Raw genomic sequence first — 88,477 nt, 5'->3', positions numbered from 1 at the left:
CCGCCCGGGGAGCGGTCGCCCGGGCGTCCGGGACCGTCGACCGCCGGCGCGTCGCGGCGGGCGCACGCGCGCACCCCTCGTCCCTTCCGCGCGGGCCGTTCCCGGCCGGGACCCGGAGCGGCGGACGTCGCGGGCGCGGCGGGCCTCCCGGCTCATGCACGCTCCCGCGCCCGGTCCGCCGGCACGGTCCCGTGCATATCGATCGCCCGGGCGGGCATGCCCCGGACGAGTCCGGGATGAACCGATGCGGGCGGAGCGTGACAGACGGGGGTCGCCATGGCCGACGAACTCAAGGGCACGACCGTCGCGTTCCTCGTCGCCCCCGAGGGGCCGAGCAGGTCGAGCTCGTCGAGCCCTGGCGGGCCGTCGAGCAGGCCGGTGGACGCCCCTTGCTGGTGTCCACCCAGTCCGGGCGCATCCAGGCGTTCAACCACCTCGACAGGGGGGACGCCTTCCAGGTCGACACCACCGTCGAGGTCTCCGGGCACGAGGAGTTCGACGCCCTGGTCCTGCCCGGAGGCGTCGCCAACCCCGACCATCTGCGCACCCGCCCGGCGGCCGTGCGGTTCGTCCGGGACTTCTTCGAGGCCGGCAAGCCCGTGGCGGCCATCTGCCACGCCCCCTGGATCCTCATCGAGGCCGACGTCGTCCGCGGCCGCACCCTCACCGGCCACCCCAGCCTGCGCACCGACCTGCGCAACGCCGGGGCGATCTGGGTGGACGAGGAGGTCCGGGTCTGCCGCGACGGCCCCAACGCCCTCGTCACCAGCCGCGGCCCCGACGACCTCAAGGCGTTCTGCGACGCGACGGTCGAGGCGTTTCGGAGTTGACGCGTCACCCTCCGCAAAGGTCTAGACCCCAGGACTAGACCACTTGGCGGATATTCGAGGACGTTGCCCGGTACCGATACGCGTACCCGTCGGTAACTACCTAGTGTTGTGTTCGTGACCCGTCGAGCGAAGATCGTCAGCACCATCGGCCCCGCCTGTTCCAGCCCCGAGCAGATCCACGCTCTCGTCGAGGCCGGGATCGACGTGGCCCGCCTCAACATGAGCCATGGCGACCACGCCGCCCACGAGGCCGTCTACCGGCACATCCGCGCCGCCTCCGACGCCACCGGTCACGGCGTCGGCATCCTCGCGGACCTCCAGGGCCCCAAGATCCGCATCGGACGGTTCGCCGAGGGGCCGGTGCGCCTCACGCTCGACGACGAGTTCACCATCACCACCGAGGACGTTCCCGGCACCCGCAGGGAGGTCTCCACCACCTACCGGGGGCTGCCGGGCGACGTCTCTCCCGGCGACACCGTGCTCATCGACGACGGTCGCGTCGTCCTGGAGGTCACCTCCGTCGACGGCCCCCGGGTCCGCACCCGGGTCGTGGTCGGCGGCGTGGTCTCCGACAACAAGGGGCTCAACCTCCCCGGCGTCGCCGTCAGCGTCCCCGCCCTCACCGAGAAGGACGAGCGCGACCTGCGGTGGGCGCTGCGGCTGGGCGTCGACATGGTCGCCCTGTCCTTCGTGCGCACCCCCGCCGACGCCGAGATGTGCTACCGCGTCATGGAGGAGGAGGGCGTCCGCGTCCCCCTCATCGGCAAGATCGAAAAGCCCCAGGCCGTCGAGGCCCTCCCCGAGATCGTCAACGCCTTCGACGGCATCATGGTCGCCCGCGGCGACCTCGGCGTCGAGCTCCCCCTGGAGCAGGTCCCCATCGTTCAGAAGCGCGCCATCGAGCTGTGCCGCGAGAAGGCCCGGCCGGTCATCGTCGCCACCCAGATGCTCGAGTCGATGATCAGCGCGCCCCGGCCCACCCGCGCCGAGGCCTCCGACGTGGCCAACGCCATCTTCGAGGGCGCCGACGCGGTGATGCTCTCCGGCGAGACCAGCGTCGGGCAGTACCCCGTCGAGGCGGTCAAGACGATGAGCCGCATCGCGGAGGCCGCCGAGAAGGCCAGCCTGCGCGCCGTCCACTCCCTCGACCGCGTCCCCGAGACCGTCGGCGGCGCCATCGCCCGCGCCGCCGCCGAGGTCGGCGCCATCGTCGGCGCCAAGGCCCTGGTGGCCTTCACCATGTCCGGAGAGACCGCCCGCCGGCTGTCCCGCTACCGCTCGCCCATCCCGCTGCTGGCCTTCACCAGCGTTCAGGCCACCCGCAATCAGCTCGCCCTGGTCTGGGGCGTGGAGACCTTCATCGTCCCCCACGTCGACCACACCGACGACATGGTCCGCCAGGTCGAGCAGGCCCTGCTGGAGATCGGCCGCTGCCAGAAGGGCGACCGCGTCGTCATCGTCGCCGGTTCGCCCCCCGGCACCCCCGGCTCCACCAACGCCCTCCGCGTGCATCGCATCGGCGACGCCATCGCCATCCGCCACTGACGCCGGTCCGCGGCGGAGACGCGGCGCTGAGGGCCGCGATCGCGCGGACGTCCGCCGGAGCGCGTTCGAACGTCCCGCCCGGGTGCGGCCGTGCCTCCCGGACCGGCCATCGACCCGGTGTCGGCGCGGTCGCGCTCTTCCCGTTCCCATGGTCCGCCCTCACGGGAACGGGTCCGCGGCGCCCGGGGCCGTGAGAGGACGTGAGGGGATTCGGTGGAGGGGCGCGTCGGCCGTGCGGCCCGCCCCGCGCCTCCGGCTCGGGCGGCCGCTCGGTCGGCTCGGCCTCGGTCCCGGCGATGCGCGCCTCCGCGCCGGCGGTCCCACCGGGGACCGCGCCTCCCCTCCGTGACTTCGGGATCGGAGCCGGTGCCCTTGCGGCCGGAACGTGGTCGCGATGCCGCAGGGGCCGGACGCGGGCGCCGAGGCCTCGGCGAGGCGGGGCCTTCAGGACGCGGCGGCGCGGGCGGGCGTCACGGCGGCGGGAATCCGAGAATCGACGACGTGTGCGATCAGCGCCGTGAAGGGCGGCACGGTGCATGCCGCCGCCGGCGGCGGTGGAAGCGAGTGCCCCGGGTGGGATTCGAACCCACACTGTTCACCTTTTGAGGGTGCTGCCTGTCTGCCAATTGGGCTACCGGGGCGATACGGGCGTCTTCGACGCTTTCCCGCGGGCTCTCACGAGTCCCTGCAAGCCCTCGTGAATCCCCGCGAGAAGGCCGTTCCGGTAGGGACCGGCTGAGGTCTAGGGTAGCGCGTCCCGGTAGTCTCGTGCGCGTGACCGAGAGCGCTCGACGTGTTGTGATCGCAGAGGATGAGGCCCTGATCCGGCTGGATCTCAAGGAGATGCTGCAGGAGGAGGGGTACGAGGTCGTCGGCGAGGCCGGGGACGGCGAGGCCGCGGTCCGGCTGGCCACGGAGCTCAAGCCCGATCTGGTGATCCTGGATGTCAAGATGCCGGTCCTGGACGGGATCTCGGCCGCCGAGCGGATCAGTTCCGAGCGGATCGCGCCGGTGGTGATCTTGACTGCGTTCTCGCAGCGCGAACTGGTGAAGCGGGCGACCGAGGCGGGGGCCATGGCCTACCTGGTCAAGCCGTTCACCAAGGCCGACCTGGTGCCGGCGATCGAGATGGCGGTGAGCCGCTACGACGAGATCCGCGCGCTGGAGGCGGAGGTCTCGACGCTGACCGAGCGCCTGGAGACACGCAAGGTGGTCGATCGGGCCAAGGGCCTGCTGCAGGAGATGAACGGCTGGACCGAGCCGCAGGCCTTCCGCTGGATTCAAAAGACGTCGATGGACCGGCGGATGACGATGCGGGCGGTGGCCGAGGCGGTGGTGGCCGGAGCGCTGAGCGGAAAGACCGAAGGTCTCACGGGCGGGACCGGCGCGCCGAAATCCGGCAAGGGGGGCGCGGGCTGACCGAGGCCGGCCTCAGGGGGTCACGCAGCGTAATGGAATGCGTCGCTAGCTGGTATTCCTCGAGCACGGAGCGGTAACGAACAAGTAACCCTTCTGTCCGGGTGTGCCGTTCTGTGACGTGTGCTCGATGTACTACGTGGCAGGTCCCCAGGTGCCCGTTTCCTCCGGCTACGGCATGAGACGTAGCGATGGAACGACCTTCGGGGCGCGACTTGACCCGATCCCCTGGGATCCGGACTGAAAGGTTGACGACCTTGCGACTCAACGGGATTCGCGTCGGAGCGATCGCCGTCGGTGCGGCGCTCGCGATGACTCTGAGCGCGTGCGGCGGCGGAGGGGGGAACTCCGGTTCCGACGACGGCGTCGTGATCGGCTTCATGGGCGACCTGACGGGGGAGAACTCGGGCATCGTCATTCCGCCCAGGAACGGCGCTCGGCTGGCGATCGACGAGTACAACGCCACGAACCCGAAGGTGAAGATCACCCTCAAGGAATACGACAGCCAGGGCAAGGGCGAGCAGGCCGTGCCGCTGGCCAAGAACGCGATCACCAAGGACAAGATCGTCGGGATGATCGGCCCGGCGTTCTCGGGGGAGTCCCAGCAGGTGGCGCCGGTGCTGGAAGAGGGCAAGATCCCCAGCGTGTCGCCCTCGGCCACCAACACCGCGCTGGGTAAGAACGGCTGGAAGTACTGGCACCGCATCGTCGGCAACGACGAGGTGCAGGGCGGCGGCGTCGGCGACTTCATCGTCCGGGCACTGGAGGCCAAGAAGGTCTTCGTGATCCACGACAACTCCGAGTACGGCAAGCCGCTGGGCGAGAAGGTCGAGGCGACCGCCAAGTCCAAGGGCGCCGCCACCCAGATCGACGCGATCGACCCGGAGGGCTCGGACTTCTCCTCGACGATCAACAAGGTGAAGGCGTTCTCTCCGGACGCGATCTTCTTCGGCGGCTACTACGCCGAGGGCGGCAAGCTGCTCAAGCAGCTGCGCGAGGCCGGCGTCACCGCGCGCTTCCTCTCCGGCGACGGCTCGCTGGACAAGGGCCTGGCCGAGGGCGCCGGTGAGAAGAACGCCAACGGCTCGATCATCGCCTGCCCGTGCCTGATCGACCCCGAGGGCAAGACCAGCCAGGAGAGCAAGGCCTTCGCCGACAAGTACCGGGCCAAGTTCAACGCTCCTCCGGCGATCTACTCGGCCGAGGGCTACGACGCGGCGACCGCGTTCATCGAGGCGATCAAGGCGGGCAACACCACGGCCGAGGAGATCAACGAGTTCCTGTCCAAGGTGGACGTCCCGGGCGTTTCCAAGCAGGTGAAGTTCCTCCCGACCGGTGAGCCGGCGGCCTCGGAGGTCTACGTCTACGAGGTGAAGGGGACCACCCTGCCGCTGATCGGGAAGGCCTCCGAGGCGGACGTCTGAGCGCGGCCCCGTTCGGTTTCCGGGTGACCCTTTGCACGCGCAGGAGCGGGAGCGCCACCAGTGCTCCCGCTCCTTGACGAAGGCGACATGAATGTTCGGCAACTTCATTGACCAGTTCTGGCCGTCCACGATCGACGGCTTGTCACTGGGCGCGATCTACGCCCTGGTCGCTCTGGGCTACACGATGGTCTACGGCGTCCTGCGGCTCATCAACTTCGCGCATTCGGAAATCTTCATGATCGGCACCTTCGCGGGGCTGATCACCTTGAACGCGATCGGCCTGTCCGGCTCGGTGGGCGGGGTGGCGCTGATCGGCGTGGTCCTGCTGCTGGCGGTGGTGGGCGCCCTCGCCTCGGGGGCCAGCGCGGTGGCGCTGGAGTTCGTGGCCTACCGGCCGCTTCGGCGGCGGGGCGCCTCCCGCTTGGCGGCGCTGATCTCGGCGATCGGTGCCTCCCTGTTCCTGCAGCAGCTCTTCGCCCGGGTGCTGATCCCCTGGTGGTTCGATCTGCCGGAGGAGAAGGGCGCGCTGCCGATCCAGCACCACTTCGTGGAGCGGACGCCCGTGGTGTCGGTGGGGGACCTCACCATCCCCAACGACAAGCTGATGGTGTTCGTGGGCGCGATCCTGATGATGATCGCCCTGGACCAGTTCGTGAACCGCACCCGGCTGGGCCGCGGGATCCGGGCGGCCGCCCAGGACCCGGAGACGGCGGTGCTGATGGGCGTCAACATCGACCGGGTGGTGTCGACGACGTTCCTCATCGGCGGGGCCATGGCGGGTGTGGCCGCGGCGCTGTACCTGCTGCGGTTCGAGGACAGCCACTACTTCGTGGGCTTCCTGCTGGGCATCAAGGCGTTCACCGCGGCGGTGCTGGGAGGCATCGGCAACCTGCGCGGGGCGCTGCTCGGCGGACTCACCCTCGGACTGATCGAGATGTACGGCTCCGTGATCTTCGGTACGGAGTGGCAGCACGTGGTGGCCTTCTCCGTCCTGGTCCTCGTCCTCATGTTCCGTCCCACCGGCATCCTCGGTGAATCTCTCCAGCAGGCACGCGCATGACAGACAACGCGAACACCAAGACCGGCGCGGTGCTGACCAAGGAGGCGCCGCCTGCCGCCGACAACGACAACAGCCGCGGGCTGGGCGGACGATTCGCCGACATCGTACCCCGGGCCCGGCGGGTCGCCGGGAACTGGCCGGCCCCGGCCCGCCCGGTGATCTTCGGCCTGAACGTGGTGCTGGGGCCGCTGGTGGCGCTGTCCGACGCCTTCCACGACTGGTGGGTGCGGCAGGGCCGGGCGGCGCGCTGGGCGGTGTACGGCCTGCTGATCCTGTTCGCGCTCGTGCTGCCGTCGGACATGATCGGCAACGTGATGTCGCCGCACACCGAATGGCAGACGCTGCTGTTCTTCCCGATCGGCGGATACATCCTGCTGGCGATCGGATTGAACGTGGTGGTCGGCCAGGCGGGACTGCTGGACCTGGGATACGTGGCGTTCTTCGCGGTCGGCGCCTACGCGATGGCGATCTTCGGCAAGTACCACGGCTGGAACTTCTGGGAGATCCTCATCGTGGGCGTGGTGATCTCGGCGCTGTCCGGGATCGTGCTGGGGGCGCCGACGCTGCGGCTGCGCGGCGACTACCTGGCGATCGTGACGCTGGGATTCGGTGAGATCATCCGGATCGCCGCGCAGAACTGGGACTACGTCAACGGTCCGAACGGCATCTCCGGCATCCCGCACCCGCCGAACCTGTCGGACTGGGAGATCCCCGAGGGACAGCCGTGGGAGTTCCTGGGGCTGGCCGGCATGAAGCCGTTCACCTACGGGGCGCTCGACGGGCGGCCGTACTACTACCTGATGCTGGCCGCGATCATCGCGTCGATCATCTTCTGCAAGCGCCTGGAGAACAGCCGGGTGGGCCGTTCGTGGGCGGCGATCCGCGAGGACGAGGACGCCGCCGAGCTGATGGGCGTGCCGACGTTCCGGTTCAAGCTGGGGGCGTTCGCGATCGGCGCGGCGATCGGCGGCGCGGCGGGCGTGGTGTACGCCAGCCAGGCGACGTCGATCATCCCGAACAACTTCCCGTTCATCCTGTCGGCGACCATCCTGGCCGCGGTCGTGCTGGGCGGTTCGGGCAACCTGCCGGGCGTCATGGTGGGCGCCTTCCTGGTCGCGTGGCTGCCGGAGTACTTCCGCGGACTGGCCGAGTACCGGATCCTGATCTTCGGTCTGGCGCTGGTGGTGATGATGGCGCTGCGGCCGGAGGGGATCCTGCCGTCGCGGCGCAGGCAGGCGGAGCTGGCCGAGGGCACCGGCGGCATGGGCGCGCTGGGCGCCGAGGTGGCCGGGCCGGGCACGCAGGCGGCGACCGAGGGGGCGAAGTGAGCGACAACAAGCCGATCGAGTCGGCGCCGGCGGGCAAGACCCCGCTGCTGGAGATGCGCGACATCACCATGCGGTTCGGCGGCGTCGTGGCGATCAACGGTCTGCGGCTGCAGATCGACGAGGGCGACATCTTCGCGCTCATCGGCCCCAACGGCGCCGGCAAGACCACGGTGTTCAACGTCATCACCGGCGTGTACCGGCCGACGGAGGGCCAGGTGCTGCTGGCCGGGCGGCGGATCAACGGGCTGAAGCGGTTCAAGATCACCAAGCTCGGCGTGGCGCGCACGTTCCAGAACGTGCGGCTGTTCCACAACATGACGTCGCTGGAGAACGTGATGGTGGGCGCGGACGCCCACCACCGGACCGGCCTGGCCGGGGCGGCGTTGGGACTGCCGTGGCACCGCCGCGAGGAGCGGGAGGGCCGGGAGAAGGCCCGTGAACTGCTGGATTTCGTGGGGATCGGGCACCGCATCGGGGACCTGGCCAAGAACCTGCCCTACGGCGACCAGCGCAGGCTGGAGATCGCGCGGGCGCTGGCCACCGATCCGAAGCTGCTGCTGCTGGACGAGCCGGCCGCCGGGATGAACCCGGCGGAGAAGGAGGCGCTGCAGGAGCTGATCCGCAAGATCCGCGACTCCGGTCGCACGGTGCTGCTGATCGAGCACGACATGAGCCTGGTGATGGGGATCAGCGACCGGGTGGCGGTGCTGGACTTCGGACAGAAGATCGCCGAAGGCCTGCCGTCGGAGGTGCAGAACGACCCGCGGGTCATCGAAGCGTATTTGGGGGCTCCCGCCGATGCTTCTTGAGGTCAAGGACATCCATGTCCACTACGGCAACATCGCGGCGCTCAAGGGCGTCACGGTGGAGGTCGGCGAGGGCGAGATCGTCACGCTGATCGGCGCCAACGGCGCCGGCAAGACGACCACGCTGAAGACGATCTCCGGTCTGCGGCCGCTGACGTCGGGCTCGATCCGGTTCGAGGGCCGCGACATCAGCCGGATGCCGGGGCACAAGCGACTGCTGGCCGGGATCGGGCAGGCGCCGGAGGGCCGGGGGATCTTCCCGGGCATGACGGTGCTGGAGAACCTGTACATGGGCGCGTACGCGCGCAAGGGGAACCTCGACAAGGACCTGGAGGAGGTCTTCGAGCTGTTCCCCCGGCTCGCCGAGCGCAAGGACCAGCCCGGCGGCACCATGTCCGGCGGCGAGCAGCAGATGCTGGCGATCGGCCGGGCGCTGATGGCGCGGCCGAAGGTGCTGCTGCTGGACGAGCCGTCGATGGGGCTGGCGCCCATGCTGATCCAGCAGATCTTCAAGATCATCGAGGAGATCAACCGTCGCGGCACCACCGTGCTGGTGGTGGAGCAGAACGCCCAGCAGGCGCTGCAGCTGGCGCACCGGGCGTACGTGCTGGAGACGGGCCGGGTGGTCAAGTCGGCCCCGGCGCGGGATCTGCTGGACGACCCGGAGGTCCGCGCGGCGTATCTGGGCACGGGCGCGGGCGCCGCTCCGAAGGGGGCGGCGCAGGGCTGACCGTTCCGCTCTCGCTCCGCTCGGGGCCGGGTGACCGCGGGTCGCCCGGCCCCGAGGCGTTCCGGGGTCCTCACAGGGGGATGTCGACGGTGCGGGCGGCGTCGGCCGGTGCGCCGCTGATCTGGTCGCCCAGGGCGGAGGAGGTGGTGTCGCCGCTGATCCGCAACGCCCGTACGGTCGCGGCGGCGGGGATCTCGAACCACAGGTCCAGCTCGCGGCGTTCCTCGCGGGCGAGAGTCTGGACGCCGGTGACGGCCCGGCTGACCGACATGGCGTCGTGGTCGGGTCGGTGGGCGCGCCCGTCCGCGGTCACCAGGGCCTGCCGGGAGGGGACGAACTGATGACGGTCCCGCCCCCGGTTGTCGATGAGCAGCCTGACCCGCACGTACTGTCCTTCGGCGGGGATGCTGCCGTGGCTGCCGATCACCTCCTTGATGCCGGTGCGGACGGCCACGACGGTGTAGGTGAGCTCACCGAGCCTGGTCTCCCGGTAGGGGAGGGGCGTCTCGGAGGGCCGGGCGGTGCGCGGCGGTGTGTCGTAACGCGGCGGCCGGTCCCCGGCCGAGCAGGCGGCCTGCGCCGTCGTCACAAGCGCCAGCCCCGCGATCAGCGCCCATCGCATGACGCGACCTTAGGGAGAACGCGAGGGCGAGGCAAGACGGGCGGCTGCGGCAGGGCGGGTACGGGGCCGCCTTTGGGGCCGTACACCCCTTCCCCGGACGTACGTTATCTACTCAGCGGCCCCGGACCCTGGGTGACAACGCTAGCGACGCATGGCCCTCCGGTGCAAAGGAAACCCGGGCGGGGCGGCGGGGCGGCCGGTCGGGCCGCTCGACGGGTCACCCGGCGGGCCGGTCGCGGAGCATGCAGGTGAGACGGGCGGTGCAGATCCGTCGGTCCTGCTCGTCGGTGATGACGATGTCATAGGTGGCCAGGGTGCGCCCGCCGTGGATCCGGGTGGCGACGCCGGTGACGTACCCCTCGGTGGCGGAACGGTGGTGGGTGGCGTTGATCTCCACCCCCACGGCGATCCGGCCGGGCCCGGCGTGCAGGAAGGCGCCGGTGGAGCCGAGGGACTCGGCCAGAACGCAGGAGGCGCCGCCGTGCAGCAGCCCGAACGGCTGGGTGTTGCCCTTGACCGGCATGCGGCCGACGACGCGTTCCGGAGACGCCTCCAGCAGCTCGATGCCCATGGCCGAGGCCAGGTCGCCCTCGGGGTTGCCGCCGAACGCCTCGATCAGTTCGGCGCGCTGCATCTGCGGAGTCGATCCGCCCTGGTCGGTCACGTAAGCCTCCCTCAAAGTGTCGTAACGGAAGGCTAGGCTCGTGCCGTGGAGATGATGGCACCGACCCCTGACAAGACCGACCGGCTGCTGTTGCTGGACGGGCACTCGCTGGCCTACCGCGCGTTCTTCGCGCTGCCGGTGGAGAACTTCTCGACCACCGACGGCCAGCCCACCAACGCGGTCTACGGCTTCACCTCGATGCTCATCAACGTGCTGCGCGACGAGCGGCCCACGCACATCGCGGTGGCCTTCGACCGCTCCGAGCCCACGTTCCGGCACGAGCAGTACGTGGAGTACAAGGCGGGTCGCAGCAAGGCTCCCGACGAGTTCCGCAGCCAGGTCAGCCTGATCTTCGAGGTGCTGGACGCGCTGCGGATCCCGCGGCTGTCGGTGCCGGGCTACGAGGCCGACGACATCATCGCCACACTGGCCTCCCAGGCGTCCGCCCAGGGCATGACCACGCTGGTGATCACCGGCGACCGGGACGCGTTCCAGCTGGTGAACGAGCATGTGACGGTGCTGTACCCGGTGCGCGGGGTCTCGGAGCTGACCCGTTACGACCCTCAGGCGGTGACCAGCAAGTACGGGGTGCCGCCGGAGCGTTACCGGGAGCTGGCGGCGCTGGTGGGGGAGCCCAGCGACAACCTGCCGGGGGTGCCGGGGGTGGGGCCCAAGACCGCCGCCAAATGGCTCACCCGGTACGGCGATCTGGACGGGCTGGTGGCCCACGTCGACGAGATCAAGGGCAAGGCCGGCGCCAACCTGCGCGAGCACCTGCCCCAGGTGCTGCGCAACCACCAGATCAACGAGCTGGACCGCCGGGTCCCGCTGGACGTCGGGCCGCAGGACCTGCGGCTGGGGCAGTGGGACCGCGACGAGATCCACACCCTGTTCGACGCCCTGCAGTTCCGGGTGCTGCGGGAGCGACTGTACGCCACGTTGTCGGCGGTGGAGCCGGAGGCCGAGGAGGGCTTCGAGGTCGAGCTGACCCGTCCCGAGCCGGGCGCACTGGGGGCCTGGCTGGCCGAGCACGCCGGCGCGCCGGGGGAGCGGGTCGGCATGGCGGTGACCGGCCGGTGGGGCCGCGGCACCGGCGAGGTGACGGCGATCGCGCTGGCGACCGCACGGGGCTCGGCGGTGTACGTGGAGCCCGCCGAGCTGGCCGCCGAGGACGAGCGGGCGCTGGCGGACTGGCTGGCCGACCCCAAGCGGCCCAAGGCGGTGCACGAGGCCAAGGGGCCGATGCTGGCGCTGGCGGCGCGCGGACTGTCGCTGGAGGGGGTGACCAGCGACACGGCGCTGGCCGCCTATCTGGCGCTGCCGGGGCAGCGCACCTTCGACCTGGCCGATCTGGTGCTGCGGTATCTGCACAAGGAGCTGCGGGACGAGGCCGCCGCGGACGGGCAGCTGACGATCGACGGGTCGGCGGAGGCCGACGCCGCGCGCGAGCTGGCGGTGCGGGCGCGGGCGGTGCTGGAGCTGGCCGACGAGCTGGACCGCGACCTGGAGCGGCGGGGCGCGCTGCGGCTGCTGCACGAGGTGGAGCTGCCGCTGGTCGGGGTGCTGGCCGAGATGGAGCGGGCCGGGATCGCCGTGGACACCGACCACTTCGCGGCGCTGTCGTCGTCGCTGGGCGGGCAGGCCGCAGAGTGCGAGCGGCGGGCCCACGCCGCCGTCGGCCGCGAGTTCAACCTGGGGTCGCCCAAGCAGGTGCAGCAGGTGCTGTTCGACGAGCTCGGCCTGCCCAAGACCAAGCGCACCAAGACCGGCTACACCACCGACTCCGAGGCGCTGACGGGGCTGCTGGCCAAGAGCCCGCACCCGGTGCTGGAGCACATCCTGCGCTGGCGCGAGGTGGCCAAGCTCAAGAGCATCGTGGACTCGCTCATCCCGATGGCGGCCGAGGACGGGCGGATCCACACCACCTTCAACCAGATGGTGGCGGCGACCGGGCGGCTGTCGTCCACCGACCCGAACCTGCAGAACATCCCGATCCGCACCGCCGAGGGCCGGCAGATCCGGGAGGGCTTCGTGGTCGGCGAGGGCTTCGAGTGCCTGATGACCGCCGACTACAGCCAGATCGAGCTGCGGATCATGGCGCACCTGTCCGGGGACGAGGCGCTGATCGAGGCGTTCACCTCCGGGGCGGACTTCCACACCATCACCGCCGCCCGGGTCTTCGGGGTGCCGCCCGACCAGGTGGACCCGGAGCTGCGGGCCCGGATCAAGGCGATGAACTACGGCCTGGCCTACGGTCTGTCCCCGTTCGGGCTGGCCGCCCAGCTGTCCATCACCCCCGACGAGGCGCGGGTGCTGATGGACGACTATTTCGAGCAGTTCGGCGGGGTCCGCGACTACCTGCGCGGCGTGGTGGAGCGGGCGCGTCGGGACGGGTACACCGAGACCATCCTCGGCCGTCGCCGCTACCTGCCCGATCTGACCTCCGACAACCGGCAGCGCCGGGAGATGGCCGAGCGGATGGCCCTGAACGCCCCCATCCAGGGCTCGGCCGCCGACATCATCAAGGTCGCGTCGCTGAACGTCGACCGGGCGCTGCGCGAGCGCGGTCTGGCCTCCCGGATGCTGCTGCAGGTCCACGACGAGCTGGTCTTCGAGGTCGCCCCCGGCGAGCTGGAGGAGCTGCAGGAGCTGGTGCGCGAGCAGATGACCGGCGCCTATGAGCTGCGCGCCCCCCTGGAGGTCTCCATGGGCACCGGCCGGACCTGGCAGGAGGCCGCCCACTAGCACCGGCGGGCGCCGGACCGCGAGGGCCGCCGGGCCCGCCCGCGGCCCGCGGCGCGGGCGGACCCGGCTCCAAAGGATCGGCCGTGGAACGCCCCCGGCGGGAGAGGGCCCTTCGTCCGCCCTCTCCCGCCGCCCCGTCCCCGCGCGCTCTTCCAGAAGCCCGCCCCGAGCCGTGGACCTCGGCCGTGCCCTGAGGCAGACTTTGCTCACGATCGACGGCTGGCGATGGGAGGACCGTGCCGCCCCTGCACAAGCTCGCCGGTGTGCTGATCGTGCTGTCGGTGATCGTCGGGCTGGTCGCGCCGGACGCCGGGCGCGGGGCCGAGACCGTCGCGCCCGCGGCGGCGCCCGCGGCGCCGGACGCCGTGGACCGATCCGCCGCGCCCCGCCCGCCGGGGACCCCGGCGGCGCGCGAGGAGCCGCCGCGGCCGTCCGAGACCCCCGCGATCGGGGCGGCGTCGGCGGTGGCGCGGCAGGTGCAGGCCAACGAGCTGGGGCAGATTCCGGTGATCATGTACCACCGGATCGTGGCCGAGCCCGCATCCTCCCTGGACCGCACCCCCCAGGAGCTGCGCGAGGAGCTGACCCGGCTGGCCCGGGAGGGGTACGTGCCGATCACCGCCGCGGATCTCGCGCGGGGCTGGATCGACGTCCCGGCCGGACGGCACCCGGTGGTGCTGACGTTCGACGACGGGACGCCCGGGCATTTCGCGCTGGACGAGCGGGGCGTGCCCGAGCCGGACACGGCGGTGGGCGTGCTGCTGGAGGTGGCGCGCCGGCATCCGGGGTTCCGGCCGGTCGCCACGTTCTATGTGAACTCCGATCCGTTCCGGATGGGGGACCGGGCCGCGGAGGGGCTGCGGTGGCTGGTGGAGCACGGCTTCGAGGTGGGCAACCACACCTGGTCGCACGCCGACCTGTCCACGCTGGACAAGGCGGGGGTGCAGCGGGAGATCGGCCGGCTCGAGGAGCGGATCACGGCGATGAGCGGCCGGCGCTCCGTGACGCTGGCCTACCCGTTCGGGGCGAGGCCGCGGCGGAGCTCGTGGGCGCGGGCCAAGGAGGGCGAGTACGCGTTCCGAGGGATCTTCCTGGCGGGGTGGCGGCCGTCGGCGTCGCCGTTCCACGTCGATTTCGACGCGGACTCGATCATGCGGATCCAGTCTGCGGGTAAAATTCCGGACAACGATTGCCGGCGGTACTGCTCGGCGGCGTGGCTCGACTGGCTGCGCGACCACCCCCGGGAGCGCTACGTCTCCGACGGCGACCCGGGCACGGTGAGCTTCCCCGCAGGCCGGGCAGGGGACTTGGCGGTCGATTACCGCAGGTATGGGCGGGCCTACTAGACTCGGGTGTAAAACTGTGCGGTGGGCCGGCGGGAGCGGGCCCGCGTCCGTCCCCGCAATTGACCCACGTGGTCAAGTCCCATATGCTGATCGCTGCGCTGTGGGCCTGCGCGTGCTTCGGACAGAGCAGGCTCGCGCTCGGTCAGGTCGACATCGGTCTACAGGCGGGAACTCCACCGTCTCCGGTTTTGGCAGGGACGAAAAAGGGCCCTCTGCGCTGCATAGTTCAACGATCTATGTCCGTATCCGGAGCCAGCCCACACATGACGAGCAGCACCGACACCTCGACCACCACTCCTCAAGTAGCGGTCAACGACATTGGCTCGGCAGAGGAGTTCCTCGCCGCGATCGATGAGACGATCAAGTACTTCAACGACGGCGACATTGTCGAGGGCACTGTCGTCAAGGTCGACCGAGACGAGGTCTTGCTCGACATCGGTTACAAGACCGAGGGCGTCATCCCGTCCCGGGAGCTGTCGATCAAGCACGATGTCGACCCGCACGAGGTCGTCAAGGTCGGCGACCACGTCGAAGCCCTTGTCCTGCAGAAGGAGGACAAGGAGGGTCGGCTGATCCTGTCCAAGAAGCGCGCCCAGTACGAGCGCGCCTGGGGCACGATCGAGAAGATCAAGGACGAGGACGGGATCGTCACCGGGACGGTCATCGAGGTCGTCAAGGGTGGTCTCATCCTCGACATCGGCCTGCGCGGCTTCCTGCCGGCCTCGCTGGTGGAGATGCGCCGGGTCCGGGACCTGCAGCCGTACGTCGGTCGTGAGCTCGAGGCCAAGATCATCGAGCTGGACAAGAACCGCAACAACGTGGTGCTGTCCCGTCGGGCCTGGCTGGAGCAGACCCAGAGCGAGGTCCGCCAGACCTTCCTCAACACCCTCCAGAAGGGCCAGGTCCGCAAGGGCGTGGTCTCCTCCATCGTCAACTTCGGTGCCTTCGTCGACCTGGGCGGCGTGGACGGCCTGGTGCACGTCTCCGAGCTGTCCTGGAAGCACATCGACCACCCCTCCGAGGTCGTCGAGGTGGGGCAGGAGGTCACCGTCGAGGTCCTCGACGTCGACATGGAGCGCGAGCGGGTCTCCCTGTCGCTGAAGGCGACCCAGGAGGACCCCTGGCAGCAGTTCGCCCGCACCCACCAGATCGGCCAGGTCGTGCCGGGCCGGGTCACCAAGCTGGTGCCGTTCGGCGCGTTCGTGCGGGTCGAGGAGGGCATCGAGGGCCTGGTGCACATCTCCGAGCTGGCCGAGCGCCACGTGGAGATCCCCGAGCAGGTCGTGCAGGTCGGCGACGAGATCTTCGTCAAGATCATCGACATCGATCTGGACCGGCGCCGGATCAGCCTGTCGCTCAAGCAGGCCAACGAGAGCGCCGCGGCCATGGACGACGAGGACTTCGACCCCACCCTGTACGGCATGCCGGCCGAGTACGACGAGCACGGCAACTACAAGTACCCCGAGGGCTTCGACCCCGAGACCGGCGAGTGGCTGCCGGGCTACGAGGAGCAGCGTGAGGCCTGGGAGCGGCAGTACGCCGAGGCCCGCCAGCGCTTCGAGGCCCACCGCCGGCAGATCGAGGAGGCCCGCCGTGCCGAGGCCGAGGCGGCCGGCACCGCCCTGGGCGAGGATTACTCCGGCGGCGAGTCCGAGTCCGGCGCCCTGGCCTCCGACGAGGCCCTGGCCGCTCTCCGCGAGAAGCTCTCCGGCGGCGGCCAGTGAGCGGGACGGGCGGGGCGGCGGTCCGCCGGTCCGCCCGCCGGTAGGGCCTGAGGGCTCCGCGCCCGGCGCGGGGGAGATCCTCGCGCCGTCGGCTCCGCCGTGTGTCTCGATCGTGGCTTCCGAGGGCTCGCGGCCCGTTCACCGGGCCGCGGGCCCTCGCGCATCTCGAAGGGCGAGCCGTGCGTCGGTCGGTGTCGACCCGCGGGCGATGCCATAATGACCACGGCCGGATGACGGCCCTGTGACGGGGTCGACGTCCGGCCGTGGTCGTTTCCTGCGGCCGCATCCCGGTAGGACCCGCCCAACACCCCGCTGTCAGAGAGCAACGCCAAGTGACCACCACTCACCCGGCAACCAGGGCCGAGGACGCCCCGTCGATCGTTCCCCAGGGCCCGGCGCGGCTGACGCTCATCGCCGTCACCATCGGCGTGCTGGCGCAGATCCTGCGCATGGCGGCGCCGCACTTCACCCATGTGGCCGACTCGGCGGGCGCCGTCGTCGCCGTCCCGGTGGTGCTGGCGGTGTTCCTGGCCGGGTTCGCCGCCCCCGCCGTCCGGACGGCGGCCGGGCCGAACGGGCTGCTGCTGACCGGTGTCGGCGGGCTGCTGCTGGTGCGCCTGCTGGCGCAGGCGCTCTCCGGGCACCTGGCGCTGGCGCTGCTCGGCACCGCGGTCGGGATGATCGCGGTGGCGGCGCTGTACGAGGCGGCGCGCGGCCTGTCGGGGGTGGGGTTCGCCACCGCGACCGTCGCCGGGCTCGGGGTGGACACGGCGGTGCGCATGGCGTTCGGCACGTGGGACCCGGTGTGGCGGAACGGCGTCGCCGAGTGGGCGGTGTGCCTGCTGTTCGTGGGGCTCGGCGCGGCGGCCCTGGCCCGGGAGCTGTCCTCGGGGCCGGTCCGGGCGCCGGGGATCTCCTGGCGGGACGGCATGGGCGCGGCGGCGCTCGGGCCGTTCCTGGCGCTGCAGATCCTGGTGCTGTCCAGCCCCGCGTTCGTGGCCTCCTCCGGCTGGCAGTCGCTGCTGGTGGCGCATGCGACGGTGGTCGTCGGGCAGGGGCTGGCGCTGGCGTTCCTGTCGTCGGGGCTGGCGGTGCGGGCGGTGCCCGGCGGGGTGTGCGTGCTCGGCGGCACCGTGCTGGGGGTCGCCGCCGGCGCGGTGGCCGGGTCGTACGCGGTCTCCGGCGTCGTGGTGGTCGGCGTGGTGGTCCTCGGGCAGGTGCTGGCGGCCTGGCTGCTGGCGGTGGCCTGCCGGGCTCCGCTGCGCCGCGCCGGGGAGGGCGGTCCGGTGTGGCGGATCGACGTGGGCGCCGCACTGGGCGGATTCCTGATCGTGGCGGTGCTGCTGCCGTACCAGCTCAGCGCCGTCGGGGCGCTGCCGTTCCCCAACAACGTGCTGCCCGGGGTGGCCGGGATCCTGCTGGGCGGACTGGCCGCCATCGCCGCGGCCCGGGGAGGCCCGCTGCCGGCGCGGGCGCCGCTGCGGGCGCTGACCGGAGGGGCGGCGGCGCTGGTGCTGCTGCTGGGGACGCTGGCGTTCGCGCTCACCGAGCCGGACGCGACCGCGCCGGGCGGCGATCCGCGCACCCTGCGGGTGGTGACCTTCAACATCCGCCACGCCATCGACGACGGCGGACGGCTGAACCTGCGGGCCGTCGCCGACGCCGTCCGCGCCCAGCGCGCCGACGTGGTGCTGCTGCAGGAGGTGGGGCGCGGAGCGGTGCCGTCGGGCGCCACCGACATCGGGGTGTGGCTGTCCCGCGAGCTCGGCATGCACCTGATCTGGGGCCCCGCCGCCGACGGCCAGCTCGGCAACGCCATCTTGACCTCCCGGAAGGTGCTGCGGTCGGGCGCCGCCCGGATGCCCAAGGGCGACTGGTCCCAGATCCGCGGATACGTGTGGGCCCGTCTGGACGTCGGCGGCAAGCCGGTGTACGTGTGGAACACCCACCTGGACGGCGGGACGGACCATGCGCGGGCCCGGCGGCGGGAGATCGCGGCGCTGCTGTCGGCGTGGGGCGGCGCCCCCCGCACGGTCTTCGGCGGAGACCTGGGCAGCGAGCCCGACGATCCTGAGATGGACATGTTCCTGGACGGCACCTTCCTGAAGGGCAAGCCGCTGCGCGCCGCCGCGCTGGGCGACTATCGGGCCACCACCCCCGAGGGCAGGAAGGTCGACTGGATCCTGGGCACCGACGAGCTGGTGTTCTCCGAGCACGGCGTGCACCCCGCCCCGGTGTCCGACCACTACCCGGTGGCCGTCACCGTCCGCCTCGATGGCTGAGCGTCGGGCCGCGGGGGCGCGCCGGTGAGCACGCCGCCGCTGCGCATCGCGCCCGCCGGTGAGGACGACGCCGGGGAGATCCTGACCGTTCAGCGGGCCGCCTACCTGGCCGAGGCGCAGCTGTACGGGGATCCGTTCCTCCCGCCGCTGATCGAGACGCTCGATCAGCTCCGCAGGGCGCTGACCGGGACCGACACGCTGGTGCTCAAGGCGATGCGGGGGGCTCGGCTGGTCGGCGCGGTCCGCGGCACGTTCGGTGGGCGCACCTGCCTGGTGGGCCGGCTGGCCGTCGCCCCCGACGCGCAGGGGCAGGGTGTGGGGACGAGGCTGCTGCGGGCGCTGGAGGAGCGGGCCGCCGCCCGGGCGGACTCCTGCGCGCTGTTCACCGGCCACCTCAGCGACGCCGGCCTGCGGCTGTGCCGGAGACTCGGCTACACCGAGACGCACCGGGAGCGGCTGGCCGCCCATCTGACCGTGGTGCACATGCGCAAACCGCTCGTTTCCGGAGACTCCTAGCCGGATCGGGGCGCGGCGGGCCCACCCGTTAGGCTGACGGCCGTGTTGCGAGTGGGACTGACCGGCGGGATCGGCGCCGGCAAGAGCGAGGTGTCCGCGCGGCTGGCCGCTCGCGGCGCCGTCATCATCGACGCCGACAAGATCGCCCGCGAGGTGGTCGAGCCCGGCACGCCGGGACTGGCGGCGGTGGTCGCCGAGTTCGGCGAGCAGGTGCTGCTCCCGGACGGGTCGCTGGACCGGGAACGGCTCGGCTCGATCGTGTTCGCCGACGCCGATCGCCGCGCCGCGCTCAACGCCATCGTGCACCCCCTGGTCGGGGAGCGGATGAACGAGCTGGTGGAGGCGGCGCCGCAGGACGCCGTCGTGGTCTACGACGTGCCGCTGTTGACCGAGAACAACCTGGCGGGACTGTACGACATGGTGGTCGTGGTGGACGTGCCGGTGGAGACGCAGCTGGCCCGGCTCACCGGCGCCCGCGGCATGAGCGAGGAGGACGCCCGCGCCCGGATCGCCGCGCAGGCGACCCGTGAGGAGCGCCTGAAGATCGCCGACTACGTGATCGACAACTCCGGGACGCTGGAGGAGCTGGACGCGGCGGTGGACGCGCTGTGGACCGAGCTGGAGGCCCGTTCCGCGGCGGGCTGAACGGCCTCGGGCCGCCCCGGAAAATGCGATATATCGAGTAACGGGTTCCGTAGGCTCACCATGGGGTGACGGGGGCGGCGATGCGGCCGACGAAGCGATCACGGGCGCTGGACGTTGCGCTGGCGGCCGGGGCGGCGGTGACGGACGCGCTCATCGCGTGGGTCACCACCGTGGACTTCTGGCTGCCCCGCTGGGCGACGGCGTCGGCGGCGTTCGTGCTCGGGCTGTGCCTGGTGGTGCGCCGCAGGCACCCCGTGGCGCTGGTGGCGGCCGGGACCGCGGTGGGAGCGGCCACCGGGGGCGGGGCCGTCTCCGGGCTCATCGCCTGCTACTCGCTGGGCGCCTACGCGACCTCCCGCCGGGCCGTGCTCTGCCTGACGGCGCTGGGGATCGCCTCGTTCGCGCTGCAGCCCGAGCCGGGGCTGGACCGCTCGGAACCGCTGACGCTGCGGCTGATCGTGGGCATGGTGTTCGCGCTGCCGCCGGTGCTGCTCGGCCTGTACATGGGCGCCCGCAAGCAGCTCATCGCCTCGCTGCAGGAACGCACCCGGCGGCTGGAGCGCGAGCAGACCCTGCTGGCCGAGCGCGCCCGCGTCGAGGAGCGCGCCCGCATCGCCCGCGAGATGCACGACGTGGTCGCCAACCGGATCAGCGTCATGGTGGTGCAGGCGGCCGCGCTGCGCGCCATCGCCGCCCGCGACCCGCAGCGGGCCGCCGAGACCGCCGAGGTCATCGGGGACATGGGGCGCCAGGCGCTGGAGGAGCTGCGGCAGGTGATCGGGGTGCTGCGGCTCGGCGAGGACAGCGGCCCGCAGACGGTGCCGGGCCCCGACGACATCGCCGAACTGGTCGAGCGGTCCCGGGCGGCCGGGCTGAAGATCGCGCTGACCACCGAGCTCGGCGACTGCCAGCTGCCTCCGGCGGTGGCGCGCGCCGCGTACCGGGTGATCCAGGAGGGCCTGACCAACGTGCACAAGCACGCCGGCGAGGCCGACACCGAGGTGCTGGTCCGGCAGACCTCCGACGCGATCGAGCTGTCGGTGGTCAACGGGCCGCCGCCGGGCGAGCCCGAGCGGCTGCTGCCCAGCGGCGGCAACGGCCTGGTGGGGCTGCGGGAGCGGGTCACCGCGCTCGGCGGGGCCCTGGACGCCGGGCCGCGGCCCGAGGGCGGGTTCGCGCTGCGCGCCCGCATCCCGCTGCCCGCCGCCTCCTGATCGCCGCGGACCCGCCGGGCGCGCCGCCGCGTCCGGGACTGTCGCACCGGCTGCGTACAGTGGGGACGCGGGATGAGCGCATCCGAGCAGGGGAGGACGACGTGCGGCCGGTCACGGACATTCAGCGCAAGGACGCGCCGTTCCAGGTCGTCACGGACATGACGCCGTCGGGCGACCAGCCGCAGGCGATCGCCGAGCTGGAGCGGCGGATCAAGCGGGGCGACAAGGACACGGTGCTGCTGGGCGCCACCGGCACCGGGAAGACCGCCACCGTCGCCTGGCTGATCGAGCGGGTGCAGCGTCCCACCCTGGTGATGCAGCCCAACAAGACGCTCGCCGCCCAGTTCGCCAACGAGCTGCGGCAGATGCTGCCGAACAACGCGGTCGAGTACTTCGTGTCGTACTACGACTACTACCAGCCCGAGGCGTACGTCCCCCAGAGCGACACCTACATCGAGAAGGACGCCTCCATCAACGAGGAGGTCGAGCGGCTGCGGCACTCGGCGACCAACTCGCTGCTGACCCGCCGGGACACCGTGGTGGTCGCCTCGGTGTCGTGCATCTACGGCCTGGGGACCCCGCAGGAGTACGTGGACCGGATGGTCACGCTGCGCGTCGGCATGGAGATCGATCGCGACGAGCTGCTGCACAAGCTGGTCGAGATGCAGTACGCCCGCAACGACCTGGCGTTCACCCGCGGGACGTTCCGGGTGCGCGGCGACACCGTGGAGATCATCCCGCAGTACGAGGAGCTCGCCGTCCGGATCGAGATGTTCGGCGACGAGATCGAGCGGCTCGCCACGCTGCACCCGCTGACCGGGGAGGTGCTCGGCGAGAGCGAGGAGGTGCACGTCTTCCCCGCCTCCCACTACGTGGCCGGGCCCGAGCGGATGGAGCGCGCGATCGCCGGAATCGAGGCCGAGCTGGCCGAGCGGCTGGCCGAGCTGGAGGCGCAGGGCAAGCTGCTGGAGGCGCAGCGGCTGCGGATGCGCACCACCTACGACATCGAGATGATGCGGCAGGTCGGCACCTGCTCCGGGATCGAGAACTACTCCCGGCACATCGACGGCCGGGAGCCCGGCAGCCCGCCCCACACGCTGCTGGACTACTTCCCCGAGGACTTCCTGCTGGTCATCGACGAGTCGCACCAGACCGTGCCGCAGATCGGCGCGATGTACGAGGGCGACGCCTCCCGCAAGCGGATGCTGGTCGAGCACGGCTTCCGCCTGCCGTCGGCGATGGACAACCGGCCGCTGACGTGGGAGGAGTTCTGCGAGCGGATCGGCCAGACCGTCTATCTGTCGGCCACCCCCGGCCCGTACGAGCTGAGCCGGGTCGGCGGAGACGTGGTCGAGCAGGTGATCCGGCCGACCGGGCTGGTCGACCCGGAGATCGTGGTCAAGCCCACCGAGGGACAGATCGACGACCTGATCCACCAGATCCGGCTGCGCGCCGAGCGGGACGAGCGGGTGCTGGTCACCACGCTCACCAAGAAGATGGCCGAGGACCTCACCGACTACCTGCTCGAGCTGGGCATCCGGGTCCGTTACCTGCACAGCGAGGTCGACACGCTGCGCCGGATCGAGCTGCTGCGCGAGCTGCGCAGCGGCGAGTTCGACGTGCTGGTCGGCATCAACCTGCTGCGCGAGGGCCTGGACCTGCCCGAGGTGTCGCTGGTGGCGATCCTGGACGCCGACAAGGAGGGCTTCCTGCGCTCGGAGACCTCCCTGATCCAGACCATCGGTCGGGCCGCCCGCCACGTCTCCGGCGAGGTCCACATGTACGCCGACCGGATCACTCCGTCCATGGCGCGCGCCATCGAGGAGACCAACCGGCGGCGCGCCAAGCAGCAGGCCTACAACGCCGAGCACGGCATCGAGCCCAAGGCGCTGCGCAAGCGGATCGCCGACATCCTGGACTCGCTGGCCCGCGAGGACGCCGACACCGAGACCCTGCTGGGCGGCGCCGACCAGCGGCGCGGCCGGGGCAAGGCCCCCGTCGCCGGTCTGGTCTCCCGCACCCGTCAGGCCGGCCGGCACGCCGCCGACCTGGTCGGCGAGCGCCCCCGCGAGGAGCTGGAGTCCCTGATCGAGGAGATGACCGCCCAGATGCGCCAGGCGGCCGCCGATCTGCAGTTCGAGCTGGCCGCCCGGCTCCGCGACGAGATCAAGGAGCTCAAGCGCGAGCTGCGCGACATGACGGAGGCCGGCGTCCGATGACGCCCGGGCCGGCCCCCGCCCTCCCGCGATGCGCCCCGGGCCGGGACGGGCGGTCGCCCGCGCGGCCGACCGCCCGGCGGCGCGGCGCCGGGGCGCCGAGGGGCGGTGCGCTTCCGGGATGAGGGAGCCGGTGCGGAGGGCGCGGACGGCGGATCTGGCGGGGCTGCCGGAGATCGAGCGGAGCGCGGACGGGATGTTCGCGTCGGTGGGGATCGTGCTCCCGGCCGGGCCCACCATGATCGAGGAGGTGGGGGAGCGGGCCCGGGTGTGGGTGGCCGGCGACCCGCCGGTGGGGTTCGCGGCGGTCGTCGACGTGGACGGGCGTCCCCATCTGGAGCAGATCGCGGTGCGGGCCGACCGCGCCGGCCGGGGCGTCGGAGGGCGGCTGCTCGCCCGGGTGATCGAGGAGAGCCGGGGAGGGCTGACGCTGATCACGTTCCGGGACGTGCCGTGGAACGCTCCCTGGTACGCGCGGTTCGGGTTCACGGCGCTGCCTGAGCGGGAGTGGGGGCCGCGGCTGCGCGAGCGCTGGGAGGCGGAGATCGCGGCCGGGTTGCACGCGCTGGGGCCCCGGGTGGTCATGCGGCGCGGGTGAGGCGCGGGTCCGCGTCCGGGACGGGCGCGGCCGGAGAGCGGGGCGGTGCCGCCCGCCCCGGCGGACGGGGCCGATGCGAGGTCGACGGGACCGCCGACCCCCGTGATGTGTCGGACATGTGCTTTTTGTCTCTTTGAGGGGTGGATTACGGGTGTGTGGGAGTGGCGGGGTCTGGGTCAAGAGCACAAGGGGCAATCGCTACCCGGACGGTGGTGTGTCGAGCGGGCGGCCGGTCCAGGATCGTAGGGCGCGGCCCGAACGGCGATGGGGACGAGCGATGCGGACGGTGACGGCATGACGAGCATGACGCTTCGCAGGGAACTCGACTTCTCGGTCGCGGTGCTGCGGCATCGGGATCGGGCGGTGGTGTACGTCACGGGCGACATCGATCTGCACACCCAGGGGCATCTGCGGCAGGCGCTGATGGGGCTCGTCGCCGAGAGGATGTCCCAGGTGGTCGTCGATCTGCGCGAGGTCGGCTTCTTCGGCTCGGACGCGCTGCGCGTGCTGGCCGACGTCCAGGCGGAGGCCGAGCTCGCCGGGGTGACGCTGACGTTGGCCGCGGTCCCGCCGAACGCGCTGCGCATCATGGAGATCACCGGGATGGACGGCGCGTTCCGCATCCGGCCCGCGCGAGTCTGACGTCCGATCCGCGATCCGGCGACCCCCGGTCGCCGGATTTTTTTGCGCCGGCCCGCTCGCGAGGCCGGGCGTCCATGCCGCCGCACGGACGCCGACGGCGCGCCCTCGGCCCATTTATTGATCTACGATGTAAAGGCGGGAACCGTGATCCGCGGCCCGACGTCTGGTCGAACGGGTGGTGTACTCACCGGGCGAGGGAAGAACGATGGGCGGACCGAGGGCATGGCCGCGAGGCGGCCGGCGCCCGCCCCGGCTCGGAGAGCGGGGACGGGCGCTCGTGGTGCTGGTGGTCTCGGTGTTCGTCGCCGCGGGGGCCCTGGTCGCGCTCCCGGCGGCGCGGTGCGAGGTCCTCGGGATCGGGTGCCGCAGGGCGCCGCGGGTCGAGGCGCCGGCCGCGGAGCCGACGCGGAGCGCCGCCCGCAGGCTCACCCCGCTGGAGGCCGCCACCTGGGGCCGGTACGTGGCGCTGGGGGACTCCTACTCCTCCGGTGAGGGCGCTTATGGGACCCCCGCCGACCTGGACCCCTCCAACCGGTGCCGGCGCACCTCCCAGGCCTACTACCACGATGTGGTCAAGGAGTTCCGGTTCGCCGGCGGCACGGCGTTCTGGGCGTGCGCCGGGGCGACCACGGCCACCGTGCTGAAGGGCAAGTCGGGGGAGCCGCCGCAGACCAGCCGGGTGGGGCCGGAGACCAGCCTGGTGACGATCAGCGTGGGCGGCAACGACGTCGGCTTCTCCCGGGTGCTGGCGGGATGCGTGGTGCGGCTGCCGTGGAGCCGGGCCTGCAAGGACCAGGGTCCTGAGATCGCCGACCGGATGGCCGCGCTGCGGTACTCGCTGACCACCGTGCTCGACGCCATCACCGCGCGGGCCCCGCGCGCCCGGGTGATCGTGATGGGCTATCCCCGGATCTTCTCCGAGCGCTCGGGGGCCCGCGCCGACAACATCAGCATCGGCGACCAGCAGTGGCTGAACGCGCGGGCCCGCGAGCTGAACGAGGTCATCCGGCAGGTGGTGGCCGACCGGGATCGGCAGATCGCGGCGACCGAGGGGCAGGGGAGCGTGGAGTTCGTCGACGCCTACCACGCCTTCTCCGGCCATGAGGTCGGCACCCCCGAGCCGTATGTGAACGGCCTCAAGGTCGACCTGTCGGCGCTGGCGGCCGAGCCGGCCAGCTTCCACCCCACCCGGGCCGGTTATCAGGCGTTGGCCCGGCTGTTCGTGCAGCAGATCCGCACCGGCCCCGGGCGCCCGTTGCACCAGTTCCGGTGAGCGGGGCGTCAGTCGGGGTCGGTCGAGCCGGTGATCGCGTTGAGCCGGTCCAGCGCCTCGGCGAACTCCTGCACCATGTCGTAGACGACCTGGCGGGCGGGACGCACGCTGTTCATCAGTCCCACGCACTGCCCGACGAAGTAGTTGGCCAGCGCGCGGGCGCCCTCGTGGCCGCTCTCGGCGACCTTGTTGATGTGCCGCATGGCGCCCTCGGCGAGCACCATCTGCAGCGGCATCCCCAGCGATCCGGGGCTCTCGGGGCCCTCCCAGGCGTCGGTCCAGGCGGAGCGGAGCTGACGGGCCGGCTTGCCGGTGCGCGACCGGGAGCGGACGGTGTCGCGCGAGGTGGCGGCCAGCATCTTCTCCTTGACGTGCGGCGGGGTCTCGGCCTCCTCGGTGGTCAGCCAGACCGATCCGCACCACACGCCCGAGGCCCCGAGCGCCATCGCCGCGGCCATCTGGCGTCCGGTGGCGATGCCGCCCGCGGCCAGCACGGGAAGCGGGGCGACGGTGTCGACGACCTCGGGGACCAGCACCATCGTGGAGATCTCGCCGGTGTGCCCGCCCGCCTCGCCGCCCTGGGCGACGATCAGGTCGACCCCGGCGGCGGCCTGGCGGCGGGCGTGCTCGGCGGTGCCGACCAGCGCGGCGACCGGGACGCCGGCCTTCTTGGCGGCTTCGATCATGCGGGGCGGCGGGGTGCCGAGGGCGCTGGCGATCAGCCGGATGGGGTGGTTCAGGGCGACCTCGATGAGATCGGCGGCGCCCTGTTCGGTGACCTGCGCGCCGACGCCGCGGGCGGTGGAGCGGCGTGCGGCCTCGAAGTCCGGCTGCGGGACGCCGTGCCGGTCGAACAGGTCCCGCAGGAACGCCCAGTGCTCCCGGGGGACCGCGGCCAGCATCGCCGCCAGCCCGCCGCCCCCCTGGGAGGGGTCGGGGGCGTCGCCGAGGTCGAGCTTGGCGGGCACCAGCACGTCCACCCCGTAGGGGCGGCCGCCGACGTGTTCGTCGATCCAGCGCAGTTCCTCTTCGAGCCGGTCGGGGGTGTAGGCGACGGCGCCCAGCACCCCGAAGCCCCCCGCGTTGGTCACCGCGGCGACCACGTCGCGGCAGTGGCTGAAGGCGAACAGCGGGAACTCGATGCCGAACATCTCGCAGACCTCGGTACGCATGCCGCGTACGCTACTGGACCGAATGTCATTCGGTCCAGGGGGTGTCCACCCCGCTCAGACCGGCCGGACCCGCTCAGGCCGGCCGGAACAGCAGATAGGGCTCGCCCTGGGCGGGGTGCACGAACGACGCCCGCAGCGGCAGCCCCTCGCGCAGCGCGCCGGCGTCCACGCCGTCCAGCCGGGCGTTCAGCCACGGCCCCTCGGCCAGCTCCACCAGCCCCAGGATCGTCGGCGGCGGCGCCGTGCCGTCCTCGGCCGGCCGCCCGTGCAGCACCGTCCACGTCACCAGGGTCGCCTCCCCGGACGCCGGGGCCCAGGACAGCCTGTCGGCGCCGCAGTCCGGGCAGCCCGACTGATCGGGCGCGTACCAGCGGCCGCACGGCTCGCACCGACGGATCACCAGCCGGTCCTCGGCCGCGCCGTCGAAGAACGGGTCGGTGCGGCCGTCCCGGTGCAGAACGCCGATTTCCACGGTCTCCGTGGTCTTCGTGGTCTCCATGGCCCCCATGGCCTAGGCCTCCTTCCGGTGCGGGCTGAGGATCAGGGTCGAGTGGTGGTCCAGGATGCCGCCGTTGCCGCTGACCAGGATCACGTCCCGCTTGGCGACCTGGCGCTCGCCGCCGTCGCCGCGGGCCTGGATGACCGCCTCCGACAGCGGCGTCATGCCCCACATGTAGTAGCCCGACAGCTGTCCGCCGCCGGTGTTGGTGGGCAGCGAGCCGCCCGGGCTGAGCGCCCCGGACTCCACGAACGCCCCGCCCTCGCCCTTGGCGCAGAATCCGTAGTCCTCCAGCGAGACCAGGACCGTGTAGGTGTAGCAGTCGTACAGCTGGCACAGGTCGATGTCCGAGACGGTCACCCCGGCCATCTTCATGGCGATCGGCCCGGAGATCGCCGCGCCGGTGGTGAGCCCGAACTCGCTGCCGCGCTCCCTGCGGTGCCCCGGGTGCCCCTGCCCCCAGCCCCAGATGTGCACGGGCGGACGGGCCAGGTCCCGGGCCCGGTCCGCGGAGGTGATCACCACCGCGATCGCCCCGTTGGACACCAGGCAGCAGTCCAGCAGGTGCAGCGGCTCGGCCACCCAGCGGGAGCTCTGGTGGTCCTCCAGAGTGATCGGGTCGCGCATCTGGGCCAGCGGGTTCATGGTCGCCCACCGCCGCGTGCTGACCGCGATCGCGCCGAACTGCTCGCTGGTGGTGCCGTAGCGGAGCATGTGCCGCCGCGCGGCCAGCGCGTACAGGGCGTTGACGCTGCGGAAGCCCAGCGCGGCGGTCATGCCGCCGTAGCCGTACCACTCCCTGGCGCTGCGCTCGTAGGCCGCGCCCGAGGACTGCTTGGGCCGCAGCGGCGCGTCGGCGAACACGCAGGCCACGGTGGTCGCGGCGCCGCTGATCACCGACATGGCCGCATAGGCGACCATGGCTCCGGCGGTGGCGCCGAAGGCGTTCATCTGGGTCAGCACCCGCAGGTCCCGCAGCCCGAGCGCGGCGGCCAGCTCGACGCCGGGGGACCCGCTCATCCCGTGGCTGACCACCAGCCCGTCCAGGTCGGCCAGGCCGAGCCCCGCGTCGGCGACCGCGCGCCGCACCGCGTCGGCGGCCAGCCGGCGCGCGCTGCGCCCGTACACCTTGCCCAGCTCGGTCATCCCGAGTCCGGCGATCGCCGCACTCTCACCCATGGATCCTCATCGCCCTCTCCAGAACCGGAACATGTCGCTCGACACCGTACCGAACAAGATTCGGTATGAGGTGTGCCGCCCTGATGCGGATCGGCCGATTCGAAGGAGAGGGCGGTGAGGGAGAGGACGGCGCGGCTCAGGAGGCGGCGAACCGGTCGGTGGCCTCGATGAGGCGGTGCAGGATCCCCGGCTCGTCGTAGGCGTGGCCGGCGTCGTCCACCAGGTGGAACTCCGCCTCCGGCCACGCCCGGTGCAGATCCCAGGCGGTCGCCGGGGGAGTGCAGACGTCATAGCGGCCCTGCACGATCACCCCGGGGATGTGCCGGATCCGGTCCACGTCCCGCAGCAGCTGGTCCTCCTCGAAGAACCCCCCGTGGCGGAAGTAGTGGTTCTCGATCCGGGCGAAGGCCACCGCGTAGTCGGGCTCGCCGAAGTGCTCGACCAGGTCGGGGCGAGGGCGCAGGGTCAGCGCCGTCGCCTCCCACTGCGCCCAGGCGCGCGCGGCCTCCACCCGCACCTCGGGATCGGGCGACTCCAGCCGCCTCCCGAACGCGGCGATCAGGTCCTCGCGCTCGTCCTCGGGGATCGGCGCCACGTACCGCTCCCAGGCGTCCGGGAAGAGCAGCGAGGCGCCCTCCTGGTAGAACCAGTACAGCTCGAACGGCCGCAGCAGGAAGATCCCCCGCAGCACCAGCGCGGTGACCCGGTCGGGATGCCGCTGCGCGTAGGCCAGCGACAGCGCGCTGCCCCACGATCCGCCGAACACCAGCCACCGGTCGATGTCCAGGTGCTCGCGGAGCCGTTCCATGTCGTCGACCAGGTGCCAGGTGGTGTTGTGCTCCAGCGACACCGCGGGGTCGGCGGCGTGCGGCCGGCTGCGCCCGCAGTTGCGCTGGTCGAACAGCACGACCCGGTACCGCTCGGGGTCGAACTGCCGGCGGTGGTCGGCGGTGCAGCCGCCGCCGGGCCCGCCGTGCACCATCACCGCGGGGCGGCCATCGGGATTGCCGCAGACCTCCCAATAAATCTGGTTTCCGTCGCCGACGTCCAGCAGTCCGCTGTCATACGGCTCGATCGGTGGGTACAGCGTGCGCAGCTCCATGACCAGCGATTGTTCCACCGCCGCCGGGGCCGCCAGGCGGCGGTGCGCCGTGTTGACAACGCCTTGAGATCCTCGTTCTCAACCCCAAACAGGGCAAACGCTGTGCTGATCGGCACTAGAGTTCGTGGGGGAACGTTGTGGGGAGCCTCAGGGCGACGAACGCAGCAGACCACGAGCGAACCAAGAAGCAGGGTGAGCCGGCGAACGCGGCTCCGAGCCTCCAGGCGAGGGGACAAGTGAGCGATCTCAACGGATCGGGTCACCGGCCGGTCCAGGACGTGGGTTCGGCATGGCCGGTGCTGGGGCCCGACTCGGGACCGCAGCCCGTGGTGCCCACGGCGTCCGCGGCGGCCCAGCAGGGCTCCCGGAGCGCCGAGCAGCACGACGCCCAGCCCTGGGACATCGTCGAGCGGCTGCGGCAGATGGCCGACCTCATCGGGGACGCGCTGGCCGCCGGCGAGCGCAGGGTCGCCGAGGTCACCGGTGAGCTGGCCACGCTGCAGCAGGAGAAGGAGTCCGCGCAGCGCGACGCCGCCGCGGCCTGGGGCGAGGTGCAGCGTGCCCGCGGGCAGGCCGAGCAGGCCGAGTTGCGGGCGGCGGAGGCCGAGCGGCGGGCCGAGCAGGCGGAGCTGCGGGCGGCGGAGGCCGAGCGGCGGATGGCCGAGGCGGCCAATGAGGCCGCGGCGCAGATCGCGGCCTTGCAGGCGGAGCGGGAGTCGGCGCAGCGGGATGCGGCCGCCGCGTGGAACCAGGCTCAGCAGGCCCGTGCCCAGGCCGAGCAGACCGAGCGGCGGGCCGAGCAGGCCGAGTTGCGGGCGGCGGAGGCCGAGCGGCGGATGGCCGAGGCGGCCAATGAGGCCGCGGCGCAGATCGCGGCCTTGCAGGCGGAGCGGGAGTCGGCGCAGCGGGATGCGGCCGCCGCGTGGAACCAGGCTCAGCAGGCCCGTGCCCAGGCCGAGCAGACCGAGCGGCGGGCCGAGCAGGCCGAGTTGCGGGCGGCGGAGGCCGAGCGGCGGGCCGAGCAGGCGGAGCTGCGGGCGGCGGAGGCCGAGCGGCGGATGGCCGAGGCGGCCAATGAGGCCGCGGCGCAGATCGCGGCCTTGCAGGCGGAGCGGGAGTCGGCGCAGCGGGATGCGGCCGCCGCGTGGAACCAGGCTCAGCAGGCCCGTGCCCAGGCCGAGCAGGCCGAGCGGCTGGCCGCCGAGGCCGAGCAGCGCGCCGAGCAGGCCAACCAGGCCCGGGTCCAGGCCGAGCAGCGGGCGGCCGAGGCCGAGAACACCGCCCGCCAGGCGATGGCCCAGCGCGACTCCATGCGCGAGGCCCGCGACGAGGCGCACCGGGCGATGGAGGACGCGGTCGCCGCACGGCGCGGTGCGGAGTCCGAGCGGGACCGGATGGCCGAGCAGGCGGCCGAGCTGTCGCGGGCGCTGGAGACCGCCCATGCCGAGCTGGCCGCGGTGCGCGCCAAGCTCAACGAGGCCGAGATGACCGCCGCCAATCTGCAGCACGCCGTCGCCGCCGCGACCAAGGAGGCGGAGGCCGAACGGCGACGCGCCGCCGAGCTGGAGAACGAGCGTCAGCAGGCGCTGGAGGCGGCGAGGGCCGCCGAGAAGCAGCGCGAGGCGGCCCTGCAGGCGCAGGCCCGCGCCGATTCGGAGGCCACGCTGGCCCGTGGCCGCGCCGAGCAGGCCGGCCGGGAGCGCGACAACGCGGTCGCCGCGATGCGGAAGCTGGCCGCCGAGCGCGACGCGATCGCCGAGAAGCTGGCCGAGCGCGACCAGTGGGTGGACCAGCTGGCGCAGGCGGTCACCGAGCAGCGCACCGCGCTGGCGGAGATATCCCAGGAGCGCGACGCCGCCCGGACCGCCGCCGACCAGGCCCGCAACCTGATCGACGAGCTGACGCGGCAGCTGCGCACCATCATGCCCAACGCCGTGCCGCGGGTCTGAGCGGCCCGTCGGCGGACGGCTCCGGCGGCCGCCCGATGCCGGAGCCGTCGTGCGGCCCGCTCAGCGGCTTCGGTTTCGACGGCGCGGCGGAGGGGCTGCGTGCGTTTCGACGGCCGGGCCGGGCGCTCCGGGCCCGGCCGCGGCCACCTGCTGATATCCTGGTGGCCCGTGGACAGGGCGGTCGAGGGTCCGCCATGCGACGACCACGGGAGTGTCCTTTTTGCCTTCGGCAGCCACTGGTAGCCAGCGTCCTACCAAGCATCTCTTCGTCACCGGCGGTGTTGCCTCCAGCCTCGGCAAGGGACTGACGGCATCCAGCCTGGGCCGGCTTTTGACGCTGCGGGGCCTCAAGGTCACCATGCAAAAGCTGGACCCCTATCTCAACGTCGATCCCGGCACGATGAACCCCTTCCAGCACGGGGAGGTGTTCGTCACCAACGACGGCGCCGAGACCGACCTGGACATCGGGCACTACGAGCGGTTCCTGGACACCGATCTGCACGGGTCGGCCAACGTGACCACCGGCCAGGTGTACTCGGGCGTGATCGCCAAGGAGCGGCGCGGCGAGTACCTCGGCGACACCGTCCAGGTCATCCCGCACATCACCAACGAGATCAAGGACCGCATCCGCGGCATGGCCGAGCCCGGCGTGGACGTGGTGATCACCGAGGTGGGCGGGACCGTCGGGGACATCGAGTCGCTGCCGTTCCTGGAGGCGGTCCGCCAGATCCGGCACGAGATCGGCCGGGAGAACTGCTTCTTCCTGCACGTGTCGCTGCTGCCCTACATCGGGCCGTCCGGCGAGCTGAAGACCAAGCCCACCCAGCACTCGGTGGCCGCGCTGCGCAGCATCGGCATCCAGCCCGACGCGATCGTGTGCCGGTCGGACCGGCCGATCAGCGACGGGCTCAAGCAGAAGATCAGCCTGATGTGCGACGTGGACCGGGAGGCCGTGGTCTCGGCGGTGGACGCCGCCAGCATCTACGACATCCCCAAGGTGCTGCACGCCGAGGGCCTGGACGCCTATGTGGTGCGCCGGCTCGGCCTGCCGTTCCGCGACGTGGACTGGGGCACCTGGGACGAGCTGCTGCGCCGGGTGCACCGGCCGGCCCGCGAGGTCACCATCGCGCTGGTCGGCAAGTACATCGATCTGCCCGACGCCTATCTGTCGGTGACCGAGGCGCTGCGGCACGGCGGGTTCGACAACGACGCGCGCGTCAACATCCGCTGGGTCAAGAGCGACGAGTGCGCCACCCCCGAGGGCGCCCGGCGGATGCTGGACGGCGTGGACGGGGTGCTCGTCCCCGGCGGGTTCGGGGTGCGCGGCATCGAGGGCAAGATCGGCGCGGTCCGGTACGCCCGGGAGAACGGCATCCCGCTGCTGGGCATCTGCCTGGGCCTGCAGTGCATGGTGATCGAGGTCGCCCGGTCGCTGGCCGGGCTGACCGACGCCGGCAGCACCGAGTTCAGCGAGGACACCCTGCACCCGGTGGTCGCCACCATGGCCGACCAGCTCGACGTGGTGGCCGGCGACCGCGACATGGGCGGGACCATGCGGCTGGGCCTGTACCCGGCCGAGCTGGCCGAGGGATCGCTGGTCCGCGAACTGTACGGCGAGTCCCGGGTCAGCGAGCGGCACCGGCACCGCTACGAGGTCAACAACCTCTACCGCGAGCAGCTGGAGAAGGCCGGGCTGCGGTTCAGCGGGCTGTCCCCGGACGGGCGGCTGGTGGAGTACGTGGAGCTGCCCCGCGAGGTGCATCCGTTCTTCGTGGGCACCCAGGCGCATCCGGAGTTCCGGTCCCGCCCGACCCGTCCGCACCCGCTGTTCACGGGTCTGATCGCGGCGGCCATCGAGTACGCCACCGCCCGCCGCGGCGCCGACGCGGTCGCCGCCTCATGAGCGCTCCGCCCGATCGGGTCGAGGAGGTCTGCGATCGGCCCGAGCGCTGGGAGGTCGTGGACAGCGCCGAGGCGTTCCGCGGCCGGATCGTGGGGGTCCGCGTCGACCGGGTGAGGATGCGCGGCGCCGCCGGCCCGGAGGTCGTCGCCCGGGAGGTGGTCACCCACCCGGGGTCGGTCGGCGTCGTCGCGATCGACGCCGACGACCGGGTGCTGATGATCCGCCAGTACCGGCACCCGGTCGGGCGGCTGCTGTGGGAGGTGCCCGCGGGGCTGCGCGACGTGCCCGGCGAGGCGCTGCGCGACCTGGCCGCGCGGGAGCTGCTGGAGGAGGCCGGGTACCGGGCCGAGCGCTGGCACACCCTGGTCGACGTGTTCCCCTCGCCCGGCATGGCCGATGAGCGGATCCGGGTGTTCCTCGCCCGCGGCCTGACCGAGGTGCCGCCCGAGGAGATCGACTTCGAGCGGGTGCACGAGGAGGCCGACATGCCGGTGGCGTGGGTGCCGCTGGAGGAGGCCGTGGCCAAGGTGCTGGGCGGGGAGATCCACAACGCGTTGGCGGTGAACGGGATCCTGGCCGCCTGGGCCGCCCGGGCGCGCGGGTGGAGCGGGCTGCGTCCCCCCGACGCGCCGGAGGAGTGACGTTCGCCGCGTACCGGTCGCGCACCCGGCATGATGGGCGGGTCCGACATCGGCGGGTACGAGCGGGACGGGAGTGCCGAACGTGGCGGCGGAGGTCACGTTGCACACGGCCGTGCACGGCTATCTGACGCATCTGGCCGCCGAACGCGGGCTGGCCGCCAACACGCTGCGCTCCTACCGGCATGACCTGAGCCGGTACGTGCACATGCTGGACGCCCGGGGCCGGCACGCCATCAGCGAGGTCACCGAGGCCGATGTGCTGGACTTCCTGGCGACGCTGCGCGAGGGCGGGCCGGACCGGCCGCCGTTGTCGGCGCGTTCGACGGCCCGCGCGGCGGCGGCGATCCGCGGGCTGCACCGGTTCGCCGCGCAGCGCGGGCTTGCCCCCGCCGATCCCGCCGCCGGGGTGCGGGCGCCCGCCGCGCCGCGCCACGCCCCCAGGGCGATCTCGGTCGCCGAGGTGGAGCGGCTGCTGGCCGCCGTCGCCTCCGACGACGCCCCGCGCGGGCTGCGGGACCGGGCGCTGCTGGAGCTGCTGTACGCCTCGGGGACGCGGATCTCCGAGGCGGTCGGGCTGGACGTCGGCGACGTCGATCTGGGCGTCGGGTCGGTCCGGGTCGCCGGGCCGGGCGGCCGGGTCCGGCTGGTGCCGCTCGGCGCGCCCGCCCGCGGGGCCGTGCGGGACTATCTGCGGCACGCCCGCCCGCGGCTGGCGCGGGACGGCGCGGGCGGCCCGGCGCTGTTCCTGAACGCCCGCGGCGGGAGGCTGTCCCGGCAGGGGGCGTGGATGGTGCTGCGGGCCGCCGCCGAACGGGCTCGGCTGGCCGGGGTGTCCCCGCACACGCTGCGGCACTCGTTCGCCGCCCATCTGCTGGACGCCGGCGCCGACGTCCGGCTCGTGCGGCGACTGCTCGGGCACGCCGGCGGGACGGAGTGCGATCGGCTGCCGTGCGAGGTGCGCGACGCGTACGCCGAAGCCCATCCCCGGGCCGGGATCTGACCCGGCCCGGTCGTCGGGGTCACCGCGCGTCGGCTTGAGAGCATGGCGACGGGCCCCTAAAGTCCCCGTTTTGGACGGTAACCAGGCCCCGGGAAGGTTCGAAAGCCGTGACCAGTACGCCAGAGGCCGCCGAGACCGAGATCCCGGCAGCCCTGACCGACCCCCGCCAGGCGATCGGGCCGACGGGGCGGCCCCTGCCCGAGTTCCCCGAGCCCGAGCCGCTGACCGAGCACGGGCCAGCGCGCATCGTGTCGATCTGCAACCAGAAGGGCGGCGTCGGCAAGACCACCACCACCATCAATCTGGGTGCGGCGCTGGCCGAGCTCGGCCGCCGGGTGCTGTTGGTCGATTTCGACCCGCAGGGCGCCCTGTCGGTGGGCCTGGGCAAGGGTGACCCCCGCCAGCTCGACCTGACGGTGCACAACCTCCTGCTGGAGAACAACGTCTCCTGGGAGGAGATCGTCATCGACACCGGCGTGGAGGGCATGGACCTGCTGCCCAGCAACATCGACCTGTCGGGCGCGGAGGTCCAGCTCGTCCACGAGGTCGGACGCGAGTACATCCTCGCCCAGGCGCTCAAGCCGGCGGTTCCCGAGTACGACTGCATCCTGATCGACTGCCAGCCGTCGCTGGGCCTGCTCACGGTGAACGCGCTGGCCGCCAGCCACGGCGTGCTGGTGCCGCTGGAGTGCGAGTACTTCGCCATGCGCGGCGTCGCGCTGCTGATGGAGACGATCGAGAAGGTGCAGTCCCGGATCAACCCGGAACTGCAGATCGACGGCGTGCTCGGCACCATGTACGACTCGCGGACCCTGCACACCCGGGAGGTGCTGCAGCGGATCGTGCAGGCGTTCGGCGACCGGGTGTTCCACACCGTGATCAACCGGACGGTCCGGTTCCCCGACGCGACCGTGGCCGGCGAGCCGATCACCTACTTCGACCCCTCCTCGATGGGCGCCAACGCCTATCGCGAGCTGGCCAAGGAGGTCCTGGCGAGGTGGAGCCAGGCCGGCTGAGCACGGACGGGGCCGGCTGCGGATGCCGGGGCATCGGCCCGATTCCGTTACGGTCTTACGTGTGAAGCACGCCGCCGCCTCCGACACCGGCGACCCGCGGGCCGCCGCACCGCAGGCGGACACCGCGGAGACCGGGCAGTCGCAGGGCTTCCAGGTCCACCTGGACAACTTCGAGGGGCCCTTCGACCTGTTGCTGGCGCTGATCTCCAAGCACAAGCTCGACATCACCGAGGTGTCGCTGCACAAGGTCACCGACGAGTTCATCGCCTACATCAGGTCTCGGGGCCAGGACTGGGAGCTGGACCAGGCCAGCCACTTCCTCCTGGTGGCGGCCACGCTGCTGGACCTGAAGGCGGCCCGGCTGCTGCCCTCCGGCGAGGTCGACGACGAGGAGGATCTGGCCCTGCTGGAGGCCCGCGACCTGCTGTTCGTCCGGCTGCTGCAGTATCGGGCCTACAAGGAGGTCGCCAAGGTCCTCGCCGAGCGGATGGAGGCCGAGTCCCGCCGGTTCCCCCGCGCGGTGCCGCTGGAGCCGCGGTTCGCGACCAAGCTGCCGGAGGTGTTCCTGGGGCTCGGCCCGGTCGAGTTCGCCCGGCTGGCCGCCAAGGCGCTGACGCCCAAGGGGCCGCCGCCGGGGGTGTCGGTCGAGCACATGTACACCCCGAAGGCCAGCGTCGCCGAACAGGCCGCCATCGTGGTCGCCGCCCTGCGGCGGCTGCGGCGGGCCACGTTCCGGACGCTGACCGCCGACGCCCGGGGCACCTTCGAGGTCGTGGCGCGGTTCCTTGCGCTGCTGGAGCTGTACCGGGAGAAGGCGGTGACGTTCGAGCAGGCCGAGCCGATGGCGGAGCTGCACGTCATCTGGACCGGCGACGACGAGGGCGAGGTGACGGTGGTCGACGACTACGAGGGTGCCCGGGAGCCGAGCGGCGACCGGCCCGACGACCCTGAGGACGAGGAACGGTCATGACCGCGACGAGGGGAGAGCGGACGCCTGAGGAAGGCGCGCGACCGGACCTGCGGGCCGCTCTCGAGGCGATCTTGATGGTGGTGGACGAGCCGGTGACCGAGGTCGCCTTGGCGCAGGTCCTGGAGCGCCCCCGTCAGGAGGTGGCCGCGACGCTGCGGGAGCTGTCGGCGGAATACACCGCCCAGGGCCGCGGGTTCGATCTGCGGGAGGTCGCCGGCGGCTGGCGCTTTTACACCCGCCCCGAATGCGCGCCGGCGGTGGAGCGCTTCGTCACCGACGGGCAGCAGGCCAGGCTGACCACCGCGGCGCTGGAGACCCTCGCGGTGGTGGCCTACCGGCAGCCGGTCAGCCGGGCGAAGGTGTCGGCCATCCGGGGGGTCAACAGCGACGGCGTGATGCGCACCCTCACCCTGCGGGGCCTGATCGAGGAGGCCGGACAGGACCCGGAGACCAACGCCCACCTGTACCGGACCACCACGTACTTTCTGGAGCGGCTGGGCATCAACAGCCTGGACGAGCTGCCCGACCTGGCCCCGTTCCTCCCCGACGACGTACCCGACGACATTCTCGAGGATGACCGCACGTGAGCACCGACACTCGTGACGAAGGTGTACGCCTGCAGAAGGCCCTGGCCGACGCGGGAGTGGGCAGCCGCAGGCACTGCGAGCGGCTCATCGCCGAGGGCAGGGTCACCGTCGACGGCGAAGTGGTGTCCTGGTTCGGCGCCCGGATCGATCCGGCCAAGTCCGTCATCCACGTCGACGGCCTGCGGGTGGAGACCCGCCCGGAGATGCGCTACTACGCCGTCAACAAGCCGCGCGGCGTGGTGTCCACCATGTCCGACGAACGCGGCCGCAAGTCCCTGGCCGACTTCGTGGACGTGCCAGAGCGGCTGTTCCACGTGGGCCGGCTGGACATCGACACCGAGGGGCTGATACTCCTCACCAACGACGGCGAACTGGCGCACCGGCTCACCCACCCCAGTTACGGGGTGCAGAAGGTGTACCTGGCCGAGATCCACGGGCCGGTCAAGCGGGACCTGGGCAGGCGGCTGCGCGCCGGCATCCCGCTGCCGGACGGGCCGGCCCGCGCCGACCGGTTCCGGTTGGTCGAGCAGGTCGGCCGGCGGGCGCTGGTGGAGGTGACGCTGCACGAGGGGCGCAAGCACATCGTGCGGCGAATGCTCAAGGAGGCCGGACACCCGGTGCAGCGGCTGGCCCGCATCCAGTTCGGCCCGATCAAGCTGGGGCGCCTGAAGCCCGGCGTGGTGCGCGCGCTGACCATGAAGGAGATCGGCGAGCTGTACAAGGCGGTCGGGCTCTGACGCCCGGGGCCGACGCACGGCAGGAAGGACGACGAACAGTGGCGGTACGGGCGATCCGAGGGGCCACCCAGGTGGACGCCGACGAGCGGGATCTGATCTTGGAGGCGACCACCGAGCTGGTCTCGGAGGTGATGCGGCGCAACGAGCTGACCACCGACGATGTGATCAGCGTCATCTTCACGCTCACCCCCGACCTGACCGCGGAGTTCCCCGCCTTGGCCGCCCGCAAGCTGGGGTTCCACGAGGTGCCCCTGCTGTGCGCCAGCGAGCTGAACGTGCCGCACGCCATGCCCCGGGTGATCCGGCTGATGGCCCACGTCGAGACCGACAAGCCCCGCTCGGCGATCCAGCACGTCTACCTGCGCGGCGCCACCGCCCTGCGGCTGGACATCGCCCAGTGAGCACCGGTCGCTAGGCTGGGCGGATGGCGCAGGAGCAGGTGATACGGCGGATCGTCGTCATCGGGACGGGACTGATCGGCGCGTCCGTCGCGCTGGCGATGCGCGAGCAGGGCGCCGAGGTGCTGCTGTCGGACCGGGACGGCTCCGCGCTGGAGCTGGCGGTCCGGCTGGGCGCCGGCGCGGCGCTGCCGCCGGAGGGGCCCGGCGAGCCCGCCGACCTCGCCGTGCTGGCGGTGCCGCCCGCCGCGGTGGCGCCGGTGCTGCTGGACGCCCAGAAACGCGGGCTGGCCCGCGTCTACACCGACGTGGCCAGCGTCAAGGCCCTGCCGCTGGCGGCGGCGGCCGAGCTGGGCTGCGACCTGACGACGTTCGTGGCGGCCCATCCGCTGGCCGGCAGCGAGCGGTCCGGGCCCGCCGCCGCCCGCGCCGACCTGTTCCTGGGCCGCACCTGGGCGGTGTGCCCGGCGGCGGAGACCGATCCGGCGGCCGTGGCGCTGGTGGAGGAGCTGGTCCGCTCCTGCGGCGCCGTCCCGCTGCGGGTGGAGGCCGCCGAGCACGACCGGGCGGTGGCGCTGGTCTCGCACGCCCCGCACGTGGTGTCGGCGGCGGTGGCGGCACGGCTGCGCGAGGCCGACGAGGTCGCGTTGGGCCTCGCCGGGCAGGGCGTCCGCGACGTCACCCGGATCGCCGCCGGGGATCCCCGGCTGTGGGTGGGGATCCTGGCCGCCAACGCCCGGCCGGTCGCCGACGTGCTGGAGGAGGTCGCCACCGATCTGGCGCTGGCCGCCGCACTGCTGCGGGACGGCGGCGAGAGCGCCATGGAGCACGTGCGGGACCTGCTGTCGCGGGGCAACGCCGGCCGCGCCCGGATCCCCGGCAAGCACGGCGGACGCCAGTCCCGGTACGCGGTCGTCCCGGTGCTCGTCCAGGACCGGCCGGGCGAGCTGGCGCTGCTGTTCCAGGCGGCCGGGGTCGCCGGGGTCAACATCGAGGACGTGACGATCGAGCACTCGCCGGGCAAGCCGGTCGGCGTGGTGGAGCTGTCGGTGGAGCCGGCGGCGGCCGGGCGACTGGCCGAGGAGCTGCGCGCCCGGGGCTGGTCCGTCCCCGGCTGATCTCCGGGAGCGGTAGCCTGGCACGCCGGGGCCGGGCGCGGCCGCGGGCCGCGCATCCCCTGTTCTCCGTCGGCACCCGTTCCTCGGGACCTGGGAAGGAAGCCACCGTGTCGCTCGTGATCGCCATCGACGGACCGTCCGGGTCGGGCAAGTCCAGCGCGTCCAAGGGCGTGGCCCGCAGGCTCGGGCTGCGGTACCTGGACACCGGCGCCATGTACCGGGCCGTGACGTGGTGGATGCTGACCCAGGGGGTCCCGGTGGAGGACGCCGAGGCGGTCGCCGCGCGGGCGGGGGAGCCGGTGCTGGAGTGCGGCACCGATCCGGACGCGCCGACGATCGCGGTGAACGGCGTCGACGTGTCGGGGCCGATCCGCACTCGCGAGGTCACCAACGCCGTCAGCGCGGTCAGCGCGGTGCCCGCGGTCCGCGAGCGGCTGGTGGCGCTGCAGCGGGAGATCATCGGCGACGGGGGCATCGTGGTGGAGGGGCGCGACATCGGCACGGTGGTGGCGCCCGACGCCCCCGTCAAGATCTTCCTGACCGCCAGCGAGGAGGCCCGGGCCCGGCGCCGCGCCCGGGATCTGGCCCACGACCCGGCGGCGACGGTGGAGCTGACCCAGGCCGAGCAGGCCCGCCGGGACCGGCTGGACTCCACCCGCACGACGTCCCCGCTGACCAAGGCGGAGGACGCGGTAGAGATCGACTCCACGAGCCTGAGCCTGCCCGAGGTCATCGAGGCCGTCGTGCGGCTGGCCAAGGAGAGCACCGCCGCGGGGTGACCGCGGGCGGCCGCAGGCTCCGAGCAGGTCGTCCGCGGAGCGCGTGGCACGGCAGGACGACCACGGAACCGGAGTAGCACGTGAGCGAGTACGACGTCGCCGAGAGCGCGCAGTTCGACAGCGCCGCCGACGAGCGGACCCCGCCGGTGGTGGCCGTGGTGGGCCGTCCCAACGTGGGCAAGTCCACCCTGGTCAACCGGATCCTGGGGCGCCGTGAGGCGGTCGTGGAGGACGTTCCCGGGGTGACCCGGGACCGGGTCGCCTACGACGCCGAGTGGAGCGGCTGGCGGCTGACGGTCGTGGACACCGGCGGCTGGCTGCCGGACGCCTCCGGCCTGGCCGCGTCCATCGCCGAGCAGGCCCGGATGGCGGTGGACCTGGCCGACGTGGTGCTGTTCGTGGTGGACGCCACCGTCGGCGCCACCGATGTGGACGAGGCGGTGGTCGACATCCTGCGCCGCTCCGGCAAGCCGGTGCTGCTGGTGGCCAACAAGGTCGACGACGCCGCCACCGAGCTGGAGGCGGCCGCGCTGTGGTCGCTGGGCATCGGGGAACCGCACCCGGTCAGCGCCCTGCACGGCCGCGGCAGCGGCGACCTGCTGGACGCGGTGCTGGAGGCGCTGCCCGAGCCGCCGCCGCCCGTGCGGCTCGCCGAGGGCGGTCCGCGTCGGGTGGCGCTGCTGGGCCGCCCCAACGTGGGCAAGTCCAGCCTGCTCAACAAGCTGGCCCGCGAGGACCGGGTGGTGGTCGACGACGTGGCCGGCACCACCCGCGACCCGGTCGACGAGTTGATCGAGCTGGGCGGACGGCCCTGGCGGTTCATCGACACCGCCGGGATCCGGCGACGCTATCGGGAGAACCAGGGCGCCGACTTCTACGCCACCCTGCGCACCCAGTCGGCCCTGGAGCGCGCCGAGGTGGCGGTGGTGCTGATCGACGCCAGCCAGCCGCTGGCCGAGCAGGACCTGCGGATCATCTCCATGGTGATCGAGGCCGGCCGGGCGCTGGTGCTGGCCTACAACAAGTGGGATCTGGTCGACGAGGAACGCCGCCGCTACCTGGAGCGGGAGATCGAGCGGCAGCTGCACAACGCCCGCTGGGCGCCGCGGGTCAACATCTCGGCGCGCACCGGCCGGCATGTGGACAAGCTGGTGCCGGCGCTGGACACGGCGCTGGAGGGGTGGGGGCATCGGGTGCCCACCGCCAAGCTCAACCAGTTCTTCGCCGAGCTGGTGGCCGCGCATCCGCACCCGGTCCGCGGCGGCAGGCAGCCGCGGGTGCTGTTCGCCACCCAGGCGGGAGTCCGGCCGCCCCGGTTCGTGCTGTTCACCACCGGGTTCCTGGAGGAGGGCTACCGGCGGTTCATCGAGCGGCGGCTGCGCGAGGAGTTCGGCTTCCCCGGCACCCCCATCGAGATCGGCATGCGGATCCGCGGCAAGCGAGGCGAGAAGACGCGGCGCGGCAGGAAGTGACGTCCGCCGGCTTCCTCGGCGGCGCGGTCCCGCCTATCGTGGCGAACGAGAACATGTTCTCGTTCCTCGTCCGGGAGGGCACGTGCGGACCCTGCTGCTCGTCCTCGCCGCGATCGCCCTGGTGATCGGCGGCTTCGTCGGGGACAGGCCGTGGATGTGGGGCCTGGGGCTGCTGGTGGGCCTGGGGGCGCTGCTGGGCGACGGGGATCCGGTCCAGGCCCGGTACGCCGAGCGGGACGCCGAGACGCCCTACACCGTCCGCCGGATGCGCAACGGGGACCTGTGACCTCCCTCCCCGCCCGACGACGGAGATCCCCCTCCGTTCGGGACGAGGGCCGGCGCGCGGCGGGCCCGCCTCCCCGGGCCCGCCCCGACGGAGCGGCGCGCGTTCCCGCCGGAGCGCCCCGACACGGCCCCGAACACGCCCACGACCCCTGCATGGCGCCGAGAACGTCCTTGAGCGTCCTTTCCCGGGCCGAGGCGGCCTCTCCCGGATCGCCGGCCCGCTCTCCGCGGGCGTCACGGGCCCGTCGCGACGGAGGCCGGGCCGCCGTCGGCGCACCCGGGACCCGGCGCTCCGGTCGCTCTCATCCGGGAGCGGGGCGCTCCACCCCGATGCGGACTCGACGGTCCCGGCGAGGTCGCCGACCGTCGCGGCGGCGGCGTCGGGACGGTGCGCCGGGGAGCGCCGGGCACGGGAGGTCCGCCCCGCCCGACCCCGCCGATCAGTCCCGTGTCGTCCTCGCCTCGTCCCGTGCCGATCTCCCGAGGGCCCGGCGGGCCGGCGGCCGCCGTGACCGCGGCCCGCCGCATCACGGCCGCCCCCGGCGGACTTCAGCGGACGATGACTCGCAGATGCGAGCCGAAGAGCGGAAGAAAACGCGCAGATTCCGGCCATGGGTCGGCATTGGCCTTGCATCGGCGAGGTGTTACCGTTCTCCGGGTGGAGACGTTCCGGATCAGCGAGGCGGCCGGGCTGCTGGGGGTCAGCGCCGACACGGTGCGCCGCTGGATCGACACCGGCCGGCTCCCCGCCCGCCGCGACGAGCACGGTCACCGCCGCATCGCCGGGGCCGACCTCGCCGCCTTCGTGCGCGAGCAGGCGGGGGAGAGCAGGCCTCGGGGGCGGTTCTCCTCGGCCCGCAACCGGATGCGCGGCATCGTCACCGATGTCGTCCGCGACACGGTGATGGCCCGGGTGGAGATCCAGGCCGGGCCGCATCGGCTGGTGTCGCTGATGAGCCGGGAGGCCGCCGACGAGCTGGATCTGCGGGTCGGGGTGGTCGCCGAGGCCGTGGTCAAGTCCACCAACGTCGTCGTGGAGCTGCCCGGGCATGAGTGACCGCGTGTTCGGCAAGACCGCCCGGGCCGCCGTGGCGCTCGCGTCGGCCCTCGCCGCGGCCGGCTGCGGCGGTGCGGGCGGCGCGACCGTGACGGTGTTCGCCGCCGCGTCGCTGACCGAATCGTTCACCGAGCTGGGCCGCGTCTTCGAACGCTCCCATCCCGGCGTCAAGGTGCGGTTCTCCTTCGCCGGCAGCTCCGCTCTGGCCCGTCAGATCGTCGACGGCGCACCCGCGGACGTGTTCGCCGCCGCCGACCACAGCGCCATGCAGGCCGTCACCGATGCCCGGCGCACCGCCGCCGCCCCCCGGATCTTCGCCCGCAACCGGCTCGTGATCGCGACCGCGCCGGGCGATCCGGGCGGGGTGCGTTCGCTGCGCGATCTGGCCGATCGAAGGGTCACGGTGGTGCTGTGCGCGGCCCAGGTGCCCTGCGGCGCCGCCGCCCGCGAGGCGCTGCGCGCCGCCGGTGTCCAGGTCGCTCCGGCCTCCGAGGAGCAGGACGTCAAGGCGGTGCTGACCAAGGTGCGGATGGGGGAGGCCGACGCCGGGCTGGTCTACCGCACCGACGTGCGGGCCGCGGGCGGGCGGGTCCGGGGCATCGACTTCCCCGAGGCCGCCCACGCCGTCAACGACTACCCGATCGCGCCGCTGACCGGGGCCTCCGAGCCCCGGCACGCCCGGGCCTTCGTGTCCCTGGTGACCTCCGCCCGGGGCCGCGCTGCGCTCGCCGAGCGGGGGTTCGACCTGCCGTGACCCGGGGTCGGGTGCCGTGGCCGCTGGTGATCCCGGCGGCGCTCGGGCTGGCGTTCCTGGTGCTGCCGCCGGCCGGGCTGGTGCTGCGCGCCCCCTGGTCCACGCTCGGCGCCCGGCTGGCCGAGCCGCAGGTGCTGGCGGCGCTGCGGCTGTCGCTGGTGACCGCCACGCTGGCGACCGGGCTGTGCCTGCTGCTGGGCGTTCCGCTGGCGTGGGCGTTGGCCCGGGGCGGCTTTCGCGGGCGGAACCTGGTGCGGGCGCTGGTCACGGTGCCGCTGGTGCTGCCGCCGGTGGTGGGCGGGGTGGCGCTGCTGACGGTGCTGGGCCGCAACGGGATCGTCGGGCGGTGGCTGGAGGCGGCGTTCGGCGTCACGCTGCCGTTCAGCACGGCCGGGGTGGTGCTGGCGGAGGCGTTCGTGGCGATGCCGTTCCTGGTGATCAGCGTGGAGGGGGCGCTGCGCGGGGTGGACCCGCGTTATGAGGAGGCCGCCGCGACGCTGGGCGCGTCCCGCTGGACGATCTTCCGGAGGGTGACCCTGCCGATGGTCGCCCCGGGCGTGGCGGCGGGCGCGATCTTGTGCTGGGCCCGGGCGCTGGGGGAGTTCGGCGCGACGATCACGTTCGCGGGCAACTTCCCGGGACGCACCCAGACCATGCCGCTGGCGGTCTACCTGGCCTTGGAGACCGACCCGCAGGCCGCGATCGTGCTGAGCCTGGTGCTGCTGGCGGTCTGCACGGCGATCCTGGCGCTGCTGCGGGATCGGTGGGTGAGCGGCCCGTGACCGCCGGTCTGCAGGCCCGCCTGGTGGTGCGCCGCGGCGAGTTCGTCTTGGACCTGTCGTTGGAGGCCGCCGCGGGGGAGGTGGTGGCGCTGCTCGGGCCCAACGGCGCGGGCAAGACCACCGCGCTGCGGGCCCTGGCCGGGCTCGTCCCGCTCGCCGAGGGGCATGTCCGGCTCGACGGCGAGCCGGTGCACCGCCTGGCGGTCGAGCGGCGCCCGGTCGGCGTGGTGTTCCAGGACTATCTGCTGTTCCCGCACATGACCGCCCTCGACAACGTGGCGTTCGGCCCCCGCTGCCGGGGCGTGCCCCGGCGCCGGGCGCGCCGGCGGGCGGCCGAGTGGCTGCGGCGGGTCGGCCTGGAGGGGCATGAGGACCGCAGGCCGCGGGAGCTGTCGGGCGGGCAGGCCCAGCGGGTGGCGCTGGCCCGGGCGCTGGCCGTCGAGCCCCGGCTGCTGCTGCTGGATGAGCCGCTGGCCGCGCTGGACGCGCACACCCGGTCGCAGATCCGCTCCGGGCTGCGGCGGCATCTGGCCGACTTCGCCGGGGTGGCGATCGTGGTCACCCATGATCCGCTCGATGCGATGGCGCTGGCCGACCGGCTCGTGGTGGTGGAACGCGGCCGGCTGGTCCAGCAGGGGCCGCCCGCCGAGGTCGCCCGGCGTCCGCGCAGCGACTACGTGGCCCGTCTGGTGGGGGTGAACCTCTGTCGCGGACGGGCGGAGGGACGTCTGATCGCCCTGCACGGCTCGCCGGTCCGGTTGGAGACCGACCGGCCCGTGCAGGGGGAGGTGTTCGCGGCGTTCGCCCCCTCGTCCGTGGCGTTGTGCGCCGAACGTCCCGAGGGCGGCCCGCACGGCCGGTGGCGGGCCCGGGTGGAGGCCGTCGAGCGGCACGGGGACCGCATCCGGGTGGAGCTGGGCGGCCCGCTGCAGGCGTCCGCCGACGTCGCCCCCGCCGCGGTGGCCGAGCTCGGGCTGGTCGAGGGGAACGAGGTCTGGGCGAGGGTCGAGGCCGCGGAGGTCCGCGCCTACCCCGTCTGAGATCACACAGTTTGTGTGATTAGTCCGAGTCGTCCCGGGCACGTTCCAGATGAGTGACATCAGTCACAAACGGCTCCCGGGGCGGTAAAAACGGCTCGGATTGGTCCAGACCAAATGGAAAACATGTGCCGTTTTGTTCATCATGCAAAGATCCTGCGAACAGCATAAGGAGTTGCCCGTGTCCCGACAGGTACCCGGCCTCGATCAGGCCCCCACCAGTCACGCCGAGCTGGTCGACTGGGTGCGCCAGATCGCCGAGCTCACCAAGCCCGACCGGGTCGAGTGGTGTGATGGCTCGGAGGAGGAATGGAAGCGGTTGACCGACCTCCTCGTCGAGCAGGGCACCTTCAAACGCCTGAATCCCGACAAACGGCCGAACAGCTTCTACGCCGCCTCCGACCCCAGCGACGTCGCCCGCGTCGAGGACCGTACGTTCATCTGCTCCGAGCGGGAGGAGGACGCCGGCCCCACCAACAACTGGATCGCGCCGGCGGAGATGCGGGCCACCTTCGACAAGCTGTTCGACGGCTGCATGCGGGGCCGCACCATGTACGTGGTGCCGTTCTGCATGGGCCCGCTGGGCGGTGAGATCTCCCAGCTCGGCGTCGAGATCACCGACTCGGCCTATGTCGCGGTGTCGATGCGGATCATGACCCGCATGGGCACCCCGGCGCTGCGGCTCATCGAGGAGCGCGGCTCGTTCGTCAAGTGCGTCCACTCGGTCGGCGCCCCGCTGGAGCCCGGCCAGAAGGACGTGCCGTGGCCGTGCAACTCCACCAAGTACATCTCGCACTTCCCCGAGACCCGGGAGATCTGGTCTTACGGGTCCGGGTACGGCGGCAACGCGCTGCTGGGCAAGAAGTGTTACGCGCTGCGGATCGCCTCGACCATGGCCCGCGACGAGGGCTGGCTGGCCGAGCACATGCTGATCCTCAAGCTGACCCCGCCCGCCGGCGAGCCGCGTTACGTGGCGGCCGCGTTCCCGTCCGCCTGCGGCAAGACCAACCTGGCCATGCTGCAGCCGACCATCCCCGGGTGGAAGGTCGAGACCATCGGCGACGACATCGCCTGGATGCGGTTCGGGGAGGACGGCCGGCTGTACGCGATCAACCCCGAGGCCGGCTTCTTCGGCGTCGCCCCCGGCACCGGCGAGTCCACCAACGCCAACGCCATCAAGACCCTGTGGGGCAACAGCATCTTCACCAACGTCGCGCTCACCGACGACGGCGACGTGTGGTGGGAGGGGCTGACCGACGAGCCGCCCGCGCACCTGATCGACTGGCGGGGCAACGACTGGACGCCGGACTCCGGCACTCCGGCCGCCCACCCCAACGCCCGCTTCACCACTCCGGCCGGCCAGTGCCCGACCATCGCGCCCGAGTGGGAGGACCCCAAGGGCGTGCCGATCTCGGCCATCCTGTTCGGCGGTCGTCGCGCCACCGCCGTGCCGCTGGTGACCGAGTCCTTCGACTGGCAGCACGGGGTGTTCCTGGGCGCCAACGTGGCCTCGGAGAAGACCGCCGCCGCCGAGGGCAAGGTCGGCGAGCTGCGTCGCGACCCGTTCGCCATGCTGCCGTTCTGCGGCTACAACATGGGCGACTACTTCGGCCACTGGATCAAGATCGGCAAGCAGGCCGACCCGGAGAAGCTGCCGCGGATCTACTACGTCAACTGGTTCCGCAAGGACGACGAGGGCCGCTTCCTGTGGCCGGGCTTCGGTGAGAACAGCCGGGTCCTCAAGTGGATCGTGGAGCGGTTGAACGGGCAGGCCGACGCGGTCAAGACCCCGATCGGCCACGTGCCGACCAAGGACTCGCTGGACACCGAGGGACTGGACATCCCCGAGGCCGACCTGGACGTCCTGCTGTCGGTCGACGCCGAGGTGTGGCGGCAGGAGGCCGACCTCATCGCCGAGCACTTCAAGACCTTCGGCGACCACCTGCCCAAGGAGCTGTGGGAGGAGCACCGCGCCCTGGTGAACCGCCTCGGCTGAGCCGGACGCGGAGCCCGACGTCGGCCTGACGCGGGCCGGACGAACGGCCTCGGGCGCGCCGCGCTCCCCGCGGGGAGCGCGGCGCGCCCGTGCGAGCGTCCCGGGGCTCAGGGCGTCCGCGTCGCCTCCCGCCGGACCAGGCCGGGCTCGTCCGGCTCGATCCCCCAGGTGTAGATCCGGCGGGGATGGATGCGGATCAACTCCGTGCTCATGCCCGGCCGCGGCGGCTTCTGCCCGGTCAGCGCCTCGGCCTCGCCGCGGATCTCCATGCCGCGCACCCGCCAGGGGTCGGTGGAGACCAGTTCGTCGATCACCAGCGCGACCTGGGGGTTGCGCTGCACGTTGCGGAACTTGCGGGTGGACCCCAGCGCGCGGCCGCCGATGTCGAACGTCCCGGTCTCGGGGTTGTGGAAGAATCCGACCGGATTGTTCTGCGGCGCTCCGTCGCCGTCCACGGTGGCCAGCCGGCCGATCCGCTGGGTCTTGAGGAAGGCGCGTTCGTGCTCGGTGAGCTCCATGCCTCGATCCTCAGACCTCAACCATGGTTGAGGTCAAGTTAGAGTGAAGGCATGACGAAGTCCGCCCGTTCCGAGCTCACCGTGGGTCAGCTGGCCCGGCGCAGCGGAGTCGCCGTGTCCGCGCTGCACTTCTACGAGTCCAAAGGCCTGATCCGCAGCCGCCGCACGGCCGGCAACCAGCGCCGTTTCACCCGCGACACGCTGCGCCGAGTGGCGTTCATCCGGGTGTCCCAGCGGGTCGGGATTCCGCTCGCGGAGATCCGCGAGGCGCTGGCCCGGCTGCCGGAGGAGCGCACCCCCACCGTGGAGGACTGGGCGGCGCTGTCGGAGGCCTGGCGGCGCAAGCTCGATGAACGCATCACCCAGCTTCAGCGGCTGCGCGACCACCTGACCGACTGCATCGGCTGCGGCTGCCTGTCGCTGAGCGCCTGCGCCCTGGCCAACCCCGACGACCGGCTCGCCGAGGAGGGGCCGGGCCCGCACCGCCTGCTGGTCCGCTCCGCGGAGGAGCCCGCGAAGGGGGTCGCGAAGAAGCCCGCCGGGGAGCCCGCCGCGGAGGGGTGCCTCGGATCGGCCGCCGGATGACGCCCGCGGCGCCGGAGCCCTCGGGGCGGCCCGCTCCCGGCGGGCGCCCGGGACCGCGCCGCGGTCCCGGCCCGTGCGCCGCCGCCCGTTCCGGGGGACGCCGGGTCCCATCCGACGAGGGCGCCGCCCGTCAGCGGTGGTCCGCCAGGACGGCGTGGTGGTCGACGCCGTCGGCGGGCCGCGGATCGGTGTGCACGAGCGCGCCGTGCAGCCGGGGCAGGGCGTGCAGCAGGGCGTGCTCGGCGGCCACCGCCACCGCATGGGCCTCGACCGCGGTGGCCCGATGGTCCACGACCACCTCGCACTCGGCGCGCAGCCGATGCCCCAGCCAGCGGAGCCGGACCGCTCCCACCTCCAGCACCCCCGGCGTCCCGCGCAGCGCCTCCTCCGCCCGGTCCACCAGGGCCGGGTCGACGGCGTCCAGCAACCGGCCGCAGACCTCCCGGCCCGCCTGCCGCAGCACCGCGGCGATCGCCGCCGTGATCACCAGCCCGACCACCGGATCCGCCCACCGCCAGCCGACCGCGACCCCGGCGGCGCCCGCCAGGACGGCCAGCGAGGTGAACCCGTCGGCGCGGGCGTGCAGCCCGTCGGCGACCAGCGCCGCCGACCCGATCCGGCGGCCCACCCGGATCCGGTACCGGGCGACGACCTCGTTCCCGACGAACCCCGCCAGCGCCGCCCCGGCCACCGCCGGCAGATGATCCACCGGCGCCGGCTCCAGCAGCCGGCGGACCGCCGTCCAGCCCGCCGCCGCGCACGACAGCCCGATCATCACGGTGATCAGCACCCCCGCCAGGTCCTCGGCGCGTCCGTACCCGTAGGTGAAGCGGCGCGACGGCGGGCGGCGCGCCAGCCAGAACGCGACCCCCAGCGGGACGGCGGTCAGCGCGTCGGCTCCGTTGTGCAGGGTGTCCCCCAGCAGCGCCGCCGAGCCCGACACCGCGACCACCACGGCCTGGAGCAGCATGGTGAGCCCCAGCCCGGCGACGGAGATCCACAGCGCCCGCATGCCCTCGGCGGCCGACTCCATCTGCCGGTCCACCCGGTGCCCGGGCCCGTGGGAGTGCCCGTGGACGTGCGGCCGCAGCAGACGGGCGATCCGCCCGTGCCCGTGGCGGTGATGTCCCATGGCGCCAGGATGACGCAGCGGGCCCGCTGCAGCACCTCGACGACAGCGCAGGTCACGCTGTTGCACATGACGTGCGGCGCGGGCCCGCGGGTCACTGCTCGGGCCCGACCCGCACCCGCCCCGAGGGGTCGGTGCGGCGCGGCGCCGGCGCCCGGCCGTGCGGCTGGGTCGGGCTCGGCAGGGAGGGCGCCTGCGGCACCGCCAGTCGCACCGGGTCCTCGCCCAGCTCGAACTCCTCCCCGTGGTGGGAGATCCGCAGCGGCGGCCCCTCGTGCAGCTCGTACAGCGCCTTCTCCGCGGTCACCGTGACGCACAGCCGCCGCCCCCGGTACCGGATCCGGAACGACAGCCGGCTGATGCCGCCCGGCAGCCGCGGCGCGAAGCTCAGCCGCCCCCGGCGGATCCGCATCCCGCCGAACCCCGCCACCAGGGCGTTCCACGCGCCCGCCAGCGACGCCAGATGCAGCCCGTCGCGGGTGTTGCCGGCCAGGTCGTGCAGGTCGATCAGGGCCGTCTCGCCGAGGTAGTCGTGCGCCAGGTCCAGATGACCGACCTCGGCGGCGATCACCGCCTGGGTCTGCGCCGACAGCGAGGAGTCCCGCACCGTGATCGCCTCGTAGTAGGCGAAGTTGCGGCGCTTGTGCTCCTCGGTGAACGCCTCCCCGCACAGGTGCATCGCCAGCACCAGATCCGCCTGCTTGACCACCTGTTTGCGGTACAGGTCGAAGTACGGGAAGTGCAGCAGCAGCGGGTACTGGTCCGGCCTGACCCGGGCGAAGTCCCAGCGGGCGTGGTTGGTGAACTGCTCGCTCTGCGGGTGCACGCCCAGCCGTTCGTCGTAGGGGATCAGCATCGCGTCGGCCGCGTCCCGCCAGGAGGCCGCCTCCTCGGTGGTCACCCCCAGCCGGTCGGCGACCTCGGGATGCCGCATCGCCGCATCGGCCGCGGCCCGCAGATTACGCCGCGCCATCAGGTTCGTGTACACGTTGTTGTCGGCCAGGGCGCTGTACTCGTCCGGGCCGGTCACCCCGTCGATCCGGAAGCCGCCGTGCACGTCGTGGTGGCCCAGGCTGCGCCACAGCCGGGCGGTGGCCACCAGCAGCTCCACGCCGATCTCCCGCTCGAACTCGGTGTCCTCGGTGGCGTCCACATAGCGCACCACCGCGTCGGCGATGTCGGCGTTGACGTGGAACGCCGCGGTGCCGGCCGGCCAGTAGCCCGAGCACTCCTGCCCGCGGATCGTCCGCCAGGGGAACGCCGCCCCCTCCAACCCCAGCGTCCGGGCCCGCTCCTCGGCCAGCGGCAGCGTCATGTGCCGCCACGCCAGCGCGTCCGCCGCCGCGGTCGGGAACGTGTAGGTCAGCACCGGCAGCACGAACGTCTCGGTGTCCCAGAACGCGTGTCCGTCGTAGCCCGGACCGGTCAGTCCCTTGGAGGGGATCATCCGCCGCTCGGCCCGCGCCCCGGCCTGCAGGATGTGGAACAGCGCGAACCGCACCGCCTGCTGCACCTCCGGGTCGCCGTCGACCTCCACGTCGGCGCCCGCCCAGAATTCGTCCAGGAAGTCCCGCTGCTCCTGCAGCAGCCCCTCCCAGCCGGTCAGCCGGGCGTCCGCCAGCGCCGCCACCACCTGGTCGTGCAGCGCCGGGCGGGACCGTCGGCTGGACCAGCCGTAGGCCAGGTACTTGACGATCCGCAGCCTCTGCCCCGGGCTGAGCCGGGTGGCCACGGTGACCCGGCCGACGTCGGGGAAGCTCTCGGCCTCGGTCGACAGCTTCTCCGGGCCGTAGATCTCGTGGGTCATCCCGGCCGCCATCCGCAGCCCGCTGCGACGGGTGCGGTGCACCAGCACCACCCGCCGCCCGTTGGACACGTGCTCCTCCGACACCAGCGGATGCTCCAGCATCGCCGCCATCCGCGGGTCGTTGCCCAGATAGGGCGTGGACTCGTTGGCGACCAGCTCCGACTGCACCACGATCCGCACCGGCCTGTGCACCGGCTCCACCTCGTAACAGATCGCCGCGATCGCCCGCTGGGTGAGCGACACCAGCCGGGTCGAGGTGACCCGCACCGTGTCGTCGGCCGGGGAGCGCCACTCCACCAGGCGCGTCAGCGTCCCGGCGCGCATGTCCAGCTCGCGCTCGTGCCGGTTGAGGCGGCCGTACCGCACGTCGAACGGCTCGTCGTCGACCAGCAGCCGGATGATCTTGCCGTTGGTGACGTTGATGACCGTCTGCCCGGACTCCGGGTAGCCGTAGCCGGCCTCGGCGTACGGCAGGGGGCGCAGCTCGAAGAAGGAGTTCAGGTAGCTGCCCGGGATCCCGTGCGGCTCACCCTCCTCCAGGTTGCCGCGGAGCCCGATGTGCCCGTTGGCCAGGGCGAACACCGACTCGCTCTGGGCCAGCCGGTCCAGGTGCAGCTCGCGTTCGCGCACGCACCACGGATCGACCTCGTACACCGGTCGGGGGAACGCCGGGGTGATCGTCGCATCGGTCATCAGGTCTCCAACAGCTCGCCCAGATCGTCCACCACGATGTCGGCTCCGTGCTCGCGCAGCGCCTCGCCGTGCCCCCCGCCGACCCGGTCGACTCCGACGACCAGCGCGAACCCGCCGGCCCGGCCGGCGGCCACGCCCGCCAGGGCGTCTTCGAACACGGCCGCCCGCCCCGGTTCGACGTTCAGCGCGCGGGCCCCCTCCCAGAACATGTCGGGGGCGGGCTTGCCGGGCAGGTTCCGCTCCTGGGCGGTCACCCCGTCGACCCGGGCGTCGAACAGGCCGGTCAGCCCGGCGACCCGCAGCACCTGGGCGGTGTTGGCGCTGGAGGACACCACCGCGGTGCGCAGCCCGCGGCCCCGGATCGCCCGCACGAACGCCACCGCGTCGGGGAAGACGGTCACACCCCGCTCCTCCAGCAGCCGCAGCACCAGATCGTTCTTGCGCGCGCCCAGCCCGCGCACGGTGAGCGCGCCGGGCGGGTCGTCGGGGGAGCCCTCGGGCAGCCGGATGCCGCGCGAGGCCAGGAACGCGCGGGTGCCGTCCGCCCGCCTCTTGCCGTCCACGTACCGGGGGTAGTCGGTGGCGGGGTCGAACGGCACGAACGGCCCGCCCTCGCGCGCGGCGCGCTCGCGCAGGAACTCGTCGAACATCCGCTTCCACGCGGCCGCGTGCACTGCCGCCGTGTCCGTCAGCACCCCGTCCAGGTCGAACAGGCAGGCGCGCAGATCGCTGGGGAGCATCGTCCTCCTCGCTGGGCGGCAGAGGCCTCGTTTGTCGACCCATGCCTACCCCTTGACGTCGATGCCGAACGGGCCGGGGCCCGGTCGCGTAGAACGGAGGAGGTCGCTTCGACGAAGAGGGGAAGCTGCAGATGGCACAGGCGCGCATCGGCGTCACCGGCTTGGCGGTGATGGGCCGGAATCTGGCCCGCAATCTGGCCCGGCACGGTCATCCGGTGGCCGTGCACAACCGCACCGAGGCCCGGACCAAGGCGCTGATCGAGGAGTTCGGCCACGAGGGGACGTTCGTTCCGGCCTCCACGCCGGAGGAGTTCGTGGCGGCGCTGGAACGCCCCCGCCGGCTGGTGATCATGGTCAAGGCGGGCGCCCCCACCGACGCGGTGATCGAGGAGTTCGCGCCGCTGCTGGCGCCCGGCGACATGATCGTGGACGGCGGCAACGCGCACTTCGCCGACACCCGCAGGCGCGAGAGGGCGCTGCGGGAACGCGGCATCCACTTCGTCGGCGCCGGCATCTCCGGCGGCGAGGAGGGGGCGCTGCACGGGCCCAGCATCATGCCGGGCGGCTCGGCCGAGTCCTACCGGGAGCTGGGGCCGCTGCTGGAGGACATCGCCGCCGAGGCGGACGGCGAGCCCTGCTGCGCGCACGTGGGCCCCGACGGGGCGGGCCACTTCGTCAAGATGGTCCACAACGGCATCGAGTACGCGGACATGCAATTGATCGGCGAGGCGTACGACCTGCTCAGACGGGCCGCCGGACTGGGGCCCGCGGAGATCGCCGAGGTGTTCCGCGCCTGGAACGGCGGACGGCTGGAGTCGTACCTGATCGAGATCACCGCCGAGGTCCTCGCGCACACCGACCCGGCCACCGGCGCCCCCTTCGTGGACGTGGTGCTGGACCGGGCCGAGCAGAAGGGCACCGGCCGCTGGACCGTGCAGACCGCCCTGGACCTGGGCGTTCCGGTGAACGGCATCGCCGAGGCGGTGTTCGCCCGATCGCTCTCCGGCCACGTGCCGCTCCGCGAGGCCGCCCGCCGCCTGCCCGGACCGACGCCGGGGCGGCCGGTGGACGCCGACGTGTTCGCCGACGATGTGGAGCAGGCCCTGTACGCCTCCAAGATCGTCGCCTATGCGCAGGGATTCCACCAGATCCAGGCCGGCAGCGACGAGTACGGCTGGAACATCGACCTCGGGCGGATGGCCGCCATCTGGCGCGGCGGATGCATCATCCGCGCCCGTTTCCTGGACCGCATCCGCGCCGCCTACCAGGCCGATCCGCGCATCCCGACCCTGCTCGCCGACGAGCACTTCGCCGACGCCGTCGGCGCCGCCCAGAGCGCCTGGCGCCGCGTCGTCGCCACCGCCGCCGAGCTGGGCGTCCCGGTGCCCGGTTTCTCCAGCGCCCTGGCCTACTACGACGCGCTGCGCGCCGAGCGGCTGCCGGCGGCCCTCATCCAGGGGCAGCGCGACTTCTTCGGCGCCCACACCTACCGCCGGGTCGACCGCGCGGGCTCTTTCCACACCCTCTGGAGCGGCGACCGCTCCGAGGTCGAGGCCTGACCGGCCCGCGTCGCCCCCCGGGCACGGCGCCCGGGGGCGACGCGGGCGTCTCATGTCCCGGTCCGCTCCTGGACGATCGTCCACCGTCCGACCGCCCGGTACGCCGAGTCGTGGAGGCCGCATCCGTCACCGGGCCGCCGGGCGTGGGGCTTCAGGCGTCCGCTCCGGCACCGCAGGATGCGTCCCGGCTCCCGGCGGCCTTCCCGCCGAAGACGGTCTCGCCCGCCTCCCGGGCACGAATTTCACGGCACCCCTTTTCGGTGCGTTCTCTGAGCTTTCCATCCTCTCGGTGAAGTTTTTGTCGAGGATTTCCGTGACGCTCGCCCGGCTTTTGTGAGGAGTCCGCTCCGTCGAAATCCCCGACTCGGGGTGCGTGCGGGTGCGCGTCCGGGACGGGTCAGAGGCGGCAGCTGATCTCCATGCCGTCCCCGACGGGGAACGTCACGCTGTGGTAGCCGTTGGCGGGATCGCGGACGTACTCCAGACAGGGCGCCAGCTCGCGCATGGTGACGTCGTCGGCGACGACGAGGGCTCCGGGCGTCAGTCGCGGCTCCAGCAGCCGCAGCACCGGCAGGCAGAGCTCCTTCCAGCCGTCGAGGAGGACGAACCCGACGGGCTCCTCGAGGGTCGCCAGGGTCTCCAGCGCGTCTCCCTCCAGGACGGTGATCACATCGTCCAGGCCGGTCTCGGCGAAGGTGCGGCGCGCCGCGGCGATCTTGTCCGGGCTGAGCTCCGTGGTCACCACGCGTCCGATGCCGTTGTCGCGCACCGCGGCGGCCAGGAACAGGGTGGAGATCCCGAACGAGGTGCCGAACTCCACCACGGTGGCCGGGCGGGCGGCGCGCACCAGGGCGTAGAGCAGCCTGCCTCCCGCCTCGGAGACGGGCATGTAGACGTCCGCGGCGGCGTCGACGCGTTCGCGCGTGGTCATCGCGGCGAAGGCGTCGAGATCGGCGCGGGCCATGACCTCCTTGTCGCGGTCGGCGGCGGTGAACATCCGGTCGAGTGCGTTCGCGACCCGCGGGTCGGCGAGCGTGCTGATGTGCGTCATGCCCATCAGACTAGACGCAACGTTGCGTCTAGTCTAGGCGGTCTATCCTGCCGGGCGAGGGAGGGAGCATGACAGGCGCAGCGCACACCGCCCGGCCGGAATCGACCCGGCGGCACCACGGCAACCGGTACGGCCGCAGCGAGCAGGCCCGTCGGGCCGTCCTGGAAGCGGCCGACGACCTGCTCGTGGAGAAGGGGTTCGCGGGAGTCACGATCGAGGGCATCGCCGCGCGCGCCGGGGTCGCCAAGCAGACCGTCTACCGCTGGTGGAAGAGCAAGACCGACATCCTGGTGGAGGCGTTCCTGCAGGACCTGACCGAGGACCTGACCCCGCCCGACCATGGCGACCTCGACCGTGACCTGCGCACCCACCTGCGCTGGCTGGCCTTCTTCCTCGGCCGCACCGACGCGGGCGCCGTGTTCCGCGCGCTGATCGCCCAGGCCCAGCACGATCCGGCGTTCGCCGCCGACTTCCGCGCCCGCTGCCTCGACCGGCAGCGCGCCGTGGACCGCCTGCCGCTGGAACGCGCGGTGCGGCGCGGCGAGCTGCCCGCCGACCTGGACGTGGCCGCCGAGACCGAACGGCTCGTCGGCCCCGTCTACTACCGCATCCTGGTCACCGGCGAACCGGTGGACGAGGACTTCATCGACGGGCTGGTCGACGCCTTCCTCGGCGGCCTGCGCTGACCCGGGCCGGAGCCGGACGAACACCTCGGGCCGCGGATCCCGGCCACGGCGAGGGCGGCCGCCGCGTCCTCTCGCATATCACCGCACCGGCCCGCCGCGCCCCGTCCCGAGGGGGACCGGCGCCCGGACCGCCTGCGCTCAGGCGGGCTTCACCTCACCTCCAGCCGGAAGAGGCGGTCCACGCTGTTCCGGCAGAACTCCCGCTCCAGCAAGCCGTACGATTCGGCCACCGCGTTCAGGTGGTCCGCGAGCGGGTCGTCGCCGAGGGCGTCGAGGAGGCGCAGGCTGTCCAGCAGCGCCTCCGCCCTGGCCAGATGCTCATGCCAGCAGCGGTCCAGCACCCTCAGGAGGACGAGCCGTCCCAGCGCCCGCATCACCTCCGAGCCGAACCGGTCCTCCCGGCGTCGGTACGCCTCGGCGACGTCGTCCCGCAGGCGCGCGGCGACATCGGTCCGCCGGGGGGCGCGCATCAGCTCGTCCGCCGTCGTCGAGATCGGGCACACCCGGTGCAGGCGGTCGAGCGCGTCCTCGACGTCCTCGCGGCCCAGTGTTCGGGGCAGCCCGTGGAGCTCCTGCTCGACGAACTCCGCCAGCAGGTCCTCGATCATCGAGGAACAGTCCTCCTCCGCCAGCACGGCGGCGCGTCGGGAAGCCGTCTCCCTCCGCTGCAGATCCACCGTGTGGAGGAAGACGACATCCTCCTCGAAGTGCTCCGGGGCGCGGGCACTGCGCGGGCCGCCCTCCGCCGGGCGGCGGGAGGGGATCGGCACCACCGTCACGCCGTAGCAGCGCCGGAAGATCTCCGCCTCCGGTGCGGCGTCGGTCGAGACGCCGCACACCCCCTCGTACTCGCGCAGCACCCCGACGGCCGAGATCTTCTTCACCGTGATCTCCTCGTCGGGCGCGGGCTCCTCCTTCTCGGCGAACTCCCGCGCCCGGAGGACCGCGGCCGTCAACGCCAGCGGCACCGCGTTCTCGATCGGGTCCAGGTCGTCGACCTCCAGCAGCTCCCGGAGCTTGGCGATCCCCGGTTCCCGCAACCGGACCAGCCGCCTGATGCGGTCGACGGCGTAGTCTCCGGCCTCCCTGCTCAGCGACCGGGCGGCGCGGATCCACTCGGCCCGCCGCTCCACGGCCTCCTGAGGCGCCGCGGCGGAGAGTCGCAGCTCGCGGCGGAGCTCATCGATGAACCACGTGCGCGCGTCGTCCACGACGGCCACGCCCAGACCGCGTTGGACGACCTCGGAGGGGTGGGAGGCCATGTCGTCCCGGAGCAGGTCGAAGCCGATCTGGTCGAGGGAGCCGTAGACGACGTCGGACGCGTACGCCTCACGGCGCGCCGCCTGCTCCAGGTCCGGCCGGATCAGGCCGATGTCGACCCCGAGCGCCCGGTAGACCGGCTCCAGCCGGCGGACGGCCTGCTCGGCCCGGTGATCGTCGGAGGTGAGAACGTGCACCGCGGAGCCCTCGAGAGCCCACAGATAGGCGGGCGGCGCGCAGGCCAGGGTCTTGCCCTCGCCCGCGGCCATGTCGGCGATCGCGCCGGCCGCCATCGCCGCCCCGGCCATGATCTGCTCCTCATGCAGGCGCAGCCCGAGCGTGCGTCGCACCGCCTCCCGGACGGCCGCGAACGCCTCGACCGCCAGGTCGGACAGGTCCTCCCCGGCCGCGATCCGCTCTCGGTATGCCCCCGTCAGGGCGGCCAGGTCGGCGTCGGAGAGCGTTCGGAACTCCGGTTCCCGGGCGGCGACCCGCTCGGCGATGGAACGACACTGAGAGGACAGCCGGCGCGCAGAGATCCGCCCGACCCACCTGTTCACCGTCTCGGCCACCATCGCCCGCCGTCCTTGACAACCCGATTTGACATCGATGGTAAGCAAGCGTCCACGCTTTGGGCAGCGAATAATCGAGGGCGGATGAGAGCGCACTTCATCCCCGGACGGATTCGTGCGGACCGGGGACGCGCAGGGCCTTCACAGCCGCCGTCCGAAGGGCGCGGACGATCCGGAGCAGGGGTCCGCGGATGCGGACCGGCGCGTTTCGATCGTCTTAACCCGAGTCCTGACGGGACCTTGACACGCCGTGCCCCGGTGGTGCGCGCCTCAGCGTGATCACTCGACCTTCCGGCCCTCCGAAACGATGATCGTCGGGCCTTTCCCGACCGGTGTCCGGCACGATGCGGAGACCGCGGGCCGGTGGCTTTCCGGTGCCGCGGCGAGGCGCCCGGCCCCGCATCGACGCCGCCCTCGACGGCCGGCGTCCGCCTCGACGGCGAAGAAGACGAGGCGCCCGTCCGGTCGCGGGGCGGCGGCCGGCAGGAGCCCCCGCCGACACCGGCCTCCGCCCGCGACGGACGTCCGGCGACGCCGCGTGCGAAAGCCGCCCTCCCTCACGGGCCGTCGCCGCCGGAGACCGGACAGGGCGGCCCGGGGCTCCGCACGGCGGCGCTCATGGGCGTCGCGGCCGGGGCCGCGGACGGCGCGGGGCGATGAGGGGGCGGGAGGAGGGCGAGAGGAGATCGTGTCGTGGGCACCCCGCGGCCCCGGGCAGGATGGGAGCGTGAGTCTCATCGATCGATTGCCGCCCCCCGCCCACGCCGATCCCGACACCCTCTACGAGAGATTCCAGGAATGGGTGTCCGAACGCGGGATCACGCTGTACCCGGCGCAGGAGGAGGCGTTGATCGAGGTGGTGTCGGGATCCAACGTGATCCTGTCCACCCCCACCGGGTCCGGCAAGAGCCTGGTGGCCGTCGGAGCGCACTTCGCCGCGCTGGGACGGGACGAGGTCAGCTTCTACACCGCGCCGATCAAGGCGCTGGTGTCGGAGAAGTTCTTCGACCTGTGCGAGGTGTTCGGCAGCGAGAACGTCGGCATGATGACCGGGGACGCCAGCGTCAACGCCGACGCCCCCATCATCTGCTGTACCGCGGAGGTGTTGGCGAACATCGCGCTGCGGGACGGCGCCGACGCCGACATCGGCACCGTGATCATGGACGAGTTCCACTTCTACGCCGAGCCGGAGCGCGGCTGGGCCTGGCAGGTGCCGTTGCTGGAGCTGCCGCAGGCGCAGTTCCTGTTGATGTCGGCGACGCTGGGCGACGTCAGCCACTTCGAGAAGGACCTGACCCGGCGCACCGGCCGTCCCACCGCCGTGGTCACCTCCGCCGAACGGCCCGTCCCGCTGGAGTACGAGTACCGCCTCACCCCGCTGCACGAGACCATCGAGGACCTCCTCAAGGCCGACAAGGCCCCCGTCTACGTGGTGCACTTCACCCAGGCCGCGGCGGTGGAACGGGCGCAGGCGTTGATGAGCATCAACGTCTGCACCAAGGAGGAGAAGGCCGAGATCGCCGAGATGATCGGCGACTTCCGCTTCACCACCCGCTTCGGCCGCAACCTGTCGCGGTTCGTGCGGCACGGCATCGGGGTGCACCACGCCGGGATGCTGCCCAAGTACCGACGGCTGGTGGAGCGCCTGGCCCAGGCCGGGCTGCTCAAGGTGATCTGCGGCACCGACACCCTCGGCGTCGGCGTCAACGTCCCCATCCGCACCGTGGTGTTCACCGCGCTGAGCAAGTACGACGGGCAGCGGGTGCGGCGGCTGCGGGCCCGCGAGTTCCACCAGATCGCCGGACGGGCCGGCCGCGCCGGGTTCGACACCATCGGATATGTGGTGGCCCAGGCCCCCGAGCACGTGATCGAGAACGAGCGGGCGCTGGCCAAGGCCGGCGACGATCCCAAGAAGCGCCGCAAGGTGGTGCGCAAGAAGCCCCCCGAGGGTTTTGTGTCCTGGAACGAGGACACCTTCCGCAAGCTGCAGAGCGCGCCGCCGGAGCCGCTGCAGTCCCGCTTCAAGGTCACCCACGCCATGCTGCTGTCGGTGATCTCCCGGCCCGGCAACGCCTTCCAGGCGATGAAGAAGCTGCTGACCGACAACCACGAGCCGCGCGAACGGCAGCGCAGGCACATCAGCCAGGCCATCGCCATCTACCGGTCGCTGCTGGCCGGGGGAGTGGTCGAGCAGCTGGAGGAGCCCGACGAAGAGGGCCGCTACGCCCGGATCACCGTCGACCTGCAGGAGGACTTCGCCCTCAACCAGCCGCTGTCGACGTTCGCGCTGGCCGCCTTCGAGCTGCTGGATCGCGCCTCCCCCACCTACGCCCTGGACGTGCTGTCGGTGATCGAGGCGACGCTGGACGACCCGCGGCAGATCCTGGCCGCTCAGGAGAACAAGGCCCGCGCCGAGGCCGTCGCCCGGATGAAGGCCGAAGGGCTGGAGTACGAGGAGCGCATGGAGCGGCTCCAGGACATCACCTACCCCAAGCCGCTGGAGGAGGAGCTGCAGGCCGCCTACGACGTCTACCGGCGCGGCCACCCGTGGGTGAGCGACCACCCGCTCTCGCCCAAGTCGATCGCGCGGGACATGTACGAGCGGGCGATGACGTTCGTGGAGTACATCGGCCACTACGAGCTGGCCCGCGCGGAAGGGCTGCTGCTGCGCTACCTCTCCAGCGCCTACAAGGCCCTGCAGCAGACGGTGCCGGAGTCGATGAAGACCGAGGAGCTGGTCGACCTCATCGAGTGGCTGGGCGAGCTGGTCCGCCAGGTCGACTCCAGCCTGCTGGACGAGTGGGAGCAGCTGACCAATCCCGCCGCGGCCGCCGCCGAGGGGCCCGAGGAGGTCGCCGACTCCCCGGCCGCCAAGGTCACCGCGAACACGCGCGCGTTCCGGGTGCTGGTGCGCAACGCGATGTTCCGGCGGGTGGAGCTGGCCGCCCTCGAACGGTACGACGAGCTGGGCGAGCTGGATCCGGAGTTCGGCGCGCAGGCGTGGGAGGAGGCGATGCGGGCCTACTACGCCGAGCACGAGGAGCTGCTGACCGGACCGGACGCCCGAGGGCCTCAGTTGCTGATGATCGAGGAGGCGCCGGAGGAGGCGCTGTGGCGGGTCCGGCAGATCTTCGACGACCCGGCCGGCGATCACGACTGGGGCATCACCGCCGAGGTCGACCTGGCCGCCTCCGACGAGGAGGGCACCGCGGTGATCAGGGTGCTGTCGGTGGATCGGATGTGACCGCGCCCTCGCCGGTCAGGGCCGATGGCCGACTCCGGTGGTCAGCTCCCGGACCCGCGCCGGACCGCCGGTGTCGGGCGACAGCGGCGGGGTGTCCATCCCGGCGCCCTCCCGCAGCCCGCGCAGGAACTCCGCCAGCGTGTCCAGCGAGCCGTACCGGGGCGTCCAGCCCAGTTCCCGCCGGGCCCGGCCGGTGTCCATGATCGGGATGTGCCGGGCCAGGTCGAACAGCTGCGGCGAGGCGGGCACCAGGCCGAGCCCCCAGCCCGCCGCCAGCAGCGCCCGCACCCCCGCCGCCGGGACCCGCACCGTGCGCGCCCCCAGCAGCGAGGCCAGCTCCCGGGCCCCCACCGCCGGGTCCGCGGCGAGGTTGAACGGGCCGCGCGCATCGCCGGTGATCGCCAGCCGGTACGCCTCCCGGGCGTCGTCGGCGTGCAGGACCTGGAACCGCAGCCCCGGGAAGTCCGGCACCACCCGGATCGCGCCCGGTCGTGCCAGCCGGGCGGGCATCAGCGGCCCCATGAACAGCCGCCGCTGTTGGGCCGCCGATTCGCGCTTGAAGATGAAGCCCGGTCGCATCCGCACCACGCGGCAGCGGGGGTTCAGCACCTGGAAGCTGTCCAGCAGGCGTTCCACGTACGCCTTCTCCCGGCTGTAGGCGGCCGTCGGCCAGCCGTGGGTCTGCCAGTGCTCGTCGACGGGACGGTCCTTCGGGCCGGGGGAGTAGGCCCCCACCGACGAGGCGTACACCAGCGCGGGGACCCCCGCGTCGGCGACCGCCCGGAACACCCGGGCGCTGCCCACCACGTTGTTGCGCCAGGTGACCATCGGCCGGTGGGTGGGCTGGAACAGCCACGCCAGGTGCACCGCCACGTCGGCGCCGCGCAGCAGCGGCACCAGGTCGGCGGCGGTGACGTCGGCCTGCGCCCACTCGGTCTTGTCGGCCGTCCACCGCGGCCTGCGTCGCGCCACCCCGAGGATCGAGGTCACCTGCGGGTCGGCGGCCAACGCCTCGATCAGGCTGGTGCCGACGTTGCCGGTGGCGCCGATGACGACTACTCGCATCGGTCCTCCTCCATGCGTCGTCCCGGCCGGCGTCCCGCCGGCCGGGTCACGGGTCCGGGCGGCCGCATCGGTCCCGGCGCTCAAGGCCGCCTCTCCTCGTCGACGTGCGAGCGCCCTACCCGCCCATCGCCCGGGCATGCATCCCCGCGCCGCCCGTCCGCGGCCGGGGTCAGCCGCTCCCCCGGCCGCACCGGCTCAGCAGCAGGAGGGCGATGTCGTCGCTGATGGGGTCGCCGTGGCGGTCGTGCCGCAGCAGGTCGTCGGCCAGTTCCTCGACCGGCCGCGATCCGGCCCGCGACAGGGCCTCGGCCAGCTCCGCGATCGCCTCGTCCAGGCCGACGCCCGGGGACTCCACCAGCCCGTCGGTGTACAGCACCAGCGCCGATCCCTCAGGGAAGGGCGCCTCCACCGTCGGGTAGTCGCGGTCCGGCTCGATGCCCAGCAGCAGCCCCGGCTCCACCGGCAGCACCTCGGCGCCCCCGTCGGGGCGGCGCAGCAGTGGCGGCGGGTGCCCGGCCGAGGCCAGGCAGGCGGTGTGCGCCTTCAGGTCGATCTGGGCGTACAGGCAGCTGGTGAACAGACCCGGATTGAGGTCGGTCAGCAGCCGGTTGGTGTGGGCGAGGACCTCGCCGGGGGAGGCGCCCGCGGAGCTGTAGGCGTGCACGGCGGTGCGGACCTGCCCCATCAGCGCGGCGGCGGTGACGTTGTGGCCCTGCACGTCCCCGATCACCGCGGCCGCGGCGGTGTCGTCCAGGCGGATCAGGTCGTAGAAGTCGCCGCCGATGTCCAGGCCCAGGGTCGTGGGCAGATACCGGGCGCCCACCTCCAGCCCCGGCAGGTCGGGCAGCTCGGTGGGCAGCAGGCTGGCCTGCAGGCCGTGGGCGAGCTGATGCTTGGCGTCATAGAGCTGGGCGCGTTCCAGGGCCTGGGCGATGAGACCGGCCAGGGAGCTGAGGATCGCCCGCTCCTCCACCGGGAACGGGTGCGGCCGGTCGTACGACAGCAGGCAGCAGCCGACCGAGCGGCCCGAGGTGATCAAGGGCAGGAACGCCCACGCCGACTTGCCGGAGAACCCGGGCAGCCCGGGATGGCTCCGCTCCATCTCCTCGGGGGAGGAGACGAAGCCGGGGATGCCGCTTTCCATCGCCCGCTTGAGCGGGGTCGACGCGGCGGAGCGGGACGCCTCCCAGGAGAGCTCGGGGGGTTCGTCGTCGTATCCGCGGTGCCCGATGATCCGCATCCGGTTGTTCTCGGACCGGAACAGCACCAGCCCCTGCGCCCCGAAGGCCGGCATGATCTGCTCGGCGACCAGGTCGAACACATCCTGCACGGTGATCGCCTCGGTGAGCGTGGCGGCGAGGTGCATCACCTGGTAGAGGACCCCGGCCCGGATCGGAGGGAACACGATCTCCTCCGTCTCCGGCCCGGCCTCTTCGCCGCCGTGCCCGGCGGCGGGGGTGATGCGGACGCTGACGCCGGTGGAGTCCGGCCACATCTCGAACGTCAGCCACCGGTTCGACGGGCGTCGCGCGGTGAACTTCACCGGTCGTCGGCTGACCAGCGCGGATCGGTACCGGTCCTCATAGGCGGGGTCGTACAGCCACGGCAGCGCCTCCCACGGCAGTCGGCCCAGCAGTTCGGCGGGGGGAAGGCCGAGCAGCCCGGCGGCCCGGGAGGTGATGAAGACGATCCTGCCCTCCAGGTCGAGCGCGCAGCATCCCTCCGGCAGCCGTTCGGCGAACGCCAGCGCCGCCGCCTCCTCCTCGGGCCCGGGCCGCCGGGAGGGCGGCGGGGGGATCAGCCTCGGCTCGGGGGAGGGCCGGACGGGGCGGCCGCCGTCGCTCGCCTCCTGCAGATGGCGGGCCAGCCGGCGGCAGTGGTCCTCCAGCCTCCGCCGTTCCCGCGGGGACGGCCGCGGCGGATGGGAGGACGGCCACAGCAGGAGCAGCACGCCCCAGTCGACGCCTCCGCCGGTGACGGGGAGGGCGGCGAGGCAGAACTGATACGGCAGGATCAGCGCGGCCCGGGGATAGCGGCGGACCAGCTCGGAATGGTTGGGTATCCACACCAGCCGGTGCTCGCGCAGCGCGTCGGTGGCGGGCGCCGGGGCGCCGATCGGCAGCCGCTTCCACGGGGCGACGATCTCGGGGTTGAACCCCAGCACCGTGGTCAGCCGCAGCACCCGCCCGTCCTGCTCCAGCAGGTACAGCAGCCCTATGGTGGCGCCGGCCTGCGTGATGATCCGGCTCACCAGCGGGTCGAGCCACTCGGCTCCGGTCTCAACGGCGTGAGCGGCCTTGTCCGGCATGCTCCCTCGCTCCCCCGATCCGGGCCGGACGCGGTGACCTCGGGGCCTGGGGGCGGGACCTCGGTCGTCATCGTCGGCGCCACCGCGAACGCTCCGTCAGCGCGGTATGCCCGGACGACGCACGGGGCACACCACCGGCTGGGTCAAACCCCCAGGGAACGGCGGTGCAGCTCACGGATGCGCGCGGCGAGCTCGGGCACCGGGCCGTCGACCACCGCGTCCGGCACCACCTCGCGGATCGGCAGCGGCCGGACCGGCGGCGCGGGCACGCCCCACTCGGCGAGCCAGCCGGACAACTGCTCGGCGGAGCTGGCGTACACGATCCGGCCCAACCCGACCCAGCCGTGCGCCGCGGCGCACATCGGGCAGTGCTCCCCGGAGGTGTAGACGGTGGCCGCGGCCCGCTCTCGAGGGGTCAGCGCACGCGCCGCCCACCGCGCGATCGCCAGCTCCGGATGCCGGGTGCGGTCGCCGGAGGCCACATGGTTGTGGTCCTCCAGCAGCACGGTGCCGTCCTCGGCGACGAGGATCGACCCGAACGGCTCGTCGCCCGCCGCCAGGGCCTGCTCGGCCAGCTCCACGCAACGCCGCAGATGACGCAGGTCCGTGTCGTTCACCATGGGCGCCTCCCCTCGAGCTCCCGCGGCATGGTAATCCGCATGGGCGGCGGGCGCCCGACGGCGGCCCGGGAAGCGAGGACGACCGACGGGCGTTCGGCCGGACATGAGCGTTTCACCGTCCGCCGAGAGGGCGGAGCTCCTGCGGTACGCGGCGTTCACCGCCGACCCCTCCGGGGGCAATCCGGCGGGGATCGTCCTGGACGCCGCCGGACTGGACGATGCGGCGATGCTCGCGATCGCCGCCGAGGTGGGCTACTCCGAGACGGCCTTCCTGACGCCGCCCCCCGAGGCGGGGGAGGGCCGCGCCTGGACCGTCCGCTACTTCAGTCCCAAGGCCGAGGTGCCGTTCTGCGGGCACGCGACGATCGCCGCCGCCGTCGCGCTGGCCGAACGCCTGGGGCCGGGCCCGCTGACGTTCCACACCCGGTCCGGGACGGTGCCGGTCGAGGTCGCCGTGGACCCCGACGGCAGGCCGGTCGCGACGTTGACCAGCGTCGAGCCGCATGTGACGGAGATCGACCGCACCGAGGTCGCCCGGGCGCTGGAGGCGTTGCGCTGGCGGGCCGATGAGCTCGATCCCGCCCTGCCGCCCCGGATCGCGTTCGCCGGGGCCAGGCATCTGGTGCTGGCCGCCGCCTCCCGCGCCCGACTGGCCGACCTGGACTACGACGCAGACCGCCTCGTCGGGTTCATGACCGACCACGACCTGACGACGGTGCATCTGGCCTGGCGCGCCTCGGCGGACGTCTTCCATGTGCGCGACCCGTTCCCGGTCGGCGGCGTGGTGGAGGATCCGGCGACCGGCGCCGCCGCCGCGGCGTTCGGCGCCTATCTGCGCGCCCTCGGCCAGGCGCCCCCTGACGCGGTGCTGACCCTGCATCAAGGGGAGGACATGGGGCGCCCCGGCGTGCTGCGGGTGGAGCTGCGCCCCGGCGACCCCCGTGTCCGGGTGTCGGGGACGGCGGTGCGCATCCGGGACTGACCGGGCGGTCCGGGCCGTCCGGTCAGCGGTCGGGCGGCCCGGGCGAGGTCATCCGGAGGAGCATGGTGCGCAGGAAGCCGCGGAACGCCTCCAGGTCCTCCGGCGAGGTCCCGGAGCGGTGGCCCTGGTGCCGCATCGGGTCGACGGTCTGCATGCCGCCGGTGAGATAGCCGTACACGCACCAGACCACGCTCCAGATCAGGAAGTCGGCGGAGACGTCCTCGGGGATCAAGGGGGCGACCGTCTCGCGGATGGTGAGCGCCAGCGGGCGGCTGTACAGCTGCTCCAGACCCGGAACGTCGGCGGCGTCCCCCATCCACCGGTGCTGCCACAGCGCGAGCACCCGCGGGTTGTTCGCGTAGAAGTCCAGGTAGGCGTCCAGCAGGTCGAGCAGGCCGGCGCGGGTCCCGTCGAACCGGGCCAGGACGGGCTCCAGAGCCCGCCGCTCGGCGTGATGGGCCCGCATCATCACCGTCCGGTACAGCTGCGGCCGGTCGCCCGCCTTGGCGACGAGAGTGGACACGTCGACCCCGGCCGCGTCCGCGATGAGTCCCGCCGAGACCCCGTCGTACCCCAGCTCGGCGAACAGTCGCTCGGCGGTGCCGATCAATCGTTCCACTTCGGGATCGGTATCCATGTGGTCACTGTAAGTGATTGACCGGCGGGGGTGTCGTCCGGACCGAGTCCGGGCCGGCGCGCACGGGGGAGGCGGCGGGGGGAGACGGCCGAGGAGAGCGCGCGTCGACGGCGACGATCGCGACGGGGACTGCTCCGGGGAGCGGCCCGCCTGCGGGCGTTCGGGGCCCTGAGGGGCGGGCCGGGCGCCCCCTCCGGCCCGTGCGGACCTGGGCCGTCGTCTGTGCACGGCGCGCCCGCAGTGGGACAATTCCGTGCATGGCGGGCCGCGCACGCGAACCGGGACGGTCGGTGACCTCGAAGGTCGTGGCCGTGCTGGGGGCGTTCGACGCGGCGCATCCCCGGCTCACCCTCACCGATCTGGCCCGCCGCAGCGGCCTTCCGCTGTCGACCGCGCATCGGCTGGTGGCGGAACTGGTGGACGCCCAGGTGCTGGCCCGCGCCCCCGACGGCCGGCTGAGGGTCGGGATGCGGCTGTGGGAGCTGGGCCAGCTCGCCACCGGGCGGCTGCACGAGGTCGCCCGCCCCTGGCTGCAGGAGCTGTTCGCCGCCACCGGGGAGAACGTCCACGTCGCCGTCCGCGACGGCATGGAGGTGCTGTACGTGGACAAGGTGTACGGCCGCCGGGCGGTCCCGATCGTCTCCCGGACCGGCGGTCGGCTGCCGATGCACCCCACCGGCGTGGGCAAGGTCCTGCTCGCCCACGAGCCGGACTGGTTCGTGAACGCCTACCTGGAGCGCGAACTGGAGCGCCCCACCCCTTACACGATCACCGAGCCGGGGCGGCTGGCCCGCGAGCTGGAGGCCGTGCGGGAGCGCGGGTACGCGCTGACCCACGAGGAGATGACGCTGGGCTCCTGCTCGGCGGCGGTGCCGGTCGCCGTGGACGGTCGGGTGGTGGCCGCCCTGGGGATCGTGTTGTCCTCCCGGCGGGCCCGGGAGCTGCCCCGGCTCATCGAACCGCTGCGGACCACCGCCGCGGCCATCGCCCGCGCCTGCGCCAGCCTCCCGGTGCCCTGAAGCCCGGCGCGGGTCCGCCGGCCTCGGCCCCTTCCTACACTGGGCGTCGGTCCAGGCAGGAGAGCGGCGGTCTTCATCCGCCGGTGGGGAGGCGCCCGTGCCCGACGGCGGCACCGTGCGGACGACGGCGGCGGTCTCGGCGGGCGGCATGGTGGGAGCGCTGGCCCGCTGGGGCCTCACCGAGGCGTTCCCGCATGCCCCCGGGGACTTCGGCTGGGCGATGTTCGCCGTCAACGTGTCGGGAGGTCTGCTGATCGGCGTGCTCATGGCGGTGATCACCTGCGGCCCGCGGGTGCATCCGCTGACGCGCCCGTTCCTGGGGGTCGGGGTGCTGGGCGGGTTCACGTCGTTCTCCGCCTACGCGCTGGACGTCCAGCGGGCGTTCCAGGCGGGGGCGCCCGGAACGGCGGTGACGTACCTGGTCGCGACCGTGGTGTGCGCGCTGGCGGCGGTGTACGCGGGGCTGCGGGCGACGCGCCCGCTGGTCCGCCGGGGCGGACGTCCATGACCGTCCTCTGGGTCCTGCTGGGGGCCGCGGTGGGCGCGCCGCTGCGCTATCTGGCCGACCGGTGGGCGCGGTCCCGTTTCGGGGACGACTTCCCCTGGGGCACGCTCGGGGTGAACGTGCTCGGCTCCGGGATGCTGGGTCTGCTCGCCGCCCTCCCCGCCGGCGCCGGCCTGACGGCGTTCGCCGGCGCCGGCCTGTGCGGGGCGCTGACCACCTATTCCACGTTCGGGTACGAGACGGTGCGGCTGCTGGAGGACGGCGCCCGCCGGCGGGCGCTGGTCTACGTCGTCGTCTCGGTCTTCGCGGCCCTGGCCGCGGCCGCCGCCGGAGCCGTCGTGGCGTCCTTCGTCGGGGCCTGAGGCCGGCCGGGCCCGCGGTGGCGCCGGCGGACGGCACGGCGCGATCCTCCGCCCGCCCCGACGGCGTCGGCCTTGCACCGCTGATTCAACAGGCGGGCGGGTCGGCGACGGCCGGAGCGCCGGCCGCGGGCCGGTCGGGGAGCAGGGCCGGGTCGCCGACAGGGCCATCACGGTGAGGAAGAAGACCGTCACCGCGACGACCGCCGCGGCCACGGCCACCGCGACGCGCGGAGGCCGCCACGAGGGCGGGGCGTCCGCCGCGGGCGCGTTCGAGGCCGCGAGGGCGCGCAGCAGCCGCTCCAGCTCGGGGTCGCCCTGCATCAGCTGCGTCTCGATCCGGTGCAGCGCCGTCCGTTCACGCCTGGTCAACCGCATTCCGCCCGCTCACCGCCCTTCCGATGCGCCCGTCGCACGGTCCGGGTCGTTACCCGTCGCGCATGCTCTGACACCTTCCGCGCCGACGGGGTCGTCGGATTCGGAGCGGCCGACGCCCGGTCCCGCCGCGGACGGCCCGCACCGGCGCCGGGGAGGCGGTCCCGAGCCCCGGCCGCCGCGGTCAGTTCGTCAACCAGCCCGGACTGACCAGGCCGGACTCATAGGCCAGCACCACCAGCTGGGAGCGGTCCCGCACGTCCAGCTTGGTCATGATCCGACTGACGTGGGTCTTGGCGGTGGCGGGGCTGAGCACCAGACGGGCGGCGATCTCGTCGTTGGTCAGGCCCGCCGCCACCAGCTGCATCACCTCGCGCTCGCGCTCGGTCAGGGCGTTCAGCCGGGGGTCGGGCCGGGGAGCGCGCGCCCGGGCGGCGAACTCGGCGATCAGCCGCCGGGTGACCGATGGGCTGATCAGCGCGTCGCCGCGGGCCGCCACCCGCACCGCGTGGATCAGCTCCTCCGGCTCGGTGTCCTTGACCAGGAACCCGCTCGCCCCGGCGCGCAGCGCCCCGTACACGTAGTCGTCCAGGTCGAACGTGGTCAAGATGACGACCCGCACCCCTTCAAGGCGCGGGTCGGCGATGATCCGCCGGGTCGCCTCCAGCCCGTCCGTCCCGGGCATCCGGATGTCCATGAGCACCACGTCCGGCCGCAGCTCGCGGCAGGCGGTCACGGCCCGCTCCCCGTCGGCGGCCTCGCCGACCACCGTGATGTCGTCCTCGTCCTCCAGGATCGACCGGAAGCCGGCGCGGACCAGCCGCTGGTCGTCGGCCAACAGAACCTTGATCATGATCGTGGGAGCACTCCGCTGCGGTGCGGCAGCCGGGCCCGGACGACGAACCCGCCGCCCGGCCGGGGGCCGGCGGTCAGCTCGCCGCCCAGCGCCCGCGCCCGCTCCCGCATGCCGGTGATTCCGCTGCCGGGGACGGCGCCGGCCCCGCCGACGCCGTCGTCGGAGATCTCCACCGTCACCGCGTCCGGCTCGCAGGCCAGGCCGATGGTGACGGTGCGGGCGCGGGCGTGCCGGGCCACGTTGGTCAGCGACTCCTGCACGATCCGGTACGCGGCCAGGTCCACCTCGGGCGGCAGCGGCCCCGAGCCCTCGTCGATCCGCGTGCGCACCCGCAGCCCTGTCTGCTCCGCGGCCCGGATCAGCTCGTCCAGCCTGGCCAGCCCGGGCGTCGGCGAGGTGGGGGCGTCCTCGCCGGTCCGCCGCAGCGCCCCGAGGGTGGCGCGCAGCTCCCGCAGCGCCTCCTGACTGGACTCCTTGATCGCCCCGAGCGCCTCCTCGGCCTGCGTCGGGTCCTTGGCGATCCGGTGCAGCGCCGCGCTGGCCTGCACGTTGATCAGCGACATGTGGTGGCCGACCATGTCGTGCAGCTCGCGGGCGATCCGCAGCCGCTCCTCACCGGCCGCCCGCTCCCGCGCCTCGCGGACGTAGATGTGGCGGCTGTGCGCGACCCAGCCGAGCGCCACCACGGCGATCAGCCAGCCGGCGAGCATGAACAACGCGACCCCGTTGATCTCGCGGTTGCCCGCCAGCGTGCCGACGCCCACGCCGATCAGGGTCAGCGAGCCCAGCGCGACCGCCGCCTGCAACCGTCCCACCGCCGCGATCGTGTAGAGCGCCACCATCAGCGCGATCATCAGCGGTCCGTCGTAGTCGCTGGTGACGTAGTACACGCCGGTGAGGACGAGCACCACCGTCCCGACGGCCACCGGATGCCGGCGGCGCAGGTACAGCGCCGCGCACGCCACGGTGATCAGAACGCATCCGACGACGGTGGTCGTCCAGGGTTCGCGCGGCCCGCCGAAGAACGCCCGGGCGGTGCCGGAGAGCGACGCGACGAACACGACGAGGGCCAGCGCCGCGTCCGCGGCGCGCCCGCGCGGCAGCCGCGACCGGAGGGAGCCGCCAGAGAGCATGTCCTCAGCTTAGGCCCGGACCGGTCCGAAGAACGCCGTCCCGCACCGGGTCGCAACCCCGGGAGTAGGGGCGACGGCGAGATCGCAACCCGTGGAGTACGACGGGTGTCCGCCGCAGGCCGATGCCCGGGCGGTGGACGTGCATCCACGCTGCGGACATGAACGCGAACTCGCCGTCCGGTCGGGCCACCCTCGTCGGGCTGCTCGTCGGCGGGGCCGTCGGATTCCTGCTGATCGAGCTGGTGGGCGTCTTCTTCACCTTCGTCCTGGGCCGCTCGCTCGCCTTCGACGGCACCGGCGAGCCGCCGCCCGCCGTCGTGGCGGTGCCGGTGGCCTGCGCCGTGATCGGCGCGATCGTCGGGGCCCGGCTGACCGGTCGCGGCCCTCATTCCGGAAAACGAGGTTGATGCTCATGACGATGACTCACGGCCCGGCCGCGTCGGCCGGGTCCGCCGACCCCGCGGCGCGGGACGCCCCCCGCGCCGGCCTGTTCGGGCGGCTGGCCGCCTGGTCGCAGCGGCACCGCTGGGGCGCGCTGCTGCTGTGGGTGCTGGTGGTGGCCGCCGTCACCGTCGGCTCCCAGGCGGCCGGCAGCGACTACCGCAACGACTTCTCCCTGCCCGGCACCGATTCGCAGGCCGCCACGGACCTGCTGACCGAGCACGGCTCGCTGCAGGCCGGGGACAGCGTGCAGATCGTCGTGCACAGCGAGCGCGGGCTGGCCGGGGTCCGCGACCGCATCGAGCCGATGCTGCAGCGGGTGCGCGGGCTGCCCGGCGTCGCCGATGTGCGCAGCCCCTACGCCGACGCCTCGGCGATCTCCCGTGACGGGACCATCGGCTATGCCACCGTCACCCTCACCGGCAGGGCCGAGCAGGTGCGCAACGAGGACGTCGCCCGGATCATCGACGTCGCCGAGTCCGCCGAGACCGACGGTCTCCAGATCGAGCTGGGCGGCGACGCGATCCGGGAGGTCGCCGAGTCCGAGGAGGGCGGGGCGGCCGAGGGCGCCGGCATGCTGGCCGCGCTGGTGATCCTGGTGCTGCTGTTCGGGTCGCTGGTGGCGGCGGCGCTGCCGCTGGTCACCGCGCTGTTCGCGGTGGGCGGCGCGGTGGGGCTGATCACGCTGGCCTCGTACGTGTTCACGGTCGCCGACTTCACCCCGCCGATCATGATGCTGGTGGGCCTGGGCGTCGGCGTGGACTACGCGCTGCTGATCTTCTACCGGTACCGGCACGAGCTGACCGCCGGGGCCGACCGCGCCGCCGCCACGCGGATCGCGCTGGACGCGGCGGGCCGGACGGTGTTCTTCGCCGGCTGCACCGTGATCATCGCGCTGCTCGGGCTGGTGGCGCTGGGGCTGGGCGCGCTGCAGGGCGTGGCGCTGGCGGTGGCGTTGACCGTGCTGGTGACCATGGCCGCCTCGCTCACCCTGCTGCCCGCCCTGCTGGCGGTGTTCGGCGGGCGCATCGAACGGAACGTCCGCAGGCGCGCCGCCCGGGCCGAGGCCAAGGGCCGGGTCGAGGGCGCGCGCTGGCGGGCGATGGCCGCGGCGGTGCAGCGTCGCCCGCTGCCCGCCCTGCTCGTCGCCGTCGCCGCCCTGCTGGCGTTGTCGGCCCCCGCCCTGGACCTGCGGCTGGGATTCGCCGACGCGGGCAACGACTCTCCCTCCTCCACCAGCCGCCGCGCCTACGACCTGCTGGCCGAGGGCTTCGGACCGGGGTTCAACGGCCCGCTCGTCGTGGTCGCCCAGGGCGGCGAGCCCGCCGCGCGGCAGCTGCAGGCGGCGCTGACCGAGACGGACGGCATCGCCGCGGCGACCCCGCCGCTGCCGTCCAAGGACGGAGCCGTGTTCACCGTGATCGCGTTCCCCGAGACCGCGCCGCAGGACGAGGCCACCGGCGAGCTGGTGCACACGCTCCGCACGGACGTGCTGCCGTCGCTGGCCGAGCGCACCGGCGGCAGCTACCTGGTCGGGGGGCCGACCGCCGCCGCCCAGGACTTCGCCGACACGGTGGCCGGGCGGATGCCGTTGTTCGTGGCGATCGTGGTGGGGCTGTCGTCGCTGCTGCTGATGGCGGTGTTCCGGTCCTTGCTGATCCCGCTGAAGGCGGCGGTGCTGAACCTGCTGTCCATCACGGCGGCGCTGGGCGCGATCACGCTGGTGTTCCAGCACGGCTGGTTCGGGGCGCAGCCCGGCCCGATCGAGGCGTTCATCCCGGTGATGATCTTCGCGATCGTGTTCGGGCTGTCGATGGACTATGAGGTGTTCCTGGTCTCCCGGATCCACGAGGAGTGGGAGCGGACCGGGGATCACCGGCGGGCGGTCCGTGAGGGCCTGGCCGCCACCGGCAAGGTGATCACCGCGGCGGCGGCCATCATGATCGTGGTGTTCGCCGCGTTCGTCCTCAGCCCCAGCCGGATGCTGCAGCAGTTCGGTCTCGGCCTGGCGGTGGCGATCCTGCTCGACGCGGTGGTGATCCGCTGCCTGATCGTGCCCGCGGCGATGCAGCTGCTCGGCCGCGGCGCCTGGTGGCTGCCGTCCCCGCTGGCCCGGCTCCTGCCCAAGGTCGCTCTGGAACGTCCCTCCTGACCGGGGACGACCGCGGGAAAAGGCCGGCCCGCCCCCTGCGGGGCGGGCCGGCCTCGTCGCATCACCGGGGTCGATGGTACGCCGTGCGGCTCGCGGGGCGGACGCGCCGCGCCGGAAGAGGGGCCGCGCCGCCATCGCCTGCGCGGCCCGACGCGCTCGGATCCTCTCCGGGCGAGGGCCCGGTCAGGCGGGGCGGGCTCCCAGGGCGCGCAGGGCGAACCCGCAGACCTGTTCGGCCGCCTCCTCGGGGCCCAGGGAGCTCGTCTGCCGCATCTGCTCCTCGAAGGCCTGATCCAGGGCGGCGCGGATGAAGCGGGCGTCGGAGTCGGGCTCGGCCCGGGGGAAGGAGCCGTCGGCCAGCCCGGAGCGCAGGATGCCGGAGATGACCGAGTCCTGGATCGCCCGGAAGCGGGCCAGCTCGGCGGTGTAGCCCCGCGCCCGCTGGGCCTCCTGCGAGGTCAGCACCAGCACGCGCCGTCGCCGGGCGGGGTCGGCGGTGAGCCGGAGCATCCCGTGGATCAGGGCGCGCAGCGCCTCGGTGGGGGTGGGCGCGGCGGCGACCTGTGCCCGCAGCTCCTGCATCACCCGGTCGGCGTCCTCGCGGAACATGGTCAGCAGCAGCCCGTCCTTGGACTGGAAGTGCCGGTAGAAGGCCCGGGTCGACAGGCCCGCGGCGGTGAGGATGGCGGTGATGGAGGCGGTCGCGCCGTCGGTGTCGGCCAGGCATCGGTAGGCGGCCTCGACGATCTGCGCCTTCTCTGCGGCCTGCTTCGACACGGGCTGCGACCCCCTCGGGTTGGTGGGCGGCTCGGTTTCGGCGGGGCGATCAGGGCGACAGGGTAACCCGCGGCGGGGGCATACCGGACCGGTTCAGGACGCAGACCAGTGCATCGCCCGGGTTGGAACGGTCCGTCTTCGCGCGGCCGTGCGTTCCCGACGCCCGCCTCGGCCGGGGCGGGCGGAGCGCCCGGCCGTATGCCGGCCCGGCCGGCTTCGGCCCTGCCCGGACCGGGCGGCCCCCGCGATCTCGGCCCCGGGCGGTGCCCTCTCGAGCGACGGCGATTCCTTGGCGATTGAAACATATTTGCGGTAATTAATTCCGATTTATTGTACTTGTCACGGTTTTGGGTGATCTTCGGTCTGCCGCCCTCCCGGGTCCCCTCAGGGACGGCCGGTCCCTGCCCGAGGCGGGCGGCGGAAGGGATCCCCGCTGATGCGACGATCGCTCGCCGCGGCCGTCCTGGCCGTGCTCCCCGCGCTCACCGTCCCCGCCCTGGCGACCCCGGCCTCGGCGACCCCGCCCAACATCCCGTCCGCCTCGACCGCCGCCTCCCGGCTCGCCGCGCTGACCGTGCGCCCCGAGTCCAACCACTCCTCCTACGACCGGTCGCTGTTCCCGCACTGGATCACCGTCTCCGGCGCCTGCAACACCCGCGAGACGGTGCTCAAGCGCGACGGCGCGAACGTGGTCACCGACTCGGCCTGCTACCCGACCTCCGGCTCCTGGTACTCCCCCTACGACGGCGCCACCTGGTACCGGGCCTCCGACGTCGACATCGACCACATGGTGCCGCTGGCCGAGGCCTGGGCCTCCGGCGCCCACGCCTGGACCACCGAGCGGCGCCGGGCGTTCGCCAACGACCTGGGCGGGCCCCAGCTGTGGGCCGTCACCGACGAGGTCAACCAGGCCAAGGGCGACAAGGACCCGGCCGAATGGCAGCCGCCGCGGGCCGCGTTCCGCTGCACCTACGCCCGGGCCTGGATCCAGGTGAAGTGGTACTGGGGCCTCAGCGTCGACAGCGCCGAGAAGAGCGCCCTGACCGCCATGCTCGGCACCTGCTGACCCCTCCCGGTCCGGCCGCTCCCCGCGGGCTCGGGGCGGCCGGACCGGCCCTGGCCGCCCGGAGGACGGCGCAGAGCGAGGTGCGGCCGGAACGGGCCGGCGCCGCGGGCGCTCTCGGGCGGGGCGCTCCAGCCGGTTGTCCCGCGCTCGTCCTCGGGTACCAACCGATGGTGGAACGCGCGGAGGTGCTCGTCGTGGGAGCCGGGCCGACCGGGCTGCTGCTGGCCGGCGACCTGGCCGCCGCCGGCGTCGGCTGCGTGGTGGCGGAACGGCGCGATGAGGAGTCGAACCTCTCCCGCGCGTTCGCCGTGCACGCCCGGACCCTGGAGCAGCTCGACGCCCGGGGCCTGGCCGACGACCTGATCGCCACCGGGACGGTGGTGCGGCGGCTGCGGCTGTTCGGCGCGGTGGAGCTGGACCTGTCGGTGCTGCCCGGCCGGTTCCCGTGCGTGCTCGTCACCCCCCAGTACCACACCGAGCGGCTGCTGGAGGCCCGCGCCCGGGCCTATGGGGCGGAGCTCCGGACGGGCACCGAGGTGATCGCGCTGCGCCAGGACCCCGCGGGCGTCGATGTGACCGTGCGGGACCGGCGCGGCAGGACCCGCCGCATCCGGGCCCGCTACGTGGTCGGCGCGGACGGGGCGCACAGCACGGTGCGGCGGGAGCTGGGCCTGGGGTTCCCCGGCCGTTCGGTGGTGCGCTCGGTGATGCTGGCCGACGTGCGCCTGTCCCGCACCCCGCCGGACACGGTGACCGTGAACGGCGACGGGAACGGCTTCGCGCTCTTGATCCCGTTCGGCGACGGCTGGTACCGGGTGATCGCCTGGAACCGCCGTCGGCAGCTCCCCGATCACGCCCCGATCGAGCTGGCGGAGCTCCGCGCGGTGGTGCGGCGGGCGTTGGGCACCGACTACGGCATGCACGACCCCCGTTGGATGTCGCGGTTCCACAGCGACGAGCGCCAGGTGCCGCGTTATCGGTCCGGCCGGGTGTTCCTGGCCGGGGACGCCGCGCACGTCCACTCCCCGGCCGGCGGGCTGGGCATGAACACCGGTCTGCAGGACGCCGCCAACCTCGGCTGGAAGCTCGCCGCCGCGGTGCACGGCTGGGCCCCGCCCGACCTGCTGGACTCCTACCATGCCGAACGCCGTCCGGTCGGCCGGGCGGCGCTGCGGGTCAGCGGCCTCCTCGTGCGGGCGGCCCTGCTCGGCCCGCGCCCGCTGCGCGCCGTGCGCGGCGGTCTGGTCCGGGTGGCGGCGAACGTCCCCCCGCTGGTCCGCCGGGCCGCCGGCGCCGTCTCCGGTCTCGACATCGCCTACCCGGCCCCGTCCACGGAGCATCCGCTGACCGGCAGACGCGCTCCCGACGTCCCGCTCGCCGGCGGGCGGCGGCTCTATGAGGCGCTCCGCGACGGCCGTTTCCTGCTGGTGACGCCGCCCGGCGGGCGCCCTCGACAGACCGCGGTCGTCTCCTGGTCCGACCGCGTCCAGATCGCCGAGGCCGGGGCCGCCACCGGCCTCATCGTCCTGGTCCGCCCCGACGCCTACATCGCCTGGGCCGCGGAGAGCCCGCAATCGGTCTCGGCGATCCAGTCGGCGCTGCACCGGCACTGCGGCGCCCCCGCCGCCCGGGCCCTGCAGTCCTGACCCTGCCGCCGGCCGGGGGAGCGGCCCGACGCCGCGTGCGGAGAGACCGTGCGGAGAGACCGTGCGGAGAGACGTCGTGCATGCCGGGGGCATCGCCTCGGCGGCCCTCGGGCGCCGGAACGGCGTCGGCGGCCGCCCGCCCTCGCACGCCGCCTCATGCCGCCTGGCCGGATCCGGCCGGCCGCTCCTGTATTTCCCGAATCCCGTTCGGTACCGTGGGACGGTGATCCACGAGGAGAGAGACGTCTTCGACGACCTGGCCGCCGAACACGCGCACCTGGAGGCCGTGCTCGCGGCGATACCGCCTCAACGGTGGGACGCCGCATCCGGCGCGCCCGGATGGACGGTCGGCGACGTGGTCCTGCATCTGGCGCAGACCAACGAGCTCGTCGTGGCCAGCGTCACCGGCGACCGGGAGCAGTTCGCCCGCCCGGAGGGCGTTCCGCTGGACGAGTTGATGGACCGCATGGTCGCCGAAGAACGCGGCGCGCCTCCGGAGGAGGTCTTCCGGCGCTGGCGGAGGTCCGCCGCGGCGGCGCTGGAGGCGCTGCGCGGCTGCCCCGCCGGAACGCGCCTGCACTGGGCGGCGGTCCCGTTGTCGCCGCGCACCCTGGCCGCCACCCGCATCGCCGAACACTGGGCGCACGCCCTGGACGTCACCGGTCCCCTCGGCGTCGATTACCCCGACACCGCGCGGCTGTGGCACATCGCCCGGCTGGCGCAGCGCACCCTGCCGTACGCGTTCGCGGTGGCCGGAGAGGAGGGAGGCCCGGTCCGCTGCGTGCTGACCGGTCCGGCGGGGGAGCGCTGGGAGTTCGGCGACGCCGACGCGCCGAGCGTGATCACCGGTCCGGCGGGCGAGTTCTGCCGGGTCGGGGCCCGTCGGCTGCGTCCCGAGGACACCTCCCTGCGCGCCGAGGGCCCGCACGCCGCCGCGGCCCTGCGCGTCCTGCGCAACTACGCCGCCTGACCCCGACGACCGCGGCGCAGGAACCTCCCCGGCCGGCCCGGCCGGCGAGAGCGGCCGCCTCTCGCCGGCCGTCGTGCCCCGCGCGTCCGCCCTCCGATCGTCCCGTGCCCGCTTTTGGGGGCACGGAGAGGTCACTTGTGGGCGCTGAGCGCCCGGCTGAGGGCCGGACCGGCGAGCTGCAGCGGACCCGCCGGGCACCCGGCTCGCCATCGAGTTCTCCTCGCGTCGAGGGGGTGGATCGGGGGATCGGCCGGGCGCCCTTCCGAAAAGAACTGGCTTTTCGAACGATGAGAGGTGGACGATCGGCGGATGCACTGGGAGGCGGCCGTCGAAGAGCTGTATGCGGCGTTCGCGTCGGTGCCGCGCCCGGCCGAACTGCCCGGATGCCCCTGCTGCGTGGGGCCGGACGCGGGCGCGCCGCTGCTGGCCCGGCCGCTGCGCCGACTGTCCGCCGAGGAGCTGGCCACATACGCCTTCCGCGCGCTCACCACCTGGGGAGATGTGGCGGAGTTCCGCTACTTCGCGCCCCGGCTGCTGGAGCTGGCGGCCGACGACGCGTTCGGCTGGCCCGACCCGGAGATCGTCTTCGGCAAACTGGCCCTGGCCGGGTGGCGGGACTGGCCGGAGCAGCGGGCGATCACCGCGTTCCTGGAGGCGTTCTGGGCCCGCACCCTGGCGGAGTTCCCGGCACGCCCGGACGCCGGGACGGCGCTGAGCTCGATCGCCCAGGCCGTCGACGACCTGGCCCCCTACCTCGCCGCATGGGAACGGCTCGACACCGGCGCCTCGATCAGGCACCTGCACGACTTCGTCACCGAGAAGCTGGTCTGGCGGCACGGGCGTCCTCGCCTGCACAACGCCCTCTGGGACCGCGTCGACGGCCCCTACCACCAGACCCTGGCCTGGCTCGTCGAAGGACCGGCGGCCGAGGCCGTCGCCGCCGCGTTCGAGCGCGCCGACGAGGAGGAGCTGCTGGAGCTGCTCGTGGCCGTCGAGGGGATGCTGCGGCCGTGAGGACGGCCGCCCGGGGCCGTCGAGGTCAGAACAGGGTCGGCGGCTGGGCGGGGATCGGCTCCGGCAGCGGCTCCACCTCCGGCATCCGGGCGCGCACCTCCTCGTGGAAGCGGCGGGCGAGGGCGAGCGCCTCGGCGTTGTCCGGCGTGTGGACGAACACGGTCGGCGAGCGTCCCTCCCGCAGCCATCCGGTCACCGTGTCGACCCAGAACCGCCAGCCCTCGACCGTGCGCTCGACGTCGTCCCGCCCCAGATAGCGGACGATCGGCCGGTCGGTGAGCGCGGCCGACCGGCGCGGCATGCGCGGTTTCTTCATCCAGGCGTCCCGCTCGGCGTCGCTGGTCGGCGGGGCGGCGAAGAACGCGGTGGTGTCGAAGGGGATCCACTCGGCCCCCACCCGCCCCAGCGCCCGCTCCAGCAGCCGTGCGGCGCGTCCGTCCTCGAAGAAGGCCCGGTGCCGCACCTCCACGGCGTACCGGTGGGACTTCGGCAGCCGCTGCAGGAAGGCCGCCAGCGCGCCCACGTCCCCCGGTCCGAACGACCCGGGCAGCTGCACCCACAGGGCGTGGATCCGCGGCCCCAGCGGTTCGATCGCCGTCAGGAACTCCCGGAGCTCGGTCTCGGCGTCGGCGAGCCGCGCCACGTGGGTGACCGTCTTCGGCAGCTTCAGCACGAACCGGAAGCCCGGGTCGGTCTGCGCCGCCCACGACTCCACCGTGCTCCGCGCGGGGGTGGCGTAGAACGTCGTGTTCCCTTCCACCGCGTTGCACCAGCTCGCATAGGCCCGCAGCCGTTCCTCCGCCGGGAGGGGATGGGGGAGGTACCGCCCCCGCCACGGCGCGTGCGTCCACATCGCGCACCCCACATGAAGCCGCATGCCGCGAACCTACCGCCCCGCTCGCCGGGCCCGCGCCGTCCCGGCCATGGCCGGGACGGCCCGCGAAGCCCTGCCCGGCGTCGGTGATCGCCTGAGGGGGCAGGAGCGCACGGGCCGACGCCGGCAGGGCCTCGTCTCCGGAGCGCCGGAGCCCGCCCCCCGAAGGGCGAGGGAGGCCCCCGGACCGGCGGCGGCGCGCCGATGAGCGCCTCGGTCTCGGCCGGGACGGGAGCGGGCCGGATCGGCATCGGAATGCGATAAAGCGACCCGGTGGGGGCATCTGCCGCTCAGACGCCCCCACCGGAAGGGAAATGCTTGCGGAACGATCGCCGCTGTAGAGGTCAGAGCACCGAGTTGAGGGCGGCGTAGTATCCGTGGCGCTGGCCGAGGGCGGTCGGGTGGTAGGAGTGGTTGAGCGGGATGGTGACGGCGTTCAGCCAGTCGTCGCCGCTGCACAGCTCATGCCCGTTGAATTCGTCCCGCACGCCCGAGAGGGTGAAGCCGGCCCGGCCGGCGGCGCTCGCGATGACGCTGTCCAGCAGATCCGCCGCGCTGTTCAGCGCGGTCCGCTTGGTGTTGCTCAGCCCGATGCACCCGCTCACGATCGTGTAGAGCCGGGGGTAGTCGAGCACCACCACGCGCGCCGAGGGAGCCTTGGACCGGATCGCCCGATAAAGCGTGTCGAGCCGGCCCGGCAGCTGGTTCTGCATGAAGGTCTTGGCATTGTTGATGGCGTTGAGGCAGGTCGAGTCGGAGCCCAGGACGCAGGTCTCCATGACGCTCGAGAATCCGGCGTCGTTGCCGCCGACCGTGACGGTGACCAGCGTGGTGCTGGAGCTGAGCGCGCTGAGCTGGTCGTTCATGACGGACGTGGTGGTGGCCCCGGCGCAGGCGACGAACCGGAACGTCGTGGGGGAGTTGGCGTTCGCCCACAATTTCGGATAGGCGTTGTTGCTGCGCTTGCAGTTTCCGCTGGCAGAGTCGTAACTTCCGGCTCCCAGGCCCGACGCATAGGAGTCGCCGAGAGCGACGTAATTGACGGTCGCCGCCGATGCGGGCGGGGCGAAGGCGGACAGGGCGATGGCGAGGATGAGCGCGCAAACGGCAGTGAGCGCGCAGCGGGGAACGCGCATCGGCTCTCCAAGGGGGATGAATCGGAGGGTACGGAATCACTTATACATCGGAGTTCCGTATTCAAGGGGCAGCCGATTTGTTTCAGCGTTTTGTCATTTTTTGCCGTTGACGCGCCGGATCGAATGTGCCGATCTCATTCCGGCGTCCGTCCGCGGTATGCGCAGAGGCGGGGCCGGATTTCGGGAATTCGCTGGTGAAAGGCGGTGGGAGCGTCGGAGCGGGGCGGGCGGAGTGCGCCGACGGCGCCGGCCCGGTCGGGCGACGGGGGAGAGGGGCGGGCGACGGTCGGCCGGCCGGTCGGGCGCGATGCCGGGGGCCGGCCCGCAGTCCTCCCGGTCGCCGCCCGAGGATCCGGGCCGTCCGGCTGAGGCCGTCGCGCCGCCTCGGCGTCCGCGCCTTGCCGCATCCGCTCGGCGCCAGGGGGGCGGCGCCGGCTGTCGGGCGTCGACCGAGGGCGGGGGCGGGGAGGGAGGCTCGGAGGCGCAGGGGTCGGGGGTGCCTCAGGGCGCCCTGCTCTTTCTTTCTCTCTTCATGGGCGCCGCGCAGCCCCGGGCGTCCCTCGCATCTCCTTGCGAGGGGGAGGGGCGCGACCGCACCCCTCCCTCGGTGGTTCGTCGCCGACCGTTATACTAGAATCACATTCTAGTCGATATCCGATAAAGTATCGGCCCACGGTTCCGAGGGAACCGCAGCCACGATCCCGTGCCCGCACGACCGCAACGACGGATCGGATCCGAGGAGACGCCTGTGCAGACCCGAGCGGCAATCCTGTGGGAGCCCCACACCGACTGGAGCGTCGAGGACATCGAGCTCGACGATCCGAAGGCCGGAGAGGTCAAGGTCAAGCTCGCCGCGGCGGGTCTGTGCCACTCCGACGAGCACCTGCGCACCGGGGACATGCGGCTCGACCCCGAGGTCGCGAAGCTGATGGGGTGGGAGCAGTTCCCGATCATCGGCGGGCACGAGGGCGCGGGCGAGGTCGTCGAGGTCGGTCCCGGCGTCACCACGCTGAAGGAGGGCGACCACGTCGTCCTGTCGTTCATCCCGGCCTGCGGCCGCTGTCCCTCGTGCGCCAGGGGCCGTCAGCACCTGTGCGACCTCGGCGCCGTCCTGCTGGGAGGCCGTCAGATCAGCGACATGACGGCGCGGCACCGCACCAAGAACGGCCGGGACCTGGGACTGATGTGCCTGCTCGGCACGTTCGCGCCCTACACCGTGGTCAACGAGGCCTCCTGCGTGAAGATCGACGACGGCATTCCGCTGGACCGGGCCGCCCTGGTCGGCTGCGGCGTCACCACCGGATGGGGCGCCGCCGTCAACGCCGCCGACGTCCGGCCGGGCGAGACCGTCGTCGTGATCGGCCTGGGCGGCATCGGAATGAACGCCGTGCAGGGCGCGGCCATGGCCGGCGCCCAGCACGTCATCGCCGTCGACCCGATCGACTGGAAGCGGGAGCGGGCGGCGATCTTCGGCGCCACCCACACCGCGGCGTCGATCGAAGAGGCCGCGGCCCTGGTCGCGGAGCTGACCTGGGGAGCCAACGCCGACAAGGCGATCCTCACCACGGGCGTGGCCACCGGCGACCTCATCGCCCCGATGATGGGAATGGTCGCCAAGGGCGGCCGCGGCGTCGTCACCGCGGTCGCGCCGATCTCCCAGGAGGACGTCAAGCTCAACCTGTTCGACCTGGCGATGCAGCGCAAGGAGCTGGTCGGCTGCATCTTCGGCAACGCCAACCCCCGCCGCGACATCCCCCGGCTGCTGCGCCTGTACACCGACGGCAGGCTCAAGCTGGACGAGCTGGTGACCAACACCTACACCCTCGACGAGGTGAACCAGGGCTACCGGGACCTGCTGGACGGCAAGAACCTCCGCGGCCTGATCACATACTGAGCGGCCGTCCCGCCGCCGGGCGGAGCGTCCCGCCGCCGTCGCCGGCCGCGGACGAGCAGGCGTACCGGAAGATCGAGGCCGCCGTGTCACCGTTGTGACACGGCGGCCTTCGGCGTGCCCGCCCGCCGCGAGCCGGCGAGGACCGGACCGCGGCCCGGCACCGGCCCCGTCGACGTCACACCGCCAGGGCCAGGGCGATGAAGGACACGGCGGCGACCGCGACGACGCCGAGCTCGCCGCCGAACACCCGCCGGTGGAACGTCGCGGACAGGCCGGCCCTGCGGCGCCACCCGGAGAAGAGCGCCGCCACACCGCATCCCAGCAGGGCCAGCGCGCCGATCACGGCGGCGGCGAGCGTCGTCAGATGAAAGACGATCATCCAGCTCTCCGGGCGGCCGTACGCATGGCCGCCCAGCGCCTTGGCCTCGCCGGTGAACCGCAGGTCATCCGACGAGTCGTCGATCTCGTCGGCGAACGCGTGCAGGGTTCCGCTGCGGGACTTCCCGTCCACGGTCCACGTGGCGCTCTCGCACGTCCCCATGCTCCTGCCCGCGCTGCCGCCGCTGATGACGGTCTCGGAACGACACGAGCCCACCGAGGTCACCGAGGCGGGTTCGCCGAAGACGTAGGCGGCGCCCCAACCGATCGGCTTGTCGGTCGGGAGCCCCACTCCGACGAAGAGCACGAGCGCTGCGATGAGGAGAATCAGATTGAGCCGGGCCAGTTCCCGCAGACCACGCCTGTGCATGAGCCTCCCTCGCTTGGACGGTGTCGCACTCTCGCCACAGGGAGACGACCCCGGACCCGAAAAGGTTGGGAACCGCCGGCCGAACCGCGCGAATCGTCATCCGACCGGGGTTTCGGCGCCGCCGGGCGGACGGACGCCTCCTCGAGCCCGCGCTCGGGCGCCGCACCCGCCGGACCGGCGCCCCTCCGGTCGTGCTCCGCGCGGGCCGCCGAGGGTCTTGCCGCCGTCCGGGGCCCGGGTTAGCGTGCGGCCGTATCCGAGTCATCCTCACGTTTGAGCATCGGAGTCCTCCGTGCGTCAGAGCCCCCGCCTGCTCGCCCTGGCCGCCCTGATCGCCGCCGTTCCCGCCCTCGCCCCCTCCCCGGCCGCCCACGCCGACGCCCCCGCCTCCGGCTCCTTCCGCGCGCTCACCTACAACATCGCCGGCCTCCCCGACGGCCTCTCGAGCGCGCCGACGCCCCGCGCCCCCGCCACCACGGCCATCGGCCGGCGCCTCGGCCCGTTCGACATCGTCAACGTCCAGGAGGACTTCAACTACCACGCCTACCTGTACGCCGCCGACGACCACGCGTACCGGACGCCGACCAGCGGCGGCGCGGGCATCGGCAGCGGGCTCAACAGCCTGTCCCACCAGCCCTACAGCGATCTGGACCGGGTCACCTGGAAGAACTGCTTCATCGGCTCCGGCGACTGCCTGACCCCCAAGGGCTTCACCTTCCACCGCGTCCGGCTCGCCGAAGGGATCTACCTGGACGTCTACAACCTGCACGCCGACGCCGGATCCACCCCGGGCGACGAGGCCGCCCGCCGGGCCAACCTCGCCCAGCTGACCGCCTACATCCGCACTCACTCGGCGGGGAGCGCCGTGCTGGTCATGGGCGACACCAACACCCGCTACACCCGCCCCGGCGACCGCATCGCCCAGTTCGCCGCCGACAACGGGCTCACCGACGCATGGGTGCGGCTCGCCCGCGGCGGCGCCGCCCCCGCGCCGGGCGACCCCGCCCTCACCTGCCCGGAGACCGACCCCGGCATCGAGTGCGAGGTCGTCGACAAGATCCTGTACCGGGGCAGCCGGCTGCTGACGCTCGACGCCGTCCGCTACGCCAACCTCGACGCCGACTTCCGCGACGACGACGGCGTCAGGCTGTCCGACCATTTCCCCATCGCCGCCGACTTCACCTGGACCCGCAACCCCGACTTCCGGGCCGGCGACCAGTTCGGCGGCCCGCACGGCATCCCGTTCACCGACATCGACCGCATCCCCGCAGGCGCCCGCCCCGCCACGATCCTGCTGCGCGCCGGCGCCCGGGTCGACCAGGTGGGCCTCATCCTCGCCGACGGGACCGCCTTCACCCACGGCGGCACCGGCGGCACCGCCCGGAGCCTCACTCTGGAACCGGATGAGCGCATCACGTCCGTCCGGCTCTGCCGAGGACAAAAGAACGGCCGCACCCGCGTCTTCCACATCCGCTTCACCACCGACCGGGGCCGGACCCTGGAAGGCGGCACCGACACCGGCGACTGCGTCACCCGGACCACCCCGCCCGGCTGGCGGCTCGCCGGATTCCACGGGCGCTCCGGCGACGAGGTCGACAAACTCGGCCTCCTCTACACCAGGGGCTGATCGGGCCGGTCCCGCGCGCGCCGCGGCGGCCGGCCGACGGCCCCCTCCCCGGGACCCTCACCACCGCCGGGCCGCCTCCATCAGATGGTCGTGGACCAGGGTGACGTGCGGATGGAGCGGGGCACCGGCGCGGCGGACGAGGAAGAGGGTGTTGATGGGCGGGTCGTCGGGCTCCCAGAGGGCGACGAGCGCGCCGGCGTCCAGAGGGGCGGCGCACAGATAGCGCGGGAGCACGGACGCCCCGGCCCCGGCGATGACCGCCGCCAGGACGCCGCGCAGATCGGGGACGACGAGCGCGGGATCGGCGGTCAGCCGGACGCCGAAGACATGCCGCCAGTAACGACGGAGGATCGGCAGGTCCTCGGCGTAGGAGAGCAGAGGGACCCCCTCCAGCGCCGCCGCGCCGTCGGCCGCCAGCCGGTCCCGGCCCGCCCGGGAGGCCCAGCGGGGAGCGGCGACCAGGACGAACTCCTCGTCCATGAAGGGCTCGGCGATGAGGGCCCGGCCGCGCGGCCGGATCGCGGACACCACCAGGTCGTGGGCGCCGGCGCGCAGCCCGGCCAGCAGCTCGTCGGCCAGGCCGGTGGCGACCCGCAATCGGACGCCCCGGTCGACCAGAGGGGTCAGGGCCGGCAGCACGAGGACGGCCAGCGCCTCGGCGGGACCGGCCAGATGGACCGGCGGCTCCGGGACGTCCCGGCTCGGTGAGACTCCGGCGATGACCGCCTCCAGCGCGTCCAGCGGACCGGCGAGGCGGGCGGCGAGCTCGTCGGCCACCGGCGTGGGCGCCACCCCGCGCGGCAGCCGTTCGAACAGCCGCCGGCCCAGCCGCCGCTCGAGCGCCTTCACCTGGGTGGTCGCGGTCGGCTGGGAGACCCCGGCGAGCCGGGCGCCCGCGGTGATCGAGCCGGCCCGATAGACCGCCAGGAACGTGCGCAGCTGGTCCAGGTCCGGCGATCCATCGAATTCTCTATGGCTCACATGGACAACTCTATTGGATGACAAATGGGTTGGCGGACTAGCGTGAGGCCGCGGACCGGACACGGCGCCGATGAGGCGCGGCCGAGACCACGGAAAGGACGGACACCCATGGCGCGGATTCTGTTCGTGATGACCGGCGCCCGCCACTGGACGCTGAACGACGGGACCCGGCACCCCACGGGGTTCTGGGCCGAGGAGGCCGTCACCCCCTACCGGGCGGTGACCGAGGCCGGGCACCGGGTGACGGTCGCCTCGCCGGGCGGCGTGGTCCCCGAGCCCGACGAGGCCAGCCTCTCCCCGGACGCCGGCGGCGGCGAGGAGGGGGCCGAGGAGATCGCCGCAGCCCTGAGGGAGTTCACAGAACTCCGCAGCCCGCTGCCGCTGGCGGAGGCGGATCCGGCCGACTACGACGCGGTGTTCTACCCGGGCGGGCACGGACCGATGGAGGATCTGGCGGCCGACGCCGACTCCGGCCGGCTGCTCACCGCGACGCTCGATGCGGGCAAGCCCCTCGGCCTGCTCTGCCACGGCCCCGCCGCGCTCCTGGCCGCCCGGCGCCCGAACGGCGGCTCGCCGTTCGCCGGTTACCGGCTCACCGGCTTCACCAACGAGGAGGAACGACAGGCCGGCTTCGCCGACAAGGCGCCCTGGCTGCTGGAGGACCGGCTGATCGGGCTCGGCGCCGACTTCCGGGGAGGCGAGCCCTGGAAGCCGAACGTGGTGGTGGACCGGAACCTGTTCACCGGGCAGAACCCCGCCTCCACCGAGCCCTTGATCGCGAAGCTGCTCGCGGCGTTGGGATGAACGACCGGCCGCCGCGCGACCCACGGCGGCCCCCTCCCGACGACCCGAGCGGTCCGGGCGTCACCCGTGAGGGACGGGGCGACGCCCGGCCCTTCGCGTCCGTGCGGGCCGGCACATCGAGCGCGCCGGCGGCGTCGCGGGGCCGGACCGCGGTCCGGCCCCGCGACGCCGCATCCCGGCTACGGCTCCAGCCGGACGGGCAGCTCCTGGACGGAGTTGGTGAACAGGGACGGAACGGGCTTCAGCGGACGCTCCTCGGCCAGCCGCAGGCGGGGGTGGCGGGTGAACAGGGCGCGCAGGGCCAAGGGGGCCTCGGTCGTGGCGAGGGGGGCGCCGAGGCAGTAGTGGGGACCGCCGCCGAAGGACAGGTGAGGAGTGCGGCTGGCGGTGATGTCGAAGCGGTCGGCGGTGGGACCGTACTCCGACGGGTCCCGCCCGGCGGCGGTGTAGGAGGCCAGCAGCGCGTCGCCGGCGGGGATGGCCACGCCCTCGACGGTCAGCGGCCGGGTGGGGTAACCGCAGGACAGGTTGGTGATCGGCGGGTCCCAGCGCAGGGTCTCGGTGACCACCGCCGACCAGGCGTCC

The 88,477-nt window shown here is 73.1% G+C and carries 77 protein-coding genes, 1 tRNA gene and 2 pseudogenes (1 of these 80 only partly in view); 54 read left to right on the top strand and 26 right to left on the bottom strand.

Translation table 11 applies throughout. The features are described 5' to 3' along the window. Positions 1 to 276 precede the first annotated feature (276 nt). A pseudogene (locus EIO00_RS07635) lies at positions 277 to 830 on the top strand (type 1 glutamine amidotransferase domain-containing protein). 114 nt (positions 831 to 944) lie between these two features. Next, positions 945 to 2,375 (top strand): pyruvate kinase, encoded by a 1,431-nt coding sequence (pyk, locus tag EIO00_RS07630; protein WP_140176558.1) that lies wholly within the window; start codon positions 945 to 947, stop codon positions 2,373 to 2,375. Between the two features lie 565 nt (positions 2,376 to 2,940). On the opposite strand, the gene EIO00_RS07625 is transcribed toward pyk, so the two are convergent. After that, a tRNA-Leu gene (locus EIO00_RS07625) sits at positions 2,941 to 3,016 on the bottom strand. Between the two features lie 127 nt (positions 3,017 to 3,143). Here EIO00_RS07625 and EIO00_RS07620 point away from each other — a divergent pair. From EIO00_RS07620 to EIO00_RS07595, 6 genes are all read left to right on the top strand, one after another. Continuing rightward, the gene (locus EIO00_RS07620) at positions 3,144 to 3,794 is read left to right on the top strand and encodes an ANTAR domain-containing response regulator (protein ID WP_241661198.1); all 651 of its coding nucleotides are present in this window, start codon (positions 3,144 to 3,146) and stop codon (positions 3,792 to 3,794) included. Between the two features lie 188 nt (positions 3,795 to 3,982). Then, the gene (locus EIO00_RS07615) at positions 3,983 to 5,215 is read left to right on the top strand and encodes a branched-chain amino acid ABC transporter substrate-binding protein (protein WP_175596152.1); all 1,233 of its coding nucleotides are present in this window, start codon (positions 3,983 to 3,985) and stop codon (positions 5,213 to 5,215) included. 91 nt (positions 5,216 to 5,306) lie between these two features. After that, entirely contained in the window at positions 5,307 to 6,275 is a 969-nt protein-coding gene (locus EIO00_RS07610) for a branched-chain amino acid ABC transporter permease (protein WP_140176555.1), read from the top strand. After that, a complete protein-coding gene (locus EIO00_RS07605) occupies positions 6,272 to 7,603 on the top strand; it encodes a branched-chain amino acid ABC transporter permease (protein WP_241661196.1) in 1,332 nt (443 codons plus the stop codon). Before EIO00_RS07610 ends, EIO00_RS07605 begins: the two co-directional genes overlap by 4 nt. 53 nt (positions 7,604 to 7,656) lie before the next feature. Next, positions 7,657 to 8,412 carry an ABC transporter ATP-binding protein gene (locus EIO00_RS07600; protein ID WP_140176603.1) on the top strand — a complete coding sequence of 252 codons (756 nt, stop codon included), beginning with the start codon at positions 7,657 to 7,659 and terminating at the stop codon, positions 8,410 to 8,412. Continuing rightward, a complete protein-coding gene (locus EIO00_RS07595) occupies positions 8,402 to 9,139 on the top strand; it encodes an ABC transporter ATP-binding protein (RefSeq protein WP_140176553.1) in 738 nt (245 codons plus the stop codon). Before EIO00_RS07600 ends, EIO00_RS07595 begins: the two co-directional genes overlap by 11 nt. Positions 9,140 to 9,209: 70 nt before the next feature. Here the strand turns inward: EIO00_RS07595 and EIO00_RS07590 are convergent, their stop codons facing one another. Both EIO00_RS07590 and EIO00_RS07585 read right to left on the bottom strand, forming a co-directional pair. Continuing rightward, positions 9,210 to 9,761, bottom strand: coding sequence for a DUF4352 domain-containing protein (locus EIO00_RS07590; protein WP_140176552.1), 552 nt, complete (start codon positions 9,759 to 9,761; stop codon positions 9,210 to 9,212). A 217-nt stretch (positions 9,762 to 9,978) separates the two neighbouring features. After that, on the bottom strand, positions 9,979 to 10,395 hold the full coding sequence (locus EIO00_RS07585) for a PaaI family thioesterase (protein WP_140176601.1): 417 nt from the start codon (positions 10,393 to 10,395) through the stop codon (positions 9,979 to 9,981). A 75-nt stretch (positions 10,396 to 10,470) separates the two neighbouring features. Here EIO00_RS07585 and polA point away from each other — a divergent pair, with 75 nt between their 5' ends. The 11 genes from polA to EIO00_RS07530 all read left to right on the top strand — a co-directional run bounded on the left by polA (position 10,471) and on the right by EIO00_RS07530 (position 25,626). Then, complete coding sequence (gene polA / locus EIO00_RS07580) at positions 10,471 to 13,170, top strand: DNA polymerase I (RefSeq protein WP_140176550.1); 2,700 nt, start codon at positions 10,471 to 10,473, stop codon at positions 13,168 to 13,170. Positions 13,171 to 13,406: 236 nt separating this feature from the next. After that, positions 13,407 to 14,516: a polysaccharide deacetylase family protein gene (locus EIO00_RS07575; protein WP_140176548.1), complete on the top strand. Its 1,110-nt coding sequence runs from the start codon at positions 13,407 to 13,409 to the stop codon at positions 14,514 to 14,516. A 263-nt stretch (positions 14,517 to 14,779) separates the two neighbouring features. Beyond that, a complete protein-coding gene (rpsA, locus tag EIO00_RS07570; RefSeq protein ID WP_140176546.1) occupies positions 14,780 to 16,240 on the top strand; it encodes a 30S ribosomal protein S1 in 1,461 nt (486 codons plus the stop codon). 332 nt (positions 16,241 to 16,572) lie between these two features. Beyond that, positions 16,573 to 18,522 carry an endonuclease/exonuclease/phosphatase family protein gene (locus EIO00_RS07565; RefSeq protein WP_140176544.1) on the top strand — a complete coding sequence of 650 codons (1,950 nt, stop codon included), beginning with the start codon at positions 16,573 to 16,575 and terminating at the stop codon, positions 18,520 to 18,522. A 24-nt stretch (positions 18,523 to 18,546) separates the two neighbouring features. Next, entirely contained in the window at positions 18,547 to 19,038 is a 492-nt protein-coding gene (locus EIO00_RS07560; protein WP_140176542.1) for a GNAT family N-acetyltransferase, read from the top strand. A gap of 42 nt (positions 19,039 to 19,080) precedes the next feature. Further along, positions 19,081 to 19,683: a dephospho-CoA kinase gene (gene coaE, locus EIO00_RS07555; protein WP_140176540.1), complete on the top strand. Its 603-nt coding sequence runs from the start codon at positions 19,081 to 19,083 to the stop codon at positions 19,681 to 19,683. A gap of 80 nt (positions 19,684 to 19,763) precedes the next feature. Further along, positions 19,764 to 20,897 carry a sensor histidine kinase gene (locus EIO00_RS07550; RefSeq protein ID WP_140176538.1) on the top strand — a complete coding sequence of 378 codons (1,134 nt, stop codon included), beginning with the start codon at positions 19,764 to 19,766 and terminating at the stop codon, positions 20,895 to 20,897. Positions 20,898 to 20,998: 101 nt separating this feature from the next. After that, positions 20,999 to 23,116, top strand: a complete 2,118-nt coding sequence (gene uvrB / locus EIO00_RS07545; protein WP_140176536.1) for an excinuclease ABC subunit UvrB — start codon at positions 20,999 to 21,001, stop codon at positions 23,114 to 23,116. Between the two features lie 118 nt (positions 23,117 to 23,234). Continuing rightward, complete coding sequence (locus tag EIO00_RS07540) at positions 23,235 to 23,711, top strand: GNAT family N-acetyltransferase (RefSeq protein ID WP_140176534.1); 477 nt, start codon at positions 23,235 to 23,237, stop codon at positions 23,709 to 23,711. 294 nt (positions 23,712 to 24,005) lie between these two features. Beyond that, complete coding sequence (locus EIO00_RS07535) at positions 24,006 to 24,353, top strand: STAS domain-containing protein (protein ID WP_161602674.1); 348 nt, start codon at positions 24,006 to 24,008, stop codon at positions 24,351 to 24,353. 205 nt (positions 24,354 to 24,558) lie between these two features. Further along, a complete protein-coding gene (locus EIO00_RS07530; protein WP_140176530.1) occupies positions 24,559 to 25,626 on the top strand; it encodes an SGNH/GDSL hydrolase family protein in 1,068 nt (355 codons plus the stop codon). 8 nt (positions 25,627 to 25,634) lie between these two features. On the opposite strand, the gene EIO00_RS07525 is transcribed toward EIO00_RS07530, so the two are convergent. The 4 genes from EIO00_RS07525 to pip form a co-directional block, all read right to left on the bottom strand. Next, the gene (locus EIO00_RS07525) at positions 25,635 to 26,798 is read right to left on the bottom strand and encodes an NAD(P)H-dependent flavin oxidoreductase (protein WP_140176528.1); all 1,164 of its coding nucleotides are present in this window, start codon (positions 26,796 to 26,798) and stop codon (positions 25,635 to 25,637) included. Between the two features lie 73 nt (positions 26,799 to 26,871). Continuing rightward, positions 26,872 to 27,306, bottom strand: coding sequence for a Zn-ribbon domain-containing OB-fold protein (locus tag EIO00_RS07520; protein WP_241661195.1), 435 nt, complete (start codon positions 27,304 to 27,306; stop codon positions 26,872 to 26,874). 3 nt (positions 27,307 to 27,309) lie between these two features. Beyond that, positions 27,310 to 28,476, bottom strand: a complete 1,167-nt coding sequence (locus EIO00_RS07515; protein WP_140176526.1) for a thiolase family protein — start codon at positions 28,474 to 28,476, stop codon at positions 27,310 to 27,312. A 136-nt stretch (positions 28,477 to 28,612) separates the two neighbouring features. Further along, positions 28,613 to 29,572, bottom strand: a complete 960-nt coding sequence (pip, locus tag EIO00_RS07510) for a prolyl aminopeptidase (RefSeq protein ID WP_140176597.1) — start codon at positions 29,570 to 29,572, stop codon at positions 28,613 to 28,615. 284 nt (positions 29,573 to 29,856) lie between these two features. On the opposite strand from pip, the gene EIO00_RS24130 reads away from it, so the two are divergent. From EIO00_RS24130 to EIO00_RS07420, 18 genes are all read left to right on the top strand, one after another. Then, a complete protein-coding gene (locus tag EIO00_RS24130) occupies positions 29,857 to 31,527 on the top strand; it encodes a hypothetical protein (protein ID WP_161602673.1) in 1,671 nt (556 codons plus the stop codon). Positions 31,528 to 31,747: 220 nt separating this feature from the next. After that, positions 31,748 to 33,430, top strand: coding sequence for a CTP synthase (locus EIO00_RS07500; RefSeq protein ID WP_140176524.1), 1,683 nt, complete (start codon positions 31,748 to 31,750; stop codon positions 33,428 to 33,430). Then, the gene (locus tag EIO00_RS07495) at positions 33,427 to 34,071 is read left to right on the top strand and encodes an NUDIX domain-containing protein (RefSeq protein ID WP_140176522.1); all 645 of its coding nucleotides are present in this window, start codon (positions 33,427 to 33,429) and stop codon (positions 34,069 to 34,071) included. The genes EIO00_RS07500 and EIO00_RS07495 overlap by 4 nt, the downstream gene beginning before the upstream one ends. Before the next feature lie 82 nt (positions 34,072 to 34,153). After that, a complete protein-coding gene (locus EIO00_RS07490) occupies positions 34,154 to 35,071 on the top strand; it encodes a tyrosine recombinase (protein WP_140176520.1) in 918 nt (305 codons plus the stop codon). A 152-nt stretch (positions 35,072 to 35,223) separates the two neighbouring features. After that, on the top strand, positions 35,224 to 36,087 hold the full coding sequence (locus tag EIO00_RS07485) for a ParA family protein (protein WP_140176595.1): 864 nt from the start codon (positions 35,224 to 35,226) through the stop codon (positions 36,085 to 36,087). Positions 36,088 to 36,148: 61 nt separating this feature from the next. Continuing rightward, complete coding sequence (locus EIO00_RS07480; protein ID WP_241661194.1) at positions 36,149 to 37,057, top strand: segregation and condensation protein A; 909 nt, start codon at positions 36,149 to 36,151, stop codon at positions 37,055 to 37,057. Beyond that, positions 37,054 to 37,644: an SMC-Scp complex subunit ScpB gene (gene scpB, locus EIO00_RS07475; RefSeq protein ID WP_140176516.1), complete on the top strand. Its 591-nt coding sequence runs from the start codon at positions 37,054 to 37,056 to the stop codon at positions 37,642 to 37,644. Before EIO00_RS07480 ends, scpB begins: the two co-directional genes overlap by 4 nt. Beyond that, positions 37,641 to 38,381 carry a pseudouridine synthase gene (locus tag EIO00_RS07470; protein WP_140176514.1) on the top strand — a complete coding sequence of 247 codons (741 nt, stop codon included), beginning with the start codon at positions 37,641 to 37,643 and terminating at the stop codon, positions 38,379 to 38,381. Before scpB ends, EIO00_RS07470 begins: the two co-directional genes overlap by 4 nt. A 38-nt stretch (positions 38,382 to 38,419) precedes the next feature. Further along, positions 38,420 to 38,782, top strand: coding sequence for a chorismate mutase (gene aroH / locus EIO00_RS07465; RefSeq protein WP_140176513.1), 363 nt, complete (start codon positions 38,420 to 38,422; stop codon positions 38,780 to 38,782). Positions 38,783 to 38,805: 23 nt separating this feature from the next. After that, positions 38,806 to 39,897, top strand: a complete 1,092-nt coding sequence (locus tag EIO00_RS07460; RefSeq protein WP_140176511.1) for a prephenate dehydrogenase — start codon at positions 38,806 to 38,808, stop codon at positions 39,895 to 39,897. A 107-nt stretch (positions 39,898 to 40,004) separates the two neighbouring features. Beyond that, the gene (gene cmk, locus EIO00_RS07455; protein WP_140176509.1) at positions 40,005 to 40,676 is read left to right on the top strand and encodes a (d)CMP kinase; all 672 of its coding nucleotides are present in this window, start codon (positions 40,005 to 40,007) and stop codon (positions 40,674 to 40,676) included. 80 nt (positions 40,677 to 40,756) lie between these two features. After that, a complete protein-coding gene (gene der, locus EIO00_RS07450; protein ID WP_140176507.1) occupies positions 40,757 to 42,148 on the top strand; it encodes a ribosome biogenesis GTPase Der in 1,392 nt (463 codons plus the stop codon). An 82-nt stretch (positions 42,149 to 42,230) separates the two neighbouring features. Further along, entirely contained in the window at positions 42,231 to 42,434 is a 204-nt protein-coding gene (locus tag EIO00_RS07445) for a hypothetical protein (RefSeq protein WP_140176505.1), read from the top strand. Between the two features lie 657 nt (positions 42,435 to 43,091). Next, positions 43,092 to 43,490, top strand: coding sequence for a TOBE domain-containing protein (locus tag EIO00_RS07440; RefSeq protein WP_140176503.1), 399 nt, complete (start codon positions 43,092 to 43,094; stop codon positions 43,488 to 43,490). Further along, a complete protein-coding gene (gene modA, locus EIO00_RS07435; protein WP_140176501.1) occupies positions 43,483 to 44,244 on the top strand; it encodes a molybdate ABC transporter substrate-binding protein in 762 nt (253 codons plus the stop codon). Before EIO00_RS07440 ends, modA begins: the two co-directional genes overlap by 8 nt. Then, positions 44,241 to 45,026, top strand: a complete 786-nt coding sequence (locus EIO00_RS07430; RefSeq protein WP_140176499.1) for an ABC transporter permease — start codon at positions 44,241 to 44,243, stop codon at positions 45,024 to 45,026. The genes modA and EIO00_RS07430 overlap by 4 nt, the downstream gene beginning before the upstream one ends. Then, positions 45,023 to 46,066: an ABC transporter ATP-binding protein gene (locus EIO00_RS07425; protein ID WP_338325912.1), complete on the top strand. Its 1,044-nt coding sequence runs from the start codon at positions 45,023 to 45,025 to the stop codon at positions 46,064 to 46,066. Before EIO00_RS07430 ends, EIO00_RS07425 begins: the two co-directional genes overlap by 4 nt. Before the next feature lie 178 nt (positions 46,067 to 46,244). Further along, on the top strand, positions 46,245 to 48,059 hold the full coding sequence (locus EIO00_RS07420) for a phosphoenolpyruvate carboxykinase (GTP) (protein WP_140176497.1): 1,815 nt from the start codon (positions 46,245 to 46,247) through the stop codon (positions 48,057 to 48,059). A 107-nt stretch (positions 48,060 to 48,166) separates the two neighbouring features. Here EIO00_RS07420 and EIO00_RS07415 read toward each other — a convergent pair whose 3' ends face one another. Continuing rightward, the gene (locus tag EIO00_RS07415; protein ID WP_140176495.1) at positions 48,167 to 48,577 is read right to left on the bottom strand and encodes a PPOX class F420-dependent oxidoreductase; all 411 of its coding nucleotides are present in this window, start codon (positions 48,575 to 48,577) and stop codon (positions 48,167 to 48,169) included. Positions 48,578 to 48,628: 51 nt separating this feature from the next. Here EIO00_RS07415 and soxR point away from each other — a divergent pair, with 51 nt between their 5' ends. Beyond that, positions 48,629 to 49,162 carry a redox-sensitive transcriptional activator SoxR gene (soxR, locus tag EIO00_RS07410; RefSeq protein WP_140176493.1) on the top strand — a complete coding sequence of 178 codons (534 nt, stop codon included), beginning with the start codon at positions 48,629 to 48,631 and terminating at the stop codon, positions 49,160 to 49,162. A gap of 130 nt (positions 49,163 to 49,292) precedes the next feature. On the opposite strand, the gene EIO00_RS07405 is transcribed toward soxR, so the two are convergent. The 3 genes from EIO00_RS07405 to EIO00_RS07395 all read right to left on the bottom strand — a co-directional run bounded on the left by EIO00_RS07405 (position 49,293) and on the right by EIO00_RS07395 (position 53,531). Continuing rightward, positions 49,293 to 50,294 carry a cation diffusion facilitator family transporter gene (locus tag EIO00_RS07405; RefSeq protein ID WP_140176491.1) on the bottom strand — a complete coding sequence of 334 codons (1,002 nt, stop codon included), beginning with the start codon at positions 50,292 to 50,294 and terminating at the stop codon, positions 49,293 to 49,295. 91 nt (positions 50,295 to 50,385) lie between these two features. Then, positions 50,386 to 52,791 carry a glycoside hydrolase family 65 protein gene (locus tag EIO00_RS07400; RefSeq protein ID WP_140176489.1) on the bottom strand — a complete coding sequence of 802 codons (2,406 nt, stop codon included), beginning with the start codon at positions 52,789 to 52,791 and terminating at the stop codon, positions 50,386 to 50,388. After that, positions 52,791 to 53,531: an HAD family hydrolase gene (locus EIO00_RS07395; protein WP_175596151.1), complete on the bottom strand. Its 741-nt coding sequence runs from the start codon at positions 53,529 to 53,531 to the stop codon at positions 52,791 to 52,793. The genes EIO00_RS07400 and EIO00_RS07395 overlap by 1 nt, the downstream gene beginning before the upstream one ends. A 131-nt stretch (positions 53,532 to 53,662) precedes the next feature. On the opposite strand from EIO00_RS07395, the gene gndA reads away from it, so the two are divergent. Then, positions 53,663 to 55,090: an NADP-dependent phosphogluconate dehydrogenase gene (gene gndA, locus EIO00_RS07390; RefSeq protein ID WP_140176487.1), complete on the top strand. Its 1,428-nt coding sequence runs from the start codon at positions 53,663 to 53,665 to the stop codon at positions 55,088 to 55,090. Positions 55,091 to 55,487: 397 nt separating this feature from the next. Here the strand turns inward: gndA and EIO00_RS07385 are convergent, their stop codons facing one another. Further along, positions 55,488 to 56,141, bottom strand: coding sequence for an O-methyltransferase (locus EIO00_RS07385; RefSeq protein WP_140176485.1), 654 nt, complete (start codon positions 56,139 to 56,141; stop codon positions 55,488 to 55,490). Between the two features lie 68 nt (positions 56,142 to 56,209). Between EIO00_RS07385 and EIO00_RS07380 the strand changes: the two genes are divergently transcribed. Further along, positions 56,210 to 56,827: a TetR/AcrR family transcriptional regulator gene (locus EIO00_RS07380; protein ID WP_140176484.1), complete on the top strand. Its 618-nt coding sequence runs from the start codon at positions 56,210 to 56,212 to the stop codon at positions 56,825 to 56,827. Positions 56,828 to 56,976: 149 nt separating this feature from the next. Here EIO00_RS07380 and EIO00_RS07375 read toward each other — a convergent pair whose 3' ends face one another. Continuing rightward, complete coding sequence (locus tag EIO00_RS07375) at positions 56,977 to 58,662, bottom strand: hypothetical protein (protein ID WP_140176482.1); 1,686 nt, start codon at positions 58,660 to 58,662, stop codon at positions 56,977 to 56,979. 724 nt (positions 58,663 to 59,386) lie between these two features. Between EIO00_RS07375 and EIO00_RS07370 the strand changes: the two genes are divergently transcribed. After that, on the top strand, positions 59,387 to 61,903 hold the full coding sequence (locus tag EIO00_RS07370; protein WP_175596150.1) for a DEAD/DEAH box helicase: 2,517 nt from the start codon (positions 59,387 to 59,389) through the stop codon (positions 61,901 to 61,903). Between the two features lie 15 nt (positions 61,904 to 61,918). Here the strand turns inward: EIO00_RS07370 and EIO00_RS07365 are convergent, their stop codons facing one another. From EIO00_RS07365 to EIO00_RS07355, 3 genes are all read right to left on the bottom strand, one after another. Beyond that, entirely contained in the window at positions 61,919 to 62,968 is a 1,050-nt protein-coding gene (locus tag EIO00_RS07365; RefSeq protein WP_140176478.1) for an NAD-dependent epimerase/dehydratase family protein, read from the bottom strand. Between the two features lie 169 nt (positions 62,969 to 63,137). Then, positions 63,138 to 65,276 carry a SpoIIE family protein phosphatase gene (locus tag EIO00_RS07360; RefSeq protein WP_140176477.1) on the bottom strand — a complete coding sequence of 713 codons (2,139 nt, stop codon included), beginning with the start codon at positions 65,274 to 65,276 and terminating at the stop codon, positions 63,138 to 63,140. A 143-nt stretch (positions 65,277 to 65,419) separates the two neighbouring features. Next, positions 65,420 to 65,896 carry a nucleoside deaminase gene (locus tag EIO00_RS07355; RefSeq protein WP_140176475.1) on the bottom strand — a complete coding sequence of 159 codons (477 nt, stop codon included), beginning with the start codon at positions 65,894 to 65,896 and terminating at the stop codon, positions 65,420 to 65,422. Positions 65,897 to 65,999: 103 nt separating this feature from the next. Between EIO00_RS07355 and EIO00_RS07350 the strand changes: the two genes are divergently transcribed. Continuing rightward, positions 66,000 to 66,878 (top strand): PhzF family phenazine biosynthesis protein, encoded by an 879-nt coding sequence (locus EIO00_RS07350; RefSeq protein WP_140176473.1) that lies wholly within the window; start codon positions 66,000 to 66,002, stop codon positions 66,876 to 66,878. A 22-nt stretch (positions 66,879 to 66,900) separates the two neighbouring features. On the opposite strand, the gene EIO00_RS07345 is transcribed toward EIO00_RS07350, so the two are convergent. After that, on the bottom strand, positions 66,901 to 67,515 hold the full coding sequence (locus EIO00_RS07345) for a TetR/AcrR family transcriptional regulator (protein WP_140176471.1): 615 nt from the start codon (positions 67,513 to 67,515) through the stop codon (positions 66,901 to 66,903). Positions 67,516 to 67,772: 257 nt separating this feature from the next. Here EIO00_RS07345 and EIO00_RS25565 point away from each other — a divergent pair, with 257 nt between their 5' ends. The 3 genes from EIO00_RS25565 to crcB all read left to right on the top strand — a co-directional run bounded on the left by EIO00_RS25565 (position 67,773) and on the right by crcB (position 69,401). Then, on the top strand, positions 67,773 to 68,534 hold the full coding sequence (locus EIO00_RS25565) for an IclR family transcriptional regulator (RefSeq protein WP_140176470.1): 762 nt from the start codon (positions 67,773 to 67,775) through the stop codon (positions 68,532 to 68,534). A 97-nt stretch (positions 68,535 to 68,631) separates the two neighbouring features. After that, complete coding sequence (locus EIO00_RS07335; RefSeq protein ID WP_175596149.1) at positions 68,632 to 69,042, top strand: fluoride efflux transporter FluC; 411 nt, start codon at positions 68,632 to 68,634, stop codon at positions 69,040 to 69,042. Continuing rightward, positions 69,039 to 69,401: a fluoride efflux transporter CrcB gene (gene crcB, locus EIO00_RS07330; RefSeq protein WP_140176468.1), complete on the top strand. Its 363-nt coding sequence runs from the start codon at positions 69,039 to 69,041 to the stop codon at positions 69,399 to 69,401. Before EIO00_RS07335 ends, crcB begins: the two co-directional genes overlap by 4 nt. A gap of 168 nt (positions 69,402 to 69,569) precedes the next feature. Here the strand turns inward: crcB and EIO00_RS25895 are convergent. The 3 genes and pseudogenes from EIO00_RS25895 to EIO00_RS07315 form a co-directional block, all read right to left on the bottom strand. Beyond that, positions 69,570 to 69,776, bottom strand: a pseudogene (locus EIO00_RS25895) (DUF3040 domain-containing protein); the annotation flags it as partial. 181 nt (positions 69,777 to 69,957) lie between these two features. After that, a complete protein-coding gene (locus tag EIO00_RS07320; RefSeq protein ID WP_140176467.1) occupies positions 69,958 to 70,626 on the bottom strand; it encodes a response regulator in 669 nt (222 codons plus the stop codon). Next, positions 70,623 to 71,762, bottom strand: a complete 1,140-nt coding sequence (locus tag EIO00_RS07315; protein ID WP_140176465.1) for a sensor histidine kinase — start codon at positions 71,760 to 71,762, stop codon at positions 70,623 to 70,625. Before EIO00_RS07315 ends, EIO00_RS07320 begins: the two co-directional genes overlap by 4 nt. A 158-nt stretch (positions 71,763 to 71,920) precedes the next feature. On the opposite strand from EIO00_RS07315, the gene EIO00_RS07310 reads away from it, so the two are divergent. Next, positions 71,921 to 72,169: a hypothetical protein gene (locus EIO00_RS07310; RefSeq protein ID WP_140176463.1), complete on the top strand. Its 249-nt coding sequence runs from the start codon at positions 71,921 to 71,923 to the stop codon at positions 72,167 to 72,169. A 5-nt stretch (positions 72,170 to 72,174) separates the two neighbouring features. Continuing rightward, on the top strand, positions 72,175 to 74,355 hold the full coding sequence (locus EIO00_RS07305; protein ID WP_140176461.1) for an MMPL family transporter: 2,181 nt from the start codon (positions 72,175 to 72,177) through the stop codon (positions 74,353 to 74,355). A gap of 183 nt (positions 74,356 to 74,538) precedes the next feature. On the opposite strand, the gene EIO00_RS07300 is transcribed toward EIO00_RS07305, so the two are convergent. Further along, positions 74,539 to 75,132 carry a TetR/AcrR family transcriptional regulator gene (locus EIO00_RS07300; protein ID WP_140176459.1) on the bottom strand — a complete coding sequence of 198 codons (594 nt, stop codon included), beginning with the start codon at positions 75,130 to 75,132 and terminating at the stop codon, positions 74,539 to 74,541. Between the two features lie 436 nt (positions 75,133 to 75,568). Here EIO00_RS07300 and EIO00_RS07295 point away from each other — a divergent pair, with 436 nt between their 5' ends. The 4 genes from EIO00_RS07295 (at position 75,569) to EIO00_RS07280 (ending at position 79,828) form a co-directional block, all read left to right on the top strand. Further along, entirely contained in the window at positions 75,569 to 76,198 is a 630-nt protein-coding gene (locus EIO00_RS07295) for an HNH endonuclease family protein (RefSeq protein ID WP_140176457.1), read from the top strand. A gap of 167 nt (positions 76,199 to 76,365) precedes the next feature. Further along, complete coding sequence (locus EIO00_RS07290) at positions 76,366 to 77,844, top strand: FAD-dependent monooxygenase (protein WP_140176455.1); 1,479 nt, start codon at positions 76,366 to 76,368, stop codon at positions 77,842 to 77,844. 223 nt (positions 77,845 to 78,067) lie between these two features. After that, positions 78,068 to 78,814: a maleylpyruvate isomerase family mycothiol-dependent enzyme gene (locus EIO00_RS07285; RefSeq protein WP_241661193.1), complete on the top strand. Its 747-nt coding sequence runs from the start codon at positions 78,068 to 78,070 to the stop codon at positions 78,812 to 78,814. Between the two features lie 294 nt (positions 78,815 to 79,108). After that, on the top strand, positions 79,109 to 79,828 hold the full coding sequence (locus tag EIO00_RS07280) for a hypothetical protein (RefSeq protein ID WP_140176453.1): 720 nt from the start codon (positions 79,109 to 79,111) through the stop codon (positions 79,826 to 79,828). A 25-nt stretch (positions 79,829 to 79,853) separates the two neighbouring features. Here the strand turns inward: EIO00_RS07280 and EIO00_RS07275 are convergent, their stop codons facing one another. Both EIO00_RS07275 and EIO00_RS07270 read right to left on the bottom strand, forming a co-directional pair. Continuing rightward, entirely contained in the window at positions 79,854 to 80,705 is an 852-nt protein-coding gene (locus tag EIO00_RS07275) for a DUF72 domain-containing protein (RefSeq protein WP_140176451.1), read from the bottom strand. 341 nt (positions 80,706 to 81,046) lie between these two features. Beyond that, positions 81,047 to 81,838, bottom strand: coding sequence for an SGNH/GDSL hydrolase family protein (locus EIO00_RS07270; protein ID WP_140176449.1), 792 nt, complete (start codon positions 81,836 to 81,838; stop codon positions 81,047 to 81,049). 748 nt (positions 81,839 to 82,586) lie between these two features. On the opposite strand from EIO00_RS07270, the gene EIO00_RS07265 reads away from it, so the two are divergent. Beyond that, positions 82,587 to 83,732, top strand: a complete 1,146-nt coding sequence (locus tag EIO00_RS07265) for an NDMA-dependent alcohol dehydrogenase (RefSeq protein WP_140176447.1) — start codon at positions 82,587 to 82,589, stop codon at positions 83,730 to 83,732. Between the two features lie 175 nt (positions 83,733 to 83,907). Here EIO00_RS07265 and EIO00_RS07260 read toward each other — a convergent pair whose 3' ends face one another. After that, positions 83,908 to 84,480: a hypothetical protein gene (locus EIO00_RS07260; protein WP_140176445.1), complete on the bottom strand. Its 573-nt coding sequence runs from the start codon at positions 84,478 to 84,480 to the stop codon at positions 83,908 to 83,910. 292 nt (positions 84,481 to 84,772) lie between these two features. Here EIO00_RS07260 and EIO00_RS07255 point away from each other — a divergent pair, with 292 nt between their 5' ends. Further along, a complete protein-coding gene (locus tag EIO00_RS07255) occupies positions 84,773 to 86,107 on the top strand; it encodes a jacalin-like lectin (protein ID WP_140176443.1) in 1,335 nt (444 codons plus the stop codon). 57 nt (positions 86,108 to 86,164) lie between these two features. Here EIO00_RS07255 and EIO00_RS07250 read toward each other — a convergent pair whose 3' ends face one another. Next, complete coding sequence (locus EIO00_RS07250; protein ID WP_140176441.1) at positions 86,165 to 87,088, bottom strand: LysR family transcriptional regulator; 924 nt, start codon at positions 87,086 to 87,088, stop codon at positions 86,165 to 86,167. Positions 87,089 to 87,196: 108 nt separating this feature from the next. Here EIO00_RS07250 and EIO00_RS07245 point away from each other — a divergent pair, with 108 nt between their 5' ends. Further along, a complete protein-coding gene (locus tag EIO00_RS07245; RefSeq protein WP_140176439.1) occupies positions 87,197 to 87,892 on the top strand; it encodes a type 1 glutamine amidotransferase domain-containing protein in 696 nt (231 codons plus the stop codon). 179 nt (positions 87,893 to 88,071) lie between these two features. Here the strand turns inward: EIO00_RS07245 and EIO00_RS07240 are convergent, their stop codons facing one another. Further along, a protein-coding gene (locus tag EIO00_RS07240; protein WP_140176437.1) for a cytochrome P450 family protein crosses the window boundary here: on the bottom strand, positions 88,072 to 88,477 show its end. Its footprint extends 839 nt past the window's final position; only the last 406 of its 1,245 coding nucleotides appear in the window; its start codon lies beyond the right edge, outside the window; the stop codon is at positions 88,072 to 88,074.

Source organism: Thermomonospora catenispora (assembly GCF_006363815.1).
GTDB lineage: Bacteria > Actinomycetota > Actinomycetes > Streptosporangiales > Streptosporangiaceae > Thermomonospora > Thermomonospora catenispora.
This window is presented reverse-complemented; position numbering and strand designations above follow the sequence as displayed.

What these genes read in the sequence shown, in the direction of transcription:
- EIO00_RS07320 (WP_140176467.1), bottom strand. Translation starts at nt 70,626, where the DNA reads ATGATCAAGGTTCTGTTGGCCGACGACCAGCGGCTGGTCCGCGCCGGC.
- EIO00_RS25565 (WP_140176470.1), top strand. Translation starts at nt 67,773, where the DNA reads ATGGCGGGCCGCGCACGCGAACCGGGACGGTCGGTGACCTCGAAGGTC.
- EIO00_RS07550 (WP_140176538.1), top strand. Translation starts at nt 19,764, where the DNA reads ATGCGGCCGACGAAGCGATCACGGGCGCTGGACGTTGCGCTGGCGGCC.
- EIO00_RS07270 (WP_140176449.1), bottom strand. Translation starts at nt 81,838, where the DNA reads ATGCGCGTTCCCCGCTGCGCGCTCACTGCCGTTTGCGCGCTCATCCTC.
- EIO00_RS07385 (WP_140176485.1), bottom strand. Translation starts at nt 56,141, where the DNA reads ATGACGCACATCAGCACGCTCGCCGACCCGCGGGTCGCGAACGCACTC.
- EIO00_RS07540 (WP_140176534.1), top strand. Translation starts at nt 23,235, where the DNA reads ATGAGGGAGCCGGTGCGGAGGGCGCGGACGGCGGATCTGGCGGGGCTG.
- EIO00_RS07375 (WP_140176482.1), bottom strand. Translation starts at nt 58,662, where the DNA reads ATGGTGGCCGAGACGGTGAACAGGTGGGTCGGGCGGATCTCTGCGCGC.
- scpB (WP_140176516.1), top strand. Translation starts at nt 37,054, where the DNA reads ATGACCGCGACGAGGGGAGAGCGGACGCCTGAGGAAGGCGCGCGACCG.
- EIO00_RS07520 (WP_241661195.1), bottom strand. Translation starts at nt 27,306, where the DNA reads ATGGGGGCCATGGAGACCACGAAGACCACGGAGACCGTGGAAATCGGC.
- EIO00_RS07310 (WP_140176463.1), top strand. Translation starts at nt 71,921, where the DNA reads ATGAACGCGAACTCGCCGTCCGGTCGGGCCACCCTCGTCGGGCTGCTC.
- EIO00_RS07515 (WP_140176526.1), bottom strand. Translation starts at nt 28,476, where the DNA reads ATGGGTGAGAGTGCGGCGATCGCCGGACTCGGGATGACCGAGCTGGGC.
- EIO00_RS07350 (WP_140176473.1), top strand. Translation starts at nt 66,000, where the DNA reads ATGAGCGTTTCACCGTCCGCCGAGAGGGCGGAGCTCCTGCGGTACGCG.
- EIO00_RS07460 (WP_140176511.1), top strand. Translation starts at nt 38,806, where the DNA reads ATGGCGCAGGAGCAGGTGATACGGCGGATCGTCGTCATCGGGACGGGA.
- EIO00_RS07605 (WP_241661196.1), top strand. Translation starts at nt 6,272, where the DNA reads ATGACAGACAACGCGAACACCAAGACCGGCGCGGTGCTGACCAAGGAG.
- EIO00_RS07585 (WP_140176601.1), bottom strand. Translation starts at nt 10,395, where the DNA reads ATGCAGCGCGCCGAACTGATCGAGGCGTTCGGCGGCAACCCCGAGGGC.
- EIO00_RS07615 (WP_175596152.1), top strand. Translation starts at nt 3,983, where the DNA reads ATGGAACGACCTTCGGGGCGCGACTTGACCCGATCCCCTGGGATCCGG.
- EIO00_RS07405 (WP_140176491.1), bottom strand. Translation starts at nt 50,294, where the DNA reads ATGGGACATCACCGCCACGGGCACGGGCGGATCGCCCGTCTGCTGCGG.
- EIO00_RS07525 (WP_140176528.1), bottom strand. Translation starts at nt 26,798, where the DNA reads ATGCGTACCGAGGTCTGCGAGATGTTCGGCATCGAGTTCCCGCTGTTC.
- EIO00_RS07360 (WP_140176477.1), bottom strand. Translation starts at nt 65,276, where the DNA reads ATGCCGGACAAGGCCGCTCACGCCGTTGAGACCGGAGCCGAGTGGCTC.
- gndA (WP_140176487.1), top strand. Translation starts at nt 53,663, where the DNA reads ATGGCACAGGCGCGCATCGGCGTCACCGGCTTGGCGGTGATGGGCCGG.
- EIO00_RS07305 (WP_140176461.1), top strand. Translation starts at nt 72,175, where the DNA reads ATGACGATGACTCACGGCCCGGCCGCGTCGGCCGGGTCCGCCGACCCC.
- modA (WP_140176501.1), top strand. Translation starts at nt 43,483, where the DNA reads ATGAGTGACCGCGTGTTCGGCAAGACCGCCCGGGCCGCCGTGGCGCTC.
- soxR (WP_140176493.1), top strand. Translation starts at nt 48,629, where the DNA reads ATGACGAAGTCCGCCCGTTCCGAGCTCACCGTGGGTCAGCTGGCCCGG.
- EIO00_RS07315 (WP_140176465.1), bottom strand. Translation starts at nt 71,762, where the DNA reads ATGCTCTCTGGCGGCTCCCTCCGGTCGCGGCTGCCGCGCGGGCGCGCC.
- EIO00_RS07260 (WP_140176445.1), bottom strand. Translation starts at nt 84,480, where the DNA reads ATGCACAGGCGTGGTCTGCGGGAACTGGCCCGGCTCAATCTGATTCTC.
- EIO00_RS07380 (WP_140176484.1), top strand. Translation starts at nt 56,210, where the DNA reads ATGACAGGCGCAGCGCACACCGCCCGGCCGGAATCGACCCGGCGGCAC.
- EIO00_RS07600 (WP_140176603.1), top strand. Translation starts at nt 7,657, where the DNA reads ATGCGCGACATCACCATGCGGTTCGGCGGCGTCGTGGCGATCAACGGT.
- EIO00_RS07295 (WP_140176457.1), top strand. Translation starts at nt 75,569, where the DNA reads ATGCGACGATCGCTCGCCGCGGCCGTCCTGGCCGTGCTCCCCGCGCTC.
- EIO00_RS07275 (WP_140176451.1), bottom strand. Translation starts at nt 80,705, where the DNA reads ATGCGGCTTCATGTGGGGTGCGCGATGTGGACGCACGCGCCGTGGCGG.
- rpsA (WP_140176546.1), top strand. Translation starts at nt 14,780, where the DNA reads ATGACGAGCAGCACCGACACCTCGACCACCACTCCTCAAGTAGCGGTC.
- EIO00_RS07530 (WP_140176530.1), top strand. Translation starts at nt 24,559, where the DNA reads ATGGGCGGACCGAGGGCATGGCCGCGAGGCGGCCGGCGCCCGCCCCGG.
- EIO00_RS07290 (WP_140176455.1), top strand. Translation starts at nt 76,366, where the DNA reads ATGGTGGAACGCGCGGAGGTGCTCGTCGTGGGAGCCGGGCCGACCGGG.
- EIO00_RS07535 (WP_161602674.1), top strand. Translation starts at nt 24,006, where the DNA reads ATGACGAGCATGACGCTTCGCAGGGAACTCGACTTCTCGGTCGCGGTG.
- EIO00_RS07400 (WP_140176489.1), bottom strand. Translation starts at nt 52,791, where the DNA reads ATGACCGATGCGACGATCACCCCGGCGTTCCCCCGACCGGTGTACGAG.
- EIO00_RS07595 (WP_140176553.1), top strand. Translation starts at nt 8,402, where the DNA reads ATGCTTCTTGAGGTCAAGGACATCCATGTCCACTACGGCAACATCGCG.
- EIO00_RS07590 (WP_140176552.1), bottom strand. Translation starts at nt 9,761, where the DNA reads ATGCGATGGGCGCTGATCGCGGGGCTGGCGCTTGTGACGACGGCGCAG.
- crcB (WP_140176468.1), top strand. Translation starts at nt 69,039, where the DNA reads ATGACCGTCCTCTGGGTCCTGCTGGGGGCCGCGGTGGGCGCGCCGCTG.
- EIO00_RS07345 (WP_140176471.1), bottom strand. Translation starts at nt 67,515, where the DNA reads ATGGATACCGATCCCGAAGTGGAACGATTGATCGGCACCGCCGAGCGA.
- EIO00_RS07610 (WP_140176555.1), top strand. Translation starts at nt 5,307, where the DNA reads ATGTTCGGCAACTTCATTGACCAGTTCTGGCCGTCCACGATCGACGGC.
- EIO00_RS07415 (WP_140176495.1), bottom strand. Translation starts at nt 48,577, where the DNA reads ATGGAGCTCACCGAGCACGAACGCGCCTTCCTCAAGACCCAGCGGATC.
- EIO00_RS07365 (WP_140176478.1), bottom strand. Translation starts at nt 62,968, where the DNA reads ATGCGAGTAGTCGTCATCGGCGCCACCGGCAACGTCGGCACCAGCCTG.
- EIO00_RS07245 (WP_140176439.1), top strand. Translation starts at nt 87,197, where the DNA reads ATGGCGCGGATTCTGTTCGTGATGACCGGCGCCCGCCACTGGACGCTG.
- EIO00_RS07355 (WP_140176475.1), bottom strand. Translation starts at nt 65,896, where the DNA reads ATGGTGAACGACACGGACCTGCGTCATCTGCGGCGTTGCGTGGAGCTG.
- EIO00_RS07495 (WP_140176522.1), top strand. Translation starts at nt 33,427, where the DNA reads ATGAGCGCTCCGCCCGATCGGGTCGAGGAGGTCTGCGATCGGCCCGAG.
- EIO00_RS07395 (WP_175596151.1), bottom strand. Translation starts at nt 53,531, where the DNA reads ATGCTCCCCAGCGATCTGCGCGCCTGCCTGTTCGACCTGGACGGGGTG.